This is a genomic window from [Bacillus] caldolyticus (genome assembly GCF_003595605.1).
In the GTDB taxonomy this organism is placed as follows: Bacteria; Bacillota; Bacilli; order Bacillales; family Anoxybacillaceae; genus Geobacillus; species Geobacillus thermoleovorans.
In genome coordinates this window covers 2,508,534-2,622,149 of record NZ_CP025074.1, presented here as the reverse complement: position 1 = coordinate 2,622,149, position 113,616 = coordinate 2,508,534, and the positions used below count along the sequence as shown (strand labels likewise).

Here is a 113,616-nt window from a genome sequence, read left to right as displayed (position 1 = left end):
CCAGCTTCTCTGAATTCACTTGTAGACGCAGACGCAAAGCAACTGAAGGAATTTCTCATTCCTTCAAAACTGAACGAAACAGAAGCGCGTTTTGCTTTGAATAACGACTGATGTCTAGCTCCAGCGCCTGGCTCTCTTCTGCCAAATAACCTTCCCCCTCGGGGTGCAAGCACCCCTGCGGGTGAAGAACATTTGGCTTCGAGATCGCCAGGATGGCGATATTTCGCCGTTGCCCGCAGGACGCGGGCTGCCTTTAGGCGAAATTACGGCGCTTCCGCTTTTCTTCGTCCTTAGAAAGGAGGTGATCCAGCCGCACCTTCCGGTACGGCTACCTTGTTACGACTTCACCCCAATCACTTGCCCCACCTTCGGCGGCTGGCTCCCGTAAGGGTTACCGCACCGACTTCGGGTGTTGCAAGCTCTCGTGGTGTGACGGGCGGTGTGTACAAGGCCCGGGAACGTATTCACCGCGGCATGCTGATCCGCGATTACTAGCGATTCCGGCTTCATGCAGGCGAGTTGCAGCCTGCAATCCGAACTGAGAGCGGCTTTTTGGGATTCGCTCCCCCTCGCGGGTTCGCAGCCCTTTGTACCGCCCATTGTAGCACGTGTGTAGCCCAGGTCATAAGGGGCATGATGATTTGACGTCATCCCCACCTTCCTCCGACTTGTCGCCGGCAGTCCCTCTAGAGTGCCCACCTTCGTGCTGGCAACTAGAGGCGAGGGTTGCGCTCGTTGCGGGACTTAACCCAACATCTCACGACACGAGCTGACGACAACCATGCACCACCTGTCACCCTGTCCCCCCGAAGGGGGAACGCCCAATCTCTTGGGTTGTCAGGGGATGTCAAGACCTGGTAAGGTTCTTCGCGTTGCTTCGAATTAAACCACATGCTCCACCGCTTGTGCGGGCCCCCGTCAATTCCTTTGAGTTTCAGCCTTGCGGCCGTACTCCCCAGGCGGAGTGCTTATCGCGTTAGCTGCAGCACTAAAGGGTGTGACCCCTCTAACACTTAGCACTCATCGTTTACGGCGTGGACTACCAGGGTATCTAATCCTGTTTGCTCCCCACGCTTTCGCGCCTCAGCGTCAGTTGCAGGCCAGAGAGCCGCCTTCGCCACTGGTGTTCCTCCACATCTCTACGCATTTCACCGCTACACGTGGAATTCCGCTCTCCTCTCCTGCACTCAAGTCCCCCAGTTTCCAATGACCCTCCACGGTTGAGCCGTGGGCTTTCACATCAGACTTAAGGAACCGCCTGCGCGCGCTTTACGCCCAATAATTCCGGACAACGCTCGCCCCCTACGTATTACCGCGGCTGCTGGCACGTAGTTAGCCGGGGCTTCCTCGTGAGGTACCGTCACCGCGCCGCCCTCTTCGAACGGCGCTCCTTCGTCCCTCACAACAGAGCTTTACGACCCGAAGGCCTTCTTCGCTCACGCGGCGTCGCTCCGTCAGGCTTTCGCCCATTGCGGAAGATTCCCTACTGCTGCCTCCCGTAGGAGTCTGGGCCGTGTCTCAGTCCCAGTGTGGCCGGTCACCCTCTCAGGCCGGCTACGCATCGTCGCCTTGGTGAGCCGTTACCTCACCAACTAGCTAATGCGCCGCGGGCCCATCCGCAAGTGACAGCCAAAGGCCGCCTTTCAACCAAAGACCATGCGGTCTTCGGTGTTATCCGGTATTAGCTCCGGTTTCCCGGAGTTATCCCGGTCTTGCGGGCAGGTTGCCCACGTGTTACTCACCCGTCCGCCGCTGACCAAACCAGAGCAAGCTCCGATTTGGTCCGCTCGACTTGCATGTATTAGGCACGCCGCCAGCGTTCGTCCTGAGCCAGGATCAAACTCTCCAAAGAAAGTTGATTGGCTTTTCGCATTGTCCAGCTTCAGCCCGCCGCCGCTCGGGGTCAAATAACCTTCGCCTTCGGGATTGTAAATCCCTGCAGGCGAAGAACATTTGCCCATCGCGGCGACCCGCGGGCCTCAGCTTTTCCGTATTGTCCAGCTTCGGCCAAAGCGGCCTCAGCTTTTCTATTGCGCTTCGTTTCGTTCAGTTTTCAAGGAACAAGCTTTCGACTGTTTTGTCTCTCTCAAACAGCTCTTTTATGTTAGCATAACATCTTTTTGGATGTCAACTGCTTTTTTGCTTCGCATCGCTGTCAAACAACCTCTTTGATCAGCGACGTTTTCTAATATACCACCTTAACTCGAAAAAAGCAATACCTTTTTTAAAAAAATTTTAGGACGCGCTGATCCATCCCCGTTCCCTCTTCTCCATCCCACAGGAAAGCGTTCTTTTCCTAAAAAAGGGGAATGAACACCGGCGCGAGTGCATACATTTCTTCTATGGCATCGCTATATAGATGCGATTGGACGCCTTCACATCGACGGCTTTTGCAGAGCGACTGGATGGACTGTCAGGCGACCGAACAACGCCGCTTCCAGCCCCACGCCTGGGTCTGTGAAGCAGGTAGTCGTTCCGTCTTCCGCCACGCCAAGGTGCAGCGAAGAAGACGGCTGTTTGCCTCGGGCGGTCGAAATAGGCAAGCGACTTTTTTCGTCAAGGACGTGGAGAACTTTTCCGTTTTGCATCTATATCGTTGTTGCGATCCTTTCATCAAGGAGGCTTCTTCACTTTGATTCGCGTGTTATCACCAATCAACTTTGACGTTTCGAGTTCGTTTTCGCTTCCGGCCAGCGAACAACGAATCTTAGATGCCCTTGTTTCCTCGCCTAAGTTGTATACGTATGCAAATAAACACCAGCTTCGATTTGAAATCGCCTTGCGCGACCGCATTGTTCGGGCGGCGGGCGAGTTGGCGAAAAGCCGGGCGCGGTTTGCCATTTTCCGTTTTTCGCGCTGCAACAGCGATTTTTGGACGCGGGACGAGCGCGGCGGCTTCCGTCTTCGCCCAGATGTCACGGCTTCCGAAGCGATTCAGGACATTTTTGTCCATAGCGAGCGATACGCGTTTGAATGCGCGACCGCGATCGTCATCGTGTTTTACAAGGCCGTGCTTGACGTAATCGATCCAGCGGCATTCAACCGGCTGTTTGCGGATTTGCTGCTGTATGACTGGCATACCGACCGGGATCTTGGCATTCAAACAAAAAAAGATGAACACTTTCTCCCCGGAGATTGCCTCTATTTTAAAAACCCGGAATTCGATCCGCTGACGCCGCAATGGCAAGGGGAAAATGCCATTTACTTAGGCGACGGCTTCTTTTACGGGCACGGCATCGGCATCCAGACGGCAGACGGCATCATCGCCGCGCTCAATCGAAAACGAAAGCGGGGGGCGACGAAATCCGCTTACCTGCTTCCCGATATCACGCAAGTCGATTTCGCTTATCTGTCCCAATTCGCCCGCGGCTTCGATGAATTCCGCCTGCCGATCCGCCGCCCGCCCTTTATCGTCGGAACGCTAGGGTCCGCTACGTTCTTGCACCGTTAGCGGACCTTTTTCGCTTTTCTCCCACAAATACAGGGCGATTCCTGTTAAAATAAAAATACCGCCGATCCATTGAAACGGACGGATCGGTTCGCCAAACAGCCAGTAGGCCAAGGCGGAAGCGCCGATCGGTTCAAATAAAATCGCCATCGACACCGTCGAGGCGCTGACCCATTTGACCGCCCAGTTCATCACCGAATGGCCGAGCAGCGTTGGAATGACGGCGAGAGCGAGAAAACAAAGCCAATCCGTCAGCTGATACGCCGTCAGCGAAAGGCGAAACAGCATCGCGTACAGCCACAACACCGCCGCGCTGATGCCATAGACGATATAGGTATACGTCATCAATGACAACCGTTGGCGCACCTCTTGGCCGAACAGCCAATACGCCGTGACAAACGCGCACGCAAGCAGCGCCAATCCATCGCCGTACAGCGCTTCCCCGCTGACGCGGAAGTCTCCCCAGCTGATGAGAACGCTGCCGATCATGGCCAACACCGCGCTCCCGACCGCGCCGACGGTCAACCGTTCGCGGAAAAACAACGCGCCGCCTGCGAAGGCAAACAGCGGCTGCAGCGTCACAAGCACGACCGAACTAGCGACGGATGTATAGTCGAGCGATTCAAACCAAAGGATAAAATGAAAGGCAAGCAAAACCCCAGAACAAAGCGAAAACAGCCAATCGCGCCGAGAGATGCCTCGGAGTTCGCTTCGATGCCGGAGGAACAACGGCGTCATGATGGCGACGGCCAAAAAGAGCCGATAAAAGGCGATCACCGCGGACGGCGCCTGCGACCATTTGACGAAAATGGCCGATGTTGACACGGCAAGCGCGCCGATGAATAGAGCGGCATAAGCCTTTGCTGTGCTTGGCGGCTTCATGTTTCTGCCAACTCACTTTCTACGAAAAGGAGTGTGCGCCCTGATCTACCACTTTCATGCGGAAGGGCGGACAAAAATGGTTCACGAACGTTTTCTTACATTATACCATGAACGAGGTGAGAAACGATGATGTTTGATCCGTTCCTCAAACTAGGGATTTCCGCCATTCTCGGGCTGATCATTGGGCTGGAACGGGAATTGAAGCGAAAACCGGTCGGTTTGAAAACGTGTCTTGTGATTTCCATTTCCAGCTGCTTGCTTACAATCGTTTCGATCGAATCGGCGTACGTCTTTCCGCTCAAAGACCATATTACGATGGACCCGCTTCGACTGGCGGCGCAAATTGTGTCCGGGGTCGGTTTTTTAGGAGCAGGCGTCATTTTGCGCCGCGGCAACGACAGCATCACCGGGCTGACGACCGCCGCGATCATTTGGGGGGCGGCAGGGATTGGAGTAGCGGTCGGCGCAGGCTTCTATTGGGAATCGGCGTTCGGCGTCGCGCTTCTCATTGTCAGTGTGGAACTCATTCCGTTTTTGATCAATTTTTTTGGACCAAAGCAGCTGCGCGAAAAAGAGGTGCTGCTGCAAATCACCGTGGCGGACGCCAAAAACATTACAAAGGTCATCGACCATTTAAAACAACAGGACATCAACATTAAAACGATGCGCATTAAGGATGTGGAAGAGAATGAACATTTGCTGAAACTAAGAGCCGTCATTGACCAAAAGCGCTCGACCGCCGAACTTTACTACGTCATCCGCTCCATTGACGATGTCGTGCACGTTGATATTGAAAGCGGGTGATCAAAAAAGGATTGCAATTGTCCGCATCCATATATATAATGGGACATGGACAGATCATCCATATCCTTTTTTGGGGCATTAGCTCAGTTGGGAGAGCGTCGTGCTGGCAGCGCGAAGGTCACCGGTTCGAGCCCGGTATGCTCCATTTGCCCAACCCTTGCCGTGCAAGGGTTTTTTATTTTTGTTTCGGGAGATGGCGATGAGCCATCCCCCTGTGAACAAATTCCCAAAAGAAGCCTCCCACCATCTAAACGTGAAGGGGCGCCAGCACCAGTGAACGACCTGACTGAACCTCAAATCGTGGGGCACACAAGAAATCGCTCGGTTCACGTCCCGTCATGAGATGAGACTCCTCGGACTCTTACGCCCTTCGGCTTCATCCGTCCGGGTTGGTTTTGTATTTTTTCAGACGTTCCTCCAACTCACGGCGCGCCTGCTCGATGTCAAAGTCGTCGTCTTCCGGCTGGCTGTAATCCATCTTCAGCCAATCCGGCACGATCTCGGTGCGGATCGGTTTCCGCATCGTTCTGCCGCCATCGGATGAAGGCGGGGCGGATCGTTGCTTCATCCGCTCTTTTCGAAACGCCAACCGCGCGGCGCGCACTTCGTCCACGGTGCGATACCCTTTTTCCGTCCAGTCGCGCAAAATCGTTTCCACGTACACCCACCGTTTGGCGCCGTTTTCCACCGCGATTTTCAATGCTTCCAACACCAATTCCTCGGACGCATCGTCCACCCATGCATTGATCTTTTCCCGCAAATAATCGCCGATCACGCCAAACCCGTTTTCCTCACAGAAGCGAACGATCTCCTTGTATGTGCGCACGCGCGCGTCTTCTTCGTCTTCTCTTTTGATCTCTGATGTCATCTCTGTTGTCGTCTCTGGTATTGGTCTTGTCAAATTGAGCACCTCGACCGCCCAGTTTGACCAGCTGGATGGTTCATTTTGCGCAAATGGACGGACTGTTTCGCCCATCGTCTGCTCATTTTGGCCGATCGAAACGCCATCGTAAACGGCCGAAATCTGATCTTGTTGAATCGTCGAAACGCTGCTTTGCCTCATCGACCCCCCATCTTCAGTGGGCAAAACCCTATTTTGAACCGTCAAAATGCCATCTTGAGCCGTCAACATCCCCCCTTGAACCACAGAAGCGCCGCCTTGAACGGCCGAGATGCCATCTTGCACAATCGAATCCCCATCGTGCGTCGTCAAACCCTCATCGTGAACGAACGAAACCCCGTTTTGAGTGAACGAAACCGCACCTTGAACGATCGAAACACCATTGTGCGCGGTCATCACGCCATCATCTGCCGCCTGCCCATGTTGTCCGTCCGACATTTCTGATATTTCTTTCGTTATTTCGGCCAGTTTGTCATAGTCGATCCGATACCATTTCGTTTTATCGATCTTGGAGCGGTTGAAATTCGCCGCGACGATGATCCCCATTTTTTCCAGTTTAAGAATGATCCGGCGAATCGTGCTTTCCGACCAGAACGGGAATTGTCGCTGCCAGTCTGCATACGTGTTGTACACCCACTTATAGCCGTCATGGACGTTTTCGCTTTTCTTGAGCCAATAATGCAGCTGCTGAACAACGATGCTTTCGTTCAACCCGATCGCCAAAGCGAGTTGCGGCAAAATGACCAACGGTTGATCATCGAAAAGCAAGTTGGACATGTCATCCTCTCCCCCTCAGACGAGATGTTTCCTCATCGTTCCACTTTTTTGATAAACTTTATCGTGAACGAACGCAAACCGCCTAACAGCGCGATAACGGCCATATTGGCTTGATTTTTCGCTGAAAAACGGAAAAAACCGGCATAACATGTGCGATCGTGTGCTGAAACCCATCCATTGCGGACATCCGGTTTTTGTTCAAGAGGAAGAAATGTTTTTCGAGTGGAGGGATCGTTTTTGAAACGAATGGTCATATTCTTGTTTTGTTTCCTGTTGATGTTCCCGATTTCCGCTTTTGCCCACCCTGGCGAGCTTGATGAGTTGGGCGGGCACTTCCGCGGCAGCGACTGCGTGTATTTGCTCCATGAGCCGACTGCGCTGGCGAAGCAGGCGAAAACGAAACAAGAGCTTGTCCAGCTTATTCAAACATACAACGGCAATGAACGATGCAAGCGGCATCTCACCCCAGAGCGAATCGACCTGGACGGCCATACACTGGGGAAGAAAGAAGATCGTTCTACGTTGCGCCTTGGCCGCACCTACCCGGCTGAATTGGTCGAGTGCATCGACGGCGATACGGCGAAATTCCGCGTCAACGGCCATGTATACACGACGAGGTTTTTGTTCATTGATACGCCGGAGAGCACGATCCAAGTCGAACCGTATGGGAAAGAAGCAAGCCGATTTACATGTTCCCGCTTGCATCAAGGGAACATTTTGCTTGAGACCGACGGAGACGCGCTGTTTGACAAATACCAGCGGCTGCTCGCCTGGGTGTGGGTCGGCAAGCGCCTGCTGCAAGAAGACCTCGCCAAAGCCGGACTTGTCGAAGACTTTTATGACTATGGCGATTACAAATACGAAGCGCGCGTCCGCAAGGCGTACGAGGAGGCGAAACGAACCGGAGCGGGCATGTACGGCAAGCACGCCGCTGGAGAGAGGGAGGGGGCAGGGACGGAAACGCGGCCGCAGACCGGGGAAAAGACGGCCAAGACCGTTCACCCGCCGGCTTTGGAGAACAAAACGCCGCTCGAACGATCCGGCCGTCCGGTTCTTTATACGCTGCTTGGCCTAGCGGCGGCCGCCGCGCTCTATTGGCTCATCCGCCGGTTGACATGATCAACGGCCGGTGATGGAACGAATATCAGGCTTTGCAACAATGTTTTTCAAATTGAAAAAACCTTGCAGCGCCGCAGTTTCATCCCTTGAGCTTTCTCACGAACGGATCGAGCGAATCCGTTGGGTTTCGCCGGCCTTCTGAGGAAAAGAAAAAGCCTGTCCCCAGCGGGCAGGCCTTTTCTTCAACGTTTTCACCTCGTTTTCTTTCTCCCTCATTGCCTCGGCAGCAGCTCTTCAATGCCGTCCGGGCCGCTTTCCATCCGCGCCGGCGACTCGCCGAGCCGCCGAAATCCGTATTTCTCAAGGCGCATGATTTGTTCGTCGGTCAAGTCTGCATATGCGACAACGGACGGCGTGCCAGACGATTTGTAAATCAAATTGCCGGTCACCGGGCATTGAAACGCGTCAGCGACAAATCCTTCCCCATCTTGGATCGTAAACAGCCGAATCGGCATGACGTTCATATCCTTCCCTCTTTCCGTTCATCCTCATTACTTATGACTTCCCCGCCTCCCCCCATTCTATACAAGCCGTTTGCCGACAATGACCAAATCGCGTTCCACGCCGTCCAATTCCGCCACGCGCGGAAAATATCCCCATCGTTCAAATCCGAAGCGGGAGAAAAGCCGCAAACTTGGTTCATTATGCGCAAAAATAAAGCCGAGCAGCGTCTTGATCCCAAGTTCGGGCGCCCGTTCGACCGCCCGCTCGAGCAGCTTCGTCCCAAGCCCCCGGCCGCGGTGCGTTTCGGCGATATAAATGCTTACCTCCGCCGTATGGCGGTACGCCGGGCGGCCGTAAAACGACTGAAAGCTGAGCCAGGCGCAAACCGCGCCGTCGTCCTCGACGACCCAAAGCGGACGATTGTGCGGGTCATGGGCCTCAAACCACGCCCGCCGGCTTTCGACCGACACCGGCTCCAAGTCCGCCGTCACCATCCGGCTTGGGATCGTTTCATTATAAATGCGGACGATGTGCGGCAAATCCGCCGCGGCCGCATCGCGGATCAAACATGATTCCATCTTTCCATCTCCCCTTTTGCAAACAGTCATTTTATTTCCATCAGTGAAAAAAGCGAGAGTATAATGATACATATGTACAAACAAAGAAAGGGGAAAGAGATGAAACGCCAGCTTGTCGTCTATCTTGTGTCGCTCGCCGCGTTTCTCGGCCCGTTTACGCAAACGATTTACACTCCTATTTTACCAGAAGTGCGGGAGGCGTTTGCGACTTCTTCGTTTTTGATCAACTTGACGATTTCCATTTTCACTTTCTTCCTGGCGATGATGCAAATCGTCTATGGCCCGCTCACCGACCGGAAAGGACGGAGGACGGTGCTGCTTGGCGGCATCGTCATCTACATCGCCGCTTCGCTCGGCTGTTTTTTCTCAACATCCATTTATGCGCTCTTGTTTTTCCGCGCCTTGCAAGCCGTTGGCATCGCAGCCGGGTCGGTCGTCGCCGCCACGGTCATCGGCGACTTGTTCACCGGCAAAGAGCGCGGGCGGGCGATGGGGACGTTTCAAATGATGGTCTCACTTGGCCCTGTCGTCGGGCCGATCGTCGGCGGCTTTTTGGCAGAGCATTTTCCATTTCGCACCGTCTTTTTGGCGCTTGTGGCCGTCGGCGGCTTAGTTGGTGCCGGCAATTTCCTGCTGCTGAAGGAAACGAAACCGGAAACGGCCGTTTCGTCCCCGTTTCGCCTCTCCGACTTCGCTTCAGTGCTCCGCCGCCGTGCCGGGTCGTCGATCGTTCTGCTTGGATTTGTTCAATATTACTCGCTGTATAATTTTCTCGTCTTTTTGCCCAGCATCTTGACGGATCGGTACGGTCTGTCGGCGCAGGAAAAAGGGACGGTGTACTTGGCGATGTCGTCCATGATCGTCATCGGCAGCTTCCTCGGCGGGCGCCTTCAAGGACGCTTCCCGGAGCGGCGCATCCTCTTGGCGGCATCGTACTTGACCGTGCTGTCCATTTTCTTTTTCTTGATCGCGGCCCAACGATCGCTTTCGCTGCTTGTTTTGGCCATCGCCTTGTTCGGCTTGTTTTTAGGCCTTTCGCTCCCAGTGCAGACGACCGTACTGACGAACGTTTTTCAAGCGAACCGCTCGACAGCGATCGGCGTGTACAACTTTTTCCGCTATATGGGCATGGCGTTCGGACCAATGATCGGCAGCGCGCTGTTTGCCGCTGGAGGGTATCATCTCGTCTACGGAATCGATGATATTCTCTTTTTCGCCTGCGCCTTGCTGTTGACGGTGCGCGTTGCCCGGACGCGCCGCCAATCCGCTGTCTGACAAAACGAAGCCGCTTGCCCGACATGTCGTTCGGCAAGCGGCGGATTTCCCCGTCTTTCGCTCCATCAACGTTTCATCCGATGTCTACGTCCTTGCACCGACTCCCTCTGATTGTCGTCTGAAAAGCCGTCTTGTTCACGAAACAGACGGCGAACAACAACCGTTTTCTTGCGGGCCGCCCGGACGCTTCATGCCGGAAAACGCCTTTACTCGAACCAAGCAACGCAAGAAGGCTCCCGCACTGTCAGCCGGCCTCCCCTTTTCACTCCCGCTCTTCCGTCAATTCCGAAACCGGCACATCCCGGCGCTCATGAAGCCGGCCATCGCGCAAATGGACGGTCGCCGTCTGTTTTTCTTCATCATACCCGTCAATCCATACCGACACGCCGTTGTAATACACCGGGATATCGGCAGGGGAAGAAACGATTTGTTTGACACGGTTCATATCCATGACCACTGTCCCCTTTCTGTGATGTTCCGTTTCCTAGTATGGGAAAAAACAGGAATGTTTATGCAAAAACGGCTCACACTAAAAAAGACAAAAGCAAAAGAGGGGTGGACGATGAGAACAAGGAACGTGCTGTTATCGTATTGGCGCTGGCCGCCCGTGCTTCGTCTGTTTGTCTCGGCAAGCGCGTTGATCGTGCTGTTTGGCGCGCTGATGCGCTTCATTGAACCAGAGACGTTCCGCACGGTGTTCGACGGCGTGTGGTGGGCGATCGTGACGTCCGCGACAATCGGCTACGGCGACATCGTCCCGAAAACGGCCGCCGGAAAACTCGCGGCCATTGGGCTTATCATCCTTGGCACCGGCATCCTCACCGCTTATTTCGCTTCCGTCTCCGCCGCGGCCGCCGCCCGGGAAACCGCCTTTACAAGCGGACAGCTCCGGTATACAGAGCGCGGCCATGCGGTGATCGTCGGCTGGAACGAGCGGGCGCGCGAGGTGCTGCTCCGCCTCGCGCGGCACGACGCCTCCATGCGCTTCGTTCTCATCGACGCCACTGTTCCGTCCCACCCGCTTCTGAACGCGCCGGTTCATTTCATTAAAGGAACGGCAAGCGACGATGCGGTGCTGGAGAAGGCCAATATTCAAGAAGCGCGTTTTTTGCTCATCACCGCCGATCCGCATAAAGCCGAAGCGGAAGCCGATAAAGATACGATTGTCACGCTGCTTGCCGCCAAAAGCCTCAACCCGTCGGTGTACGCCATCGTGGAAATCCTAACGGGCCGAAACGTCCAGAACGCCTTCCGCGCCGGGGCGGATGAGGTGATTCAGACAAACTTGCTGGCGAGTTTCGCCATGGCCGCCAGCCTTCGCTCGCCGGGCGCCGCCAGCGTGTGGGAGACGGCGCTTTACCGCCTGGACGGACAGACGCTCTGCCTTCTCGAGCCAGACGAACAGCAAATCGGCCAGCCATTCGCCGCCGTTCAACAGCAGCTGCTCAAGCAAAACGTGACGCTGCTTGGCGTCATCCATGGAGATCACGGAGCGATTTCCGTTGCACCGGACCGCCCGATTCAACAAAGCGACCGCCTGTTCGCGCTTGCCCCTTAATCGAGCAGGCGGCGCTCCAGTTCTTGGACAAGCGCCTTTCCGACGGAAATGTATCGCTCGGGTACGGTCGCATCCGGGTCTTGCGGCTCGGCAAACTGATTGAATGAGGCGCTGATGTTGCCGACATCGGCGAAATCATCGATGCCCCGTTGGTATTTATGCGCAAGCAAAAACGGCCGCCCAAGCTCCACCGTCGTTCCGTGCGAATCAAGCTGCCCGTCGACCGCCCGAAACGGCACGCGCAAAAACTGATAGCCCGCGTCATCGGCGATTTTGTAGTCGAAATAGCCGTGATCGTAGTCCCACCCGCCGCCGATTGTATATCCCATTGGTTTTAATTGCTCTTCCAAATGGTACAGTTGAAATTGTTTTCCTTCCAAACGCGATGGCATTTCAATCATGCACAATCCCTCCTTTCTTTTATCGTTTCCCGTTCGGCGGGGATTATTTGTCCGCGGCAGCTTCAGACGCTTGGCGAAAAACGGCAGGGAGCAATAAACCCTCGCCCGGGCGTTGTGCGGCCGAACGACCCGGTTCATGTATAACAAAACACCTCTTCCCCCGCAAAAGGGAAGAGGCGCTTTTTCCGTCGTTCCGTCCGCCATTTTGGGCGCGACTCGGGTCAAGCCGCGAGTCATCTCCCCCGAGAAAACAGCGGCTTGGCGATGGAACACGTTGTTATTTCAACCGTTTCTCCAGTTCTTCCTTCAACTGCTCATAGCCTGGTTTGCCGAGGAGGGCGAACATATTCTTTTTGTATGCTTCCACTCCCGGTTGGTCAAATGGATTCACCCCGAGCAAGTAGCCGCTCATGGCGCATGCTTTTTCAAAGAAGTAGACAAGGTAGCCGAACGTATATTCATCGAGCTTCGGCAACGTGATGACCAAGTTCGGCACGCCGCCGTCCGTATGGGCGAGCAGCGTCCCTTCGAACGCTTTTGTGTTGACGAAATCAACCGTTTTTCCCGCCAAATAGTTCAGCCCGTCGAGGTCGTTTTCTTCGGCTTCAATGATCAGCTCATGACGCGGTTCTTCCAGCTTCAACACTGTTTCAAACAAATCGCGGCGCCCTTCTTGAATGTATTGGCCGAGCGAATGCAAATCGGTCGAGAAATCAGCGGAAGCCGGGTAAATGCCTTTTTGATCCTTCCCTTCGCTTTCGCCGAACAGCTGCTTCCACCATTCGGCGAAATAGTGCAGCGCTGGTTCGTAGTTGACGAGCAGCTCGATCGTTTTCCCTTTGTTGTACAAAATGTTGCGGATGGCGGCGTATTGGTAAGCGGCGTTTTCCTCAAGCTCCGAGGAGCTGAAATCGTCACGCGCTTTGGCCGCTCCTTCCATCATGGCGTTAATGTCCGCGCCGCTTGCGGCAATCGGCAGCAACCCGACCGCCGTCAGCACCGAGTAGCGGCCGCCGATGTCATCCGGAATGACAAACGTCTCGTACCCTTCCTCATTGGCGAGCGTCCGAAGCGCGCCGCGCTTGCTGTCGGTCGTCGCGTAAATGCGGCGGCGCGCTTCCTCTTTGCCGTATTTCTCCTCAAGCAGCTTGCGGAAAATGCGGAAGGCGATCGCCGGCTCGGTCGTCGTCCCCGATTTGGAAATGACGTTGATCGAGAAGTCTTTCCCTTCCAAGAAATCGATGACGTCTTTCATATACGTCGAGCTGATGTTGTTGCCGACAAAAATGATTTGCGGCGTTTTCCGCTTTTCTTTTGGCAGGGCGTTGTAAAACGAATGGTGCAGCATCTCGATCGCCGCCCGCGCGCCAAGGTACGAGCCGCCGATGCCGATGACGACAAGAACATCAGAGTCCGATTGGATTTTTTTCGCCGCCTCCTTGATGCGCGCGAATTCTTCTTTGTCATAGTCGACCGGCCAGTCAAGCCAGCCTAAAAAGTCGCTTCCAACACCGGTTTTTTCATGAAGCGAATGATGCGCGACTTTCACGGCATCGCGCAAGTATGTAAGCTCATGTTCGCCAAAAAAGGCGAGCGCTTTCGAATAGTCAAAGCGAATGTGGGTCATCGATTTCCGCCTCCCCTTCAAGAATCATTGCCTTCTTTCACTTTAGCGGAATAAACAAGGGAAATCAAGCAGCCCACCTTTTTTGAAAACGGATTCATTTTTCGCCATGTTCGCCGTGCCGATTTCCTTGCGTAACGTCTGGAGGGATGGTGATGCAACGAAAAAGACAGCTTATCCCAGCCATTTTTCAATTAGAGAAACCTTGTGAAATCGGCTCTCTTTTCTGATGAAACGCCGCCGATTTGCGAACAAAACTCGTTTTTCACCCGCCTTCTAGGGGGCTCAGGCTACTCGCCTCAAGAAACGTAATCAACGTTGTGCTTTTTCCTCATTCGAGAACCATGGATTTGAGCGAGGCGGCTGTTTTTCGCGCCCTCCTCCCTTTCCACCGTCCTGCGGGATCGGGAGCGCGCCCAGGCAAACCAAGAAAATAGGAAAAGCGCCAGCTCAGGCAGATTCCGTCGCCGAGCCGGCGCCATCATCGATCGATTCGCGAAGCCGCCGCATCGCCTCATTAAAGGGAAGCGCGCAAAATGGCGAGCACATCATCGCGGTTCAATGTTTTGAAACGGCCGAACTCGCCAAACGCCATCGCTTTATCGGCCATCAGCTCCAAGTTTTCCTCGCCGATGCCATAGTCCGCAAGCCGCGACGGCGCCCCGAGGCTCGACCAGAACTCACGCAGCCGCTCGATGCCTTCAAGCGCCACATCGCGCTCGGATTTGCCCGCCGGATCGACATCGAACACACGCACCGCGAGCTGGGCGAAACGGCTGACGTTTTCATCGAGCACATGCTTCATCCAGTTCGGGAACAAAATCGCCAATCCTCCGGCGTGCGGGATGTCATACACGGCGGAAACGGCATGCTCAATATTGTGCGTCGCCCAGTCGCCGCGGACGCCCATTTGCAAGAAGCCGTTTAAGGCGATCGTGCCCGAGTACATGATCGTCTCGCGCAGCTCGTAGTTTTCCAAATCGTTGATCAGTTTGGGCGCCGTTTCGATCACGGTTTTCAACACCGCTTCACACATCCGGTCTTGCAATGGCGTGTTCGGCGTATGGTGGAAATATTGCTCAAACACATGCGACATCATATCGACAATGCCGTAAACCGTATGGTCTTTCGGAACGGTCATCGTATACGTCGGATCCAAAATCGAAAATTGCGGGAACGTAAACGGGCTGCCCCAGCCGTATTTTTCTTTCGTCTCCCAGTTTGTGATCACCGAACCAGAATTCATCTCCGACCCGGTCGCCGCCAGCGTCAAGACGACGCCAAACGGCAGGGCGCCGGTGACGGGCGCTTTTTTCGTGATAAACTCCCACGGATCGCCATCGAATTTCGCCCCGGCGGCGATCGCTTTCGTGCAGTCGATAACGCTGCCGCCGCCAACCGCCAGCAAAAATTCGACGCCTTCCCGCTTGCAAATGTCCACCCCTTTTCTTACGGTCGAGACGCGCGGGTTCGGTTCGACGCCTGGCAGTTCGATGACCTCGGCGCCAATATTCCCCAATATCTTCATGACTTCCTCATACAATCCGTTTCGTTTGATGCTGCCGCCGCCATACACGAGCAGCACTTTCTTGCCGTAGCGCGGCACTTCTTCTTTGAGCCGTTCGAGCTGCCCTTTTCCAAAAATCAGTTTCGTCGGGTTGCGGAAAATAAACTCTTGCATATGGATGCCCTCCTTTTCCTGAATCTATTATGGCAGCGCCTGCCACCGGTTGTAAAGCCAACTGCTTTGGCGGCAAACGATGCATATTTTTCACGACTGCGATTCATCCTATAAGTTGAAAAGAAATTTTCCAAAGGAGGCAAACAAGATGGGAGCATTGCAGCGCATTGCGCTATTGTTGACCATTATCGGCGCCATTAACTGGGGACTGATCGGCTTTTTCCAATTTGACTTAGTCGCCGCCATTTTCGGCGGCCAAGACTCCGTTTGGTCGCGCATCATCTACAGCTTGGTCGGCATCGCCGGCTTGATCAACTTGGCGCTTTTATTTAAACCGGCCGAAGAACTTGGGCGCACCGAGCCAAAGACATCGCGCACATGACGGAAAACCATTGGGACACTCACCGCCTGACGGTGGGTGTCTTATTTTTTTGCGCCTCTCCCGGCCTCAAAGCGTCATGGACTCTCACCGTTTGGGGCGCAGGGTTATGGTTTCGGCCAATTTTCTTTCTTGGACTGCTCAATCCATTCGCGCAGTTTTTCCTTCAACGGGCGAAACCCCGACTTGAGCGGCATTTTCATGCGCATATGGCGTTTTTTCTTTTCCTCGGCGGGTTCAAGCGCCTTTAGGGACAGGCTCGCCCTCCTCGCCTTTCGATCGACGTCCAACACCTTGACCGTCACTTCATCCCCGACATGGACGTAATCGCGCACATCTTTCACAAATTGATGGGAAATTTCAGAAATATGGATCAACCCTTGCATGCCGTCCTCAAGCTGGACGAACGCGCCATACGGCTGAATGCCCGTCACCTTCCCTTTCACGATCGCTCCTCGTTTGATCGTTGACAAGCGAAACACTCCTATTGATGAATTTCGTCTATGTTTCTGTATTATAACATAGACCGACAGCAAACCCCAAAAAAAGATGTCCCGCCGACGGCGGAACATCCCCAGTTACAGGCGCGCCAAAAACCGTTTCATTCGCTTAATGGCTTCTTGCAGCTGTTCGAGCGATGAAGCGTATGAACAGCGGATATAGCCTTCCCCGCTTTGGCCGAAGACGTTGCCGGGGACGACCGCTACTTTTTCTTCGATGAGCAGCCTCTCAGCAAACTGCTCCGACGTCAAACCGGTCGGCTTGATGGACGGGAAGGCGTAAAACGCGCCGCCCGGCAAATGGCACGGCAGCCCGATTTCATTGAGCGAGGCGACGAAATAGTTGCGCCGCCGCCGGTAGCTGTTGCGCATCTCGGCGACATCGCGCTCTCCGCTGCGAAGCGCCTCAAGCGCCCCATATTGCGCCATCGTCGGCGCGCACATCATGGCATACTGATGGATTTTCAACATCGCCTGCAAAATCTCGTCAGGCGCTGCCGCAAACCCGAGCCGCCAACCGGTCATCGCAAACCCTTTGGAAAAACCGGAAATCAAAATCGTCCGCTCGCGCATGCCGCTAACAGCGGCCATGCTCGTGTACTCTCCTTCATACGTCAGCTCGGCGTAAATTTCATCGGCAATGACGAGCAAGTCGTGCGCCTCAGCCAGACGGGCGATCGCTTCAAGCTCCGTGCGGCTCTGCACCGTTCCGGTCGGGTTGTTCGGCGAGCAGATGATGACCGCCTTCGTCCGCTCGGTGATCGCCCGTTCAAGGTGCGCCGGATTGAGCTGAAACTTGTCTTCGCCAGACGTGCAAACGGCCACCGGCTTCCCGCCCGCGAGCACGACAAGCGGCTCGTAGGCGACAAAACTCGGTTCGACGATGATCACTTCATCACCCGGGTTGATGATCGCCCTAAGCGCCAAGTCGATGGCTTGGCTCGCCCCGACCGTCACTAAAATTTCTGTCTCCGGACAGTAGTCGACATGAAACTTGCGGCGCAAATAAGCGGCGATTTCTTGGCGGAGCTCCAAGAGCCCGGCATTTGGGGTGTACGACGTATAGCCTTGCTCGAGCGACAAAATGCTCGCTTCGCGAATGCTCCAGGACGTGACAAAATCCGGCTCGCCGACGCCGAGCGAAATGACGCCATCCATGGTGGAAGCAAGGTCGAAAAAACGGCGGATGCCGGATGGTTTCAAGCCCGCAACCGTTTCCGACACGTACGTTTTTCTCGTTTGCGGCTTCATGGCGACACCACGATGCGGCGATCTTGATCTCCTTGGTCAAAGACGATGCCATCGTGTTTGTATTTTTTCAAAATGAAATGGGTCGTCGTTGAAATGACAGAATCGAGCGTCGACAGTTTTTCCGATACAAATTGGGCGATTTCCGCCATCGAACGCCCTTCGATCACGACCGATAAGTCGTAGGCGCCGGACATTAAGTACACCGATTTCACTTCCGGGAATCGGTAAATGCGTTCCGCCACCTCGTCAAAGCCGACACCGCGCTTTGGGGTCACCTTGACGTCGATCATCGCCGTCACTCCTTCGCGGCCGTCCGCCTTCCGCCAGTCAATGAGCGCCGTATATTGGACGATCACTTTCGCCTCTTCTAACTTTTTGACGAGCGCTTCCGTTTCTTCGACCGGCAAATCGATCATCTTCGCCAGCACATCGATCGGCGTTCGTGCATCTTTTTCTAATATTTCGATAATTTCCAGCTCTTTTTCGCTCAATTTCACGCAGCATCCCTCCATTTCATCGGTCGGTTTCGCCAAACCGGCCGCCTGTCGTCATCACGGGAGCGGACAGGACGCCGCTTGCTTCAGCTCAAGCAGCCGGCGGGCGAGTTTTAGGCAGTGGGGAAAAGGAATCGGCTCGTCAAAGGCGAATTCATATATGGACTGAATGCGGGCGGCCAACGTGCGGGCGTCTTCCGTCTCATACACCGCCTGGAGCACGCTGGCCGCCTCGACGTCGTAGGCGTCTTTTCCAAGGCCAAACGGGTCCCAGGCGCCGATCCATTCAAGAAGAAGCCGATTCAACTGTTGTCCGTCCATGCCGCCGCCATCCACCTTCTTTCTTGATGCTATGATATAACCCATTATAAGCCATCGATTCGAAAAAAAGAAGGGAGAAGATGCAACAATGTTTCCATTCGATGAAGGGAAAGGACCGCATCGTTCGCGTGCTGAGAAAGGAGAAGGCGCGATCATGTTTCCGTTCGACCGCGTCATCGACCGCCGGGGCACGCTGTCGGTGAAATGGGATGACGTTCATCGCGTGTTCGGCCGCGAAGACGTATGGCCAATGTGGGTCGCCGATATGGATTTTCCCGCGCCGAAAGAAGTGCAAGAAGCGCTGCGGCAACGGGTGGAGCACGGCGTGTTCGGCTACACCGTCATTCCCGATTCACTCAAAGAAGCGGTGTGCCAATGGCTTGAACGCCGTCATGACTGGACGATCGATCCGTCTTGGCTCGTGTTTGCCCACGGCGTTGTGCCGGCGGTCGCCGCCGCCATCGAAGCGTTTTCCGAACCAGGGGATCGCATCATCGTTTTTTCCCCGGTCTACCGGCCGCTGTTTGATCTCGTCCGCCGTCATGACCGCACGCTTCTGTTCAGTCCGCTGCGCCTTGAGGAAGACAACTATGCGATCGACTGGGACGACTTGGAGCGAAAGCTGCCCGATGCCAAACTTCTCATCCTTTGCCATCCACACAACCCGGGAGGCAAATCATGGACAAAAGAAGAACTCGAACGGCTGGGAGAACTTTGCCTCAAGCACGGCGTCTTCGTCCTTTCCGACGAAATCCACGCCGATTTGACGCTCCCGCCAGCCAAACACACGCCGTTTGCCTCGCTCCACCCAGAGCTGGCTGCGCAAAGCGCCACGTTCCGCGCGCCGACGAAAACGTTCAACCTCGCCGGCTTGCAGGCGGCGGAAGTCATCCTTCCCGACGAATCGCGGCGCCGGGCGTTCCGCCGCGTCCAGCAGCGGCACGGCTTTTTTACGCTGAATGCGTTCGCCATCGTCGGATCGGAAGCGGCCTACCGCCATGGCGGACCGTGGCTTGACGCCTTGCTTGATTACTTGCGGCAAAACGTCGACATGACGGTTGCCTATTTAGCGGAACACTTGCCGCCGCTCCGCGTGATCCGGCCGCAAGCGACGTATCTCGTCTGGATCGACTGCCGCGGCCTTGGCCTTTCCGAGGCGGAGCTGAAGCGTCGGCTCCTTGAAAAAGGAAAACTCGCCGTCGAATTCGGCAGCAAATTCGGTCCCGAAGGCGTCGGCTTCATCCGTTTGAATATCGCCTGCCCGCGCCCGACGCTGGAGGAAGGGCTGCGGCGGCTGGCGGCGGCGCTGCGCTAGCTTTGCGCCAAAGAAGAGCGGCCAAGCGGATGGCGAAAGGGAAAAGAAGCAGCGCCGAATCCGTTGCGGGGTTCCTCCATCCATGTAAACCAAAAGAGCAAATGAAGCCAAACGATCGTTCCTTTCCGTTCTCTGTTCTGCCAACCATGTGCAGCAGAAGCCGTGCAACCGTCACTTTCTCGCATTTCCCATGCGAAGCGCTGCCCTGGCCACGTGAAACAGGGGCCCGCGCGCGAGCCCCTGTTTCACGACGACTTGATTTCCCCGCAGGCGATCCGTCCGCCGGCGTCTCCCGCCGGCTGGGTCATGCCGTCGTCTTTCTTGGCGTGAATGACGATCGATGTTCCGTCTTTTGTAAGCAGCGAGCCTTTCTCTCCTTCTTTCAGCGTCACATTGGGCGCCGTCAGCTCGACGTTGACCGTGCCGTCATCCTTCACAATAATGTTCGGCAAATCGCCGGCATGCGCCCCCTCCGGGTGTAAAAGGCCGTGCTTTTTCCCATCCGGATTGTAATGACCGCCGGCCGATTGGAAATCGGGGGGTTTGCAGCTTCCGTTTTCATGGATGTGAATGGCGTGCTCCCCCGGCGGGAGACCTTCTAGGTCAAGCTTCAGCCGCACCCCTTCCGCCTGTTCAGTCAACTCGATCGTACCGATCGAATCGCCGTCCGCATTGATCATCTCCACCGTCCGGCTCGTTCCATTCTCTTGGCCGCAGCCGGACAACACGAGCGCCGCAGCGAACACCACACCGTACATTTTTCGCAACACGAACCACCCTCCAGCATCACTTGTTATCCGCCAGTATTGCCGGAGGGGGGCTCGTTTATACTCCGGGCGGCTCCTTCCGTTCCTCTCGTTTTCCAAGCAGCTGTTCTTCGAGTTGCTTCGCTTCCCTCTCTTGCCGCCGGGAGATAACGATGATGAGCCGCATCGTGAACACCGCCATCAAGAAAAAGACAGCAAACGAAATGGCTGCGGGAATGTATTCACGTTTGTCTTCCGGAAAGTACAAAAATAAATTCAGCACCGATGGCCACATAAGGAAACAACCTTTCTGCCTAAAAAATCGTCCACTTTCTATTATAACATAAAAAAGCCGCCGCCAACGCAGCAGGCTATAAAGCGAATTTTTTTCGCAGCTGGGTCAAATCAATCCGTTCTCCAATCGTCGGCGGCTTTGTCTTCGCCAAATATTTTTTGTCGTTTTCCACCAGCCGGAAAATCGTATACGCGGTGAACGCATCATCGAGCGCGCAATGGGCTTTTCCAACCGCCTCATTGCCGTACTCTTGCACCGCCTTGCGCAGGGCGGTTTGATTTTTGTTGCCGAAAAACCGCTTATACTCCATGGCTAAATCGCGGTGCTCGCCCGTAAACGGGAATTCCACTTGCGCGGATTGGCAGTTTTCCCGGAGCACTTTCATATCCATGCTCCCCCACGTCATCACTGTCGTCGGGCGTTCGCGGTCATATTGCCGAAGCAAGGAAACCAACTCATAAAAACTCATTCCGCGGTCGATTTGTTCTTGGGTGATGTTGAGAAACGACTTGCACCGTTCCGTGAGCTGCGGAAAGCGGAGCGGCTTCACATAGGAAGAAAATTGGCCGATGATTTGATCGTCCACAACCGCGACAAGGCCGACTTCAATAATTTCCGGGCAAAACCCGTTCGGGTTTGTTTTCGTCTCCGGCATCGTAAATTCAAAATCGAGAAACAAATATTGCGGGCTGTCCATCGTCGCTTCCCCCCTTTCCGGCACGCTGCTGCCGTCCGTCTTACTATTATTATATCACGCAGAAGCGATTGTTTATTTCTTTTTTCAGAAAATGGCGAAAAAGAGGCGGATGACGGAGGAATCAACGACAGCCTTGGCGAAAAAAAGAAGGGCGGATGGACGCTTCTCATTCAAGCCAATCGCTTTTTCTCCCCCATCTCCACCCTGAACATACCCGAACTCCAAAATGCACAAGGTTGTAGAATTCAACATAGAGGCATTTTCATCCTTCCGATGGTGACGAAATTTTTTGCCATGGGAGTCTATATACGGTCGGAGAACAACCATCATTTCCCCTAAACGGATGGTTTCTTGAGTGAAGATAAGAGCAGCACTGATAAAGTTGATCCATTGAAAAAATGCGATGATTGAGCCGCATTTCCTGTTAAATCACCAGCCTTCTATGATATGATCAAGAAAAAGGAGGGTGGATGGGATGAAAAATGTCGTGATTCATCAGATTGTTACATGGATTTTCACCGAAGACCAACTGCGGGCGTATTGGAAAAAACAGAAGAAGAACCTTCCGTTCAGCGGGCTGACGGACCGCCAGTACATGAAACTGGCTGAAGAAATGCTTGAACATTCCTCGCACAGCCAACTTGAGCAGCATGTGCTCGGCGGCCGCTGGCGCACAAAAGATGAAGCGGAAGGAAACGTGATCGCGGAAGACGAATCGCGCGACGACATCCATGTCGAGATCATTGACACCAATGCTCCAGCCGAACCGAGGCGGCGGATGTTGATGGATCGGGTGCGCGAAATCCCTTGTCCGCATTGTTCATTTACGTTTTATGTTCGTGAAGCCGCCAGCGAGCGCAGTGATTGGACATGCCCGGCGTGCGGGAGCGGTTTTCACAACATGACGACATAACTGGAAAGGGAGGAGTACAAATGGATCATACTGCTGCACATGTATCAAACGTTCAGTATTATTTTGCCATTGCTGTTTTCTTGATTACATACGCGATGATCATCTCGGAAAAAATTCACCGGGCGGTCATCGCCCTGCTCGGAGCGGCGCTGATGGTCATCTTCGGCATCGTCGATGCGGAAAAAGCGTTTACCCACCATATTGAATGGGGAACGATCACGCTGCTGATCGGCATGATGATTTTAGTCGGCATTACAAGCAAGTCCGGCTTTTTTCAATACATGGCCATTAAAGCAGCCAAGCTCGCGAAAGGCAGCCCAGTCCGCATTTTGGTGATGCTGTCTTTGTTGACCGGGCTGCTGTCGGCGTTTTTGGACAACGTCACAACCGTGCTGCTTGTCGTGCCGGTGACGTTCTCCATTACGCGCATGCTTCAAGTGAACCCGGTGCCGTACTTAATCTCCGAAGTGCTGTTGTCGAACATCGGCGGCACGGCGACATTGATCGGCGACCCGCCGAACATCATGATCGGCTCGGCGAACAAGCATCTCGACTTCAATGCCTTTTTGTTCAACTTGACGCCGATCGTCGTCGTGATCGCCATCATCACGGTCGCGCTGCTTGCGTTCATTTACCGAAAGCAGCTGAAAACCGATCCAACGTTGATCCAAAAGCTGATGGCGCTTCGCGACGCCGACTACATTCAAGACGCGAAGCTGATGCGCAAATCGGTCGCCGTGCTCGGACTGACGATTCTTGGCTTCATCCTTCATTCCGCCATTCATGTGGATGCGGCCGTCATCGCCATGACCGGGGCGGTCGCGCTCATGCTCATCGCCGTGCCGGAGCACGAAATCGAGGATGTCTTCCATTCGATCGAATGGGGCACGATTTTCTTTTTCGCCGGATTGTTTGTCTTGGTCGGCGGGCTTGTTGACATCGGCTTGATCAAATCATTGGCGGAAAAAACGCTCGAGTTCACCGGCGGCGACATTTCCACAGCCGCCTATTTCATCCTTTGGCTGTCCGGCATCGCCTCGGCGACGATCGACAACATTCCGTTTGTCGCCACGATGATCCCGCTCATTCAAGATATGGCGGTCGGCATGGGGCTGTCTCCCGACGCCCCGCAAATTGACGTGCTGTGGTGGGCCTTGTCGCTCGGCGCCTGCCTCGGCGGGAACGGGACGCTCATCGGCGCCTCGGCGAACGTCATTGTCGCCGGCATGGCGTCGCGCGAAGGGCATGGTTTTACATACATGGATTTTTTGAAAATCGGCGCGCCGCTCACGCTCATCGCCTTGCTTTTGTCGCATGCCTATTTATGGCTGCGCTATTTGTAGCGTCCCGCCTGCGCAATGTATAAAGAAGGAGCGAAATCGCCGTTTGGCTTCGCTCCTTTTTGGCTGTTTGCACATATCGTAATATCGGATTCCATTTTCGGAAAGGAGGCGCAAGCAGCCATGTTCACCCCGTTCCCGCGGATGCCGGCCGGCCCGTACCCTCCGATCGACCCGGCGCTCTTTTCCCAGTCCGCCACTACGGCGCAGACGCTGATGAACGATGCTGCCACCGTTTTGAAAAAACTGGCCGAGTCCCGTTCGTTTGCGGCCTCGGTCATGTCGGCCGCCCAAGAAGGAAAAACGGATGAAGTGAAGCGCCTGATCCGCTCGCTTGGCATCCGCTCGAAAACCGATATATATTTCAATCCCGACGGCATCCGCCTGACGTTGTCGCCGCCCCCCGGCGCGTTTCCGTGCTGCCAGCTCGTCATCGGCTTGCGTTGGAACGTGTTTCCGCCTTTTCACGGATAGCCTTCGCCATCGCGGCGGCGGGCGAAAGGGGAAAAACGGCGGCAAGCAGCCTTCACTCTTCGCATTCGCCGCTTTGACGGCTGCCAACATCCGTTCACAACGGCCGCGCCCGATGCGATAGCGCCGCTTCCAGACTATGCACGGCGCTGGAAGCGGTGTTGTCGTTTGCGCCTTGCTGGGCCAGAAGCTCCTTTCACACCAAAACGGTTCTCGCCGCCGACCTTCGTGAACCAAAAAAAGACAGCGATCGTCTCATCGCCGTCTGGCGCCTAAACAAACTTGCCGGGCACCAACGCCCGGCGTCCCCTTTCGTTCACATTGCGCATCCGATTACGTGCGTCGATAGATGATATCCCCGACAATGATCGTAATCAAAGAAATCAACATTGTCAGCTTGACCGCCTTGTAGTCTAAAAAGCGCAGCACTTGTTCTTCAAAGTGGACAGTATAAACTTTATTCTCTTGATCATAAAGATTCTCCTTGGTGTTCCGTCGGCCGAATCCGCCACATCCATCTATTCGCCTTCGGTTAAAAGGGGATTTTCTTGAGCCACCGTGTACGTAAAATTTGATTTACTGATTTTTCCTTATAAGTACAAAGAATGCATGTTCTGAAATAGTCAAGTACAACTTTCGGTGAATTCTGAAATAATGTGCTAATTTACAATTTTGTGTACAATTCATCTGAAGTCCTCCTTGGCATGATGGTAGGTATTGTTTGACACCCCTGCATCATACCAAGAGGACTTTTTTTGATCAAGTCCCCGGAAAAGCTCCTAACAGGAATGCTCGTTTCAGGAATGATCCATTTCCATGACCGCTTTTCTCTTTCCTTCCACCATCCTCAACTCACGTACTCTCGCCCCTCTCTTCCCAAAAGATACGAGAAGAAACCGAAGCCTTCTGCGGCCCCCTTAAAGCCCAAAGAAACTTGATGACTGTAGATGAGCAAATTCACTAACATAAATTGACAACCAAACAAAAAAGGAGACATGAACCGGACTCCTTGGGTAAAATAGATGTGCACAAAACCCATTCACACAAGGAGGTTCATGTCTCATGAATAGATTAGCACATCACCAAGGAATCCACAAGTTTTTCTTCACTTTGGAGTCAGTCAAGACTTTGTGGAGAACATTTTTTCGGTTCACTACGGGCGTTGTCAATCACTAGTTAGCGAACCATTTTCAGGAATTAATATCGTAAGCGCTTTCGGACTCTCATCCCTCATCTTGAGGTGATGATATTGTATTCCATTTTTTTACACCCAACCACCATCCCGGAGCGCCGACAACGCTTGATGGATCGGCGTCCCGGATGACCGCTGCAGACACGGTAGATTCTGACGCACCACATCTGCCCATAACCGTCCGGCCTTCCGTTTGGCCTGTTCGATCCGCTTGGACTTTGTTGAGGCCGAGACGGCCGACTGGGGCTCTTGCTCCTCCCACCGTCCCTTTCTCCACCCGATCCCGTCGATTCGGGCTGCCATCGCCCTCAGAAACGCCCGAAGCCCTTGGTCTTTCCAGCTGCGGCGGGATTTCACCCGATGCGCAAACCGGCTCATCACGCTCTCGGCGTGGCCCATCGGACGCATGCCGGTCGTCTCCACCCCTTGCTCCGACAGCCACTCCCGATAGTCCCGGATGCATCCCGGCATCGACTCGATCCGGCGGATCATGGCAGCCATCTGCTTCTCTTTCGCTTCGTCCTCCAACGTGCCGACCGCGCTGTTCAGCTCGACCAAAAGTCCTTCTTCGTCTTGTTTCGCCAGCTTCTTCCGCACCTCCCGCCAACGCGGATGGCCGGACAGACACTGACGCAGCTCCCGCGCCACATGAAATCGATCCAGCTGAAAGCAGGCCCGCTTTCCAAAATACTCCCGGCAGGCTGTGATCCACGACGCCGCGTCGCCGTTGATGATCAAAAGGTCCCGGCACGGGTCATAGGCATATTCGTTCATCAGCCACTCTTCAAACCGTTCCCACACGTCTCCCTCCCCTTCATGGAGGTAGTGGCGCCGGTTCACGAGCTCGAGCTGCGAACCGTTTCGTTTCCATCCCTCGTGAACCGCCAGGATTTTCTCTTCTTTCGCCCGTTTCCCTTTCCCCTGGCGGGAAATAAACAGCCCATCCGCCTCCACAAATAGCACTCGGCCGTGCCGTTGGGAAACAGGGTGGTGCAGCGAGACAGGGGCCTCCAGCACCAGTTGGCGAATCGCCTCGTGGCTTAGGACCGCATACCCCACGATCGACTCCAACGTACGGGCTGCTTTGCGGTAGGAAGAGCACTCTACGGCCAACTCGACCGCCGTTTCCTCGAGGCAAGGGCTGATCGACTGCGCTCCATCAAAGCCCAGTTCGGCATCCAGCAAGAAGGTATACGCCCCCGCCTGCCGATCATAGTAGTAGTTCCGTCGAAACGTCACTTCTCCAAACAGCGTTTGGATCGTGGTCGGCCGTTTGTCTTTCAGCTGATACCGGCGCTTGTCCCGCGCTTCCGCCAGTTGTTGATCAATCTCCTCCAAAAGGGCCGCCAACAAGACAGCGAACACCTTTTGAAGAGTTCTGACTAATTGTTCCTCCAGCTCTTTTAATAAAGGCCATTCTGTGGTAAGATGTTTCATGGACTCTCTCCCTCCTGTTTTCGGTTGATGTTGACAATCACCATCATAGCAGGGAGAGAGTCCTTTTTTCACGACATTTGCTTTTTCTACCGCGCTTCGCTTGGTGGCCCCGACGAGCGTCGCGAACAAAAGTTCGCAACCCTCGTCGGGGATCATTTCGGAATGTCACCCACAAATATTTTACTCACACTTCACTTTGGGGTTGACGCTGCAGCTTTCCAAACCGGTCATCAAGCATCTCATTCATATCGTCGATGCCTTGACCACCAAGGGATTCTCGGGAACATTGACCGATATTCATCACTGGAGCTTTCATCCGAATCATCGAACGACGCTCAGTCACTTTTTCACGAAAAGCCCTTGGGATGAGGAAAGGCTGCCTGGGAAGCTTCAAGAGTGGATCCTCCGCCGAATCGAGCGCCTGGTCGAGCGAAAGAATCAGCCTCTCTTTGTCTCGATTGATGATACGATTTGCCAAAAAACGAAGCCTTCGTCACGGGCAACGCACGCCATTCAAGGGTGTGGTTGGCATTTCTCTCACAAAGATCATCAATCGGTCTGGGGGCATTCGCTCGTTTGGCTGATGGTGCACACCTTCACGCAGGCGTTTCCGTTCGCGTTCCGCCTGTATGACAAGAAGGCGGGAAGGAGCAAAATCGACCTGGCGATCGAGATGCTTTCCTCACTCAAGGTGGAACCGGATCGGCCGGTGTATGTGCTCATGGATTCGTGGTATCCGTCCCAAACGCTCATCGAAGCCTGTCTGAAAAAGGGATTCCATGTCATCGCTGTAAATTAGCACATTATTTCAGAATCCCTTTTTCAAATTATTTCAGGCGGATTCGGAAATAATGTGCAAAATTTTTGCGAATTATTGCGGATTTTGCACATTCTTTCGGAACATTTGCACGCTCTTTCAGATGAAGATTTCCAGCGCGCCTGATGGACCGATGAAAAAGAGGAAGCACAAAAGAGGCCGATTTGGCCCCTTTCGTGCTAATACCCCATTTCCTCTGCAGCCATGCGCACCACTTCTTCGTCAATGACGTCCTTTTTCAGCTGATGCCCGTACAGCAGGCACGTCGTGGCCAACGTGTTGATGACACGGGGCCAACCACGTGATTGCAGGGCAATCGCCTCTAACGCCGATGGGGTGAAGATCGGATGCTTCGCCCCGGCCTGTTTCATCCGATGCTCGATGCAGCCCGCCACCTCTTCCTTCTCCAGCGGCCCCATCCGGCATCGCATGATGATCCGCTGGTCGAGAGGGCGGTGCTGATTGAGCCGCAGCTTCCCCTGTAAATGGGGCAACCCGGCCAAAATCAAGACAAATGGGTTGGTCGAATCCATCTCAAAGTTGAACAAGATGGCGATGTCCTGTAAAAATGCATCCTTTGCTAAATGCATCTCGTCCAAAATGAACACCGGCGTGATCCGTCGTTCATGATGCAATCGCTCGATCGCCTGCTGGATTTGGCGGAAGAGATCTACCTTGCGGTACTTCGGTTCCTCTCCTAATCCCAAGGCCAGTCCACGGTAAAAATCCATCACGCCTCCGGTCGATAACGGAAAGTAGACGACATGATACAATGATGGATTCAATGACTCTTTCAGCGCCCGAAGGGCGAACGTCTTGCCCGCCCCCGGCTCTCCGATCAACAGCCCGATTCCCCGCGTTCGCTTCACGTACTCCAGCGCCCGCAGCGCTTCTTGAAACGCCGCCCCTTGATACGCCTCGGACGGGTCGGTTTCTTTCGCAAACGGCTCCCGCGAGAGGGAATAAAACGTTTTATACATCCTGTTCGCCCTCCTTCGCCGAAACCGCCGCAAACGGCGACCGGTGGCGCTTCACATAGGCGTTATCCTCCAAACGCACCCGAATGGCTTCCGCCACCCGTTTGCCATCTTCGTACACATAGACGCCTCGTTCGTCATAGCGGAGCTCAATCGATTGCCCAATGAACCGAGGCGGCACTTCGTATAGCTGTTTATTCAGGGTGATCGTGCCATCGGCTTTCACCTTGCGGTGCTCCCGTTTCAGAAAAATCGCGTCCAGCCAATCGATGTCTTCGATCCACACCACTCGTTCCACTTGGGACTGAAACACCTCATGCGGCGTTTTTCCGTCCAGTGAGGCGTGCGGTTTTCGATGATACTCTTCTTCAAGCCACTTCCAAAAACGCTCGTTCAACTCGTCAAGCGATTTCGGCGGATTCAGCTCCAACAGTGGATAAAACCGTGTCTGTACGGTGCGGAAGAACCGTTCGATTTTTCCCTTGCTTTGCGGGTCATACGGCTGAGTGTGGATGAGTGTAATCCCCATCTCGGCGCACGCATACTGCAGCACCTCGGATCGATCAATTTTCCCGTTGTCCGAGTAAATGCGTTTCGGCTTCCCGCAACGAAGCACCGCTTCCTTTGTGACGATCCGCAACCCGTCAAACTTCTCCGAAGGGAAAAATTGGGCATACGGCACCAACCGCGAGCAGTCATCGATATAGGCGATCAAAAACGTTTTCTGGGCTTTCCCATGGACGCGAATCGTGGGTCCATGGGATAAGTCCCCTTGCCATAGCTCATTGATCTCTTCATACGCAAAACGCTTTCGCTCCGGCATCGGCAAGATTTCTTTTCCCACCAGGTTGTGTTTTTTCAACAATCGGTATATAGTAAAGTATGAGAGGGTGGTGGGAATGTCCCCCTGCTTGGTGAGTTGTTCGTAGAATAGGGTCACGGGCATGGTGGGATGTTCCTTCCTCAATGCTAGAATATGATCCTCATCATCGGGGGACAGACGTCTGGAGCGGCCGCGGTCCGAACGGCGCTTCGGCTTCAAGGCGTCGAAGCCCCCTTTTTTGTATCGGGCGCACCAATCCAGAATCGTCTTCGCCGCAATGGGCTTGTCCCCTTGATGAGGAATCGAATGCACTCGCCCGCCCACCTCATTCAAATACGCTTTGGGCTCCACCTGGCCATTCACCAACGGAGCGATCAGCCCGTACCGAAACAGCGCGATGTCGTGTCTCATCGATTCATCCATCCGGATCTCCTCCCTGTCTCCCTGTGATGTTGGACCGTTCCGGTCCCTCTGCCTCCTATCTTACGAAACGGCTCGAGATTCGTCGAGAGGAAGGGTTTGTGGGAACATCAACCATCTCCGTTTTTGGTGTTAAGTAGAAAATCAGGAAGCAATTTGATCCGCAAACGGATGCCACCTCTCGTTTGTCCACAGGTCTTGGATGATCGAGCCCACCCCCCGTCCCTCCAAGGTCTGCATCCACCAAACCGCCCGTTCTGTTCTTGCGTTCCCCACAGGGCCGATGATCCCCCACCTTCTCACCGCCGCGTGATGCAAGCGGGAGAGATTCCGTAAAAATCGTCGGACATAAAATAAGATGACCTCCTTGGTGGGAAAACCAACCTGTTTGGTCTTCGCTCCTCGTCTTGGCGTTTCGAGCCATGCTTTGACCGCTTGCCAGATGACGGATTGGGTATATTGAATTGAACATACGGGAGGAGGAAAGAAGGCAGCACACTCACGGTTTTGCGGCATTCTCAGAAGCGTACCGCGCGATCCAAAGGCGATACTTGTTTAGTGCAAAATAAAAATACAGAGTTCTGCAACGAAAAGTGCAGAGCTGAAGGCAAAGAAAAAAGGCTTGCCAGCCTCTAACATTTCCTCTACTGTGGAAGTTGTGAACACATAACCAAACAGTGGAGGAGCGAAAGGATGCTGGCAATGCCCGAAATTAATCGTATCAGAAAACTGCGTGAAAAGAAAGGGTTATCGATTGCGGAAATTTCCCGTGAAACGGGATATAACTGGAGAACGGTCAAGAAATACGCAGATGGAGACATTTCTGTCCAACCAACCATCAAACGCAAAAAGGGGATGATTGAGGAAGAAGGGTACGGGCAAATCATTGATGACTGGTTGGAGGAGGATGCCAAGCTGCCGAGAAAACAACGGCGAACGAACAAGACGATGTTTGAAGCGCTTTGTCGTGACCATGGATTTCAAGGCTCGTATCGCACCGTTTGCGCGTACGTGCAAAAACGAAGACCGCAGCTCAAGCTCGAGAAAGAACGTAACTATTCAGCCACATCATAAAGTGAGCTGAATATTTTTTGCTTTTCCTGTCCATGATGTGAATATTGATAGACAAGGAGGTGAATCGCATGTTGACGGTACAACAAGCTGTATTTACAGTTGAAAGCTTAATCAGCAAAGTCCAACAACAAAAGCAGCTCATTACTCACCAACAACAAGTCATTGAGCAACTGTTGAAAGAAAACAAACAGCTACGCAAAGAAAATGAACAACTCAAGTATCGCGTTCAAGAGCTGGAAGCACGCACGAAAAAAAACAGCTCTAATAGCCATTTGCCCCCATCTTCTGACCGTTTTGCCAACACACGTTCTTCTCGTCAACCATCTGGCAACAAGCCAGGCGGACAAGAAGGACATCAAGGAACGACGCTCCGTCAAGTGGAACGTCCACATCATCGTGTCGTCCACCGTGTGCATACGTGTCAAGGATGTGGAGCTTCTTTGCGTGAAGTCAAACCGTTCAAAGTCGATATCCGTCAAGTGTTTGATGTCCCTCCTGTGGCGATCGAGGTGACACAACATGAACGTGAAGTGAAATCGTGTCCACATTGTCGATGCGTGCAACAAGCCGAATTCCCATCCCATGTCACGAATCATGTGCAATACGGTCCACGGCTCACGGCGCTCGTTGTTTATTTACATCATATCCAATTGATCCCGTACAAGCGTTTAAGTGATACAATCGAAGCGTTATATCAACACTCGATTAGTACGGGAACTCTTGCCAATATGGTGAAACGAGGACGCGAATCGTTGGAATCAAATATGGACATCATCGAAGACGCCTTACTTGAATCCAACATCCTGCATGTCGATGAAACGAGTTTGCGCATCAATGGGAAACTCGCATGGGTGCATGTCGCGTGTACATCGAGATATACATACTTGGCTCCTCACGCTTCTCGTGGAAAAAAAGCGACCGATGATATCGGGATTCTTCCCCGATATGAAGGGACGATGATGCACGATGCGTTCGGTACGTATCCGAAATACACACATGCCACCCATGCCCTTTGTCATGCCCACCATTTGCGTGAGTTAAAAGGATTCATCGAACAGGGGCATACGTGGGCGATGCGCATGACCACGTTTCTGTTAGCCGCCAAGCAAGCCGTCGAAGCCCATCACGGTGCACTTTCCGAAGAAGAAGCGAGACGGTGGGAACGAGTGTATGATCGCATCCTAGAAAGAGCACAACACCGATTAGAAACGATGACGCCTCTTCCGAAAAAAGCACTCGCTTTTGTTCGACGCCTTCAAAAACGAAAGGAAGAAGCGCTGCGTTTCTTACGTGAAGTACATGTTCCCTTTGATAACAACCAAGCCGAACGCGATCTTCGCATGGTCAAAGTCAAAGAGAACATTTCGGGTACGTTTCGCGAAGAAACATTCGCGCAGTCGTTTTGCATCGCAAGAAGCATCGTTTCCACACTGACGAAACACGAAAAAAACGTGTGGGATTCGTTATGTCTTCTGTTGGCAGGCGAAACGATCGATCGAGTTCTTTCCGCTACCTAGGGCATTTTCTATGACCGAAATGCCCTATTTGTGCTGGGCTTTTTTATACACTAGCACTGGGGTGAATAGTTACGAAAGAACAGCGCTATGAACGACTGGAGCACCCGCCAGGCGAGGCGCAGGTGGATTTCGGGAAGATGACGGTTGTGACGAAGGAGGGGAAGGAAGAAGAGCGATCGGTTTTGATCATGAGCTTTCCCTATAGCAACGCTGCGTTTGCTTATCCGCTGCCGGTGGAAAACAGTGAATGCTTCCTCCATGGGTTGACGCAGCTGTTTCGTCAGGCTGGGGGAGTGCCAAAGGCATTGCGCATTGACAATTTGTCCGCGGCCATTGTGTCGATTCGAAAAGGGGGAGAACGCCGATTCACCGAGGCTTTTGAGAAATTTCAACTCTACTATCGGTTTGATGTACAAGTGTGCAATCCATACAGTGGACATGAGAAAGGAAATGCGGAGCGAAAAGTCTATTACACTCGCAACCTTTGTTTCATCCCCGCTCCATTGATGGAGTCGGATCCGGAGCTGGTGGAGTGGCTGCATCGCAAGATGGTCGAGGACCGAAACCGTCCTCATTATGAAAAGGGGCGGTGGATCGAGGAACTATGGCAAGAAGAGCAACCGGAGCTGTTGGCGTTGCCGGAACAAGATCTTCCGATCTTCTCCCTCGATCACGCTTACGTGAATAAGTACGGAGAAGTGATGGTGGATGGGAAGGCGTTCGTCGTCCATGGCCTGTCCGTCCCCAACCGGGTGTTGGTGAAGAAAGAATGGAATCGTTTCGTTGTGTTCTCTTCCGATGGAGACGTCCATCTTGAAGCGCCAAGGCCGTATACGAACGTGAAACGCGAGATCCCTTGGAAAGAGATTTTCGCTGAGTGGGAGACCAAACCCCGGGTTGTCGGGCATTCCCGATACCGGGCGTACTTGCCGGAAGCGATCCGAACGTATCTGGCTGGCACCCCGCCCCAGGTGGCGGCCCGTTTGAAAGGGCTGCGAGCGCTGTTGGATCGTTGCACGCTTTATGAAATCGCCCAGTGGCTCGATGAGAACCAGCGATGGGACTTGGCTCCTCATGAAATCGGGGTGTTGATGGAAGCCGAGCAATCCCATTACCCGGCCAAGTGGAAAGAATCGTACACCCCTTCCGTCCTGATCGACTATGAAACGGACTTAACGGTGTATGATCAACGTCTTCATCCTGTTCGGGAAGGGGGTGTCCAGGGATGAGAGCAGAGGTGAAAGAGATTTGTAAAGCACTGCATTTGGCCTATATCGCGGATCGATTCGAGGAGGTGATGTTCGAAACGAAAGAACAGTTTTTGCGGGATGTATTGGCGCTGGAGCTGTCGTGCCGCCAGCAGGCGAAACAGGCCCGGCTGATCAAGAAAGCCAAGTTTCGGGAGTTGAAATGGCTGAAGGATTACGAATGGTCGGATCACATCCACTGGCCGACCACGACATCGAAGAAGGAATTGTGTGACCTTCGCTTTTTGGAGCGAAAGCAAAACGTTCTGCTTTTAGGCTCGCCCGGGACAGGAAAAACCCATCTCGCCACAGCGCTCGGCATCCAGGCGTGCCAACAAGGCCATGAGGTTCGGTTTTTCCGCGTCGCGGATCTCGTCGCCCAGCTGGAAGAGGCATTGAAAAATGGCACGCTCGGGCGGCTGAAACGAAGCATCGATGCGTGCGAACTGTTGATATTGGATGAACTCGGCTATGTGCCGTTTCAAAAGCAAGGATCGGAGCTGTTGTTTCATATTATCGCCGACTGTTATGAGCGAAAAAGCGTCATCGTGACGTCGAATCTGGAATTTGGACAGTGGAATCGGGTGTTTGGGGACAACCGCTTGACAGCTGCGCTGGTGGATCGCTTGGTTCACCATGCCCACATCCTGGCCTTTACGGGAGAGAGCTATCGACTGCGGAACGCTCTCTCCGCGATCCAGCCGTCCTCTTCCCCCGGTCTGGAACCTTAAGTCTTGAGCTGGCAAGCCTATGTATTTTTTCTTGCACTTCTCTGCATTTTTTGCTTGCAAAAAACAGATACTCCCCCTCTGCCGTCAACGCATAGCGTTGGTAGTATCCGTGACGGTGCAAGGGGCGGCGGGATGGACAGTGCGGGCATTGGTTCACGTCGGGAAAATCGTTCCCTTTCCCACGATCCGTATACGTTTGAATGTCAATGCCAAAGTCGTGAAACTGGATCACACTTCCTCCCCCCTCTCCTTGAAACGAATGGAAATCTTTGTCCGAAACAATTCACAAAAAATTTAGCACATTCCTTCAGAAAAGGGGAGAGGGCTTTCTGAAAGAATGTGCAAAAAAATGGGTGTTTTGTGCTGAAATAAAATGATAATTTACATCATCGCGATGCTCAAGACGAACCGGATTCTTTATCCGAATGGCGTCGCCGTCCAAGCCAAGCAGTTGGCTCGCTATATCGAGCCCCAAGACACCCGCCTCGTCACGGTGGGGAAGGAGCGTTACCGCGTGTATCGCTATGAGGGGGCGATCCATGGCCTCGATGACGCGGTGGTGCTGCTGGCTTGGAAGGCGGATCAGCCGATGACACCGGAACATCTCCATTGCGTCTTGAGCACCGACCGGGAGCTAGGCGATGAAGACATCTTGCGTTACTATGCCCAGCGTTGGACAATCGAATGCTTTTTCCGACAGGCGAAAGATCAACTGAAGCTGGATGAATACCGCGTCCGCCACATTCGGGCGGTGAAACGGTATTGGGCGGTGGTGCTCTTGGCCTGCGTGTACAGCATAGCGAAATCCCAGCAAGACCTCTCCACCGGATTGGAGCTTCTTCGATCGCGGAAAGGCCATAGCGTCATAGAGTTCATTTATGACGCCGCAAAGCAAGATATTCCCATTGATGTGATCAAAAAACAGCTCCGTATCGCGTAAGGGGTACCCTGTTTGTCTCTCTAACCATGGAAATTATTGTAATGAAAAATGCTCATCTACAGTTGATGAGTAGAATCATTGGGTCTCCCCTGCCTGTATTGATTCGAACACTGAATGTTTCATGAAAACAATGAATGGTTTAAAAGTATAAAACCGCTTTTTCATGAACCGACTAAAGTCTTCAATCACTCCAGTAGACTGAAGGTTATTGACAAAATATTTTTTTACCATTAAAATTTATTTTGATGAACAAAAAGGTGGTGGATCCATGTTCTCTATATTATCTGATCATCGTCTATATTTACGCATGTGGCTGTCTCAAGTCATATCCTATTTGGGCGACGGCATAACAAGGGTAGCGCTCATTTACCTCATCGGAAAGTCATCCAGCCATTCTTTGCTCATCGGAATGGTTATATTCGTCCAATTGTTCCCAACTGCTGTCTTGAGCTTAGTATTCGGTCCTCTTGTTGATCGATTTTCTAAGCGGCGGCTGATGGTGTTCTCTGACCTGTATCGAATGATCATCGTTCTTTGCATGGCTGCCTTTGCACACTCCCCCATCATCTTGCTCGTTTTGTTGGGATTGCATGGGATCGGGACAGCGCTATTTGTACCTGCCCAATCTTCCATCGTTCCGTCCATTATCCCAAAGGAACGAATTCCAGAGGCGATTGCGCTATCAAATGGAACAGCATCGGCTATGCAAATAATTGCACCGGCCATTGGGGGACTTTTTCTTTTAAGTGAACGATACGATATCAATTTTATGGTTAACGCCGCTACATTTCTCCTTTCGGCCATTTTGATTTGGAGCATCAAGTTTAAAGAATACCTTCATCATAAGCAGAAAAAGAGCGGTTATTGGCTGGATGCTTTGACTGGATACCGAGACATTTTTCTGTTACCTATCTTGCGTTTTTTCTTATTCATGATGATTCCATTATCCTTCGTGATCGGTATTTTGAATACAAATCTTGTCAGCGCTTTATTGCATCATTTTCATGTCTCTCCTTCTCACTTCGGTTTTCTGGAGGCAAGCATAGGGGTGGGAGCGATTTTAGGTTCTTTACTTGGACCAAAGTTGCTTCAAACCATCCCAGCTAATCGATTATTATGGATAGGAATGATGCTTATTGGCGTATGGATGGCGGGTATTGTGCCTTTGAACGTGTTCGTCCATAATTGGGGGGATTTTCCTCTCTATACTTGGTGTACTATGGTAGGAGTATTGAATGCGTTGGTGAATGTGCCGATTAATAGTTTGTTTATCTCTATTGTGCCGCAAGAATTAAGAGGTAGCGGTTCTGCTTTAATGACGACGTTCTCCAATTTTCCCATAATGCTAGGAATCATGATAGGCGGTTGGTATGCCGATGTGATCGGAAGTGTTTACGCAACCGCAACGAGCGGCATCTTGCTCGTACTGACAACTTGTACTTATCCACTCTTCCAAGGATATCGACAATTGAGCCAAGTTGCATTCAACACAGAAAGGAGTAGCATAGAAGGATGAAAGAATTAAGTGATTTGGAATTGGCCAAAATCTTGATTAACCCAAAACGAAACAAAATTTTGGACTTAACGAAAAACGAAGCCTTAACGGTGAAGGAACTAGCGAAAAAATTAAATGAAAAACCATCGAGGCTATACTATCATGTCAAAAAGTTAGAGGAATACGGCTTATTAGAGGTTGCAGGCGAAAAGCAGGTCGGAAATTTAATTGAAAAATCCTATCGTAGAAATAACGACATCGATACAAATGTGATGCTGAATGAAAAAATGATGTCAGAAAGCAAATCAGAGCTCATGAAAGAATTAAAAAATACTGTTTATACAGGGCTCTCGTTATTGGAAAAAGAATTGGAGGAAAACAAGCAATTAAACCAATATCAACATCATGTGGAACTAAGCATCTCTTACCATCATATGACCGGAGAGGAATGGCTGCACACCCATCATCATCTCTTTCATCAGTTGGGAGGGAACAATCGGGAATTACCCTCTAAAGTGAAAGAAGCCTTAAAAGAAGAAGATCGTTTCAAACGAGGAAAGTATGTGTTTGTGTTGTTAAGTTACAAAATTGAGGACGAGGAATAACCGACTCATGGAATGACTGTGTTTGGCAAGTAAAAAATACACAATATGGCGGTGAATTTGTGCACAACCTTGCCAGTTCCCGTATTTTATCGGTTCTTTTTAGATAGAGCGTGCCGCAATCGATAACTTTCCCCCGTAAAGGTGAGAATATGGGCATGGTGCACCAATCGGTCAATGATGGCGGCCGTTAAACGCTTATCCCCAAATATGGTGTTCCATTGTCCAAATTCCAAGTTCGATGTGACAATAATGCTCGTCTGTTCGTAACACTCGGCAATTAAACTGAACAACAATTCTGCCCCATCTTTATGAAACGGAATAAATCCTAGTTCATCTAACTCACATTTCGCACCTTAACAGAGTCCAAACAAAGGATTTTTTATTTAGTTTTTCAGAATAACTTTTTGACCAACACGACGAGCGATGGCAATCCTTTTTTTACCATCGCTAGTCGTTCCGTATCACGTTACACGTAGATGCTCTCATCCATGCCCAATCCCTGCAGAATCCTTCGCTGGTCCGGGTTGAGGGGGCGATCGAGTGCGCGTTGGATGCGCCCGTCTGGCAGCTCCAGCAGGATGACGTTCACATATTGAAACAGCTGAAAAATCGCCTGTCCCGTTGGCCGTGTCAACTTGCGGCCTCCCGCGCCCTTTAACGGGTGTTCGGGTGTGATGAACTGGCGCACCCGGCGCTGAAAAACGCGGTAAATCGCTAGGGCCAACAGAAACAAATAGCCCAATGCGGCGACCCGTTCCGGTTTTTTGACGTAAATCTCATCTGTGAAAAACGGATCTTTCAAAAACGCGAAGTTCATTTCCACCGAGATTTGCCCTTTATACAGCTTCAAGATTTCTTGGGCATCCATGGGTTGGCCCTTCCATTCCTTCGGAACGGTCGTGACGAGAACAAACCGGGACGCTTTCCGTCTTGCCTGTTCCCATGTCGGTTGGTTGAATTCGACGTTTAGGTGAAGGGTGTACAGCGTCTCCGTCTCGGGCTCCGCCCCTTTTTTGGCCGTCCGCGCCGTTTTTTCGGACGCACGATCTCTTTGACCGCGGCGTTGACCCGATGAAACCGGGGGCGAAGGGACGCCTTGAGGGATGTCAAGGCTTGTTCGGCGTCTTCCCGGCAGGAGAAGGGATGGCGCTCCCAACGCTCTTGTTCCTCGCGAAGAAGCTCCGCTTCTTTCGCCCGCTCTTTTTCGAGCGTTTTTCCTTTGCGCTGGTCGAGCGCGCTCGATTCGACGACGATCAGCCGAACCGAGTGGCCTTCATAGGTCGAGGCCGTTTCCCATACCCGATGCGTGGCGCCGTTTCTCTCCGCTAGGGTAAAGGGTTTACTCCACGTGATGTGAGGCGAATCGGCCTCCGCGAGCGCCTGTTTCACGATCCGGAGCGATGAAGGGCCTCTGGTGATCAAAAAGGCGTTGGCGGCTTTCGTCTGCGCCAAGGTGTCTTTTGTCATCGCGGCGGAATCGGCCACGTAAATCCATTCGTCGTCGAGGTGGGCTTGCTTCAGCTGTTCATGGACACGGGACAGCACCTCGGGATTCCATGTTTTATCAGACAGGTTGCCGTCGTGCACATCGCCGTAAAACGGGATGCCATCCTCGTTGCCGACCAGTCCGAAGCCGATCTGTTTTTGCCAATGCTGATGGCGGTTGTAGCCATGTGTGATCTGCAGAGCCTCTAACGAGGCCGATTCATAGGCTCTGTAAACCGTCTTGTCTGTCGTATCGGCGTGAAAGGCTCGGAGGGAAAGGCCTTCTTTGTGATAAATGTGAATCAAGCAAGTGCTGATGACCTTGTGAATATCGGCCTCATACAAGCGGTCGAGATGACGGGCCAAGGCATCGTCGTTCAACCAGGAAGGATGGAGACCGGGACGAATGAGTTTCTCTAGATCGATCTCCTGAGCCCATCGTTCTAAGTGAACAAGGGCTTGCCGGCCGTCAAATAGATTGTAAAGGATGGCCTGAACGGCATCGCTGACTCGCGTTTGGCACTGTGGATCGACGGGCACAGGATGGTCAATCAAGTGGGGGAGGTCCAGTTTTTTGACTAGAACACTTATTATATTCAAATAATCATTACGATAGACCCCTTTGACTTTCACATTCATGAGAGAAAAACTCCTTTACGTTCCTTGTGTGTCAAGGATTCATTCGACATCGGAATGAAAAAATCCTCCCGATTTTCGTCGGGAGGGTGCGAAATGTGAGGCGGAACAAAAAAATCCTCTCGATTTTTGCCGAGAGGGTGCGAAATGTGAGTTCTCAAAAAGACTTTTCCAGACTTTTTGAGAACAAAATAAGCATTATCATTATTCTGACTACAAAGATCAAATTGTTTGACTACGAGCAACTACATCTCAGGTTTATAATTATATTCTTTTCTGTCAAATCAGCCACTTTTTTCCTCTTGATCAATTTCATTTATCTCACCTCCTTTCAGGCATAAAGATGACTAATCAAGGTGTGCGTATTTTCACGGAAAAGATCCATGGGCAACGTTTTGCCCTCCACCCGGGCATGAAAATGACCAATCCAAGCACGTGCATTTTCACGGAAAAGATCCATGGGCAGCGCGCTTTGCCCTCCACCCGGCATGAAAATGACTGCTCAAGGCGCTGCATTTTCACGGAAAAGCTAAATTAATCATGCATTTGAAGATTACATGGTATGAAGCTTGGTAAATAAGGTATATCAGTACAACTAATCGTTTTTTATGTCTATTCCAGCGTAAACAGTAACTAATTCAAGGGCTGTTCGAATTCCCTTCTTTAAAGGTGGACAAGGACTCCTTTGTTCTTTAATTCTAATTAGTGGACAATGCATTCCCTGACAAGTTGGCTTTAAAATGCAAGAGTTACATTGCCTATCATCTTTCGCATCTGCCGTTATCCATAAGGTAAGTTTATCTTCATCAATATCAAAAGTTCCGTCTCCTCTAATTTTCCCTAATTGATTCAGAGGCTCATCTAATTCTAAAGTACATTTATAAATAGTTCCATCTGCCCCAATCGCAAAACTATTCGGAAGACCAGCGTAACAAACACTTCCCATTGGGTCAAGGGAACTTAGCAATTCAGTGGAGGTCGGAAAATAACAATGTGCTCGTTTTTGAACCTCACTCATAACTTTAAAACTTTCTTTTGGATCATATAGTGGTAGATCTTTAGCAGATGTTCCACCATAATTCTGCACAGGTTTAAAATATAATTGGAAACGTTCATCTCCATTCAAAAACTCTGAAAGCAGTTCTATTAATTCTTGCATTCTATCCTTATTGGTTTTATCGAAATTTGAGCGGATTAAAACTTTAAACTCTAAATCAGTCTTTTGAATACTTTTTAAATTGTTTATAATACGATCAAAAGTAGGACCACCATCTTTAAGTATTCTATGTGTATCATGGGTATCTTTGGTACCGTCAAGAATTTTGTGTAATGTAAATGGGGTAGGGTTTCTCTGAAATGGATTTGAATTGATAGGGGACTGATTTTCTCCACACAAGAGACTGAATATTCAGTCTCTTGTGTGGAAAGGGAGAATCCCCTTATTTTGTTTATTTACAATATTTGGTTAACAATAACGTTCTTCAAACATTCGTTGAAGAGCTTCATGCGCTTCGGCAAATCCTCGTAACTTTCTTCCTGCCCATTTCTCGTTAAAATCTTGAATCGTCAAATACACGATTTTTTCAGCGGCTTCTAAACTGCTCAAACTGTTCATCGGCTTTAGACGTTTCCGAATTTCCTTGATCGTTCGTTCGATGGCATTGGTCGTATAAATCACACTTCGAATACTGCTTGGATAATCCATAAATGTAAGGAGGACATCCAACTCATTGGCCCAAGATTGAACTTCTCTTGGATATTTGCTGGACCATTTCGACTCAAACTGTTGAAACATTTGTAACGCCATCTCCTTATTCGGCGCGCGATAAATCAGCTTGAGATCCTCGGCCACTTCGAATTGGTCTTTTTTCCGAACACGATGGAGCGTGTTGCGGACTTTGTGAACGACACAACGCTGCACATCGGCTTTCGGATAAACCGCCTTAAAGGCTTCCTCCAACCCCGGTAGTCCATCGAAGACGCCCAGAAGCACTTCCTTTACGCCCCTGTTGTATAGTTGTTGAAGAATCTCCTGCCATACATAGGCGCTTTCTTGTCCTCCCACGAAGAAATCCAGAATTTCTCGATACCCTTCTTCATTCACTCCTAACACCACATAAATGACTTCTTTCTCTACCGTATCGCGGCGAAGTTTCACGTACAAGCCGTCCAAATATAAGACAGAATAACGTTTGGATAGTGGACGATGGTGCCATTTCTCGATGTCTTCTTTCACGACATCGGTAATACGGCTGATCGTCGCTGGAGAATAAGCATTTCCTAGAATTCGTTCGATAAACTTGCCAATTTCCCGTGTACTCATGCCACTTTGATACATCCTAATGATGGCTTCCTCCAGCCAGCCGGTGTGGCGTTGATAAGGGGCAAACAACTGTGTTTGAAATTCCCCGTTTCGGTCTCTTGGAACCAAAAGACCCTCAATCCGGCCATATTGCGTATCTAGATTTCGCTGATAGTAGCCGTTTCTCATATTCGGCGTTCCAGCCTGTTCGATTTCGAGGAAATGTTTGATTTCTTCCCGCATAATCAGCTCTAATTTTTCCTTCACAAACTGACGAATGACACTTTCCAGTTGATTTGCCCAGTCGGCATTCGGTATACTTCTTTTAGACATAGGTAGGGTACTCCTTTCTCTAAGATTTTTGGTCCAATCAGAGAATACCCTACCTTTTTTCTTTTGTTCTAGCAAAATGCTTTACACAAACTTTTATACATCATCGTATCTTTCGGCCCGTCTAAAGTGATTTGATATTGGATAATATTCAAATCTACCAATTCACGAAATAGATTTTCATCGAGTTCGTATCCATTTGTTGTAATTCCAGAGTTGAATGTAAATCCGAATTTTTTAGATATTTCTTTAACTTCTTTATTAATATTCCTAATTACATTTACACCTTCTAATGGCTCCCCGCCGAACCAAGCAATATTTAGACTATTAATATGAGGTGCTTTTCGTAAAATATGCTTAATAATAGCCTGTTGAATTTCTTTCGGCATTTCCCCCCTTAAAAATTTCTCGAAGCAATAAACACACCTAAAATTACATTCTTCTGTAGAATATAAAATTAATTCATAGTGATCCTTTCGATTTTTTTCCATATCTCTCATTAAATCTACTAATCGATTTTCATCGGTTGAATGATGTACCAAAAAATGTTGATTAATTAACTCTGTTTCTAATTCATTTGCAGGTTCACATAATAACCCCTCCCGTAAAATAGTTTTAACCTTTTCTTTTGTTTTTACATCTTCAATTGTTGCTATAGCTCCAGAAAAAGTGTTAAATAAGATTAAAGTACCTTCTTGAGTCTCATGTTTAATTGTGTAACGTGATTTGCGATATTTTTTATACATTTCTATCCTTCCTTTTTTAGAATAATAATTAACTCAGGGCTATTAATTGAAAACGGTGATTTATCAAAATCACCATAAACATTGCTTATTTTAAAACCAACAGTACTTAACATATTTTTTAATTCAACAGCAGTATAAATTCGTAAATCAAGGTGGTATTCTTTTATATTGCTATTATTTCTTTTTTGTCTAATTTTTAATAGTCCATTTAATAAATCGATTTCCCTGCTTTCAAAAATTGGCTGGTGGAAAATATCATAAAAATATGAACTGTCCTCAAAATATTTCAATAACAACTCCCTGTTAAAAACATGCACAATAAATATCCCTTGATATTTTAGAGAATTATAAACTTTACCGAAAATTTTAATGGTTTCTTCATCGTTAAAGTAACCAATAGATGTTTCTAAACAGTAGACTAAATCAAAGACTTCAATAAAATTCATAAAACGTGCATCGCAGAACATAATATTAGCAGCGGGATCGGTTTCCTTGACTTTGGCTACTGTTTCGTAATGTGAATCTATGCCAATAACATCAAAGCCTAGTCTTCTAATAGAAAAAAGATGTCTTCCGTTACCACAACATAAATCAAGTATTTTACTCTCTTTTGGAAGAGTATCAAGCATGGACTTTAAAAATGCAACCTGTTTTCCTGTTTTTTGGCTGTATAAAAGTCCATAAGCATTTTGGTAAGAAGTATACTCAAAAAAATGATTCAAATCATTTTTAATATCCAATAATTGCTCTCCTCCTACCCTGAAAACTCGAAAAAGACAAGAACGATCTCTACCTAACCATTAGAAGTAGGTTTTAAAAGAAAGAATTTCAGTATATATGGTTTACCGATAATGCGCACTCGTTTTTTCCAGTTTCACTTGATACCCTATCCCCCTAAATTGCTTCATCGTTTGACACACTAGGTTCGTTTCTCGCTACCAATCCCAGTAGTAGGTTTCCAAACTCTCTATACCTCTATACTGTTCCTTTCTGGTTAAAATGACGTAGAGGATTTGTAACATCGTTCTTCCCACAGCGATACTCGCCCGATTTACTCCTCTTCGTTTAGCGATCCGATGATACTTCACGGATAAATGGGTGTTTTTCGTTCGGGCCATGGCACGAGCACCCCACACCAGGTGTAACCTCAACTTCTTGTTTCCTTGCCTCACCCGTCTATATTTCCATTTCCCGAAACTTTCGTGATTTCCCGGCGCCATGACTGCCCATGAAGACAAAATTGAATTCACAAATGATCGATCGTTCGTTCTGGGTTCTGGTTGATTCTTCGAATAAAGGCTTGAACATTCTTTCCGATTCCATGCACAGATTTAACCCATGCAAGATTTCGCTTGTTCCACAAAGGATATAAGTTGATCCTCACTTTTGCTGAATGAGTTCATCGACAATCATAAGCATCTCTTTACGTTACATGTGTATCAGTGGGAGATAAATGTCGTAGCATTTTTCTCATCTGTTGTAGGGATCATTGTTTGTTCTGATTTCAGATCAGCTTTCTGTAAGTGAACATCCCTTGATCAGTGGTCCAAACATATTAAACAGGTCAAACCATTATTACAGCTATCCCATTTGTCGAACTATGATTTTTCCACTCATGAAAATACATCTGCTCTATGATTTTTGATGTTTTTGAATTTTAGTAATTATATTTTCAAAAATGTCAAGCAGGATCATTACTAAGAGTCAGTCAAGACTTTGTGGAAACTTTTTTGATTCGCTGAAAACAGGTGTAAATCATAGGTTGGCAAACCATTTTTTGAATTTAGTCCGTAAGCGCTTTTGAATTCTCATCCCTTGCCATGGCAGATCGATATGTATACCTTTTTTTTACCATGCCTTGAGTTCAGACAGGGCATGATAGATCGGTGTCCCGGACGATTGCTTTAAATATGGCACGTTATTCCGCGTGATCTCAGGCCAAAGACGGCGGACGCGTTGTTTCGCCTTGTTCACGACCGTCTGTTTAGTGGATGTCGTTTCCTCCGCCGGATGCGACGATCCTTCTCCGAAACGACGTCCGAAAAGACGAATCCCATCCATCCGGGCAATCATTGCCTTGAAAAACGCCCTGAGTCCCTTGTCGGTCCAACTGCGGCGGTATTTCACCCGATACGCCAACTGGCTCATCACGCTTTCAGCCCTCCCCATCGGATACAGGTATTGTCAAAAGTTTATCCTCCACACTCACGGTTTTTCCTTGGGTTTCAACGGTTGAACAAAAAAAGCTTACCACCCCCGTTGTTTTCCGCCATCATTGAGGTAACGACACCCAACAGCCAAAACAAAGGAGTGACAAGCTTTGTTACCTCAATGATTAGCCTATTTGCTTGAAATAATCAAGACCCAATATCAAATTATCGTGTATTAGATGGGTGTGATATTGGGAAAATCGTTGAATCTCGAGGACTTGGACGAACCCATCCAAAAACCGTACCGGAAACTTCAAGTCGATGACCTTCCGATCATCGATGTGCCGGAAACCCTTGATTACCGGAAGCTGTTGGCGGACTACGAAGCCCAGCACAGACGTCCTTTGCGGCCCATCCAGCGCCGCGCGAAGGCGAAACACCGTGTTCCGGATTCGTTGACCTGCCCTCGCTGCCAGGCTCCCTCTTCTTACCTGTACGCCAATAACGGCGGAAAAGGGCAATACCAATGCAAAGTGTGCCAGTGCCGGTTCAACCACCGAAATCGGTTCACCAAGCAAGCGGTCTTTCGCTGCCCGCACTGCAAAAAGACGCTGGAAAAAATCAAGGAACGCAAAGAATACAACATCTATAAGTGCAAGAACAACGCTTGCCCGTTTTACCGGGCCAACCTTCGACGGATGACGAAGAAGGAGCGCCAACGTTTCAAACAGGATCCTCAAGCCTTCAAGGTGCGGTATTGGTTTCGAGAGTTCTTGTTTGACTTTCTACCGTTGGCTTCCTCGTCACCCATCAAGCCGAAGGTCGATTTGTCCCGGCTGGCTGTGTCGCCGCACATTCTGGGGCTGGTGTTGACGTACCATGTCAACTTTGGAATGTCTTCCCGCATGACGGCAGCCGCCATGAAGGATATCCACGGCGTGTCGATCTCCCATCAGACGGTGCTCAACTACGCCAACAGCGCCGCGCTTTGGATCAAGCCCTTTGTCGACCGATTCCCGTACGAGCTGTCCGGATCGTTCTGCGGAGACGAGACGTATATTCGCGTCAAAGGGCGCTGGCATTACATGTTCTTTCTATTCGATGCCGTCAAAAAGATCGTGCTGTCGTATCGCGTCTCGCCCAATCGGGACACGCTCTCGGCCATCAAGGCCATCAATGATGTCTTGCGGAAGCGGCCATCCATCCCGGACGACTTGTCGTTCGTCGTCGACGGCAATCCCATTTACCTGCTGGCGCAGCACTTCTTCGCCCATCACGGGATTTCGTTTGACATCCGCCAGGTGATCGGGCTGGCCCATGAGGACCCGGTGTCCGAAGAGTTCCGTCCACTCAAGCCAATCATCGAGCGATTCAACCGGACCTTTAAAGGCAACTGCCGCCCGACCCATGGGTTCGGCGCGGAAGAGGGCTCGGTGTCCTTTGTGACGCTGTTTGTGGCGTATTTCAACTTTCTGCGCCCGCATAGCGCGCTCGAAGGCCGGGTCCCGGTCGTCATTCCGGAGCTCGCCGAGCTGCCGCATATGCCGGCCCGGTGGACGAAGTTCATCGCCATGGCACAAGCGTTTCTCCAACAAGAGGCGGCCTAACTTTTTTTGTCCCCGTCGCCCTTGACAACCCTTTCGCACCTTTGTGGCGGGTGTTGGCCAAGGACGAATCCGGCTCCCCACATGCCTCACGATGCTCGATGGGATGGTCTGTGTGGGTTTTTCATAGAACTTTTGACGCTACCTCAGTCCCTTACCAAGTACACGTTATGGTAAACAAACTATATATTTACAATTAAAATCTTACTGGAAATAAAAAAAAAAAAAAAAAGGAACTTTATTACCATATCAAAAATAGGTATTTATTCATAAAAATCAATAAATTCATTTTCTTCTATTCTTTTCATGCCGAAAAAACCATTGAAAAACGAGCACGGCATCCGAGCCGGCAGCATTTTATTAGAACGACAAGACCACTCTAAGGGAACACGATTGGGAGGCGGCCATCTTTTTTCGCTCGATCCCCCGGCTTTTTCGAGGCGCGGAGCGGTCCAAGACGTTTTTCTTTCCCATCCATCCGCGCCCCTTCTTTTACGCATTGCCGTTTTCATCCGTCGGCTGCCGAGCCCCGATTTCCGCCGGGGTGCGCAAATCGTAGCCGTCGTCGTGTTTGCTTGTATGGATGATGTCTTCGTTCGCCCCCATTTTGCTCGCCCGCTTCAGTTCCTCATCCGGCACGAACCGATCCATTGACAAGACCTCCTTTCACGCTCCTCGCCGCGTTGTCCGCATGAAGCGCTCGAGGAGTCGTTTTTCTTATCATCCCCCCAAGCCGCTTTATCATCCGCCGAAAAAAAGAGGATTGACAGCCTAGCGGTTGTTCGGTACGATTTTGTTAACGGACAAAAAAAGGGGGTTTACATATGGAAGGACGGACTTCACTTCGACCGATTGACATGACGCTCGCCGCCATGTTCGTCGCCTTGATGGCGATCGGGGCGAACATTACGTCGTGGGCGCCGTTTCTTGTCGTCGGCGGTGTTCCCATTACGCTGCAGACGTTTTTCTGCGTCTTGGCCGGAGCGGTGCTCGGGCGGCGGCTCGGTGCGGTGGCGATGATTGTGTACATGCTCGTCGGCCTCGCCGGCGTGCCGGTGTTTGCCAAATTCAACGGCGGACTGTCGATGATTTTCCAACCGACATTTGGCTTCATTCTTTCGTTTATCGTTGCCGCTTATGCGACCGGATGGGTCATCAACCGCGGCCCGCAGCCGGCGTCCAAGGCCCGTTTCGTCACCGCCGCACTCGTTGGCATGGTCATCAACTATGTCATCGGCACGAACTGGATGTACATGGTGTAAATTAGCACATTATTTCAGAATCCCTTTTTCAAATTATTTCAGGCGGATTCGGAAATAATGTGCAAAATTTTTGCGGATTGTTCCGGATTTTGCACATTCTTTCGGAACGTTTGCACGCTCTTTCAGATGAAGATTTCCAGCGCGCCTGATGGACCGATGGAAAAGAGAAAGCACAAAAGAGGCCGATTCGGCCCCTTTCGTGCTAATACCCCATTTCCTCTGCGGCCATGCGCACCACTTCTTCGTCAATGGCGTCCTTTTTCAGCTGATACCCGTATAACAGGCACGTCGTGGCCAACGTGTTGATGACACGAGGCCAACCACGTGATTGCAGGGCAATCGCCTCTAACGCCGATGGGGTGAAGATCGGATGCTTCGCCCCGGCCTGTTTCATCCGATGCTCGATGTAGCCCGCCACCTCTTCCTTCTCCAGCGGCCCCATCCGGCATCGCATGATGATCCGCTGATCGAGAGGGCGGTGCTGATTGAGCCGCAGCTTCCCCTGTAAATGGGGCAGCCCGGCCAACATCAAGACAAATGGGTTGGTCGAATCCATCTCAAAGTTGAACAAGATGGCGATGTCCTGTAAAAATGCATCCTTTGCTAAATGCATCTCGTCCAAAATGAACACCGGCGTGATCCGTCGTTCATGATGCAATCGCTCGATCGCCTGCTGGATTTGGCGGAAGAGGTCTACCTTGCGGTACTTCGGTTCCTCTCCTAATCCCAAGGCCAGTCCACGGTAAAAATCCATCACGCCTCCGGTCGATAACGGGAAGTAGACCACATGATACAACGAAGGGGACAACGATTCCTTCCACGCCCGAAGGGCGAACGTCTTGCCCGCCCCCGGCTCCCCAATCAACAGCCCGATTCCCCGCGTTCGTTTCACGTACTCCAGCGCCCGCAGCGCTTCTTGAAACGCCGCCCCTTGATACGCCTCGGACGGATCTGTTTCTTTCGCAAACGGCTCCCGCGAGAGGGAATAAAACGTTTTATACATCCTGTTCGCCCTCCTTCGCCGAAACCGCCGCAAACGGCGACCGGTGACGCTTCACATAGGCATTGTCCTCCAAACGCACCCGAATGGCTTCCGCCACCCGTTTGCCATCTTCGTACACATAGACGCCTCGTTCGTCATAGCGGAGCTCAATCGATTGCCCAATGAACCGAGGCGGCACTTCGTATAGCTGTTTATTCAAGGTGATCGTGCCATCGGCTTTCACCTTGCGGTGCTCCCGTTTCAGAAAAATCGCATCCAGCCAATCGATGTCTTCGATCCACACCACTCGTTCCACTTGGGACTGAAACACCTCATGCGGTGTTTTCCCTTCCAGCGAGGCGTGAGGCTTTCGATGATACTCTTCTTCAAGCCACTTCCAAAAACGCTCGTTCAACTCATCAAGCGATTTCGGTGGATTCAGCTCCAACAGTGGATAAAACCGTGTCTGTACGGTGCGGAAGAACCGTTCGATTTTTCCCTTGCTTTGCGGGTCATACGGCTGAGTGTGGATGAGTGTAATCCCCATCTCGGCGCACGCATACTGCAGCACCTCGGACCGATAAATTTTCCCGTTGTCCGAGTAAATGCGTTTTGGCTTCCCGCAACGAAGCACCGCTTCCTTTGTGACGATCCGCAGCCCGTCAAATTTCTCCGAAGGGAAAAATTGGGCATACGGCACCAACCGCGAGCAGTCATCAATATACGCGATCAAAAACGTTTTCTGGGCTTTCCCATGGACTCGAATTGTGGGTCCATGGGATAAGTCCCCTTGCCATAGCTCATTGATCTGGTCATACGCAAAACGCTTTCGCTCCGGCATCGGCAAGATTTCTTTTCCCACCAGGTTGTGTTTTTTCAACAATCGGTATATAGTAAAGTATGAAAGGGTGGTGGGAATGTCCCCCTGCTTGGTGAGTTGTTCGTAGAATAGGGTCACGGGCATGGTGGGATGTTCCTTTCTCAATGCTAGAATATGATCCTCATCATCGGGGGACAGACGTCTGGAGCGGCCGCGGTCCGAACGGCGCTTCGGCTTCAAGGCGTCAAAGCCCCCTTTTTTGTATCGGGCGCACCAATCCAGAATCGTCTTCGCCGCAATGGGTTTGTCCCCTTGATGAGGAATCGAATGCACTCGCCCGCCCACCTCATTCAAATACGCCTTGGGCTCCACCTGGCCATTCACCAACGGAGCGATCAGCCCGTACCGAAACAGCGCGATGTCGTGTCTCATTGATTCATCCATCCGGATCTCCTCCCTGTCTCCCTGTGATGTTGGACCGTCTCGGTCCCTCTGCCTCCTATCTTACGAAACGGCTCGAGATTCGTCGAGAGGAAGGGTTTGTGGGAACACCAATCATATCCATTTTTGTTGTTAGGAGGAATATTAGGAAACCATTTGATCCGCAAACGGATGCCACCTCTCGTTTGTCCACAGGTCTTGGATGATCGAGCCCACCCCCCGTCCCTCCAAGGTCTGCATCCACCAGACCGCCCGTTCCGTTCTTGTGTTCCCTACAGGGCCGATGATCCCCCACCTTCTCGCCGCCGCGTAATGCAAGCGGGAGAGATTCCGTAAAAATCGTCGGACATAAAATAAGATGACCTCCTTGGTGGGAAAAACAACCTGTTTGGTCTTCGCTCCTTGCCTTGGCGTTTCGAACCATGCTTTGACCGCTTGCCAAATAACCGATCGTGTATATTGAACATACGGGAGGAGGAAAGAAGGCAGCACACTCACGGTTTTGCGACACTCTTGACAGCGATATCGTGCGATCCAAAGGTGATACTCCCCCTCTGCCGTCAACGCATAGCGTTGGTAGTATCCGTGACGATGCAAGGGGCGGCGGGATGAACAGTGGGGGCATTGGTTCACGTCGGGAAAATCGTTCCCTTTCCCACGATCCGTATACGTTTGAATGTCAATGCCAAAGTCGTGAAACTGGATCACACTTCCTCCCCCTCATTGAAACGAATGGAAATCTTTGTCCGAAACAATTCACAAAAAATTTAGCACATTCCTTCAGAAAAGGGGAGAGGGCTTTCTGAAAGAATGTGCAAAAAAATGGGCGTTTTGTGCTGAAATAAAATGATAATTTACACATGGCGTACAAACTATGGGCGGAAGCGCCGGAAGGGCTTTCGTACGGCATGGTGTGGGGCTGGATGCTTGCCCCGCTGCCGAAAGACATTTTGTTGTCGATCGTCGCCGGCTTGATCGCCCCAAGGATTTGCCGGGCGATCGGACGCTCCTCCGCCGCGGACCGTTCGGCGGCCTAAACACGAAAAGAGTCTGACCCAAAAGGGAAATTTTCCTTAAACAAAACACAACATAGGAAAAACAATAAGAAAGGGTGTCCCGATCTGTTGGGACACCCTCTTTCATTCGTTAGAAAAATAAACGGAGAACCTGGTACACAAACCCAGCAATCAACGCTGACACTGGCAAGGTGATGATCCATGTCAGCACAATGCGGCGAGCGACGCCCCATTTGACGCCTTTCACCCGTTGGGCGGCGCCGACCCCCATGATGGCCGAGGAAATGACGTGCGTCGTGCTGACTGGCAAGTGGAACATCGTCGCTGAAAGAATGACGAGTGCGGACGACAAATCAGCCGCCGCTCCGTTGATCGGACGAATTTTCATAATTTTTCCACCGACCGTTTTAATGATCTTCCACCCACCAACAGCCGTTCCCAATCCCATGGCCAAGGCGGCAGAAATGCGCACCCATTCAGGAATGTCGGTCGTCGCGTGGTATCCTCCGGCGATTAACGCCATCGTAATGATCCCCATCGCTTTTTGAGCGTCGTTTGTTCCGTGCGTATACGCCTGAAACGCCGCGGTCACAATTTGAAACATCCGAAAGCCCCTCGTCGTGCTGTATAAGTTGGCGTTTTTAAAGATAAAACGAAAAATGCTCATAATGATAAAGCCGACCCCTAACGCCAAAAACGGGGAAAGAATCAGCGATTGTAAAATTTTCAAAAACCCGCCGTAATTCAAAATCCCAACCCCAGCCGCGGAAATCGCCGCTCCGGCGACCGAACCGATGATCGCGTGCGAAGAGCTGCTCGGAATGCCGTAATACCACGTGATCAAATTCCAGGCAATGGCTGATGTCAACGCCGCTAAAATAATGAGTGGCCCATTTTCTAGGGCAAACGGGTCGACAATGTCTTTCGTAATCGTTTTCGCGACGCCGGTAAAGGTGAGCGCGCCGATAAAGTTCATCGTCGCAGCCAAAATAATGGCTTGACGCGGCGTGAGCGCCCTTGTCGACACCGATGTGGCAATGGCGTTGGCCGTATCGTGAAAGCCGTTGATAAAGTCAAACGCCAATGCGAAAATGACGATGCAGATCGTTAAAATCAGGATCGTATCCATAAACACAGCGTCCCCTTTTTATGCGTTGCGCATGATAATCGTCTCTAACGTATTGGCGACATCTTCACAACTGTCGGCAATCTCTTCCAACATTTCGTAAAGCTCTTTGTATTGAATGATTTTAATCGGGTCTTTTTGCGTCACAAACAAGTTTTTGATCGACGCGCGCAAAATTTCGTCGCACTTCGTTTCATAGTCCTTGATTTTAATGGCATGTTGGCGCATATCGAGCAATTTTTTGTTCGCAAGCAGTTCGAGGGCGTGAACAATTTCAATCGTGCTTTGATAAATATAGTCAAAAAACTTCACCATATGTTCATCGATGTCCGTGAACGAAAACATTTCAAACCGCGCTGAACATTGCTCAAATCCGTCAAGCACATCGTCCATTTTCATCGCCAACTGGTGGATGTCTTCCCGCTCGATCGGCGTAATGAACGTTTTGTTCAATTGGACGACCAGTTCATGGATGAATGAATCGCCCTTTCGTTCGTACTCTTTCATGACGCGGGCAAATTCTTTCAAGTCGCTTACGCTTTGAATTTTATACTCGACAAAATATTGCGCCGCTTCCTTCACATTTTCCGAAATCGTAAACAACATGTCGAAGAAAACGTCTTTTTTCGGTGAAAAAATCATATCGGACACCCTCCATTTGCGAAATCAAAATCACCGCTACTTATTGTAACAATTTACACAGCATTTACAATAAGACAACAAAAAACTTTACACGAAATTTACACTACATTTACATTCTGTTCGCTTTTCCTGCTATGTACTATAGTAGCGTGCCAAACAAAAGCCGAAGCTATGCACGTCCGCTTCGGCTCGTTCGCTGCCGGCATACCCCGCCCTCACACTGGGCGCCTCTGCGCCAAGGCAGCGCCTGTCGATCAGCCTGCCGGCGTTCGTTTTATTCAAACCGCTCGACAAACGCGGTGAGCGTGCGCACCATCACGCCTGTCGCCCCAGCCGGACCGAGGTCGCCGTCTTTCTTTGTGGCGGCCGTGCCGGCGATATCCAAATGCACCCACGGCGTATCTTCCGCAAATTCGCCGATGAACGCCCCGCCCATAATGGCGTGTCCTTCCCGCCCCGGAGAATTGTTCAAGTCGGCGATTTTGCTGCTTCGCACCCGCTCGCGGTCGTTTTCTGTAATGGGCAGCCGCCAAATGAACTCCCCGGTTTCCATCGACGCTTCAAGCAATTGCTCAAACAGCTCCTCATTGTTCGTCATCGCGCCCGTTTTGTCCGTGCCCAAGGCGACGATCACTCCGCCCGTCAACGTAGCGACATCGATGATATAGCTGGCGCCGTGCTGTTTCGCATAGGTCACCGCATCGGCCAAAATGAGCCGTCCTTCCGCACCCGTGTTTTTCACTTCAATCGTTTTTCCGGACAGCGACGTAATGACATCGTCCGGCTTGAACGCCTCGCCGCTGATCATATTGTCGGTCGCCGGAATGACGGCGAGCACGTTTTGTTCCGGCCGCAGTTCGCCGATCGCTTCCATCGCCCCGAGCACCGCCGCCGCGCCGGCCATATCGGTTTTCATGTCGACCATGCTGTCGCGCGGCTTCAAACAATAGCCGCCCGTATCGAACGTCACCCCTTTGCCGACGAGAGCGATCACGTCTTCCCACTCGTCTTTTCCTTGGTATTTTAAGACGATCAGTTTGGGCGGCTGTTTCGAGCCTTGATTGACGGCCAAAAGCGCTCCCATGCCGAGCCGCTCCATGTCTTCTTTCTCCAAAACTTCATAGTCAAAATCGTATCGGTTCGCGAGCTTCACGGCATAATCAGCCAAATCCGACGCCGTCAGCAAATTCCCCGGCGTATTGACAAGCGTGCGCGCCGAATTCGTCGCCTTCCCGTATACCGAACCGACAAACAAGCTCGCTTCAATTTCTGCCGCTTCGGCCGCCGTGTAGACGATGAGCGATTCGAGCTGGTAGTCCGGTTGTGACTTTTTCTGCTTATACCCAGGGAATTCATACGTCGCCAAGTGATAGGCTTCCGCCAAGGCGTGCGCCGCTTCGTTTCCATCGACGGCCTCGGTCGTAAACGTGTCCAGCGCGACCGCCGCTTTCGTCCGCTTCGCCTGCTTCAACGCGCGAAACAGCTTGCCGAACACCTCGCGCAGCCGCTCAAACGTCAACTCTTCTTTTTTGCCGAGACCGACGAAATACAGCCGCTTCGCCCCCATCGGCAAAAATGGATGAACGGTGGCGATGCGCCCCCGCTTCGCGGAAATATCGCCTTCTTTCTGCAGTTCCGACAGCCGTCCGCCAAGACGGGCATCGTATTCGCCGGCAAGGCCGCTCCATGAATTCGCCCCTTCAAACAAACCGACGACAAGCGCTTCATCCCGTTCCTCCACCGACGGCAAAGGTTTTACCGTAAACATCGTCTCATCCCTTTCCATGTTGATTCATTCCCACCTTCATTATAGCGAAGCAAAGCGATTCTTTCGACTATCTAACTTTTCTCTCCTTGCGTTCATGCAAAAAAATCAGCTGAAACGGACAGGAAATCACGCAGGGCAAGGCGAATCCGTAATCATCACGACGATTTAGAAAGGACCGACGCTGATGAGAATCGTTTCCCTTTGTCCAAGCAACACCGAACTGCTCGCCTATCTCGGCCGCCTTGACGATGTCGCCGCCGTCGACGATTCGTCCGACTGGCCGCCGGAAGTGAAGCAGCTGCCGAAAGTCGGGCCGGATCTGCGCATTGATATGGATCAAGTCGAGGCGCTCAAACCGGATCTCGTCGTCGCATCCCTAAGCGTGCCCGGCATGGAGCGCAACGTCGAGGAGCTCAAACGGCGCGGGCTCCCGCATCTCGTGCTGGCGCCGAATTCGCTCGATGACATTGCCAACGACCTTCTTCGGCTTGGCGAGGCGCTTGGTGAAACGAAAAAAGCGGCCGAACTTGTCCGCCGCTATCATGACGTGCTTGATTGGCATCGCGAGCGGGCCGCATCGGCTGAACCGGCCCGCCTTTATTGGGAATGGTGGCCGCGGCCGATCTTCACACCGGGCGGCGCCAACTGGCTGAGCGAACTAAGTGAGCTCGCCGGCGGGCGCAACATTTTCTCCGACATCCCGCAAGCGAGCGTTCAAACGGAATGGGACGACGTTCTCGCCCGCAATCCGTCGCACATCTTGCTCGTTTGGGTCGGCGTGCAGACAAAAAAAATGAACCGAAAAGCGGTCACAACTCGTCCGAACGCCGAACAGATCGAAGCAGTCCGCACCGGAAACATCTATGTTTTGGAAGAAGCGCTCTATTGCCGTCCGTCTCCGCGCCTCTTGGTCGGATTAAAAAAATTGGCGCCGCTTTTGCATCCGGCGCTGTTTCCTCCCGCTGACGACAGCGATCCGCTCCTTGGCGGCTGACGGGCGGGAGCCCTCCTTTAACTTTTCGATTCCAAATATTGCTGCCGGAACACTTGCATCGTTTCATCTTCGTTCAGCCGCTTCAACTCCTCTTCCGACAGCGTGCCGTCCCCTTTTTGGATAATGTAAACTTGCACTTTCCTTTTTCCCCAATATTTATAGACATCTTCCACGGTTTCGTAATATAAATCAAGACGATGGCCTTTGATCGCCCCGCCTTTGTCGGCGACGACGCCGAACCCGTATCCGGGGATGAACAAAATCGTGCCGATCGGAAAGATCGATAAATCGGCAGCAATCGTCGAATAAAGGTCGCGCTTAACGCGGACGCCGGAGTACGTGATGCCATACTCAGGGTGATCGGGCGTTTTCCCGGTCGATTCAATGCCGGCTGTATAGCCGGTGGCGACCACTTCAACGGAAGGATATTTTGACCAGTCAAAATGATCCTCAAGCCGCAAAACGGAGCGGCCCCCGTTTTTCGCGAGCTCTTTCATTCCCCAAACGGGCTGATGATCCATCGATAAAGCGCTCGGAAAGGGATGGAGAACCGTCTTCGCGTCAACCCCGGAAACGGACTCGAATGTCGCAAAGAGCGCCGCCAAAAACAGCAGCGTCATCGCGGTTCGGCGCACGAACTGCCTAAACCCATTCAATGCTCTCAACTCCTCTCACACCTCTATTTATCTCCATCCAAAATCGAAATATTCATTGCGAATGAGACAAAAAACGAAAAAACCGTCCATGAACAACCTCATTGTGAAACCCGAGCGCAAAGCTTGTGCGTTTTGCCAAAAACATACACGAACCGACGTTGTGATCCGCTCGGGCGCTCATCAGCGCTGTTCACAAAAAAAACGCCCCTGCCCAAGGCAGAGACGCTCTAAAACATTTGATACCCTTTCGCCCGCAGCGTGCGGATCGCCCATCCGGCGCAAAGAGCGCCGGCAAATCCGCTTGACAAAATCAACAGATCCGCCGCCGCCAGCGAAGTGATTTTCCGGCCGAGCGCGGCGAACGCCTCGGACGGTGCGGTGAAATAGCGCGTCAACGGCACATCATCAATAATGAAAACCGCAATCAACGGAAAGCAGACCGCTGTAATCCATGTCATGCGCAGCAACATATTCACCAAAAACCCAATGCCAAAAAACAACACAAAAAATAAAACCATCGAAATCAAAACAACCGGCAAACTCATTTGCATCCGCCCTTCACCTCCCGTACACCCGTTTTCAGTGTACTGGATCGGGCGGATGACCGTCAATGTTCGTTCTCTTCTTCATGATCGCCTGATTGGTTCCAAACGATGTTTCATGTCTTCAGACGAACGTCAATGATCGTCATCCTCTTCGTGATCGCTTCCCGTTCCTTGGCAACTGTAGCACGTTTCCGATCCGCCCAAAAGCAGCTGAACGTATCCATGCCCCTCGCAGTACGGGCAGTCGTTCATTGTCAATGTTTTTGTCATCGATGTTCCCCTCCGTTTCTTTTCTTGTTAATATATCAAAATTTTCTGTAAAAACAAACAGCGATTCTCCCCCATTTTCGTTCGTGTAAGCGGATACATCTTTCGATCGCTTTTATTTTCTTGACTATTCTTTCAATTTTGATGATTCAAAGTAAAGGCGGTATTTCGTGTAGCCGAACGGATCGCCGGGATTGAGTCCGTCATGCAGAGAAAGGGAATCAAGCGGCTCGAGCGCCAACAAATAGCGAAGCAAGCCTGATGTGTTCGGATCATTCTGAAGCGCCGTTTTGCTTAAAAACGCGGCGGCATACAGCTCATCCGTCTGCACGACGATGTCGCGCGAGAGCGGGCGCAACAGAAAAATCGCCATATTGTCGCTGATCTCCCCAGCGATGACGCCGGTGCGCAAGCCAAGAAGCGCGACCGGTTCGGCGTCGATCCCCGTTTCTTCCTTCACTTCCCGAACCGCCGCCTCATCGAGCATTTCCCCCGGCTGGACGAACCCGGCCGGCAGCGACCATTTGCCTTTTAGCCCGCTGTATTTTTTCTTGACAACGAGCCATTCCCCATTCTCGTTTATGACCAGTCCGGCCGCCGCAATCCAAACGTTTCCTCGTTTGTTGTCCATCGTCCTCATCCTTTTCTCCCTATCGTTATGCACCGTTTGTATTTCGACAATCGAGCGGCGGATCCCTGTTTCGTTGCCATACAAAAAGCTCCCGCCATCACGGGAGCTTTTTGAATCGATTAGAAAAATTTAAATTTGCCTTTTTTCATCACAAGCGACGAACCGCCGATCAAATACAGGGCGCGGTTGTCAATCACTTTTTTCATGAAGCTCGCTTTGGCGCCCCACAGCTTTTTGCCGAACACGACGCCGATGGCATCATCATGGCCGAGCGAGCAAACCGTCCCTTTAATATCCGGCTTAAACGGCTCCAGCTCCCCTTGTCCACGGATGAGCACCGCCAAGTTTTTCGCGCACAGCTGGCCTTCTTGCATGGCGATTTGCGCCGTCGGCGGATACGGGCGGTTCGTTTCTTCATCAATCACGAGCGAACAGTCGCCGACGACGAAAATGTCTTCATGCCCCGGGACACGCAAGTACGGGTCCACTTTAATGCGCGCCCGCGCCGCTTCAAACCCAGATTCCTCGATGACGCGGCTGCCGCGCACGCCGGCCGCCCAAATGACCGTGCCGGCTTTAATTTCCTCGACATCATCACCTTTAGCGACAATGATGCCATCCGGCGTGCATTCCTTAATCGCCGTGCCGATTCGAAACTCGACTCCTTTGCGCTCAAGCTGGCTGACCGCGTACTCGACGAGCTCCGGATCGAAGCCCGGCAACGCCGTTGGCGCCGCCTCCACGCAAATAATGCGCACTTTGTGCGGGTCGATGTCATACTCGCGGCACAGCTCCGGCATCCGGTTGGCGAGCTCGCCTAAAAATTCAATGCCGGTAAATCCCGCCCCGCCGACGACGATCGTCAATCGCTCCTCTTTCTTTTCCTCTTCCGCGTTGTACGTCGCAAACTGGTATTCGATATGTTCGCGGATTTGCCGCGCGGCGTCGACATTGGCGATCGAAAATGCGTATTCCTTCAACCCTTTGATGCCGAACGTTTCTGATTCAAACCCAAGGGCAATGACGAGATAATCGTACGTCAGCTCGCCGTTTTCAAGCAGCACTTTCTTTTCGTTTGGAATGATTTTCGTCACCGTATCTTGGATGAATTTCACTTTGTTCCGGTCGATGACATCGCGGATCGGATAGCGGACACGGTCATGATGCAGCGTCCCGGCCGACGCCTCATGAAGCCATGTCGTCTCATAATGGTAATCGTGCTTGTTTACGAGCGTAATGTTCGCTTCGTTCACGCCGATGAGCTTTTGCAGGCGAACGGTCGTCATCAACCCGCCATAGCCAGCGCCTAAAATGACAACGTTTGGTTTTCTCACCTGGATCACTTCCACCCTTTTTAATTTTTTTCCACACGTTTCTTATAGCTTTTGCTGCGGCCCCCGTTTTTATTGAGCAAAATTTGTGAAATACTTCACGTTCCTTGCCAAAAAAATGTCGGGAGACTGTCACAAAACGTTAACAATTTCTCCACTCATCATATTAGTCGTTTTTCTTTCCCATTTCAAGACTTTTTTCGCCGTTTTGTCCTAAAAAATTTCTTTCGTTTGGACAGCGTCGATTTATGGTAAGATAGAGTTGTGCAGCCATCCATTTCATGCAGGGAGGGATGTTGATGAAAGAAGATCGCACGATGTATGACGTCACGATCATCGGCGGCGGGCCGACCGGGATGTTTGCCGCGTTTTACGGCGGCTTGCGGCAAATGAAAGTCAAAATTATCGAAAGCCTTCCGCAGCTTGGAGGGCAGCTGGCCGCGTTATATCCGGAAAAATACATATATGATGTCGCCGGATTTCCGAAAGTGCGCGCCCAAGAGCTTGTCAACCAGCTGAAAGAGCAGATGGACCTATTTTCGCCGACCGTCTGCCTGAACGAGTCGGTCGACACGCTCGAAAAGCAGGAGGACGGAACGTTTAAACTCGTCACCAATCAACAAATCCATTATTCGAAAACGGTCATCATCACCGCCGGAAACGGCGCCTTTCAGCCGCGTCGGCTCGAAATCGAAAGCGCTTCCCGCTATGAAGGAAAAAACTTACATTACTTCATCAACGACTTGGGGCAGTTTTCCGGAAAGCGCGTGCTCGTCTGCGGCGGCGGCGACTCGGCTGTTGACTGGTCGCTCATGCTCGAACCGATCGCCCAAAGCGTCACGATTGTGCATCGCCGCGACAAATTCCGCGCCCATGAACATAGCGTCGAGCAGCTCAAGAAGTCCAGCGTGCAAGTGAAAACGCCGTTTGTGCCCGTTGAACTCGTCGGCGATGAACACGCCATCCGCCAAGTCATCCTCGAGCATGTGAAAGAAGGAACGAAAGAAACGATCGATGTCGACGCCGTCATTGTCAACTACGGCTTTATTTCTTCGCTTGGCCCCATCAAAAACTGGGGGCTTGACATCGAAAAAAATGCGATCAAAGTCAACTCGCGGATGGAAACGAACATCCCCGGCGTGTATGCGGCGGGCGACATTTGCACGTACGACGGGAAAATCAAGCTGATCGCCTGCGGCTTTGGCGAAGCGCCGATCGCCATCAGCAGCGCCAAAACGTACATCGACCCGACGGCGCGGATGCAGCCGGCGCACTCGACATCGCTGTTTTAATGGCGCTCCGTCGGGAAAACAAGCGGAAGCGAAGGGGCGCTCGGCATTTCGCCTTAACGCCGCATCCCGACTGATTGGAGCCATTCATATAGCCCGCCCCGTCCACACCCGTTTTTCAAGCAAAAGGCGCCCCTCTTTGTTGGGGGCGCCATACTCATGCCTCATCCCTCTCGCTCCAGCGAAACCGACTCGCCATCAGTATTCCCAGCCTTGTTTTTCGTCCATTCCTCCCGCTCTCTCTCGAGCAGCTTCACCTGCCGGCGCAGGCTGAACAAACGCACCCATCCGAGCATGCCGACGACAAGGCCGCCAAGGACGGCCGAACCTAAAATGACGATAATGAGCGGCAAGCGGGTTTCGCCGACTAAATAATGGATCGTCACCTGCTCGACATTCGCCACCGCCAGCAGCGCCACAATGAGCGCCAAGACAAGCGCCAAGATGACATTGATTTGTCCTTTCATCGTTTCTCCTCCTTTGGCGCTCCCGAAAAGGCCGATGTTGGAGCGCGGCCGTTTTCCCCAATTTCGTGAGGGAAAGACCACCCTTCCAACATTTCGCCAGTCGGTACACGCCCGCGTTTTCAACCGGCCGTGCGGCGAAAACCGGCCTTCTCAAGAGCCCGACGTCACGGCAAGGCAGGCCGTTTTCCTCTGCCAGGCAGATGGACGTCATCCCGCCTGCTTAGCATTGCTCCGGCGTGCCGGCATTGGTCGCTGTGCGGAACGAGGAGCCGCAGCCGCATGTCGCAATGGCGTTCGGATTGTTGATCGTAAACCCGCCGCCAAGCAGCGACTGTTTATAGTCGATGACCGTTCCGCGCAAAATCGGCGCGCTGTCGCGGTCCACCAAAATTTTGATGCCGTGCTGCTCAAATTCGATGTCATCCTCACGCCGCTCATGGTCAAAGCCCATGCCGTACGACAACCCGCTGCAGCCGCCGCCATGGACGCCGACGCGCAAGTACGCGCCCTCTTCTTCCTGCTCTTTCATCATATCTTTGATTTGAAACGCTGCCGCTTCTGTCAGCGTAATAACTGCCTCTGCCATCCATGATCCCTCCTTTAACGGTTGACACTGGCCAAACAGCTTGGCCGTTTTTCGACAGGTTCGCCCGCTTTCACCCGACGGCTCAGATGGGGCGAATCCCTTGAATGATTCCGATCTTACTTCATAGTATACCGTCTTTGCCTTTCGATGCTCAACCGTTCCGCCCGCCTCGGTAGTAATAAACGCCGGTGCACACGGTCTCCGCCGGACCGGTCATGCGCACGCGCCCGTCGTGCCCCCATACGATCGTTAAATCGCCGCCGGCCAAATGGACGACCGTTTCCTCCCCGCGCGCCGTTTTGCCGTTTAACACGGAAGCGACGACCGCCGCGCACGCTCCGGTCCCGCACGCCTGCGTCACGCCGGAGCCGCGCTCCCAGACGCGGAAATGAAGCTCGCGCTCGTTCACCACTTCGACAAACTCGACGTTCACCCCTTCCGGAAAGCGCGGGTCCTTTTCCACGAGCGGGCCAAGCGTCGTCACCGGCGCTTTTTGGATGTCATCAACGTAAAAGATCACATGCGGGTTGCCCATGGACACCGCCGTAATTTCATATTCGCCCCCAGCGATGGCAAACGGCTCGGCGACGACCCGCTCCGCTTCCGGACCAAGCATCGGAATGGCGCTCCGCTCAAGGCGCGGCTCGCCCATATCGACCGTCACGCTTGTCACTTCGCCATCTGCTACTGCAACACGGGCTTCGACAAGCCCGGAGAGCGTTTCAATCAAAAAGGTGCGGTCGCTGACGATGCCGTGCTCGTACGCGTATTTCGCCACGCAGCGCAAGCCGTTGCCGCAGTTTTTCCCTTCCGAGCCATCGCTGTTAAAAATGCGCATTTTGACTGGCGCTTTCTCCGATGGACAAATGAGAATCAAGCCATCGGAGCCGATGCCTGTGTGGACATCGGCGACGCTGCGGGCGATCGCCGGCAGCTCCTCCTCGGGCAATGTTTCCCGGAACAGATCAACGTATATGTAGCTATTACCCAATCCATGCATTTTCGTAAACGAAAAAGAACGCACATGACTCCCTCCTGAACATTTTTTGCGCTTCGCATGTATAATGGCGGCATCTCCTGGGCACAATGGGAATATCCCCCGTTTTTTCATTATACATTGAAGAGGATGCCGCATCGCGGACATCCTCCTTTTTTCGTTAAAACATTGGGTTTTCCTCGAGATGCCGATAAATATTTTCCACGAGCTGCTCAGGCGTTTCGCCGCTGACAAACTCGCCGTTGACGAGCGCAAACAGCGTTTCCGCGCAGCGTGTGCAATAGCTTAAGCAACTGTATTCAATGATGTCCAAGTTCGGATCCTTTTCCAACATTTCCATTGCTTTGTACGACCCGCTGGCTAAGTTGCTGATGCAAAATTCGATGATTGGCAACATCATGCGCATGTTCACCTTCCTGCTTCCCATCGTAGCGGTTTTCCGGCGCGGCGTCAATGAACATGCTCGTTCGATCGAGGAAGCGGAAAAATGATTGTTCTTTTGTCACAATTTCGTTATACTTTTCTATGGCATTGTCGGCTTTAGAAACTCGACAAAAGGGGATTTTTCACGATGAGACAACTTGTATTGCTTGGCGGAGGATACGGCAATATGCGCATTTTGCAGCGCCTCCTCCCGGACGAATTGCCAAACGACATTCATATTATCCTCATCGACCGCGTTCCGTACCATTGTTTAAAAACGGAATATTACGCCTTGGCCGCGGGAACGGTCAGCGACCATCACATCCGCGTCCCGTTTCCGGAACATCCGCAGCTTGTGTACCAATTCGGCGAAGTCGTCTCGATTGATCTCGACCAGCAGCTCGTCCATTTAAAGGATGGGAGCAGCGTCCGCTACGATGATGTCGTGATCGGATTGGGCTGCGAAGACAAATACCACGGGGTGCCGGGCGCCGAGGCGCATACGTACAGCATCCAGTCGATCGATAAGGCGCGCGCCGCCTATGAAGCGCTGAACAATTTGCCGCCGAAAGCGACGGTCGGCATCGTCGGCGCGGGATTGAGCGGCGTCGAGCTGGCCAGCGAACTGGCGGAGAGCCGTCCGGACTTGCACATCAAGCTGTTTGACCGCGGTGAGCGCATTTTGCCGATGTTTCCGAAACGGTTGAGCGATTATGTGGAAGGATGGTTCGTTGAACACAAGGTGGAAATCGTCCGCAACTCCAACGTCACGAAAGTCGAACCTGGCGTCTTGTACAACCACGACGAGCCGGTCAAGTGCGACGTCATCGTCTGGACGGCCGGCATTCAGCCCAACCGCGTCGTCCGCGAACTGAATGTCGAAAAGGACAAGCAAGGCCGCGTGGTGCTGACGAAGCGCCATCACATCCCCGGCTATGAAAACGCCTACGTCGTCGGCGACTGTGCGAGCCTGCCGCATTCCCCGAGCGCCCAGCTCGCTGAAGCGCAAGCCGAGCAAATCGTCCAAGTGCTGCAAAAGCGGTGGAACGGCGAAGAACCACCGAGCGAATTCCCGCCGATCAAATTAAAAGGCATTCTCGGCTCGCTCGGCAAAAAGCACGGCTTCGGCTTGCTCGCCGACCGCCCGCTCACCGGCCGGGTGCCGCGTTTGTTGAAATCAGGCATTTTGTGGATGTACAAGCATCACCATGGGTACTGACAGCACAACTGGCCCTTATTCGGCGAAAAAGGCGGAGTTCATTCCGCCTTTTTCCCTTCCGGCGCCGACGGTTGATACCCGAATTTTTCCATTTCTGCACAAATCGCCTTGAGCCGCGGGTTGCCTTCGGCGACGACGTTTCCTTCGATCACCACGACCGGATACACCCAATCTTCTTCGACGATCGTCTGCGCGAGCTCCCGCTTCTCCTCGTCATCGGCCGGCGGCGCAAAAATGTCGACGTACGTCATCACAAACGGCTGATCCGGATACTTGCGGCGCAGCGCGGCCTCGAGCCACTCGTACGTTTCTTTCGACGACGGCAGCTGCACGCATGCCGGGCAAATGACGTCGGCCCCGTACACACAAATTTCAACCGGCTTGAATGTCATCGTTGTCACCCTTTGCAAAAGCAAAATTTATCATTAGATTTTTTTTGTCACTATGATTATAATAAAAACTAAGGAAAGGAGTCGATGGAAATGACGGATCAAGAAATCAAAGAACAAGTGCAAGAAGTTTTAGATAAACTGCGTCCGTTCCTGCTTCGCGACGGCGGCGACTGCGAACTCGTCGATGTCGAAGACGGCGTCGTGAAACTTCGCCTCCTCGGCGCGTGCGGCAGCTGCCCGAGCTCGACGATTACGCTCAAAGCCGGAATTGAGCGCGCCTTGTTTGAAGAAGTGCCGGGCGTCGTCGAAGTGGAACAAGTGTTTTAATATGAAAAATCCGAACAGCGGCCGCTGTTCGGATTTTTTTATCGCCAGCGGGGCGGCGAGCCGACGGGAAGGCTGGTGATGGGCAGCCACAACCCGCCTGATCGGGCGCTTCTCCGTTTTCGTTTCCTTCCAATTGTGCAAGGAAAACCGTCATATCTTTCGCCCGCTCCCAAGCGCGGCGGCGAAACGGCCAGGCCGCTGAACGGACTTCTGTTCGCGCCGGCGCCCAAGAAGGTTCAAGCTTCAAGCGCCAGCTTGTAGACGCGGCTGCCGCGCGGCTCGACGGAAAGACGCGCGATTTCGCACGTCGGAAAATGCGGGCGCAGCCGGCGCGCGAGCCGCTCTCCTTGGCCCGGTTCGGCAAAGACGAGCACCGTCGGCCCCGCTCCGCTCAGCGCCGCACCGATCGCTCCGTATTCAAGAGCGAGCGCCTCCGCCCGCTCGAGTTCCGGAACGAGCTGTCTCCGATACGGCTGATGGAACAGATCGGCGGCCATCATCCGGCCGGCAAGCTCCCAGTTTTTCGTGAGCAACGCGGCGACGAGAACGTTGCTGACGGCGCTCGCCTCGACCGCCCGCTCTCTCGGCCATTGTTCCGGCAGCTGCCCGCGCGCTTTTTTCGTTTCTAGTTCATACTCCGGAATAATAGCGACAAGCTCCACATCCAATTGTGGAATATGGACGACATCCACGCCCGCCTCGCGGCAGCAGCCGATGACAAGCCCCCCGTACAACGAGGCGCCGACATTGTCCGGATGTCCTTCGTATCGGGTCGCCAATTCCATCTTTTGCTCGCGCGGCAACTGAAGCCCAAGCAGCGCGTCGGCGAGCTCAATGCCGGCGACGACCGCCGCCGCGCTGCTCCCGAGCCCGCGCGTAAACGGAATGTCGCTGTACACATCGACTGCACAGCTCGGCAGCCGGCGGCCGTAAACGTCCGCCGTCTCCGCCGCCACTTGATACACCAAATTGTCCGTCCCGCGCGGAATGCCGCTCACTTCCGCCGTTTTCGGCGCAAACGACCACGCATCCGCCAAGCGGACGTCAAGCGTCAAATAGCGATTGACCGCTAGCCCGATCGAGTCAAACCCGGGCCCTAGGTTCGCCGTGCTTCCCGGCACGACGATCTTCAACATCTCGTCTTCTTTCATGCCCGGACAACCCCTTGCAAATGCTCCAAGACAACTTGTTCATCGTTCGGCAGCACGATCGGTTCGATCGCCGCGGTCTCCAAGGCGATGGCCGGGTCTTTCAATCCGTTGCCAGTGAGAACCGCGACGACGAGGCTGCCGCGTTCGATTTCGTTCCGTTCGCGCTGCTTGATCACCCCGGCGATCGCCGCGCATGACGCCGGTTCGGCAAAAATGCCTTCCGTCCGGGCGAGCCGCTTGTAGGCGGCCAAAATTTCTGCGTCGCTCACCTCATCAATTTTCCCGCGCGACTCGCTCGCCGCCTCGACCGCTTTGTCCCAGCTCGCCGGATTGCCGATGCGGATCGCGGTCGCCACCGTCTCCGGCTGTTCAATCACCCGGTTGCGGACGATCGCCGCCGCTCCTTCCGCTTCAAAGCCGCGCATTTGCGGCAAGCCCGTTCCTTTCGCTTCATGGTACTCCTTAAACCCTTTCCAATAGGCGGTGATGTTGCCGGCGTTGCCGACTGGAATGGCGAGCACGTCCGGGGCGCGCCCAAGCTGGTCGCACACTTCAAACGCCGCCGTTTTTTGCCCTTCGATCCGGTACGGATTGACCGAGTTGACGAGCGTAATCGGCGCCGTTTCGCTCAACCGGCGCACCATCTTCAGCGCCTCGTCAAAGTTGCCGTCAATCGCAAAAATTTCCGCGCCGTACATGGCGGCTTGCGCCAACTTGCCGAGGGCGATCTTGCCGTTCGGAACGACGACGAGGCAGCGCATGCCGGCGCGCGCCGCGTAGGCGGCCGCTGAAGCCGATGTATTGCCGGTTGAGGCGCAGATGATCGTATGGCTTCCTTCCTCTTTCGCCTTGGCCACCGCCATCACCATGCCGCGGTCTTTAAACGAACCGGTCGGGTTCGCCCCTTCGACCTTGACATAGAGCGCAATGCCGAGCTCCTCCGACAAGCGCGGCAGCGGGATGAGCGGCGTATTCCCTTCGCAAAGCGACAGCCTCGGCGTCGCCGCAGAGAGCGGCAAAAAATCGCCGTAGGCGTCAAGCAGCCCTTTCCATGCCATTACCGTTTCTCTCCTTCCACTCGATACGAGCTTTGCACCCGTTCGACGATTTCCAAATCGCCGAGCTGCTGCAAAATGTCTTCGTAGTCTTGCTGTGAGGCGTCATGCGTAACGATGACGATTTCCGCTAGGCCATCCTCTTTCAGCGGCAATTGCAAAATTTTCTCAAAGCTCACCCCGCGCTCGGAAAACAGCGTCGTAATTTTGGCAAACGCGCCGACCTGGTCTTTGACATGAATGCGCAAAAAGTATTTCGAGAAAATTTCCGCCGGCGTCTTCAACTGCTTTTCATATTGCGGCGCGACGGCATAGCGGCCGTTGACGCCAAGGCGCATATTTTTCATCACCGCGACCAAGTCGGAGACAACCGCCGTCGCCGTCGGCAAGCTCCCGGCCCCCGGCCCGTAAAACATCGTCTCTCCGACCGCTTCGCCGTATACGTACACCGCATTGTATTCGTTGTGCACGGACGCCAACGGATGCGAATCCGGCAAAAACGTCGGCTGGACGCTCACCTCGACCTTCTGCCCGTCGCGCTGGGCGATGCCGATCAATTTCATCGTGTAGCCGAGCCGCTTCCCGTAGTTCAAGTCTTCCTCCGTCACTTGAGTGATGCCTTTCACTTGCACATCGTCCAAGTCGATGTCCATGGAAAAGCCAAGGCGGGCCAAAATCGCCATTTTCCGCGCCGCATCCAGCCCTTCGACGTCTGACGTCGGATCGGCTTCCGCAAACCCGAGCGCCTGCGCTTCAGCGAGCACGTCCTCATAGGAAGCGCCGTTTTGCGACATTTTCGTCAAAATGTAGTTCGTCGTCCCGTTCACAATGCCCATGAGCTTCGTAATCCGGTCCGACGCCAAGCCGTCAACCAAGCTGCGCAAAATCGGAATGCCGCCGGCGACGCTCGCTTCATAAAACAAATCGCAGCGGTATTCCGCCGCCACCCGAAGCAGCTCCGACCCGTAGACGGCCATTAAGTCTTTATTGGCGGTCACGACATGCTTCCCTTGGCGCAGCGCCCGCAATAGCAGCTCTTTTGTCTCCTCAATGCCGCCCATCACTTCGATGATGACATCAATGTCTGGATCGTCAATCACCTCAGCCGCACTCGTCGTAAGGAGCGACGGGTCAACGGCGACATCACGCGGTTTCTGTACATCCCGGACAAGGATTTTTTTCACCTTCACCGGGCACCCGACTTGATGCATCAACTTTTCCTGATGGTTTTCAATAATTTTGACCACGCCGCTCCCGACCGTTCCTAATCCTAACAATCCGACCAAAATTGGTTTTTCCATGATTCCCGCCCCTTCTGTTTACGTACAGTAGACATTTGTATTTTTATAGTAGACATTATAAAAGACGATCGGCCATTTGGCAATGAAAATTTTTATGAGATCCGGTTCACAGGCGTCAGCGGCGGCCGTCCTTCGAGCACGGCGATGATATTGTCGCGCGCCAATGTCATCATGGCGCGCCGCGTTTCGTACGTGGCGCTGCCGATATGCGGCAAGGCGACGACGTTCGGAAGCGAAACGAGCGGATGATCGGCCGCGACCGGCTCGTGTTCAAATACATCCAATCCCGCCGCGGCGATCTCCCCGCCGACCAGCGCCTCATACAACGCCTGTTCATCGACGACCGCTCCGCGCGCCGCGTTAATGAAAATCGCGGACTTCTTCATTTGCCGGAACGCCTCGCGGTTGAACAAATGGCGCGTCTCGGAGGTGAGCGGCGTCAAGCAGACGACAAAATCGCTCTCTGAAAGCAAGTCGGCGAACGGACGATAGACGGCGCCAAGCTTCTCTTCCGCCTCCGGACGGCGGGAGCGGTTGTAATACAGAATGTTCATGTCAAACCCCTTCGCCCGTTTCGCCACTGCCTGGCCGATGTTCCCCATGCCGACGATGCCGATCGTTTTATGATGGACATCGGCGCCCGCAAGCAAAAACGGACTCCAGCTTTTCCATTTCCCTTCTTTCAAAAACATAGCCGCTTCGACAAGGCGGCGGGCGGTGGCCAATAAAAGCGCAAACGTCAAATCGGCCGTCGTATCGGTCAATACATCGGGTGTATTGCAAACGAGAATGCCTCGATGGGCCGCCGCCGCTACATCAATGTTATCGTAGCCGACGCCCATATTGGCGACGACTCGGAGCGCCGAACCGGCGGACAAGACGTCTTCATCGATCGGATCAGACACCATCGGCAAGATGGCCGTCGCCCGTTTCGCCTTTTCCACGAGCACATCGTGTGGCACGGCCATATCTTCATGGGGCCACATCTCTACTTCAGCGATGGCCAAAAGCGGCGCGACCACGTCCTCGGGCAATTTTCGCGTAATGAATACATACGGCTTCGTCATGGTGCAGCCTCCCGCATCGTTTTTTCTAAATCTTATCACAACTTTGGCCGAAAAAAAACGGGAAGTTGTCCTTAGGGTTTAACGGCAGGGAAGCGGTCGTTTTTTCGTTTGGGCCAAAAAAAAGCGGGAAGCTGTCTTCCCTGCGTTACGCCGGCGGCAGCCACTCGACCGCCGGCAGGCGGATGCGGTTCGAGATGCCGGCGATCTTGGCAAACGCGGCCAAAAATCGTTCATATTCATGCGATCGATCGAGCAAGCGCCGCAACTCCCCCTCCCGCCTTGTCCGTTCGCTCTCATCCACAGCGATATAATATGCCTCGACACATTCAAAATAGGAAAGCGGAAACAACAACCTGGCGTAAACGAGTCTCCAAGCAAACGGCGACAGCGGCGCCGCATGTTCATACTCTTGAAAAAACTGCCGCACCGCCCGCTGACAGCCAAGTCCGCTCTTTTCGTACAAATGGCGCACCCATTCCGCCAAATCGCGGGCGCAATGGTCATACACCCAGTCGGTCGGCAGCTTCGCTTCGATCCCCCCAACCCACTTCGCCTCGGGGAGACGCTCATGGCAAAATGCCGCGTAATCGATGCGCCCTGGTTCTTCGTCAATCTCCGTGTCCGCCACGTATTGCACCGCGTTTTCCGCCAAGCCTAAATAATACGGGAACGATTCGATAAACAGACGATCAAACAGCGACGACGGCCCGGAAGCGAGCTTGCTCGACCAAAACGCCTCCATTTGATCGATCCGCTTCGCCCACAGCTCCCGCCATTGGCCGATGCGCCGGCAGGCGACGATCGGCCATGGACATGTTCTCCCGCATTCATGCATCACCGCCAATTCCCTTCCGAGCGAACGAAAGCGAGCCGCCGGAAGCGGAGCGCGAACGAGCGCCAACGGCTGTCCATTATAGGAAGCGATATACGTTCCGGACGTCGTTTTGACCAGTTCTCCGACGCCGTCCACTCCTTTTGCCCGCAAATAGCGGCTCATTCGCTGGCGCTCTTCCATTTCCGCTTCGCTTTGCCCATCGGCGGGAACGAGCAAAAAACGCTCCTGCCGATGCCAAAAGGCCGCATGCCGTCCGCTTCGCTCCAACCTCTCGACGCGCATGCCATACTGTTCACGCACCCATTCTTCCATCGCCGCGCCTCCTTTTTGCCGAAACCAGTCAATTCCGCTCGTTCCACACCTTCATCTCATCGCCGCCCCATCAATGAGCCGATTCCGCCTCCGCTCCAGCATGAAACGGCCCCATTCACGCGCCTATGTTGATCAGCCAACGCATGGCCGCGGAAAAAGAGGGCTACTTTTTATATATGACAGCGGGCGCCAAAAAAGCCGATGAGCATTTTTCTTTATATGACGGACTTATTTATGACATGATACATATATATAGAAAACGACTTTCTAAAAGAAACAGGTGAAGTTCATGAGCGAATTCATTATGAACAATCTGGAACAAACGGCTCGGCGCTGGCTTGAGGAACGGGGGGTGACCGTGGAAAAAATTGCGGAGCTCGTTTATTACTTGCAATCAAAATATCATCCCGATTTAACGATGGAGGAGTGCATCGAAAACGTCAACCGCGTCATTTCGAAACGCGAAGTGCAAAATGCGATTCTAACCGGCATCCAATTGGATAAACTCGCCGAAGACGGTCGGCTCGATGAACCGCTGCAGTCGATCATCCGCCGCGATGAAGGGCTGTATGGCGTCGACGAAATTTTGGCGCTGTCAATCGTCAATGTGTACGGATCGATCGGGTTTACGAACTACGGATATATCGATAAGCAAAAACCGGGCATTTTGCAATATTTAAATGATAAATCGACCGGCAAATGCAACACGTTTTTGGACGACATTGTCGGCGCCATCGCCGCAGCGGCGTCAAGCCGCCTGGCGCATCGGGCCGCCAATGCGGAGTAACGCCGGCTCCGCCCATGCGCGCCCTCCATCCGCGCCGAGCAACATGAAACGCCGCCTTGCCTTTTTTGGCAAAGCGGCGTTGTTTACAAGCGGTCAAGCCATTCCAAAAGTGAATCAGCCGTATACGTCGGCATCCGTTCGTAGCGGGCGAGCATTTCTTTTGTCGTAACGCCCGTATGGACTAAAAGCGTATCAATGCCAGCGTTCATGCCGGCTAAAATGTCGGTTTCATAATAGTCGCCGATCATCAGCACGTCCTCCTTCGGGACGCCAAGCACTTTGAGCGCCTGCTCCATAATGATTTTTTCCGGCTTGCCGATAAATGTCGGCTTCACCTGCGTCGATACAGCGACGACCGACGTCAGCGCCCCGTTGCCCGGAAGCAGCCCCCGCTCCGTCGGCAAGGCGATGTCGCCGTTGGTTGAGATGAACATCGCTCCATTTCGGACAGCGAGACAAGCGACAGCGAACTTTTCGTATGTAATTTGCCGGTCAATCCCGATGACGACGACATCCGCATCTTCGCCGGCCAAACGGAATCCTTTGTCCGCCAAGGCGGTTTGGAGCCCTTCTTCACCGATCACATACACGGAAGCATCCGGTTTTTTTTCAAAAATGTAATTCGCCGTCGCCTGGCTTGTCGTAAACACATGCTTCTCCTCGGCCGGCACGCCGAACGAACGCAATTTTTCCGCCACTTGCGCCGGTGTGCGCGACGAATTGTTCGTGACAAACAAATACGGAATGCCACGGCGGTGCAGCTCGTTGACAAACGTACGCGCCTCAGCGATGCATTCGGTGCCGCGGTACATCGTCCCGTCCAAATCGATGAGGTAGCCGTTGTATCGTTTCAATGCATTTGCTCTCCTTTCCCGCCATCAATTGCGAAACGCCGACACCGGGCCGAGCTCGTTTTCAAGGTAAGCGCGCACCGCCTTCGGATACGCCTCCAGCGCCGGCAAATGTTCGTTCAGATCGGCGAGCAATTTCGCGTGATCGACGCGCGCATATTCGTGCACAAGCATTTTCCGATGGGCAATGAACGCTTTCAATCGGTCAGCATCCGCCGGCGAGATCACCTGTTCGTCAGCCAAAATATCGATGATGTCGTTATAGCTGCCCGGGTCGCGCATAATAAACCCGTCGATCATGGCGTTGCCGACGTCCAACACCGCCTCGATGACGATATGAGCGATCCGTTCGAGCGCCAATTGCCGAAGCGGCTCGTCCCATCGCTCCTCGGCCTTGTAACGGTCCAGCATTTGTTCCATGTAGCTGAGCGTTTCTTCCAGTTTTTTGCGATCGACAAAATACATCCGTCATCCCTCCTCGTTCCTTTGTGCGATTTGCTGTCTCCCGTTTTCGCCGCCTGTCTGCTATGATGGACATAGACGAAAAAACAGGAGGGGCTCAAATGATGGGTGAACGGTTTTATTTATACGACGACACCGTCGATGCGGCCGTCCGCTTCGTCAGCTTTGTCGGCGAGCGGCAGCGGTTTGATTTGGCGCTCATCGAAACGGATCGTTTTTACGGGAAGTGGCTCGTGCTCGACTTGCAAAGCAACCGCTTTGCCATTCTCGGGCGCGACGATTTGGAGGAGCCAGGCTATATCGAGCACGCTTACCAGCTTCATGAACAAGATGCCAACGATTTGCGCGCCTTTTTGGAGGAGTATCTCTCATAACCTTCCTCGGTTTCGGGCATCTTATGAAACAGCCCACGAACGAAGGAAGGTGAGACGAATGGCGGAACGGGAAACATACGCCGATTTTTCCGTCGTCGAGAAACAGCGCAATTTCTTGACCGCTGAAGAGTTCCCAGAAGGGCCGTACGGCTCGCCGCGCCGCGACGACGCGCCGGTCGAAAACAAAAGCACGCCTTGGAAGGAAGGCCAGCGGCATTACAGCGCCTTCAACTACGAGTTTAAATCGTTCCACCAAAACATTCCAAGGCGCGACCCAGCCGCCCACCCGCCGCACGACGATCCGCATCAGAGCGAACAGTTTCCGTACAATGAAACGGAAGAGCAGCCTTGACATTCAGCAGGACAGCGAAAGAAACGGAGCAGCCGCCCAGCCTATGGCGGCTGCCGCGTTTGCCGTCTCGCCATGCGGCAGCGATGAGGAATGTCGCGCCGTCTTTTGTCTGTCCGCGAGTCGTCTTCCCGCCTTGCGAGCCCTTCGCCGCACAGCGGTTTCTTGCTCCCGCCTCTTCTCCCGCGCCGCGGTCCACTGGCGCGGTTATCGTTTCACCTTGCGCAGCACAAAATACGCGCAGCCGAAGTTGCAATATTCATACAAATATTCGGACAACGTGCTGATTTTCGTATCGTACGTCGCTTTTTGGTTATGGTCGTCAAAAAACCCGCGCAACCGGAGCTGGTTGTATCCCCAATCCCCGACAATGTAGTCGTACTTCGCCAAAATGTCCGCATATCGGGCGCGAAAGGCTTCTTCATTAAAGGCGTTTTTCACATTTTCCACCAGTTCGTAACAATGATTGTTAATGCAAATCACTGTTCTCACCTCGCCTTTCCACTTCCATCATAAACGATGCATCGCCCCCAATCAATTACTGTCATCAAACCATCATCCGTGTGCCACCCTAAAAGCGAAGGGGGTGCTGACGATGAGACGACCATGGTTGGCCGTTGCGTTCGGAGCGGCCGTCGCCCTAGCCGGCTGCGCGCAGACGGCTCAGGACGAAAACACCGATATTTACAAGCGGAGCGGCAACACGATCAATGTCACCGACCGCAACGAGCTGTACAATGAAAACGGGGTGCCCAACGGCGATGACACGCCGATGAACAACTTCGGCTACGTCCGCCATCAAAAAAGCCCGATCCTCGGCGATGCAAACGGCTATAACGACATGCCGTCCTTCAACCGCGAGAAAGCGGCTGATTTAATCAGCAAATTGTGCACCCAGCTGCCGGGCGTCAAAGACGTCGCCACGCTCGTCACGGATGAGGAAGTGCTCGTCGTGTATGACGCGGACACGAACAACCGGCAGCAAACGGCCGATCAAGTGAAAAAAACAGCGCTTTCCGTCGTTCCCCGCTACTACCATGTGTATGTCGCCGACAATCCGCAGCTGATGAAGGACATTGAGCGCTTCGGGCGCCTTGATTCGAACACGCGCAACATCGACCAAATTCTCGATGCGACGATTCAGCGGATGTTGAAATATCCGCAAGGGAAAAAACTGAGCGACGGGGAAAATGAAAACGGCGAAATGATCAACGAAACAAACGATGAATTAGACCGCGATTTCCGCGACGGCACGCCGCGGGCGACGAAAGCGGGGCGCTAGGGAAAAGAAACGGTCTGCCTTCTTTATGAAAGGCATGACCGTTTCTTCGCGTTCATCCGGCCGGGATGATGCTTTCAGCCGCTGAAACAACGCTTGCTTGCTTTCGTGCCGTTCGTTGGATGTTACGCTTTCAACTGCCGCGCTTTCGCCGCCTCGCTCACCTGCTCATCGGCATGGTACGACGAGCGGACGAGCGGCCCCGCTTCACAATGGCTGAACCCTTTGCTCAACGCGATTTCTTTCAGCTCTTGAAACTCGTCCGGATGGTAATATTTCACGACCTTCAAATGCTTTTTCGTCGGTTGCAAATACTGGCCGATCGTCAAAATGTCGACATGGTTGGCGCGCAAGTCATCCATCGCTTCAATGATTTCCTCTTTCGTTTCCCCAAGGCCGACCATGATGCTCGATTTCGTCGGAATGTCCGGCTGCAATTCTTTCGCGCGCCGCAAAAACTCAAGCGAACGTTCGTACGTCGCGCGGGCGCGCACCCTTGGAGTCAAGCGGCGCACCGTTTCGATGTTATGGTTTAAAATGTCAGGGCGGGCATCCATCAAAATTTTCAAGTTTTCATACACCCCGCCCATATCCGACGGCAGCACCTCGATCGTCGTAAACGGGTTTTTCCGGCGGATGGCGCGCACCGTTTCGGCGAATACCGCCGCCCCGCCGTCTTTTAGGTCATCGCGGGCGACGGCGGTGACGACGACGTGTTTCAAGTTCATGATGCGCACCGATTCCGCGACGCGTTCCGGCTCCTGCCAATCGAGCTCGGTCGGCAGCCCGGTTTTGACGGCGCAGAAGCGGCAGGCGCGCGTGCAGACGCTGCCTAAAATCATAAACGTCGCCGTCCGCCGTACGGCCCAGCATTCGTGAATGTTTGGGCACTTCGCTTCCTCGCAAACGGTATGTAAACGGTTTTCCCGCATCAGCTTCTTTAAACCGATATAATTCTCGTTCGTGTTCAACTTGATTTTCAACCAGTCCGGCTTGCGGACGTGTTCTTCTTTCGTCGCCATCGTTCTCACTCCACTTGTCGATGATTGTTCATTTCTCATTATAATGAAAAGCGCAGGAAAACACAAAAAAATCGTCCATCAGACGATTTTCCTCCTTTTAACATTTATGAAATTCCCGTTTCTCCCCAAACTAAACATATGAAACGGGCGGAAAGGGGGAATACGCGTGCATCGATGGCTTGCCGCCATATCGGCGGCAGCGATGCTGTGGATCGCCGCCGGCGCGGCTTCGGCGGCGGAACAGGAAGAAGCGATGTATGAAAAGCGAATGGAGCTGTACAAAAAGGCCGAAGCCGTTTCCTTGATCCCGTGGTATTACTTTGCGGCCATTGACCAGTATGAGCGAAACGTCCGGCAAGTGCGCCGCGACCTGCCCAAGCCAGCCGGCGTTCTCGGCATTTATATGAAGCCGGAAATATGGGCCGGGCCGCTGAACAAAAACCCGCATGATACAGACCCGTTCACCATCTCCCAGTTTGGCGGCCTTGGCGTGGACGGAGACGGCGACGGCTATGCGCGGGCGGATGACGATGACGATGTGATCATGGCCATGGCCCGCTATTTGCAGACGTACGGCATCGATCACCGCCATATCAAAATCGCGCTTTGGAACTATTACCAACGCGCCAAAACCGTCGACTTGATTTTAGGAAAGGCGAGAATTTATAAAAAGTATCAGACGTTGAAATTGGACAACCACGTGTTTCCGCTTCCGCTAGGAGCCAATTACAGCTACCGCGATACATGGGGGGATGCGCGCGGCTGGGGCGGGCGGCGCATTCATGAAGGAACCGACATTTTCGCCGGCTACGGCGTTCCGGTGCGCTCGACGTGCTATGGCATCGTCGAGCTGAAAGGGTGGAACAAATACGGCGGCTGGCGCATCGGCATCCGCGACATCAACAACACGTACCATTACTTTGCCCATTTGAACGGCTTCGCCGCCGATCTTCGCGAGGGGCAAATCGTCGAGCCGGGGACGATCATCGGTTCGGTCGGCAGCTCTGGCTACGGTCCGCCCGGCACGGCGGGGAAATTTCCGCCCCATCTTCACTACGGCATGTACAAAGACAACGGCTATACCGAATGGGCGTTTGACCCGTACCCGCACTTAAAAGCATGGGAGCGGGCCGAGCGGCAACAACGGCGCCGCTAGCCGCGCGGGGGCTGGCGCGACGGGGTTCTCTCCGCCAACGCCAGCCGCCCAAATAAGCGGCATGTTTTTTCAAGAGCAGAGACGTCCCGGACGCCGATGTTTCCCGTCCGTCCATCCCAGCCGGCGTTCGCCGGCCGAAACGGCAATGACGGAAAAAGGCTGATCTCCAAGTTGGAATCAGCCTTTTTTCCACGGCGGCACAACCGTCCGAAACGGCTTTCCGCTGACGTTCTTCCGCCTATCGCTTCTCAATGCCCGCCCAAATACGCCTGCTTCACCTGCTCGCTCGCCTGCAGCTCGCTCGCCGTTCCCGACAAGACGACGCGCCCCGATTCAAGGACATAGGCGCGATGGGCGATGGAGAGCGCCATATGGGCGTTTTGTTCGACAAGCAAAATCGTCGTCCCCGACTCGTTGATTTCCTGAATGATGCGGAAAATCGTCTTGACCAAAAGCGGCGCGAGCCCCATTGACGGTTCGTCAAGCAAGAGCAGCTTCGGGCGCGCCATGAGCGCGCGGCCGATGGCGAGCATTTGCTGCTCGCCGCCCGAAAGCGTGCCGGCCAGCTGCTTGCGCCGCTCCTCAAGGCGCGGGAACAGCTGAAAGACTTTGGCAAAGTCTTGTTGAATGCCTTCTTTGTCTTTGCGCAAAAACGCGCCGAGCTCCAAGTTTTCCTCGACCGTCATATTGGCGAAAACGCGCCTCCCTTCCGGCACGTGGGAAATGCCTTGCTTGACGATCGTCTGCGCCGCCTTGCCGGCGATCGAGGCTCCCTCATACACGATGTCGCCGTTTTTCGGCCTAAGCAGCCCGGAAATGGTTTTCAGAAGCGTCGTTTTCCCCGCGCCGTTCGCCCCGATCAGCGTGACGATCTCGCCTTTGTTCACCTCAAGCGATACGCCTTTTAAGGCATGAATGTTGCCGTAAAACACATCGATTCCATCCACTTTCAACATGGTCACGACACCTCCTCGCCAAGGTAAGCCTCGATCACTTTCGGGTTGCTGCGCACTTGTTCCGGCGTGCCTTCGGCGATCAGCTGGCCGTGATCCAACACGTAAATGCGCTCGCATATGCCCATCACAAGCGACATATCATGCTCAATCAACAAAATCGTCAACGCAAACCGTTCGCGAATGAACGCAATCAACTTCATCAATTCTTTCGTTTCTTGCGGGTTCATGCCGGCGGCTGGCTCGTCAAGCAAAAGCACTTTTGGCTGCGCCGCCAGCGCCCGAGCGATCTCAAGCCGGCGCTGCTGGCCGTACGGCAAGTTTTTCGCCTTCTCGTGCATGACGCCATCAAGCTGAAAAATGTTCAAAAACTCGATCGCCTTTTCTTCCATTTCCTTTTCACCGCGGAAATGGGACGGGAGGCGGAGAATGGAGCTCGCGATCGAATGGCGGGCGTGCGCATGGTAGGCGACTTTCACGTTGTCGAGCACCGACAGCTCGCCGAACAGGCGAATGTTTTGAAACGTCCGGCTGATCCCTTTGCGCGTAATTTTATACGGCGGCAGGCCGTTCAACGTCTCGCCGTCAAGCATAATCCGCCCGTCAGTCGGCACATACACGCCCGTCAATAAGTTAAACAGCGTCGTTTTCCCCGCGCCGTTCGGGCCGATGAGCCCGACAAGCTCCCCTTGATACAGCTCCATCGTCACACCGGAGAGCGCCTTCAGCCCGCCAAACTGGATGCCGACGTTTTCTGCCTTAAGCAACGGTGTTTTTGCCGCCATGATTCATTCCTCCCTGCGCTGCCTTCCGCCATTTGAAGAGCGAAGATAGTTCTTTCGTCCCCATCAGCCCGGTTGGACGGTACAGCATCACCAAAATCAAGACGATGCTGTAAATGATCATCCGCGTTTCCGGATAGTTTTGCAAGAACGTCGAAACGATCGTCAGCAGCACCGCCGCCACCACCGCGCCGGATAGGCTGCCGAGCCCGCCGAGCACGACGAAAATCAAAATGTCAAACGATTTTAAAAAGCCGAAGTTCGACGGCTGAATGATGTAAAAGTGATGGGCGTACAGCGCCCCGGCGATGCCGGCGAAAAACGAACCGATCGCAAACGCCGCCACTTTGTAATACGTCGTATTGATCCCCATGGCATCAGCGGCGATTTCATCCTCGCGAATCGAAATGCACGCCCGTCCGTGCGTCGAGTTCGTGAAGTTGGCGATCACCAAAATCGTGACAAACAGGCAGGCGAACACCCACGGCCATGTCGTCATATGCGTCACCGTCATGCCGCTCGCCCCGCCGACGTAATCGATGTTCAAGAGCGCGATGCGGACAATTTCGCCAAACCCAAGCGTGGCGATCGCCAAGTAATCGCCTTTTAAACGCAGGCTCGGCACGCCGATGACGAGGCCGGCGAGCATCGCCGCGATCCCAGCGGTCAAGACGCCGACCGCAAACGGCAGCTGCAGCTTCATCGTCATGACGGCTGAAGCGTAAGCGCCGACGGCGAAAAAGCCGGCATGTCCAATCGAAAACTGTCCGGTGATGCCGATGATCAAGTGAAGGCTCGCCGCCAGCATGACGTTGATCGCCATGAAAAAGAGCGTGTTGACGTAAAACACATTGAGCGTCCCGCTTGCAATCAGCCACTCGACAACAGCGAAAAAGGCGAAGGCCAGTATGACGGAAACCCAAAATCCACGAGTCCGCTTCCAAGTTGCCATTGTCCCCTACCATCCTTTACACTTTTTCTCGTACGTTCTTGCCAAACAATCCGGCCGGCCGGAAAATGAGAATGAGAATTAAAATGACAAACGCCACTCCGTCGCGCCAAAGCGAGTAGCCGAGCCCGCTGACGAGCGATTCGATGACGCCAAGCAAAAGCCCCCCGACCATCGCTCCCGGAATGATGCCGATTCCGCCCAACACGGCGGCGACAAACGCTTTCAATCCGGGAAGAATGCCCATCAATGGCTCGATTTTTGTATAATAAATGCCGAAAATAACGCCTGCCGCCCCCGCAAGCGCCGAACCGATGGCGAACGTGGCCGAAATCGTGTTGTCGACGTTGATTCCCATCAACCGGGCCGCTTCCGCATCATGGGAAACAGCGCGCATCGCTTTCCCGATTTTTGTCCGGTGAACGATGAACTGAAGAAGGATCATCAAAACGAGGGACGTGCCGAGGATGAACAGCGACTGGCTGCTGATGACAACCCCAAACAGCTTCAAGTTCCGATCCGGCAGCAGCGTGCTCGGATACGCTTCCGGCTGGGCCCCGCGCAAATAAATCGTGACGTACTCAATCAAGAGCGATACGCCGATCGCCGTAATGAGCACTGCGATGCGCGCCGCATTGCGCAGCGGCTTGTAGGCAATCCGCTCGATGATCATCCCAAGCACGGCGCAAGAGGCCATCGCCAGCAAAAGCGCCGGGAAAAAGCCGACACCAAGCATCGTTACGGCATAAAAACCGACGAATGAACCGACCATAAAGACGTCGCCATGGGCGAAGTTAATGAGCCGAACAATGCCGTACACCATCGTATAGCCAAGAGCGATGAGCGCATAAATGCTGCCTAGCGAAATGCCGTTGACCAGCTGTTGAATGAGTTCCATGATCGCACGCTCCTTAACGAAAACTCGTCGTTGACCAAAAGAAATGCCGGACAGGAGGGCGCCCCTTAGGGGCCTCCCCCGTCCATGCATCCATCCAGCCTTTCATTACGGATTCACTTTCGTTTTGAATTGCTGCTGCCCGTCTTTGTATTCCAAAATGGCCGCCGATTTGACCGGGTCATGGTTTTCATTGAGCGTCATCGTGCCGGAGACGAGCTGCAAATCTTTCGTTTGCGCCAGCGCGTCTTTAATTTTCACCGGATCGGCGCTGCCGGCCCGCTTGATGGCGTCGGCCAGGAAGTAGGCTGTATCATAGCCAAGCGCGTTGAACGCATCCGGCGCTTTGTTGTATTTCGCTTTAAAGGCTTTCACAAACTCTTGAATTTTCGGATCCGGGTCGCCCGACGAATAATGGTTCGTGATGTACGTGTTGTTCAACGCGTCTTTGCCCGCGATCTCGACCAGCTTCGGCGAATCCCAGCCGTCGCCGCCCATGATCGGCACGTTCAAGCCAAGCTCGCGCGCCTGCTTGACGATGAGGCCGACTTCTTCATAATAGCCCGGCAGGAAAATGAACTCTGGATTCTTTGATTTTATGCGCGTCAGCGTCGCACGGAAATCGGTGTCTTTCGCGACATACGCCTCTTCAGCGACAATTTTGCCGCCGCCTTGCGTGAACGCGTCTTTAAACGAAGCGGCCAGCCCTTTCGAATAGTCGCTCGAGCTGTCGATCAACACCGCCGCGTTTTTCACTTTCAGTTCGTTCAAGGCGAATTTGGCCGCCACCGTCCCTTGGAACGGGTCGATAAAGCACGTCCGGAAGACGAACTCGTTCACTTTGCCGTCTTTGTTCGTGATCGTCGGGTTCGTGCCTGTCGGCGTAATGAGCGGCACTTTATTGTCGTTGGCGACTTGCACTTGAGCGAGCGTGTTCGTGCTCGTCGCCGAGCCGATGATGGCGACGACTTTATCCTGGCTGATCAACTTGATCGCGCCGTTCGTCGCTTCGGCCGCTTCCGATTTGTTGTCGACTTTCACCAACTCCAGCTTTTTGCCGTTGATTCCTTCTTTGTTGATTTCCTCAAGCGCCAAGTCGAGCCCTTCCGCAATCGACTGGCCGTATGACGCGACCCCGCCGGACAGCTCAAGGTTGGCGCCGATTTTAATCACATCGCCGCCCCCGCCTCCGCCGCTGTTTCCGCCTGAAGAACTGCCTCCTTGCTGGTTGCCGCCGCAGCCGGCCAAAAGACCCGCCGTCAGCATCAATGAGAAAAAGACACCTGCTGCTCTTTTTTTCTTCATTTCTTGTTCCCCCCATTGTTCAAAATGTTCTGTCACCAGAGCGCACACCTTTTTCTGCATACTATATCGATAGAGTCCGTCTGCCTTGTGCGCTCGTGCGCCGCGCCGGATGGCGCCGCAAACTGATGCATGCCTTCCGATGCCGGCCGTTCATTCCCCCTCTCAAACTGCTATGTAAATAATAAAACTATTTTCAATTTAATATAATATTACAAAATTCGAACCAACTCGTCTAGTTGTTTTCTATTTGAAAAACAAAAAAAGCTGTTTCCTCTTGACAAACGCCAGAGAAACAGCCAAAGCCCCTTCGCCGGGAAGAACACTTTTTTTGCATAACATTTCCATGTTTCTGTCAAAACCATTCCCAACGGCTGACGCGGGCACCCGTCAACCTAACGGAACTATATAGATGCAATTTGAAGCTTTGCCATTTGCAGCTTTTACCCGAGTATTTGATCGACTGTCGGGCGACCGAACAACGCCGCTTAAAGACCCATATATGGGTCTGTGAAGCAGGCGGTTGTTCGATCCTCCGTCACGCCTTGGCTTGCCTTCGACAGTCGAACGAGAACGATCGATTTAGGAAGATGACAGTCGCCGGCCTTTTAGAGGCGCGCATTGACAGCCTTTCCCACTACCGCTTCGGAAGCTGGATGGACGGGCCGACTTGACCGCCGTTTTTGTTGTAAAATTGCGGCACTTCTCCCGGAATAAAGCGCATCACAACTGGAATATCTGTTGTCACATTGGAAATTTTCGATGCAAAAGGAATGACGACTTGGATGTCGACCGATACATGAATATCAATTTCAATAAAAAAACTGTTAATATCATACGCTCGAATTTCTTTCGTCACTTCCGAGTCGACATTGCCAACGATCTGAAACTGCACCGGAATGCGCGGGCCGAGGTTGGCCAAGAGGGCATTATCCGTGATTTTTCCAAGCGGAATGTAATAAATGATGCCGCGGCTGTTTCCAGTTCCGGACTCGACTTCGGGAAGGACCATCCGTTCAAGCCGTCCTTCTGTCGCCGCCTTTAAGCTTTCCATCACATGATCATCCGTCTCCGATAAGATGCGATTGATCACCGCGGTGTCAAAATCGACCGACACAATTTTGCCGCTTTCGTCCTTTTGAACCGTGACCAGCTGCCGAAATTCAGGGTTGTCTTTTTGAAACTGCTGCTCAATGGCGTTATTGATCACCAAGTTGGCAATCCGCTTCGTTTCCGTTTCCGCAATCTCCATGAGCACCGGCTTAATGCCTTTATTGACAATCCAAAGGCTTACCGCCGTCGAGAACATAAAAAAAACGAACGTCAATAAAAACACATAGCGGAACGGGAGCGGCCCCTTCCGCACGAATCGGGGGCGCAACAAAATGAAAATCCCTCCTTTACAAGCTATATGTATGCTTGCAAGGAGGGATTTTTTCACCGCATTTTCAACAGCGCCTCTCTTCCTTTCATTCCCTCTTCAATGCCGAGCTCCAAAGCGGCGACTGTCACCGATTCGAGCGGCGCCTCGAGCAGCTGTTCAATCGTACGCACCCCGACCGCCCGCCCGGCGATAATGCCGCGATCACGCAATTTCTCATTCAACAGCGCCACATCGAGCGCTCCGCACATAATGTACCCTTTTTCACCCGCCACCGCCAACAAATTCGTTTTCGGCAGCTGGACGGACACAGCAATAAACGGATGTCCGTCAATGATGATCGGCTTCACTTCGACCATCGCCGCAGTCACTCTCCTTTCCATACTCCAATGTATGAAGCATGGAAAAAGAAGTGCCTGCCTATTGGGCCAATTTCCAAGCGAGAAGATCGCGCAAAAACTCCGGCATGTAATACGTTTTTTCCGCCGCCCGCTGAATTTGCGGATAAAAGTGGCCGATCGCAAACATATCGGTCGTCGCCACCTCATACGTGCGCTCGGGATCGAGCGGCTCGCCGTTGATCATAATGCGGCGGATATGCCATTGACCGTCCTCCTCGAGCCCGGCCTCGATGTCCACGCCGTCGTACACCATTTCCCCCATCACTTCGCCGCGGAAGCCAAACCCTTTAAACTGCCAATGCTTCATCCGTTCCGTGTTGGCCTCAAGGATAATCTCTTTGAGCTCCGCGCCGCGCAGCTTCACCTTGCACGGGTTGAGCGGATGCGGGCAAATGCGATGCAAATCTTTTTTCGTCACCGGCCCTTTCGCAAGCGGCGCAAGCAGCACGCCGGCGTTAACCATGCCAATGTCCGCTTGGCACCACTCACGCAAAGCGGAAGCAAGCAAATTCCCAAGCGGCGACGGGGCGAACCAGTCAAGCGGCAAGTCATCATGGAGCACGGCGACTTGTTCCGCTTCAAGCCGCGCCAAACTTTCCTGCTCAAGACAAACAAGATGGCGCTCGACCGCCTCGGAGCGGGGCAATGGTTCGACATCCACGACCGTCGCGGATGCCCTGGACAGCCGGTTTTGGTCAATCTCCAGCTTGACCACCCCAACATATTTTCCGTATTTCCCCGCCGCGCAAAGCAGTGTTTGATTCAATGTTTTTCCTTCTGGAAACACATGGTGGGTGTGAGCGCCTAAAATAATGTCCACGCCTGGGATCGTCGCAGCGATTTTTTCATCCTCATTCACCCCAAGATGAGACAGCACAACGACGCAATCGGCCTTTTGCCTCACTTCCTCCACCGCCGCTGCCAACATGTCAAACGGCGGAACGATCTTCCAGCCGAGCAGCTCGTAAAAGTGAGAAAACGGAGCGGTGGCGCCAACCACCCCAATGCGAAACGTCTCCGTCGCCGGGATGACGACATACGGCAACGCCCAATGCGGCCGCACGCCATCGCGGCGAAACAAATTGGCGACAACGACCGGAAACCGAGCCTGTTCGTACAACGTATCCAGTTCATCATGATCAAGGGTGATCCCTTCGTTGTTGCCGATCGTCACCGCATCATAGTGAAGATCGTTCAATAAGTCCACATTCGCTTTTCCACGCGTCGCCTCGGTAATCGGGTGCACGCGGTCGAGAAAATCGCCCACATCAAACAAAAGCATCGCCTCGTTGCGCGCGCGATGCTCCCTTCTCCGTTCTGACAAAAAGCGGGCGATTTGCGGCCAATGTTCAAAATGGCTGTGCACGTCGTTCGTATGATAAATATAGACGGTTTGCTTCAATGCGCAAGCCTCCTTGGTTACGAAAAACTTTCGATCACAAGCCGAAGGCCAAGCAAAACGAGCACCATCCGAAGCACGACGACAAGCGTCCGGCTTGGCATCCGCTTATTGATCCACGCCCCGGTTTTCGCGCCGATCCATACGCCGGGAATGAGGGCAAGGGCAAACGACCATTGCACATTTCCCATCGCGACATGGGTGAGAGAACCGACGAGCGAGGACAAAAAAATCATCAACATCGACGTGGCGACCGCCACATGGGGCGGAAAGCGAAACAGCACGATCATCGCCGGCACCATGAGCGAGCCGCCGCCAATGCCAAACAACCCGCCGAAAAAGCCGACCACAAACGCGATGGCGATCGCGGCGAGCGGATAATAGCCGTACACGAACGTCTCCCCGTTCCGCTCCGTGTACGTGCGCATGACTTTCCGCGCCCACCACGATGCCCGTTTCAAGCGGGTTTCCGCTTTCGTCTCGGATCGGGATGACTCCCGTTCATTCTCCGTCGCCGCCGCCGTCTCGTCAGCCGAACGCTTCGTTTTCTTCCGGCTCAGCGACAAAAAGAGCGACATGGCGATTAAAAACAGCCCAAAATACAATGAAAAATGAGCGGCGCTCAGCGTATTGTTCACCCAAGCGCCGATGACCGCCCCGGGAACGCTGCCAAGGCAAAAGAGCAAGCCGCTTTGATAGTCGACCATTTTGTCTTTCATATACGACAATGTGGACGATAAGCCATTGAAAATAATGACGACAAGCGACGTGCCGACCGCCACTTGCGGCGTCACCGCCGACAGCCAGCCGAGCGCGCCGAAAAACAGAAGCGACGGCACGATGATCACCCCGCCGCCAAGGCCGGCCAAACTGCCGACCGTCCCCGCGATAAAGCCGATCAAGACAAGCAACGCATACGCCATCCTCCATCCCCCTCTTCCCCGCTTCAAAACAAACCAAGCTGCCGCGGCGCCAGGCCCGTGTACTCAATGCCAAGCAAATCGATCAATTGTTTGGCGTTGTCGGCGGCATCGCCGCCGGAGTTGTTGTTAAACAGCACGTAAATCTGTTTCGTTTTTTGTTTTAATGCCTCTATATGGCGCACCCACTCGCGCAGCTCGCGCTCATTGTACCGGTATAAATAGCGGACCGCCCTCCAGTTCTCGCCGGCCGTCGCCTTGTTCCAGCCGTGGACATTCCGTCCGTGCAGGCGGATGAGCGTCTTTTCCCGGTCGGTCGGATGCAAAACGGTCGGCACCGACCCTTCCCCCGCCTGCGGCTCGTCGCAAATTGTGTGAATCCACCCTTCCTCTTCCATAAAGTGAAGCGTTTTTTCATAAAAGCGCGGCGAAAACCATGATTGGTGCCGAAATTCGAGCGCCGCCGGCACCTCCCCCATCCGCGCTTTTGTCCAGCGCAAGTACGCCACATGCTCGCGCCGACAGTCAAACCACGGCGGAAACTGAAACAGCACCATCGCCAATTTCCCCGCTTCCTGAAACGGCGCGATCGATTCCAGAAACGCGGCAAACATCGCTTCCTTGCTTTCATACGGAATCGGGCCGCGCTCATGCCCGGTCATTCCTTGGTATGCCTTCACGATAAACTGAAACGACGGCGGCGTCTCGCGAATCCACTTTTCCACGTTCGAACGCGGCTGAATGGCGTAAAAGTACGAATCGACCTCGACCGTCGGAAAATGGGCCGCGTATTCCAGCAACTTGTCTTTCGCCGCAAGACCTGGCGGATAGAGGTTGTCATGATCCCCCCAACCAGTCAGTCCGATGTAAATCATCACGATCACCAATTCGTTCGATTTCCAGCTATCTTCACTATACCATAAGCGCGGGCGGCGCGAAATAAAAATGACCGCCGCACCATCAAGGGCAATGTCAGTTCATAGATTCATAACGTCCATAATTTACAATCGAGGAACGATTGCGATACAATGATACCCATCGAAACATTCTGACAATGGGAGGGCTGTCCAATGATCCATCTGTACCCGTTTCTTCTCTTATCGATATTTTTGATTGTGCTGCCCGGCCCCGACACAGCGGTGGTGACCAAAAACACCATTTCCGCAGGGAAGATCGGCGGCTTGAAAACCGCACTAGGGGTTTGCTGCGCCTTGTTTCTCCACACCGCCGCGGCGTCGCTCGGGCTTTCCGCCGTCATTATGCAATCGGCCTTGCTGTTTTCGATCCTGAAGTATGTGGGTGCTGTGTACTTAACGTATTTAGGCGTTAAGGCATTATATGGGGTCATGAAAAAAGGCGAAGCCCCCAGTGTGGAAACGGACATCAGAGGAGGAGGAGAACATACCGCCTGCTTCAAGCAAGGGTTTCTGACCGATTTCTTAAATCCGAAAGTGGCGGCCTTTTTCTTAACCTTTTTGCCGCAATTCGTAGCACCGGGCTCGCACTCCTTTGTTCCGTTTCTCCTGATGGGGGCGGCTTATACGGCGATGACCGCGATATGGTTTTTGTTTTACATTTCCTTCATCCATTATATCAGCGATTTCATGAAGCGGCCGAAAACGAAGAAATGGATCGAAGGCATCACGGGCACGGTGATGATCGGGTTCGGCATCAAATTGGCGCTTGAAAAAGTCCAGAGCTAAACAGGAAGACCGGGCGCGGCTGAACAGAGCCGCCTGGCATGTGAAATGAAAGACAGGGGAGCGCCCAAAAAGAGCGCTCCCCTAAAAACATGCTCCCATGAGGGAAGAAATGGCCTGCGGAGCGGCCTTGACGCTTCCGGAGATCACCGGAAAGAATGAGGGACGGCGGCCGCTCCCTTGTTTTGTCCTGCGTTGATCATGTGGGCGTTTTGTGGGTCAAGCGCCCACGCTGGAGCGCTCCACCCTTGATTCATCAAGCTTACCCAATGCTTCCTTCCATCTCGAATTTGATCAAGCGGTTCATCTCGACCGCGTATTCCATCGGCAGCTCCCTTGTAAACGGCTCGATGAAGCCCATGACGATCATTTCCGTCGCTTCCTGCTCGGAAATGCCGCGGCTCATCAAGTAGAACAGCTGCTCTTCCGACACTTTCGACACTTTCGCTTCGTGTTCGAGCGACACGTTGTCGTTTAAAATTTCGTTGTACGGAATGGTATCGGATGTCGACTGATTGTCGAGAATGAGCGTATCGCATTCGATGTTCGAGCGCGAGCCGGACGCTTTGCGGCCGAAATGGACCATGCCGCGATACGTCACCTTGCCGCCTTGTTTGGAGATCGACTTCGAGACGATCGTCGATGACGTATTCGGGGCCAAATGGATCATTTTCGCCCCGGCGTCTTGATGCTGCCCTTTGCCGGCGATGGCGATCGACAGCGTCAAGCCGCGCGCCCCTTCGCCTTTTAAGATGACGGCCGGGTATTTCATCGTCAGCTTCGAGCCGATGTTGCCGTCGATCCATTCCATCGTCGCGTTTTCTTCGCAGACGGCGCGCTTCGTCACCAAGTTGAAGACGTTGTTCGCCCAGTTTTGGATCGTCGTGTAGCGGCAGTAGGCGCCTTTTTTGACGATGATTTCCACAACCGCGCTATGAAGCGAGTTCGTCGTGTAAATCGGCGCTGTACAGCCTTCGACGTAATGGACGTGCGCCCCTTCGTCCACGATGATGAGCGTCCGTTCAAACTGCCCCATGTTTTCCGAGTTGATGCGGAAGTACGCCTGAAGCGGCGTATCGACTTTGACGCCTTTCGGGACGTAGATGAACGAACCGCCCGACCAGACGGCCGAGTTGAGCGCCGCAAATTTGTTGTCCGTCGGCGGCACGACTTTGGCGAAATACTCGCGGAACAAGTCTTCGTTTTCCTTCAGCGCCGAGTCGGTGTCTTTAAAGATGACACCGAGTTTTTCGAGGTCTTCTTTCATGTTGTGGTAGACGACTTCCGATTCGTATTGCGCCGAGACGCCGGCCAAATATTTTTGTTCCGCCTCTGGAATCCCTAATTTATCGAACGTCGCTTTGATCTCCGCCGGCACCTCATCCCACGAACGGCCCGATTTTTCCGTCGGTTTGACGTAGTACGTAATTTCATCGAAATCGAGGCTTGACAAGTCGCCGCCCCATTGCGGCATCGGTTTGCTGTAGAAGATGTCGAGCGCTTTTAAGCGGAACTCGAGCATCCATTGCGGCTCGTTTTTCATCCGCGAAATTTCTTCGACGACTTCACGCGTCAGGCCGCGCTGGGCGCGGAAGACGGAGACGTCTTTATCGACGAAGCCGTACTTGTATTCACCAATTTCCGGGGCTTTTTTCGCCATCTCGGTTCACCTTCCTTCATGTTCATGATTGTGCAGCCCTTTTTCGAGCGCTTTCCACGCCAACGTCGCGCATTTAATGCGGGCGGGAAATTTGGAAACGCCTTGGAGCGCCTCGATGTCGCCAAGATCGACCGAATCGTCGTACTCTTTCCCTTGGATCATGTCGGAAAAAATGTGGGCGAGCCGAAGCGCTTCCTCCACCGTTTTTCCTTTGATCGCCTGCGTCATCATCGACGCCGACGACATTGAAATCGAACAGCCTTCGCCTTCAAATTTGACGTCGGCGACTTTTCCGTCTTCGACTTTCATCGTCAAGTGGATGCGGTCGCCGCACGTCGGGTTGTTCATGTTGACATCGACGTTCGTTCCTTCAAGCACCCCGCGGTTTCGCGGGTTTTTATAATGATCCATAATGACTTGGCGGTAAAGCTGATCCAACGGATGGTTAGAAGACATGGCTGAAGTACTCCTTCGCTTTCTGTAATGCGGCGATGAATGCATCGATTTCCTCTTTGGTATTGTAAAGGTAAAAGCTCGCCCGGGCGGTCGCCGTCACGCCGAGCCATTTCATGAGCGGCTGGGCGCAATGGTGGCCGGCGCGGATGGCGATTCCTTCGGCGTCAAGGACAGTCGCCACATCGTGCGGATGCACCCCGTCGATGTTGAACGTGACAAGCCCCGCCCGCTCTTTCGGGCCATAGACGGTGACGCCTTCGATGTCCGCCATTCGTTCAAGCGCATATTGCGCCAGCTCATGCTCATGGGCGGCGATGGCGTCCAAGCCTACTTGTTCAAGGAAATCGATCGCTGCACCAAGGCCAATCGCCCCGGCGATGATCGGCGTGCCGCCTTCAAACTTCCACGGCAGCTCTTTCCACGTCGAGTCGTACAGCTCGACAAAATCGATCATTTCACCGCCGAACTCGATTGGCTCCATCTGCGCAAGCCATTTCTTTTTGCCATATAATACGCCGATTCCCGTCGGCCCGCACATTTTATGGCCGGAAAGGGCGAGAAAATCGCAATCAAGTTCCTGAACATCGACCTTCATATGCGGAGCGCTTTGCGCCGCATCGACGACGACGACCGCCCCGCGCTCATGGGCGATGCGGGCGATCTCCCGCACCGGGTTGATCGTCCCAAGAACGTTGGACACATGGGCGATGGCGACGATCTTCGCCGCTTTGGTGATGGCCGCCTCAACGTCGCGCAAATCGATCGTGCCGTCTTCCTGCAGCGGAATGTATTTCAGCGTTGCGCCCGTTTGTTTCGCCAGCTGCTGCCATGGGATTAAGTTGCTGTGATGCTCCATGTACGTGATGACGATCTCGTCGCCTTCTTTGACATTGGCGCGCCCGTAGCTTGCAGCGACCAAGTTGAGCGCAGCGGTCGTGCCGCGCGTAAAGATGATTTCCTGCGCCGATTGGGCGTTTAAAAACCGCCGCACTTTTTCGCGCGCGCCTTCGTACGCATCGGTCGCCTTCGTCCCGAGCGTATGGACGCCGCGGTGGACGTTCGAGTTGTACTCGCGGTAGTAGCGGTCAAGCGTCTCAATCACCGGCAGCGGCTTTTGCGACGTCGCCGCGCTGTCAAAATAGACGAGCGGATGGCCGTTCACTTGCTGATGCAAAATCGGAAACAACGCGCGAATTTCGTTCACATTCATGATTGAACTTTCCTTTCAATCACTTCAATTAATTGGTTTTTCACGCCTTCAAGCGGAATCGCCTCGACAACCGGCGCCAAAAAGCCGTGGATGATGAGCCGTTCCGCATCGCGTCTCGGAATGCCGCGGCTCATTAAGTAATACAATTGGATCGGATCGACGCGTCCCACCGATGCCGCGTGGCCCGCCATGACGTCGTCTTCATCAATGAGCAAAATCGGGTTCGCATCGCCGCGCGCTTTTTCGCTCAGCATCAGGACGCGCGACTCCTGGTCGGCGTTTGACTTCGACGCGCCGTGCTCAATTTTGCCGATGCCGTTGAAAATCGAGGTCGCGCTGTCGCGGACGACGCCATGTTTTAAAATGTAACCTTCCGTATGCCTGCCGTAATGGACGACGCTGGTCGTAAAGTTTTGCACTTGCTCGCCGCGGCTGACCGCGACTGTTTTCGTATCGCCGAACGAGCCGTCGCCGACAAGGCGGGTGATGTTCTCGGAGACCGTGTTGCCGTCATTCATCAGCCCGAGCGCCCATTCGATCCGTCCGTCGCGCCCGGCGATGCCGCGCCGATTGACATACGTCGTTGTGCCTTTGGCCAAATGGTCGACGGCGGCGAAAAAGACGCTTGCGTTCGCTTGGGCAAACACCTCGGCGGCCACATTGACGACCGCTTTTCCTTCTCGGCTTGCCGATATATAGTTTTCGACAAACACGACGCGGCTGTTGTCTTCCGCGACAATGATCACGTGGTTAAACAAGGCGATGTCATCTTCGTCTTGAATATAGACCGCCTGAAGCGGCGTTTCAATCTCCACGTTTTTCGGGACATAGACAAACACGCCGCCGTTGAGCAGCGCCGCATGGAGCGCGGCAAGGCGGTGCTCATCCGGCTTGACCGCCGTCATCAAATAGTTTTTCAGCAAGTCGCCATGCTCGCGCGCTGCTGTGAAGATGTCGGTAAAAATGACGCCTTTTTCTTTTAATTCATCGGACAGCGACACGTACGCCGGCGTATGGTTGCGCTGCACGTACAAGTTTTTCGTTCCTTCGCCCGCCTCGATGAGCGCCTTGACCGCTTCCGGCAAATCGTCAAGACCATCATACGGCGCGCTGTCGACCGTGTGGCGGGCGAACTCGGTGAAATTCCATTTGTCGATTTTCGTCTTCTCCGGTTTCGGAAGCGGCAGCCGCTCCGCCAGCCGAAGCGCCTCAAGGCGCCGCGCCGTCAGCCAGTCCGGCTCGCCGCGCCCGCTTGAGAACGTGCGGATGTATGTTTCATCGAATGGGATTTTCGTTTCTGTCGCCATAATCCTCCTCCTAACGCTTACGCTTCTTGTCCGACCGTTTCGTCTTCAATGCCAAGCTCTTTTTTGATCCAGTCGTACCCTTCCGCCTCAAGCCGCTGCGCCAGTTCCGGACCGCCGGATTTGACGATGCGCCCTTGCATCATGACGTGCACGTAATCCGGCGTGATGTAGTTCAATAACCGTTGGTAGTGAGTGATGATCAAACAGCCGAATTCGCTGCTGCGCATTTCGTTGACGCCTTTGGCGACAATTTTCAGCGCGTCAATGTCCAATCCGGAGTCGATCTCGTCCAAAATGGCGATTTTCGGTTCAAGCATCATCAGCTGCAAAATTTCATTTCGCTTTTTCTCCCCGCCCGAGAATCCTTCGTTCAAGTAACGGTGCGCCATATCCGGGTTCATTTCGAGAAACGCCATTTTTTCATCGAGCTTGCGGATGAATTTCATGAGCGAAATTTCGTTGCCCTCGCCAAGCCGGGCATTGATCGCAGCGCGCAAAAAGTCGGCGTTCGTCACTCCACTGATTTCGCTTGGGTATTGCATCGCCAAAAACAGGCCGGCGCGCGCCCGTTCGTCGACTTCCATCTCAAGGACATCCTGGCCGTCGAGCGTCACCGATCCTTCTGTCACTTCATATTTTGGATGGCCCATAATGGCCGATGCCAGCGTCGACTTCCCCGTTCCGTTCGGACCCATGATGGCGTGGATTTCCCCGCCTTTGACTTCCAAGTCCACTCCTTTTAAAATTTCTTTTCCCTCCACGGCGACGTGGAGATTGCGAATCGTCAATACCGCCATGCAGCATACCTCCAATTCCCGATTGAGAGTCAGTTCGCTCGCTTGTCTTCTAGCGATCGTTCATTCTCATTTTATTCTCATTATAATTTTATAACAAATGAAAACTACCTGCAACTTTCCCGCTCTGTTTTCACTATGACCGTGTGAAAAAACAGCGCCTTTTACTATTTTACACGAAAACCTCAAGCTTGTACGAGTTTTTGCAAAAAAAAGACCCCGTTTTTTCCGGAGTCTAGTGAGCCGCCCGCAGCTCGCGGAGGCATTCTTGCACGAGCGTCACCGCCTGGCTCATCGCCGCCCCGCCGCCAAACGCGGCCGCCACCGCGCACGCTTCCAAAATTTCTTGTTCGGACGCTCCTTCATCAAGGCAGCCTTTCGCATGGTAAATCGTGCAATACTCATCTTGCGTCGCCAAGCTGATGCCAAGGGCGATCAATTGTTTTTCTTTTTTCGACAGCGCTCCCTCGGCAAAACAAGCTTCCGTAAATGCGTTAAACCGTTCCGCTACGTTCGGAAGTTTTTGGGTAAACGCCCCAAGCCCTTCCTTGTAGTGGCGAAGCGCGGATTCGACCGATGCATATGTTCCGTTGTTCATCTCCGTTTTCCTCCTTTGCTCGTGTCTGCTGTTAGTATGCATGAAGGAAAACGAAATTAAACAACGAATGGTATTGAAAGCGTGTGGAAACACCACCGTTTCGCGATCATAGATGGAACGTCATGATGAAAACCGCCTGTTCTGTTCAACTTCCATCATCAATACAAAAGGGGGAAATGCGATTGATTCGTTGGGTTGTCTTTGCCTTAACAGCCGCTTTCGCTTCGTTTTTGACGTGGATCATCATCGGCAACACCCTCGGTGAACAGGGAGACGGCGCCTTCAGCTTAACGGCTGTGATCGTCCTGCAAAACTGCGTCATCATCGTTATGCTCGCCGCCGTACTGGCGCGTTTGAACGGCCGATGAAGAGCGGAGAAACAGGTCGGCCGCGGCGCCCTCGGATTCAGAATCGTTTTAACCTTTGCTGCTTTCTTTTCGTTTAAGGGGAGCGGCTTTTTGGGGACAAAAAAGAAACGGAAGCGAAACGCTCCCGTTATTGATTGTTTTCCGCCGCTGGAATGACGGCGCCGTGGTATTTTTCTTTAATGAAATCTTGGATTTCTTTCGATTGCAGCACTTCGACAAGCGTTTTGATTTCTTTCCGGTTTTCATCGCCTTTGCGCACCGCAATAATGTTCACATACGGATTGTTTTTCGGCGACTCAACGGCGATCGGGTCTTTCGCCGGGTCCAAACCGGCGTCAAGCGCATAGTTGGCGTTGATCAGCACCGCATCGCCTTCGCCGTTTTTGTAAATTTGCGGCAGAAGCCCGGCGTCGACATCGGCCTTAAATTTTAAATGCTTTGGATTTTCGATGATGTCATTGACTGTCGCTTTCGTTTTATCGACGCCCGGTTTCAATTTGATGAGCCCTTTTTCTTGCAACATCGATAAAATGCGGCCATGGTCGGCGACCGAGTTGCTCATGATGATCGTCGCGCCGTCCGGCAGTTCTTCAATGCTTTTGTATTTTTTCGAGTATAACCCGATCGGCTCGATATGAATGCCGCCGGCGTTGACGAAATCATAGCCGTACTCTTTCTTTTGCGATTCCAAATACGGAATGTGTTGGAAATAGTTTGCGTCGATTTGCTTCTCAGCCAGCGCTTTGTTCGGCAAGATGTAATCTTGGAACGTAATAATCTCCAAGTCGATGCCTTTTTTCTTCAAAAGCGGTTTCGCTTTTTCCAAAATTTCCGCATGCGGCACGTTCGACGCACCGACTTTCAACTTCACCAATTTGCCGTCTTTGCCGCCTTCCGCGCTGTCGTTATTGTTGCCGCCGCATGCCGCCAAAGCGAGCACGAGAATGGCGGCGAGCAACACACCCAACCATTTCTTCATCAGTTGTTTCCCCCTTTATCGTTTATCGATTTTCGAAGTGACAAAGTCACCGATCAGCTGAATGATAAATACAATGACCAACACCAATACGGTTGCGACAAATGTCACATCGTTATGGTTGCGCTGGAACCCTTCCAAATACGCCAAGTTCCCAAGCCCGCCGGCGCCGATGGCTCCAGCCATCGCTGTATAGCTGACGAGCGACACCGCCGTCACCGTAATGCCGGAGACAAGCGCCGGCAAAGACTCCGGCAGCAGCACTTTCCAAATGATCGTCCACGTTGAGGCGCCCATCGCTTGGGCTGCTTCGATGACGCCTTTATCAATTTCGCGAAGAGCGATTTCGACCATGCGGGCGTAAAACGGCGCGGCCCCAATGACCAAAGCCGGCAACGCCGCATTGGCGCCAAGCATCGTCCCGACGAGCCATGTTGTAAACGGAATGAGCAAAATGATCAAAATAATAAACGGAATAGAGCGGAAAATGTTCACAAACGCAGCAATCACTGTATTGACAAACCGGTTTTCCCATAGGTTGCCCTTCGCTGTCAAAAATAGAAGCAAGCCAAGAACGATTCCGAGGACGAAAGTGGCCGCCACCGCCACTCCCGTCATATACAGCGTCTCGACCGTCGCCGCCCACATCGTCTCCCATTGCACGTTCGGCAGGAGGTTAGCGAGCATCGTGAATCACCTCCACCGCCACCTGCTGGCGTTGAATATAGTCAAGCGCCCGGTCGATTTCATCCCTCGCCCCGTCGAGGTGCACGAACAGCACCCCATAGGCGCCTTGATGGGTTTGCGAAATTTTCCCTTGCAAAATGTTGACATCGACGGCAAACTGACGCACCACTTCGGTGATGAGCGGCTTTCCGGCTGCCGCGCCGACGAACGTCAGCTGCGCGATCAGCCCGCTCGGGTATTGGCCAAACAAATGAGAAATCGCCTCTTCCGTCTCCTCGGGCTCGATCAGCTGCTTGACGAACCGTTTCGTAATCGGTTGCTGCGGGTTGCGGAACACATGCAGCACTTCGCCTTGCTCGACGATTCGGCCGCTTTCCATCACCGCAACGCGGTCGCAAATTTTGCGGATGACGTGCATTTCATGGGTGATCAGCACAATCGTCAGCCCGAGACGCTTGTTGATGTCAACGAGCAAGTCCAAAATCGCATCGGTCGTCTGGGGGTCCAACGCCGATGTCGCCTCGTCGCACAGCAAGACTTTCGGGTTGTTGGCGAGCGCCCGGGCGATGCCGACCCGCTGCTTTTGCCCGCCGCTCAGCTGCGACGGGTAGGCATCCTCGCGCCCGGAAAGGCCGACAAGCTCGATCAATTCATCCACCCGCTTGTTCCGCTCCTCTTTCGGGACGCCGGCAATTTCAAGCGGAAAGGCAATGTTTTCCCTGACTGTGCGAGACCAAAGCAAGTTGAAATGCTGGAAAATCATCCCGATTTCTTGGCGCGCCTTGCGCAGCTCCCGCCCTTTCACGCGCGTCATATCGCGCCCGGCGACGACCACCCGGCCGCTCGTCGGCTTCTCGAGCCCATTGAGCAAGCGGATGAGCGTGCTTTTCCCCGCGCCGCTGTAGCCGATAATGCCGAAAATTTCCCCTTCGCGAATCTCAAGCGACACATTGTCGACAGCCGTGACCGAGCCGTTGGCCGCTTGATAGATTTTCGTCACTTGTTCGAGTGTAATCATCGTTTCACCTTCCTCCCCAAGCGGCAGAGCGCAAAAAGAAAACCTTTCTGCCCGCAGAGAACAGAAAGGTATTGTGCACCATTCCGTCTCTTATCTCTCAAAGCAGGCCGCTTTGTGTGAATTGGCACCATTTCAGCACATGCGCTGACGGTTGCCGGGCTTCATTGGGCACATCCCTCCACCTCTCTTGATAAGAGCGCAACAATCGCCTATTCAATTGACTACGAATGTGATTGTATCATTGTCTGTCGAAGCGTGTCAACATCTTTTTTATCCGACGTCCCGATAAGGCTTGGCCAAATGGAGGAGCGATTCAAGAAGCAAAAGCTGGCGGAAGCTTCCTGACACGTGCACTTCACGCAACCGGACGAGCTGCTGCAGCTTCAGTTCGCCGTTCAGCAGGGACGCGAGCGCCTCTTTGGAACCGCGCACCGTCAATGTTTTCCGTTCATCGTTTTCCATCCCTCTAGCGGCTGATTCCTTGCCGATCAACAGCAAGGCGGTTTCGTCATCGCTTTCAAACCGAACATACAGCTGCTCATCCGGCAAAATCGGCACCAAATGGCGCAACACTTGCATCCGTTCCACGAACTGCCCAACTAATTCACGCATTTCCATGGATATCCCCTCCCCCATTTTTATTTTTTTCACTTCCACCTGAAGAGGAGAAATCCTTTACAAAAATCTCGACAACCCGTTGACGAACGAGCGCCGTTTTTGTCATTTCCCAAGAAATGTGTCAAACAGCGTCAAAAAAAGGCGAATCATCGGGACGGCAAGCAGGCTTGAATCACTTCGTACAAATACGGAACGGAATGAAAGGCATACCACTTGCCTGCGACCGTTCCGTCCCTAAAAAGAAGCAGGCAAGGAACGCTTTCAATTTTCCACGCAACGGCCTGCTCAGGGATATAGTTGATGTCCGTTTCGTAAAACGGCAGCGCCGGAAACAACTGCTCCACCACCGTGAGCATCCGCCGCGCCAGCTGGCACGTGCCGCACAGCGGGGTATACAAGTAAAGGGCCAGAAGCGGCTCGACTTCCACCACTCGCATGACATCGTTTCGGTCGATCGCTTTCACTCGCCTCTTCCCCTCATGAGCGATTCGATGCGGACGTCGAAACGAGCGCGCAACAGCACTTGCGCCAAGTGCCAAGGCGGAGCGGCCGCCACTTCGCGATACGCCCGGTCAATGTAAAGATGCTCCGCCTCTGGAAACATGCGGCGAAACTGCCGGCGCAATTTTTCTCCCGCCTCATCGGCATCGGCCAAGACGTATACATCGCATCCTTCCAGCTCATCGGCCAGCTCCTCAAGGCGCGCATCACTGATCGTGCCGTTTGTGCAGACGATGACGACTGGTTCGTTCAGCACCGCCGCCACTTTTTGCTTGTCTGATCGCCCTTCGACGATGATCACTTTTTCCACGCGTCGCATGTCCGACCCACCTAACTTCAAATGAGGATACTATTATTGTATGTCTTGCGCCGGCCAAATGTTGAAAATGAAAAGCAACGGCCATCCACCGTTGCCTTTCAACACCAGCCCGCTTCCCCGTCGCAATCGACATATTTTTGGTCCGGCTCAACGGTAGCGGTCACCTGTTTGTAAATTCTTCCGTTTTGTTCGGTATACCCCTTTTTCAACGGGACGGCCGCCGGAAGCGGAAGGCGCCCGATGAGCTCTCCTTCCTCGTACAACTCCAGCGAGCGGCCGTTCAGTTTGCCGATGATCCGGTCCGTGACATCTATGCGCGTCGTTTGCAGCGCCATCGCGAGCACCCCTTTTTTCAATCAAATTCCGGTATGTATAGAGTGCCCGAATCGAAGCGAAGATTGCAGGAACGTTTATCCTTCGTTGATCATCGCCTCGTATTGTTCCGCCGTCAACAAATTGTCGATTTCGCTCAAATCATTCGGTTTGACGACGATCATCCACGCTTTGTCATACGGCGATTCGTTCACGTACTCCGGATGGTCATTTAACGCCTCATTCACTTCAACGACCGTGCCGCTGATCGGCGCATACAATTCCGAGACCGTTTTCACCGATTCAACGCTGCCGAACGGCTCGTTCGCCGTAACCTCTGCGCCGACTTCCGGCAGCTCGACAAAGACGATGTCGCCAAGCTCTGATTGGGCGTAATCCGTAATGCCGATGCGCACGTTCTCTCCTTCCACGCGCACCCACTCATGCTCCTTTGTATAGCGAAGTTCTTTCGGCGTGTTCATCGTATCCCTCCATTGCGACAAAATGTATATTCCTTTTCATCATAACCGATTTTCCGCAAAAACTCACTGAATTCACCCGATTTTGCAAAAAATTTTTTATGTCCCCGCCGCGAAAAACGCCTCGTATTCTTGTTCGCGAAAGCCCACGACGACCCGCTCGCCGTCCGTCAAAATCGGCCGTTTGACCAACATCCCGTCCGAGGCGAGCCAATCGAGCATCTCGTCTTCCGATGCGCGGTCGAGCTTGTCCTTCAAGCCAAGCTCGCGGTATTTCATCCCGCTCGTGTTGAAAAATTTTTTGAGCGGCAGCCCGCTTTGACGGTGCAAACGGGCGAGCTGCTCTTTCGTCAGCGGCTCGTCGACCAAATGCACCGTTTGCACCTCAATGCCGTGTTCATCCAACCATTTTTTCGCCTTCCGGCACGTTCCGCATTTTGGATACCAATAGAGCGTGAGCGCCATCTTCACTCCTCCCTTTCATTTCCGCTGTGTGGCAAACAAATAAGAAGCACCAGGCAAACGCCTGGCACTTCCCATTATCACACAATATACCGTTCGGCTTCAATGAGCGCGGCGGCCGCTTCGCGTTTTTTCGCGATCACGTTGATCGGCGTATGGCGCGTCAGCCGTCGGAGAGCGGCGAGCATCATCCGCAGCGTGTCTCCTTGTTCGACGGCGACGAGCGTTTCTTTCGCATGGGCTTCAATTTCATTGAACGCCTCTTGGCAGAAAATTTGCGTGTACAGCAATTTTTGTTTGTTTTTCTCCTCACCGCTCGCCTGAATCGCTTTTTCCGTGCGCAAAAGCGCTGATTCCATCGCATAAATGTTCGAGACGATGTCGGCGATGTTGACGAGCACTTCTTGCTCTTCTTCAATGCGCTGGCCGTATTTTTGCGCCGCTAAACCGGCGACCATCAAGGCGATTTTTTTCGCGTTGCGCACCAAGTATTTCTCTTGTTCCAGCGCGCCCGTCCCCGGCTCTTCGGCGGCCATCATCATCAGTTCTTCCTGAAGCTGCTGCGCTTTTTGGAAGAGCGGCAGCTCGCCTTTTAACGCCTTTTTCAAATACATGCCCGGCACGAGAAGGCGGTTGATTTCGTTCGTCCCCTCGAAAATGCGGTTGATGCGCGAATCGCGGTAGGCGCGCTCAATTTCGTATTCCTGCATAAAGCCGTACCCGCCGTGGATTTGCACGCCTTCATCCACGATGTAATCGAGCACTTCCGTGGCAAAAAACTTGTTCAATGAGCATTCGATCGCATATTCGGCGATCGATTTCGCCACTTCTTTGCCATCTTTCGCCTTTTCCGCATCAAGCAGGCCCATCCGTTCATCGAACAAGCCGACCGTGCGGTAAACCGAGCTTTCGGCGGCATACAGGCGCGACGCCATCGTCGCGAATTTTTCCTGCGTCAACGTAAACTGCGAAATCGGCCGTTTGAATTGCTGGCGCTGATTGGCGTATTTGAGCGTGATTTCAAGCGCCCGCTTCGCGCCGCCGACCGCCCCTAACCCAAGCTTGTAGCGGCCGATGTTCAAAATGTTGAAGGCGATGACATGGCCTTTTCCGATTTCACCGAGCACGTTTTCTTTCGGCACCGGCACATCTTGCAAAATGAGCGTTCTTGTCGACGAGCTTTTAATCCCCATTTTCTTTTCTTCCGGACCAGTTGAAACGCCCGGGAAGTCGCGTTCCACGATGAACGCGGTGAAATGTTCGCCGTCGACTTTTGCATAGACGACAAACACATCAGCAAAACCGGAGTTGGTGATCCATTGTTTTTCGCCGTTTAAAATGTAATGCGTGCCTTCCGCGTTTAATCTCGCCGTCGTTTTCGCGCCGAGGGCGTCCGAACCCGAGCCAGGCTCCGTCAAGGCGTAGGCGGCGATTTTTTCGCCGGTCGCTAAATACGGCAAATATTTTTGTTTTTGTTCTTCCGTGCCAAACAACACAATCGGCAGCGAGCCAATTCCGACGTGCGCCCCGTGCGAAATGGCAAAACCGCCGGCCGGCGCCATTTTTTCCGCAATGATGGCCGAACTGACTTTATCTAGGCCCAAACCGCCGTATTCTTCCGGAATGTCAGCGCTTAACAAGCCGAGCTCGCCCGCTTTGCGAAGCAATTTCACGGAACGGTCAAACTCGTGGTTTTCCAAATGCTCGAGCTGCGGGAGCACTTCATTGTTGACATACTCTTCCGTCGTTTTGGCAATCATATGATGTTCGTCGGTGAAATCTTCCGGCGTAAACACGCGCTCCGCCGGAATGTCTTCAATCAAAAAGCTGCCGCCTTTGATCGCTTCTTCCATCGTTTTGGCCATCGTTGATTTCCTCCCCCGAAAGATGATTGATGATCCGGGCGGCAACGCCGCCCGGGAAATAGACGTTCCATGCAGCCGGGCAAATGCGGATGCATGCCTCGCGCGAGCTGATGAAGCCCGCTCGCTGTCAGCTGCCGCTACAGCAGCTCAAACACGCCGGCCGCTCCCATGCCGCCGCCGATGCACATCGTGACGATGCCGAACTGCACGTTGCGGCGCCGCATTTCGTAAAGCAAAGACAAGGTCAGCTTCGCGCCCGTGCAGCCGAGCGGGTGGCCTAGAGCAATCGCCCCGCCGTTGACGTTGACAATGTCTTCATCCAACCCAAGTTCGCGGATGACTTGGATCGATTGCGAGGCGAACGCTTCGTTCAGCTCGATCAAACCGATGTCGGACAGCGCAAGGCCGGCCAGCTTCAACGCTTTCGGCACCGCAGCGACCGGGCCGATCCCCATCACTTCCGGCGGCACGCCGGCAACCGCGAACGAACGAAACTTGCCGAGCGGCTTCAAGCCGAGCGACTCCGCTTTTTCGCGGTCCATCACCATGACCGCCGCCGCCCCGTCGCTCATTTGCGACGCGTTGCCGGCGGTGACGGTGCCGTTTACCGCAAACGCCGGTCGGAGTTTCGCGAGCGTTTCCATATTCGTGTCCGGGCGCACGCCTTCATCTTGTGTAAAGACGACTTTCTCCTCAACGAGTTTGTTGCCTTCTACTTTGCGCACCGTCACCTCGACCGGCACGATTTCTTCATTGAATTTTCCTTCGGCAATCGCCTTGGCGGCGCGCTGGTGGCTGCGCACCGCGAATGCGTCTTGGTCCTCGCGGCTGACGCCGTATTTTTTCGCCACTTGCTCGGCAGTGTGCCCCATCGACATGTAGTATTCCGGCGCTTCTTCCGCCAAGCGGGCGTTCGGGCGGACGACATGCCCCATCATCGGCACCATGCTCATCGATTCGACCCCGCCGGCGATGACCGTGTCGGAATGGCCGAGCATCACCCGTTCCGCCGCATAGGCGATCGCCTGCAAACCGGACGAGCAATACCGGTTGATCGTGATCGCCGGCACGGTATATGGCAGCCCGGCGAGCGCGCCGATGTTGCGGGCGATGTTCAATCCTTGCTCCGCCTCCGGCATGGCGCACCCGATAATCAAGTCGTCAATGTTTCCTTCATAGTTCCCCGCGCGCTTGATCGTTTCTTTGACGACGAGCGCCCCTAAATCATCCGGCCGCACGTGGGCGAGCGTTCCTTTTTTCGCTTTGCCGACCGGTGTGCGCGCACCTGCGACAATGACCGCTTCTCTCACGCCAATCCCCCCTTGATCTCCTCCGCTTTAGTTGCGGAGCGGTTTTCCTTTCACAAGCATATGCTGCATGCGCGCTTGCGTCTTCGGCTCGCCGATGAGGCTCAAAAACGCCTCGCGCTCGAGATCGAGCAAATATTGCTCGTCGACTTCCGTTCCGTACGGCACTTTGCCGCCGGCTAGAACATACGCCAATTTTTTCGCGATTTTCAAATCGTGCTCGCTGATGTAGCCGGAATGGAACATCGACTGCGCCCCAAGCAGCATGGCGGCATAGCCGCTTTCGCCGGCCACCGGCACTTTCTTCCTTACAGGAGGCCGGTACCCTTCCTCATACATCGAGAGCACCGCCTGTTTCGCTTCATACAGCAGATGGTCGCCGTTCATCGTGATGCCGTCGCGGTGATTCAAGAAGCCAAGCTCGCGCGCTTCCGCCGCTGACGTCGACACTTTCGCCATGGCGATCGTTTCAAATACGCTGGCCGCGATTTTGACGTAGTCGACGTCCACGCCGCGCGGTAGGCTGTTCAACCGTTTGATGTACAGCTCCTTGTTGCCGCCGCCGCCCGGAATCAAGCCGACGCCGACTTCGACGAGCCCGATGTACGTCTCGGCCGCCGCTTGGATGCGTGAAGCCGCCAAGCTCACTTCCGCCCCGCCGCCTAACGTCATGGCAAACGGCGCGACGACGACCGGCTTCGGGTTGTATTTCATTTTGAGAAGCGCTTGCTGGAACTGGCGAACGGCAAGTTCCAATTCAAAAAAGTTTTCGTCTTGCGCCTCCATGAGCATCATCGCCAAGTTCGCGCCGACGCAGAAGTTTTTCCCTTGGTTGCCGATGACGAGCCCTTTGTAGTTGCGGTTGACTTCCTCAAGCGCCTCGTTGATCATTTGGACAATATCGGCGCCAATCGCGTTGTTCGGCGAATGGAACTCCAGAAGCGCCACGTCGTCGCCGAGGTCAATGAGGCTGGCGCCGGCATTTTTCTTGATGACGCCGCGCGCCTCTTTCAGCCGGCGGATGTGGATGACTTTTTCGTTTTCTTCTACTGTTTTATACCCGCCCGGCGCATAATAGAACAGCCGGCCGTTTTCCGTTTTATAGAACGATGTGGCTCCGTCGGCGAGCATGTCCGTGATCCACGACGGGATGTCGCGCCCTTCTGACTGCATTTTACGCACCGACTTCTCGAGGCCGATCGCGTCCCACAGTTCAAACGGACCTTGCTCCCAGCCGAACCCCCACTTCATCGCCTGATCGATCGCTGCGATGTCGTCGGCGATCTCCCCGACAAGGCGGGCAGTGTACAGCAATGTCGGTGCGATGATGTTCCAAAGGAGCGTTCCCGCGCGGTCGCCATCGGCATACACGAGCGTTTGCAGCTTGGCAGCCGCTCCTTTCGCCTGCTTCGCCATCTCCACCGCCGGGGTGACAAGCTTTTTGCGCGGCTCGTATTGCATCGTGACGTAGTTCAGCTCGAGAATGTCTTTTCCTTGCTTGACAAAAAAGCCTTGTCCGGATTTGCTGCCGAGCCAGCCGTTTTCAAGCATCGTTTTCATAAACTCCGGCACGCGGAACGCCTCTTTTTCTTCCCCTTCGACGTTTTCATACACGTTGTTGGCGACATGCACGAACGTATCGAGCCCGACGACGTCAAGCGTGCGGAACGTCGCGCTTTTCGGCCGGCCGATGAGCGGCCCCGTCACCGAATCGACCTCGCCGACGCTGTAGCCGCCTTGCATCATCTCGCGGACGGTGACGAGCAAGCCATACGTGCCGATCCGGTTGGCGATGAAGTTCGGCGTATCTTTCGCCATGACGACGCCTTTGCCGAGCACGTCTTCGCCGAACGATTTCATATAGGCGACCACATCCGGATCCGTATGCTCCGTCGGGATGATCTCAAGCAGCTTCAAATAGCGCGGCGGGTTGAAGAAATGCGTGCCTAAAAAGTGTTTTTTGAAATCGTCGGAACGCCCCTCCGCCATTGCGGCGATCGAGATGCCGGATGTGTTCGAGCTGACGATCGTCCCCGGCGTCCGCACCTCGTCGACGCGAGCGAAGACTTCTTTTTTCACTTCCAGCTTTTCAACGACCGCTTCAATGATCCAATCGACTTCCGCGAGCCGGTGGAAGTCATCCTCGAAGTTGCCCGTTTCAATCAAAGCGATGTTGTCTTTGGACATGAGCGGCGCCGGTTTTTGCTTGAGCAGCCGCTCGAGCGCCTGATTGGCGAGGCGGTTGCGCACTTGTTTATGCTCGAGCGTCCAACCTTTTGCTTCTTCCTCTTTCGTCAATTCCCGCGGCACGATATCCAACAGCAGCGTCGGAATGCCGACGTTCGCCAAATGGGCGGCAATGCCCGAACCCATGACGCCGGACCCGAGCACCGCGGCGCGCCGAATGCGTTTTACCATTTCGGTTCCCCCTCACACCATTGAATGAATGGTCATTCATTTTTTGATGAAAAAAATATCGTTGAAACCGCTCTCTATAACTAAATATATAGTATGTTGATAATTTTCGCAATATATTTGCGCATATTTTTCCCGACATCGCACTCCGAAATGTTGCTCATACTAACGATCAGGAGGTGAACCACCGATGGCCCGGTTGAAAAAAAATCCATCTGAACGCGGCGTCAGCGCCGCAAGCGTCAAAGGAAACGCCGGCCCGACGGTCGAAGCCGACGGCGGCGGCAAGCGGACAAGCCAAAACCAGCAGTACAAAAAACACAACATGCAAGGGGACTGACGCCCATGGCGTCAGCTCCCGCCTGTCATAGCTGCAAATAAAGAGAGGCCGCACGATCTGAACGGCGTTTACCTCAAATGACCGCCCGACGCCCCGTGACATGCAACAGCGTTTGTCTGAAATCCAAAAAGGCTTGATGGCCGTTGCCGCTGGATGCCTGTCCCCTTCTGCGCCCGAACGCTCGGCGGCCGCCGGCGTTTTCCTCTGTTTTGCGCCCCTACTTGCGGAGGATGCCTTTTAAAACAAACGCCACGTTGGCCGGCCGTTCGGCGAGCCGGCGCATAAAATAGCCATACCAGTCCGTGCCGTACGGAACGTACACGCGCATCGTATATCCTTCGCGCGCCAGCTGCACTTGGCGCTCCGGGCGGATGCCGTACAGCATTTGGAATTCAAACTGGCTGTTGGGAATGTTGTATTCTTTGACGAGCTGCTTCGTATATTCGATGATGGCGTCGTCATGCGTCGCCACCGCCGTATAGTTGCCGTTTAGCAAATGCATTTTGATGATCTTCTTAAAGTTCTCATCGACATCTTTTTTATCCGGAAACGCCACTTCGGGCGGTTCTTTGTACGCTCCTTTGACGAGACGCAAGTTCGGGCGGTACGGCTTTAAGTCTTCAATGTCTTGTTCCGTCCGGTACAAATACGCCTGCAGCACCGTGCCGACGTTGTCGTATTCTTTTTTCAACGTTTTAAAAATGTCCAGCGTCTTTTGGCAGCGCGAATAGTCTTCCATATCGATCGTCACAAACACACCGCGCTGTTTTGCCGCATCCAAAATGCGGCGCATGTTGCGCATGACAAGCTCATCGGAAATATCAAGCCCCATCGATGTCATTTTCAGCGACAGCTGTGAGTTCAATTTCTCCCGGCTGATCGCCTCAATCGCCTCCAAGCAATGGCGCGCCATCTCATTCGCTTCCTGCTCATTGTCGACAAACTCACCCAAATAGTCGACCGTGACCGCCAATCCTTTTTCGTTCAGCTGGCGGATGACGCGCACCGCTTCCTCGATCGTTTCGCCGGCGACAAACCGCGAAGCGCCGAAGCGGAGGCCGTATCGTTTCGCCCATTTCGTCAATGTTTTATTTTTCGATAAGAACAGGAAAAAATCGCGCATCAACTGCTCCACTGTTGCAAGCCTCCTTGTATGGAAACGCATTCACCATTCTTATTGTACCATGTTTCAATTCAATTGAATATGTTTTTTCCCCACGGTTTATTTTTTATATGCGCATAATTTTCCACTCTCTGCACAATCTACAAGCGAACAACCGACGAAAGGAGCGAACAACGATGCAACAGCAACCACAAATGAACCCGCAGGCGGCGATGCCCGAGCCGCCGCAAATGGTGTCCACAAAAGACGCCATGTATTTTTCCGACATGATGTCGTGGAACTTGCTCGCGGCGAAAAAAGCGCACTTTTTCGCCTCACAATGCCGAGACCCTGAAGTGGTGCAGGCGATCGAGCGCGCTGGACAGATGCATCAGCGCCATTACGACATGATTTTGCGCCATTTGCAAAACCCGCCGCAGCCGCCGGTGATGTGAAAGGAGGAACGCCGCATGAACACAAAACAAGTGCAAAATCCGGAGATGCAAGTGCCGAAAACGCCGCAAATGAACGAGCGCGATTTTCTAAACGACATGTTGACGACGGAAAAATACATGACCTTGTCGTACAGCGTCTTTTTGCATGAAGCGAGCAACCAACCGTTATATCAAGATATGATGAATATTTTCACCGAAACGCAAAACTGTCAGCGCGACTTGTACAATTTGATGTTCAAAAAAGGATGGTACAAGCTTGAAGCCGCCGATCCGCAAAAGCTTCAGCAAACGTACCAGCAGTTCCAAGGGTATACGAATCAGCTCCCTTATCAACGAAATGCCATGCAATAACAAAACGAGGGGATGTCCGAACGGCAGAAGGACATCCTCTTTCTCCATCCGTTAAGAAGACAGGGCGCAGAAAGGGGAGAAAGGGATGGCAGCGCCATCCGAATCGGTATGGAGCATGCTGCAAACAGCGGACGTCCGCATCCGCGACACCGGGATCATTGAATAAGCACCCCTTCTTGTTCCACAGGGATGCTTATTCTTTCATGAATAGACGATCAATACCACCAGCCTGGATACGGCGGATACGGCGGGTACGGGTAAAACGGACGCGGAGCTAACGCGCCGCCGAGCAGTCCACCCAAGAAGCCGCCGACAAATGGGGCTCCAAACAACAATCCTGGAAATAGCATCGTTCCTTCTCCTTTCCCCAAAGCTAGAATGCTACACTTTATTCATATGCAACAACAAGAAAAGAGGGTGGGCCGTCCGCCCAACCCTTGCCGGTTTCTCACCACCAAATGGGGCCATACCACCACGGATAGAAAAACGGCGGAACCAATGCGCTCCCGAGCAAACCGCCTAAAAAGCCGCCGAAAAATGGAGCGCCAAAAAACGGAGCGCCGAAGAAAAACGGGCGCGGCCGCCAAAACCACCAGCCCCATGGCCGCCAAATGCGCTCATCCGCCACTTGGAGATGGCTCATCTTGCTTCCCCCCTTCCGCTTGCTTTAGTCCCACTGTATGCAGGAAAAACGCCCGCTGCTTAGGCCAGTACCTAGAAGGCTGGTGAAAAACGGCGATTTCTCCCAAATCATCGATCCGTGAATGCAAAGGAAGGCCTCTTTCTACAAGATATTCTCATTAAAGGAAATTATTTTCTTTTATTCCCAGTATATTCGAAAAACAAAAGCAGGCGGCTGTCCGCCGCCCCCGCTTATAGAAGCTCTGCGCGCGCCTGTTCGTACAAACAGGCAAGCGAATCGAACAAAATGCGCACCGCCTCAGCCATTTCGTCTTCGCTCATCGAAAGAACTGGTATGAACGTCAACACCGGGCCGAGCGGACGGATGACAAGCCCCCTCCGGCGCGCCTCAAGGATGATCCGGTGCTCCACCATGGCCGCGCGCGGAAACACTTCTTTCGTTCTTCGGTCTTTCACGATTTCAATGCCGCACATCAAGCCTTTTTGCCGGATGTCGCCAACAATTGGAATTTCATACAACCGCTCAAGCCATTCGGCCAGCCGGCGCGCCTTCCGCTTTACGCTGTCAATCAAGCTGCGTTTTTCGATGAGCTCAATGTTTTTCAGCGCAACGGAACAAGTGAGCTGATTCCCCGTATACGTATGGCCGTGGTAAAACGTTTTGTCTTCGTCCACATCGCCGAGAAATGCCGCATAAATCTCTTCCGTGACCAGTGTGGCCGCGAGCGGCAAATATCCTCCAGTAATCCCTTTCCCAAGGCAGACAAGATCAGGCTTCACCTCTTCCTGCTCACAAGCGAACATCGTGCCGGTGCGTCCAAAGCCGACGGCGACCTCGTCACAAATGAAGAGCACCCCATACCGGCGGCAAAGCCTTTCCACTCCTTTTAAAAACCCGCGCGGATGGACGATGATCCCCGCCGCTCCTTGCACAAGCGGCTCGATGACAACCGCGGCGATTTGATCGTGCTGCTCCTCAAGCACCCGTTCCAGCTCACGCAAACAATAGCCGACGATCTCCTGCTCGCTTCCGTATTCGTCCATACGGTACACGTACGGCGACGGCACTTCGATCCGCTCAAACAAAAGCGGCGCAAAAATGCGGTGGAACGTTTCCATGCCTCCAACGCTCACCGCCCCGACCGTATCGCCGTGGTACGCTTCCTTCAACGAGACAAACTTGTTCTTCTTCGCATATTGGACCGGGTCGATGTTTTTCCAATACTGATAGGCGATCTTGAGCGCGATTTCCACCGCCGCCGCCCCGGTATCGGAATAAAACACTTTTGACATGTGCGGCCAATATTCAAGCAGCCGTTTGGCCAACAAAATCGACGGCACATTCGCCGAACCAAGCAATGTCGAATGGGCAATTTTCTCCAATTGCTCGCGAAGCGCCGCATTCAGCTCCGGATCGTTATGGCCGTGGACATTGACCCATAGCGACGCATAGCCGTCCAAGTACCGGTTGCCGTCGACATCGTACAAATAGCTTCCTTGCCCGCGTTCAATGATCAAGGGGCGTTCTTTGGCATACTGCTTCATTTGCGTAAATGGATGCCAGACGTACTGCTTGTCCCACTGTTCCAATTGCTCGTAGCTATACGCCAACGCCAAGCACCTCCAGCAGTTGTTTCGCCTTTCCTTGTTCGATCCAATGCTGAGCTAGGGTTTCCAGTTCCCTCCTTGAGACTGCAGGAAGGAGCGGCACGACCGCCAGCACCGGCAGCCGAAGCAAGGCGGCGATCGTTTCGACATTGTTTTGGTGGATGATCTCTTGTTCCTGAAACTGATTAAACATCAGGCCAAGCAGACGAATGCCTTGCGCGTCGGCATACGCCGCCGTCGTCACCGCGTGATGAATCGCACCAAGGCTTGAGAGCGACACGAGAATCGCCGGCAGCTGATAATCACGAAGGAAATCACTCGTCATATAGAATCGTCCGTCGCGCTCACACCACGGAACGGCCAACCCTCCCGCTCCTTCGACGAGCACCACATCATAGCGCTGCTTCAACCATTCCAACCGTTCGGCCACCCTCTCTGGTTCGATGGACGTGCCGGTCAACTTCGCCGCTAAATGCGGCGACATCGCCGGTTCCATATAGTACATGCCTTCTGATGCGGAAAGCTTCGCCACTCGTTCGTACCAATATTGTTCGGCAAACGACACCCCGTCTTCGGCCAGTCCAGTCTGAACCGGTTTCAACACGCTTACGCTCATCCCAAGCCGCTCCAGCGCCAACGCCACGATGGAAGTGACGACCGTTTTGCCGATTTCTGTTCCTGTTCCCGTCATGAAAATGGCTTGCCCCATTCTCTTATCCCCCCATCCCTCGAGTCATCATGATCGGTCGGACGCGCGGCCATACGCGCGCCGCGATGACCGAACAAACGGCGCAAAGCACGAGATCTCCCGGCACCGGGAGAAGAAAGCCGAACCATAGCGTTTGGCCGATGGAAAGCGGAGCCCCCGCGATCCATTTCATCGCTATGTACAGCCACGCGCAGCCAAACACATACACGACCAACAATGCCGCTGCATTCGCCATCAATATGTCTCTCGCTCTTGTCCATTGAAAGCGGCGGACAAGCAAGCCGCACGTATACGCCCCGGCGATGAAACCGAGCAAATAGCCAAACGTCGGCTTCCAAATATAACCGAGCCCGCCTCCTTCCGCAAACACGGGCGCGCCCGCCAGCCCAATCAAGACATATAGAAGTTGGCTAAGCGCTCCGATTTTTGGGCCAAGCAGACAGCCGGCCAAGTACACCGCCGCGATTTGCAGCGTAAACGGCACATACGGCACCGGAATTTTGATCCACCCACCAACAGCCGTCAACGCGGCAAAAAATGCCGCCCAAACAAAGGAATGGATTCGCACATCTTCCCTCCTCTCCAAATATTTGTTTCTATTGTGCCTGATGTGTTTTTTATTTGTCAACTTTATTTTTATATAGGTTTACATTTAGACAAAAAATATGGAGCCCCCTAACACAGCAGGACTCCTTTTTTGGCGCGGCTCATTTCTCAAACAGACGGCGGAAGCAGTGGCCAACGCTCACCCTTCATCCTCCCACAAGTTAAGCAGGTTCATCCGTTCGCCGTCCGTTTTCGGCATCGCCAGCGATCCACTCTGCCTCTCCTCCTTTTCCAACAACGACGACAATAAGCGCACCGCCTCCGCAATATGCCTTCCTTTGTTCAACATGATGCATTGCGCCTGTTTTCCAACAAAAACATCCGAGATTTCCGCGCGCGACGGAATTCCCTTTTTCGCCATTTGTTCAAGCACTTGCGTCGCCCAAATGACCGGGATGTGAGCCGCCCGGCATAGCGCCAAAACGTCGTTCTGTGCGGCCGCAAGATGTTCAAATCCAATCTCCAGGGCCAAATCGCCGCGCGCAATCATCACACCAAACGCCGGAAACTTCAATCCCTCAAGCAAGATGCGAACGAAGTTATGAAGCGCCGCCCGCGTTTCGATTTTCGCGATCACCGGGAGAGAACCAGCCCCTTGTTCGGCAAGCAAATGATAAAGCTTTCGCAGGTCATGAGGGGCCTGAACAAACGACAGCCCGACGATATCCGCCCATCTCGCGATGAACGGAATCCATTCAAGGTCGCGGTCGGTGAGCGGCGGAACCGTCAAATGGAGAAACGAATCGGGAAGATGGATGCCCGTTCCTTGCTTAATCGCTTTTCGCTTTCCGCCATCGGCAACGACTTTGGCCTCTACATGCCGCTCGTGCACTTTCACGACCCGCGCTGCAATTTGGCCGTCGTTCAAATAAAGGCGGTCTCCCGCCCGCACATTGCGCCACGCTTTCGCCAACGTCGTCGTCATTTTCACACCGCATCCATTCTGCGCCTGTGCAAACGCAGCGTCATCGAAATAAATATACAGCGGTGTACCGACCGTGACAAACGCTTTCATTGGAATGAACAAAACAGAACATAGAGTGAAGGAAGCCGACCCGCGCCGCAGTTTCATCCCTTTTTGCACATAGGCCGTCCGCGAAAGAAGAACTTTAAAACAAGACGGCGCGATTTGTTCCGTGACCCGAAGTTTTCGTTTTTTTCCGCGCACATCGGTAAACAGCAGTTCATCCCCTTCTTCGACGGTCGCTCCGTCCTCAGCCGTCAACTGCCACAAGAATGAAACATCGCGGGGGAGCGGAGACGGCGGCGGGGAAGAAGAGAAGGAAATGAGGCCGAAGAGCGGCTCCATTGGCTCTCCATATAGATTTTTCTTCACAGAGAGCTTCATCGGCCCCGCGTTGACCGCCAAGCGGTCGACCCGGATTTTTGGCCCCGGCAGATCCATGTAAATGCGGCATCGCCTCCCCTGCAGCTGTTGCTCCAACTGCTTCTCGGCTTGACGAATGATGGCCACGAGCGCCTCCCACGTTTCTGGAGAACCGTAGGCGCAGTTGATGCGGGCAATGTCCATGCCATAAAGAAGCAGCCGCTCGATCAGCCCCGGCTCATCCACCCATGCCTCGTCCATCGTCACCATAATGCGTGTCGGCCGAACAGAACTTGGGCTTCCGAACACTGCCTCCGCCCGTTTATGAAGCAACTGTTTCGCTTCCTTTCTTGTCATCTTTCGAAGCTCCCATCCGCCATCAACCCGCGTGCGCAAATATGCCAAAACTTGTTCGATCGCGTCGATGAGATGAGCCTCTTGCCCCTCGAGCCGCCATCCGGCGTCTTCCATCGCTTCATGCAAATCCGACGGCATATGCTCCCTCATATATAAGTAAGCAAGCAACTGATCCCGGCTCTCTTCATGGGATGGAAGAGGAAAATACTTCTGCTTTTGTCCCACCCACTCCGCCATCCCTCGGTAAAAAGCGGCCAAGCGGGCGCCCAAATCTCGTTTGTCGTGCATCAGCGGCACCAACCCTTGTGAAAAATGCGGTTTTACTTTTATATATTCGCCGCCACCCCAAATGAGGACAGAAAAAAACCGGCGCCATTCGCCGGTTGAATACGACAGAAACAGGAAATCGTTTTTAGCGATATGATTTTTGAACCACAATTTTCGTCCCGCATTGGCAAAGCAGTGAGTGTTTCAGCCGCCGCAACGGCTGGCCGCACTGTTCACAAACGGCCGGTTTATTCACGCGTTTCCTCCCCTTTGCTGCGTGTTTGGTATCTATTATACGCCCATAATTATTTAAAGTAAATATAAAATGATAGCAATTATAAATAAAAAGCAGATCATTTGGACCCTTTTTCCATTTGTGATAAAGTAATGAATGATAGTGCCAATATTCAAAACAAGGAGGCGGTCACGATGTACGACATCGCCATCATCGGCGCTGGACCGGCGGGAGCGAGCGCTGCGATCTTCGCCGCCAAAGCGGGAAAGAAAACAGTGTTGTTTGACAGCGACAAAGGCATGACCAAGCGCGCTTGGGTGGAAAACCATTACGGTGTTCCGGAAATCAGCGGCCCGGAATTGGTCGAAACAGGAAAACGGCAAGCCGCGAAATTCGGCGCGGAATTGGTGGAAACGCAAGTGACAGACGTGCAAAAAACGGACGGCGGCTTCCGCCTCGAAACGGAAAACGGCTCCTTTGAGGCGAAACACGTCATTTTCGCCACCGGCGTCGCCACGGATCTGGCGGAAAAAATCGGCCTGCGCACCAAACCGGGCACGGAGCCGCGCATTAAAACGGTGATTGACGTCGACGCCAATGGCAAAACGAACATCGACGGCATTTGGGCGGCGGGGACGGTGGCCGGCGTCAGCGTTCAT

The 113,616-nt window shown here is 53.1% G+C and carries 115 protein-coding genes, 1 tRNA gene, 1 rRNA gene, 10 pseudogenes and 1 riboswitch (1 of these 128 cut by a window edge); of the genes and pseudogenes, 37 read left to right on the top strand and 90 right to left on the bottom strand.

Annotation, left to right across the window (positions count from 1 at the left end):
* Positions 1-294: 294 nt before the first annotated feature.
* Positions 295-1,852, bottom strand: a 16S ribosomal RNA gene (locus CWI35_RS13600).
* Between the two features lie 523 nt (positions 1,853-2,375).
* The gene (locus tag CWI35_RS13595) at positions 2,376-2,543 is read right to left on the bottom strand and encodes a hypothetical protein (RefSeq protein ID WP_236612571.1); all 168 of its coding nucleotides are present in this window, start codon (positions 2,541-2,543) and stop codon (positions 2,376-2,378) included.
* A gap of 89 nt (positions 2,544-2,632) precedes the next feature.
* On the opposite strand from CWI35_RS13595, the gene CWI35_RS13590 reads away from it, so the two are divergent.
* Positions 2,633-3,451 carry a protein-glutamine gamma-glutamyltransferase gene (locus tag CWI35_RS13590; protein WP_015375702.1) on the top strand — a complete coding sequence of 273 codons (819 nt, stop codon included), beginning with the start codon at positions 2,633-2,635 and terminating at the stop codon, positions 3,449-3,451.
* On the opposite strand, the gene CWI35_RS13585 is transcribed toward CWI35_RS13590, so the two are convergent.
* Positions 3,422-4,330 carry a DMT family transporter gene (locus CWI35_RS13585; protein ID WP_119877852.1) on the bottom strand — a complete coding sequence of 303 codons (909 nt, stop codon included), beginning with the start codon at positions 4,328-4,330 and terminating at the stop codon, positions 3,422-3,424. The two genes, CWI35_RS13590 and CWI35_RS13585, sit on opposite strands and share 30 nt — an antisense overlap.
* A 126-nt stretch (positions 4,331-4,456) precedes the next feature.
* Between CWI35_RS13585 and CWI35_RS13580 the strand changes: the two genes are divergently transcribed.
* Complete coding sequence (locus CWI35_RS13580) at positions 4,457-5,134, top strand: MgtC/SapB family protein (protein ID WP_011232387.1); 678 nt, start codon at positions 4,457-4,459, stop codon at positions 5,132-5,134.
* Positions 5,135-5,206: 72 nt separating this feature from the next.
* A tRNA-Ala gene (locus tag CWI35_RS13575) sits at positions 5,207-5,279 on the top strand.
* Between the two features lie 231 nt (positions 5,280-5,510).
* On the opposite strand, the gene CWI35_RS13570 is transcribed toward CWI35_RS13575, so the two are convergent.
* On the bottom strand, positions 5,511-6,812 hold the full coding sequence (locus tag CWI35_RS13570) for a DnaD domain protein (protein ID WP_014196631.1): 1,302 nt from the start codon (positions 6,810-6,812) through the stop codon (positions 5,511-5,513).
* A 237-nt stretch (positions 6,813-7,049) separates the two neighbouring features.
* On the opposite strand from CWI35_RS13570, the gene CWI35_RS13565 reads away from it, so the two are divergent.
* On the top strand, positions 7,050-7,931 hold the full coding sequence (locus CWI35_RS13565; protein ID WP_013524499.1) for a thermonuclease family protein: 882 nt from the start codon (positions 7,050-7,052) through the stop codon (positions 7,929-7,931).
* A 212-nt stretch (positions 7,932-8,143) separates the two neighbouring features.
* Here the strand turns inward: CWI35_RS13565 and CWI35_RS13560 are convergent, their stop codons facing one another.
* Positions 8,144-8,395 carry a hypothetical protein gene (locus CWI35_RS13560; RefSeq protein WP_011232390.1) on the bottom strand — a complete coding sequence of 84 codons (252 nt, stop codon included), beginning with the start codon at positions 8,393-8,395 and terminating at the stop codon, positions 8,144-8,146.
* A gap of 57 nt (positions 8,396-8,452) precedes the next feature.
* Positions 8,453-8,953 carry a GNAT family N-acetyltransferase gene (locus CWI35_RS13555; protein WP_015375705.1) on the bottom strand — a complete coding sequence of 167 codons (501 nt, stop codon included), beginning with the start codon at positions 8,951-8,953 and terminating at the stop codon, positions 8,453-8,455.
* Between the two features lie 99 nt (positions 8,954-9,052).
* On the opposite strand from CWI35_RS13555, the gene CWI35_RS13550 reads away from it, so the two are divergent.
* Complete coding sequence (locus tag CWI35_RS13550) at positions 9,053-10,228, top strand: MFS transporter (RefSeq protein ID WP_021321915.1); 1,176 nt, start codon at positions 9,053-9,055, stop codon at positions 10,226-10,228.
* Positions 10,229-10,490: 262 nt separating this feature from the next.
* Here CWI35_RS13550 and CWI35_RS13545 read toward each other — a convergent pair whose 3' ends face one another.
* Positions 10,491-10,679, bottom strand: a complete 189-nt coding sequence (locus CWI35_RS13545; protein WP_013144368.1) for an H-type small acid-soluble spore protein — start codon at positions 10,677-10,679, stop codon at positions 10,491-10,493.
* A gap of 111 nt (positions 10,680-10,790) precedes the next feature.
* Here CWI35_RS13545 and CWI35_RS13540 point away from each other — a divergent pair, with 111 nt between their 5' ends.
* A complete protein-coding gene (locus tag CWI35_RS13540) occupies positions 10,791-11,786 on the top strand; it encodes a potassium channel family protein (protein WP_025039315.1) in 996 nt (331 codons plus the stop codon).
* Here the strand turns inward: CWI35_RS13540 and CWI35_RS13535 are convergent.
* From CWI35_RS13535 to CWI35_RS13525, 3 genes are all read right to left on the bottom strand, one after another.
* Positions 11,783-12,187 carry a YugN-like family protein gene (locus tag CWI35_RS13535; protein WP_013144366.1) on the bottom strand — a complete coding sequence of 135 codons (405 nt, stop codon included), beginning with the start codon at positions 12,185-12,187 and terminating at the stop codon, positions 11,783-11,785. The two genes, CWI35_RS13540 and CWI35_RS13535, sit on opposite strands and share 4 nt — an antisense overlap.
* Before the next feature lie 277 nt (positions 12,188-12,464).
* Positions 12,465-13,814: a glucose-6-phosphate isomerase gene (locus tag CWI35_RS13530; protein WP_011232395.1), complete on the bottom strand. Its 1,350-nt coding sequence runs from the start codon at positions 13,812-13,814 to the stop codon at positions 12,465-12,467.
* 514 nt (positions 13,815-14,328) lie between these two features.
* The gene (locus tag CWI35_RS13525; protein WP_011232396.1) at positions 14,329-15,492 is read right to left on the bottom strand and encodes an iron-containing alcohol dehydrogenase; all 1,164 of its coding nucleotides are present in this window, start codon (positions 15,490-15,492) and stop codon (positions 14,329-14,331) included.
* 148 nt (positions 15,493-15,640) lie between these two features.
* Between CWI35_RS13525 and CWI35_RS13520 the strand changes: the two genes are divergently transcribed.
* Positions 15,641-15,874, top strand: coding sequence for a DUF378 domain-containing protein (locus tag CWI35_RS13520; protein WP_011232397.1), 234 nt, complete (start codon positions 15,641-15,643; stop codon positions 15,872-15,874).
* A gap of 104 nt (positions 15,875-15,978) precedes the next feature.
* Here the strand turns inward: CWI35_RS13520 and yugI are convergent, their stop codons facing one another.
* The 4 genes from yugI to CWI35_RS13500 all read right to left on the bottom strand — a co-directional run bounded on the left by yugI (position 15,979) and on the right by CWI35_RS13500 (position 18,437).
* Entirely contained in the window at positions 15,979-16,344 is a 366-nt protein-coding gene (gene yugI, locus CWI35_RS13515) for a S1 domain-containing post-transcriptional regulator GSP13 (RefSeq protein WP_119877851.1), read from the bottom strand.
* A 105-nt stretch (positions 16,345-16,449) separates the two neighbouring features.
* A complete protein-coding gene (locus CWI35_RS13510; RefSeq protein WP_020756135.1) occupies positions 16,450-17,622 on the bottom strand; it encodes an aminotransferase in 1,173 nt (390 codons plus the stop codon).
* Positions 17,619-18,119 carry an Lrp/AsnC family transcriptional regulator gene (locus CWI35_RS13505; protein ID WP_013144362.1) on the bottom strand — a complete coding sequence of 167 codons (501 nt, stop codon included), beginning with the start codon at positions 18,117-18,119 and terminating at the stop codon, positions 17,619-17,621. The genes CWI35_RS13510 and CWI35_RS13505 overlap by 4 nt, the downstream gene beginning before the upstream one ends.
* 54 nt (positions 18,120-18,173) lie before the next feature.
* Positions 18,174-18,437: a YugE family protein gene (locus tag CWI35_RS13500; protein ID WP_013524508.1), complete on the bottom strand. Its 264-nt coding sequence runs from the start codon at positions 18,435-18,437 to the stop codon at positions 18,174-18,176.
* Between the two features lie 154 nt (positions 18,438-18,591).
* On the opposite strand from CWI35_RS13500, the gene CWI35_RS13495 reads away from it, so the two are divergent.
* Entirely contained in the window at positions 18,592-19,752 is a 1,161-nt protein-coding gene (locus tag CWI35_RS13495) for a MalY/PatB family protein (protein ID WP_162924038.1), read from the top strand.
* A 245-nt stretch (positions 19,753-19,997) separates the two neighbouring features.
* Here the strand turns inward: CWI35_RS13495 and CWI35_RS13490 are convergent, their stop codons facing one another.
* From CWI35_RS13490 to kapD, 3 genes are all read right to left on the bottom strand, one after another.
* On the bottom strand, positions 19,998-20,522 hold the full coding sequence (locus CWI35_RS13490; protein WP_119877849.1) for a superoxide dismutase family protein: 525 nt from the start codon (positions 20,520-20,522) through the stop codon (positions 19,998-20,000).
* A 55-nt stretch (positions 20,523-20,577) separates the two neighbouring features.
* Positions 20,578-20,793, bottom strand: a complete 216-nt coding sequence (locus CWI35_RS13485; RefSeq protein ID WP_013144358.1) for a hypothetical protein — start codon at positions 20,791-20,793, stop codon at positions 20,578-20,580.
* A 76-nt stretch (positions 20,794-20,869) separates the two neighbouring features.
* The gene (gene kapD / locus CWI35_RS13480; RefSeq protein ID WP_011232405.1) at positions 20,870-21,490 is read right to left on the bottom strand and encodes a 3'-5' exonuclease KapD; all 621 of its coding nucleotides are present in this window, start codon (positions 21,488-21,490) and stop codon (positions 20,870-20,872) included.
* A gap of 475 nt (positions 21,491-21,965) precedes the next feature.
* On the opposite strand from kapD, the gene CWI35_RS13470 reads away from it, so the two are divergent.
* The 3 genes from CWI35_RS13470 (at position 21,966) to CWI35_RS13455 (ending at position 24,217) form a co-directional block, all read left to right on the top strand.
* Positions 21,966-22,403, top strand: coding sequence for a hypothetical protein (locus CWI35_RS13470; RefSeq protein WP_011232406.1), 438 nt, complete (start codon positions 21,966-21,968; stop codon positions 22,401-22,403).
* 20 nt (positions 22,404-22,423) lie between these two features.
* Positions 22,424-23,746, top strand: a complete 1,323-nt coding sequence (locus tag CWI35_RS13465) for an ArsB/NhaD family transporter (RefSeq protein ID WP_119877847.1) — start codon at positions 22,424-22,426, stop codon at positions 23,744-23,746.
* 120 nt (positions 23,747-23,866) lie between these two features.
* Positions 23,867-24,217, top strand: a complete 351-nt coding sequence (locus CWI35_RS13455) for a YuzC family spore coat inner layer protein (protein WP_013144354.1) — start codon at positions 23,867-23,869, stop codon at positions 24,215-24,217.
* A 1,261-nt stretch (positions 24,218-25,478) separates the two neighbouring features.
* Here the strand turns inward: CWI35_RS13455 and CWI35_RS13445 are convergent.
* Positions 25,479-26,843 carry an ISLre2 family transposase gene (locus CWI35_RS13445; protein ID WP_119877350.1) on the bottom strand — a complete coding sequence of 455 codons (1,365 nt, stop codon included), beginning with the start codon at positions 26,841-26,843 and terminating at the stop codon, positions 25,479-25,481.
* A gap of 151 nt (positions 26,844-26,994) precedes the next feature.
* Here CWI35_RS13445 and CWI35_RS13440 point away from each other — a divergent pair.
* Positions 26,995-27,636 (top strand): annotated as a pseudogene (locus tag CWI35_RS13440) (transposase); the annotation flags it as partial.
* A gap of 203 nt (positions 27,637-27,839) precedes the next feature.
* Here the strand turns inward: CWI35_RS13440 and CWI35_RS13430 are convergent.
* Both CWI35_RS13430 and CWI35_RS13425 read right to left on the bottom strand, forming a co-directional pair.
* Positions 27,840-28,640, bottom strand: a complete 801-nt coding sequence (locus CWI35_RS13430) for an ExeA family protein (protein WP_025039422.1) — start codon at positions 28,638-28,640, stop codon at positions 27,840-27,842.
* Positions 28,633-29,883, bottom strand: a complete 1,251-nt coding sequence (locus tag CWI35_RS13425; protein ID WP_033845209.1) for an IS481 family transposase — start codon at positions 29,881-29,883, stop codon at positions 28,633-28,635. Before CWI35_RS13425 ends, CWI35_RS13430 begins: the two co-directional genes overlap by 8 nt.
* Before the next feature lie 690 nt (positions 29,884-30,573).
* On the opposite strand from CWI35_RS13425, the pseudogene CWI35_RS13415 reads away from it, so the two are divergent.
* From CWI35_RS13415 to istB, 4 genes and pseudogenes are all read left to right on the top strand, one after another.
* A pseudogene (locus CWI35_RS13415) lies at positions 30,574-30,939 on the top strand (IS21 family transposase); the annotation flags it as partial.
* Between the two features lie 83 nt (positions 30,940-31,022).
* Positions 31,023-32,471: an IS66-like element ISGst1 family transposase gene (locus CWI35_RS13410; protein WP_119877845.1), complete on the top strand. Its 1,449-nt coding sequence runs from the start codon at positions 31,023-31,025 to the stop codon at positions 32,469-32,471.
* A 137-nt stretch (positions 32,472-32,608) separates the two neighbouring features.
* Positions 32,609-33,700: an integrase gene (locus tag CWI35_RS13405; protein ID WP_240432111.1), complete on the top strand. Its 1,092-nt coding sequence runs from the start codon at positions 32,609-32,611 to the stop codon at positions 33,698-33,700.
* Positions 33,697-34,449 (top strand): IS21-like element helper ATPase IstB, encoded by a 753-nt coding sequence (gene istB, locus CWI35_RS13400; RefSeq protein WP_021322668.1) that lies wholly within the window; start codon positions 33,697-33,699, stop codon positions 34,447-34,449. The genes CWI35_RS13405 and istB overlap by 4 nt, the downstream gene beginning before the upstream one ends.
* Positions 34,450-34,521: 72 nt before the next feature.
* Here the strand turns inward: istB and CWI35_RS18620 are convergent.
* Positions 34,522-34,681: pseudogene (locus tag CWI35_RS18620) on the bottom strand (DUF6431 domain-containing protein); the annotation flags it as partial.
* Between the two features lie 150 nt (positions 34,682-34,831).
* Between CWI35_RS18620 and CWI35_RS13390 the strand changes: the two are divergent.
* The 3 genes and pseudogenes from CWI35_RS13390 to CWI35_RS13380 all read left to right on the top strand — a co-directional run.
* Positions 34,832-35,389 (top strand): annotated as a pseudogene (locus CWI35_RS13390) (transposase); the annotation flags it as partial.
* A gap of 208 nt (positions 35,390-35,597) precedes the next feature.
* Complete coding sequence (locus CWI35_RS13385) at positions 35,598-36,905, top strand: MFS transporter (RefSeq protein WP_128721765.1); 1,308 nt, start codon at positions 35,598-35,600, stop codon at positions 36,903-36,905.
* Entirely contained in the window at positions 36,902-37,489 is a 588-nt protein-coding gene (locus CWI35_RS13380) for a winged helix-turn-helix domain-containing protein (protein WP_021322671.1), read from the top strand. Before CWI35_RS13385 ends, CWI35_RS13380 begins: the two co-directional genes overlap by 4 nt.
* 86 nt (positions 37,490-37,575) lie before the next feature.
* On the opposite strand, the pseudogene CWI35_RS13375 reads toward CWI35_RS13380, so the two are convergent.
* The 7 genes and pseudogenes from CWI35_RS13375 to CWI35_RS13335 form a co-directional block, all read right to left on the bottom strand.
* Positions 37,576-37,827 (bottom strand): annotated as a pseudogene (locus CWI35_RS13375) (ATP-binding protein); the annotation flags it as partial.
* A gap of 128 nt (positions 37,828-37,955) precedes the next feature.
* Positions 37,956-39,613, bottom strand: a pseudogene (locus tag CWI35_RS13370) (IS1634 family transposase).
* A 592-nt stretch (positions 39,614-40,205) separates the two neighbouring features.
* The gene (locus tag CWI35_RS13355; protein ID WP_162924027.1) at positions 40,206-41,006 is read right to left on the bottom strand and encodes a radical SAM protein; all 801 of its coding nucleotides are present in this window, start codon (positions 41,004-41,006) and stop codon (positions 40,206-40,208) included.
* Between the two features lie 69 nt (positions 41,007-41,075).
* Entirely contained in the window at positions 41,076-42,245 is a 1,170-nt protein-coding gene (locus tag CWI35_RS13350; protein ID WP_119877576.1) for an IS256 family transposase, read from the bottom strand.
* A 68-nt stretch (positions 42,246-42,313) separates the two neighbouring features.
* The gene (locus CWI35_RS13345; RefSeq protein ID WP_119877842.1) at positions 42,314-42,988 is read right to left on the bottom strand and encodes a radical SAM protein; all 675 of its coding nucleotides are present in this window, start codon (positions 42,986-42,988) and stop codon (positions 42,314-42,316) included.
* Between the two features lie 2 nt (positions 42,989-42,990).
* The gene (locus CWI35_RS13340; RefSeq protein WP_021322585.1) at positions 42,991-43,728 is read right to left on the bottom strand and encodes a class I SAM-dependent methyltransferase; all 738 of its coding nucleotides are present in this window, start codon (positions 43,726-43,728) and stop codon (positions 42,991-42,993) included.
* Positions 43,729-44,836: 1,108 nt separating this feature from the next.
* Positions 44,837-45,166 (bottom strand): annotated as a pseudogene (locus CWI35_RS13335) (UPF0236 family transposase-like protein); the annotation flags it as partial.
* 166 nt (positions 45,167-45,332) lie between these two features.
* Between CWI35_RS13335 and CWI35_RS13330 the strand changes: the two are divergent.
* A pseudogene (locus CWI35_RS13330) lies at positions 45,333-46,745 on the top strand (DDE-type integrase/transposase/recombinase).
* 489 nt (positions 46,746-47,234) lie between these two features.
* Here the strand turns inward: CWI35_RS13330 and CWI35_RS18315 are convergent.
* Positions 47,235-47,393, bottom strand: a complete 159-nt coding sequence (locus CWI35_RS18315; protein ID WP_011232413.1) for a hypothetical protein — start codon at positions 47,391-47,393, stop codon at positions 47,235-47,237.
* Positions 47,394-47,566: 173 nt separating this feature from the next.
* On the opposite strand from CWI35_RS18315, the pseudogene CWI35_RS13325 reads away from it, so the two are divergent.
* Positions 47,567-47,998, top strand: a pseudogene (locus CWI35_RS13325) (biotin transporter BioY); the annotation flags it as partial.
* A gap of 208 nt (positions 47,999-48,206) precedes the next feature.
* Here CWI35_RS13325 and CWI35_RS13315 read toward each other — a convergent pair.
* The 3 genes from CWI35_RS13315 to CWI35_RS18615 form a co-directional block, all read right to left on the bottom strand.
* The gene (locus tag CWI35_RS13315; RefSeq protein WP_119877840.1) at positions 48,207-49,007 is read right to left on the bottom strand and encodes an ExeA family protein; all 801 of its coding nucleotides are present in this window, start codon (positions 49,005-49,007) and stop codon (positions 48,207-48,209) included.
* Positions 49,000-50,250 carry an IS481 family transposase gene (locus tag CWI35_RS13310; protein WP_042382153.1) on the bottom strand — a complete coding sequence of 417 codons (1,251 nt, stop codon included), beginning with the start codon at positions 50,248-50,250 and terminating at the stop codon, positions 49,000-49,002. The genes CWI35_RS13315 and CWI35_RS13310 overlap by 8 nt, the downstream gene beginning before the upstream one ends.
* A gap of 141 nt (positions 50,251-50,391) precedes the next feature.
* Positions 50,392-50,955: a DUF6431 domain-containing protein gene (locus tag CWI35_RS18615; RefSeq protein WP_119877839.1), complete on the bottom strand. Its 564-nt coding sequence runs from the start codon at positions 50,953-50,955 to the stop codon at positions 50,392-50,394.
* A gap of 146 nt (positions 50,956-51,101) precedes the next feature.
* Between CWI35_RS18615 and CWI35_RS13300 the strand changes: the two are divergent.
* Positions 51,102-51,284, top strand: a pseudogene (locus CWI35_RS13300) (BioY family transporter); the annotation flags it as partial.
* 109 nt (positions 51,285-51,393) lie between these two features.
* Here the strand turns inward: CWI35_RS13300 and CWI35_RS13295 are convergent.
* The 3 genes from CWI35_RS13295 to CWI35_RS13285 all read right to left on the bottom strand — a co-directional run bounded on the left by CWI35_RS13295 (position 51,394) and on the right by CWI35_RS13285 (position 54,799).
* Entirely contained in the window at positions 51,394-52,392 is a 999-nt protein-coding gene (locus CWI35_RS13295; RefSeq protein ID WP_011232415.1) for an inorganic phosphate transporter, read from the bottom strand.
* 18 nt (positions 52,393-52,410) lie between these two features.
* Entirely contained in the window at positions 52,411-53,031 is a 621-nt protein-coding gene (locus CWI35_RS13290; RefSeq protein ID WP_011232416.1) for a DUF47 domain-containing protein, read from the bottom strand.
* Between the two features lie 274 nt (positions 53,032-53,305).
* Complete coding sequence (locus CWI35_RS13285) at positions 53,306-54,799, bottom strand: leucyl aminopeptidase (protein WP_119878015.1); 1,494 nt, start codon at positions 54,797-54,799, stop codon at positions 53,306-53,308.
* A gap of 184 nt (positions 54,800-54,983) precedes the next feature.
* Between CWI35_RS13285 and CWI35_RS13280 the strand changes: the two genes are divergently transcribed.
* Positions 54,984-55,793: a cobalamin-binding protein gene (locus CWI35_RS13280; protein WP_011232418.1), complete on the top strand. Its 810-nt coding sequence runs from the start codon at positions 54,984-54,986 to the stop codon at positions 55,791-55,793.
* 17 nt (positions 55,794-55,810) lie between these two features.
* Here the strand turns inward: CWI35_RS13280 and CWI35_RS13275 are convergent, their stop codons facing one another.
* The 5 genes from CWI35_RS13275 to CWI35_RS13260 form a co-directional block, all read right to left on the bottom strand.
* Entirely contained in the window at positions 55,811-56,449 is a 639-nt protein-coding gene (locus tag CWI35_RS13275) for a 3D domain-containing protein (protein ID WP_011232419.1), read from the bottom strand.
* A gap of 227 nt (positions 56,450-56,676) precedes the next feature.
* Positions 56,677-57,000: a YuiB family protein gene (locus CWI35_RS13270; protein ID WP_014196657.1), complete on the bottom strand. Its 324-nt coding sequence runs from the start codon at positions 56,998-57,000 to the stop codon at positions 56,677-56,679.
* Positions 57,001-57,126: 126 nt separating this feature from the next.
* The gene (locus CWI35_RS18310) at positions 57,127-57,264 is read right to left on the bottom strand and encodes a YuiA family protein (RefSeq protein ID WP_011232421.1); all 138 of its coding nucleotides are present in this window, start codon (positions 57,262-57,264) and stop codon (positions 57,127-57,129) included.
* 124 nt (positions 57,265-57,388) lie between these two features.
* Complete coding sequence (locus CWI35_RS13265) at positions 57,389-57,892, bottom strand: NUDIX domain-containing protein (RefSeq protein ID WP_011232422.1); 504 nt, start codon at positions 57,890-57,892, stop codon at positions 57,389-57,391.
* A 119-nt stretch (positions 57,893-58,011) separates the two neighbouring features.
* The gene (locus CWI35_RS13260) at positions 58,012-59,235 is read right to left on the bottom strand and encodes an NAD(P)/FAD-dependent oxidoreductase (RefSeq protein ID WP_033006735.1); all 1,224 of its coding nucleotides are present in this window, start codon (positions 59,233-59,235) and stop codon (positions 58,012-58,014) included.
* Between the two features lie 281 nt (positions 59,236-59,516).
* Here CWI35_RS13260 and CWI35_RS13255 point away from each other — a divergent pair, with 281 nt between their 5' ends.
* Entirely contained in the window at positions 59,517-60,515 is a 999-nt protein-coding gene (locus CWI35_RS13255; RefSeq protein WP_205536307.1) for an NAD(P)/FAD-dependent oxidoreductase, read from the top strand.
* A 161-nt stretch (positions 60,516-60,676) separates the two neighbouring features.
* Here CWI35_RS13255 and CWI35_RS13250 read toward each other — a convergent pair whose 3' ends face one another.
* The 4 genes from CWI35_RS13250 to CWI35_RS13235 form a co-directional block, all read right to left on the bottom strand.
* Positions 60,677-60,979 carry a LapA family protein gene (locus CWI35_RS13250; protein ID WP_011232425.1) on the bottom strand — a complete coding sequence of 101 codons (303 nt, stop codon included), beginning with the start codon at positions 60,977-60,979 and terminating at the stop codon, positions 60,677-60,679.
* Between the two features lie 220 nt (positions 60,980-61,199).
* The gene (locus tag CWI35_RS13245) at positions 61,200-61,565 is read right to left on the bottom strand and encodes a HesB/IscA family protein (protein ID WP_011232426.1); all 366 of its coding nucleotides are present in this window, start codon (positions 61,563-61,565) and stop codon (positions 61,200-61,202) included.
* 151 nt (positions 61,566-61,716) lie between these two features.
* Positions 61,717-62,589, bottom strand: coding sequence for a diaminopimelate epimerase (dapF, locus tag CWI35_RS13240; RefSeq protein WP_011232427.1), 873 nt, complete (start codon positions 62,587-62,589; stop codon positions 61,717-61,719).
* Positions 62,590-62,722: 133 nt separating this feature from the next.
* On the bottom strand, positions 62,723-62,962 hold the full coding sequence (locus CWI35_RS13235) for a YuzB family protein (RefSeq protein ID WP_011232428.1): 240 nt from the start codon (positions 62,960-62,962) through the stop codon (positions 62,723-62,725).
* Between the two features lie 171 nt (positions 62,963-63,133).
* Between CWI35_RS13235 and CWI35_RS13230 the strand changes: the two genes are divergently transcribed.
* Positions 63,134-64,204: an NAD(P)/FAD-dependent oxidoreductase gene (locus CWI35_RS13230; RefSeq protein ID WP_011232429.1), complete on the top strand. Its 1,071-nt coding sequence runs from the start codon at positions 63,134-63,136 to the stop codon at positions 64,202-64,204.
* Positions 64,205-64,242: 38 nt separating this feature from the next.
* On the opposite strand, the gene CWI35_RS13225 is transcribed toward CWI35_RS13230, so the two are convergent.
* A complete protein-coding gene (locus tag CWI35_RS13225; RefSeq protein ID WP_015375727.1) occupies positions 64,243-64,596 on the bottom strand; it encodes a YuzD family protein in 354 nt (117 codons plus the stop codon).
* A gap of 84 nt (positions 64,597-64,680) precedes the next feature.
* Between CWI35_RS13225 and CWI35_RS13220 the strand changes: the two genes are divergently transcribed.
* The gene (locus CWI35_RS13220) at positions 64,681-64,923 is read left to right on the top strand and encodes a NifU family protein (protein WP_011232431.1); all 243 of its coding nucleotides are present in this window, start codon (positions 64,681-64,683) and stop codon (positions 64,921-64,923) included.
* Positions 64,924-65,159: 236 nt separating this feature from the next.
* On the opposite strand, the gene thrB is transcribed toward CWI35_RS13220, so the two are convergent.
* From thrB to yutH, 5 genes are all read right to left on the bottom strand, one after another.
* A complete protein-coding gene (gene thrB, locus CWI35_RS13215) occupies positions 65,160-66,074 on the bottom strand; it encodes a homoserine kinase (protein ID WP_014196662.1) in 915 nt (304 codons plus the stop codon).
* Complete coding sequence (gene thrC, locus CWI35_RS13210) at positions 66,071-67,132, bottom strand: threonine synthase (protein WP_011232433.1); 1,062 nt, start codon at positions 67,130-67,132, stop codon at positions 66,071-66,073. The genes thrB and thrC overlap by 4 nt, the downstream gene beginning before the upstream one ends.
* The gene (locus tag CWI35_RS13205; protein WP_011232434.1) at positions 67,132-68,430 is read right to left on the bottom strand and encodes a homoserine dehydrogenase; all 1,299 of its coding nucleotides are present in this window, start codon (positions 68,428-68,430) and stop codon (positions 67,132-67,134) included. The genes thrC and CWI35_RS13205 overlap by 1 nt, the downstream gene beginning before the upstream one ends.
* Positions 68,431-68,522: 92 nt before the next feature.
* The gene (locus CWI35_RS13200; RefSeq protein ID WP_011232435.1) at positions 68,523-69,497 is read right to left on the bottom strand and encodes a 2-hydroxyacid dehydrogenase; all 975 of its coding nucleotides are present in this window, start codon (positions 69,495-69,497) and stop codon (positions 68,523-68,525) included.
* A gap of 145 nt (positions 69,498-69,642) precedes the next feature.
* A complete protein-coding gene (gene yutH, locus CWI35_RS13195; RefSeq protein ID WP_014196663.1) occupies positions 69,643-70,644 on the bottom strand; it encodes a spore coat putative kinase YutH in 1,002 nt (333 codons plus the stop codon).
* A 289-nt stretch (positions 70,645-70,933) separates the two neighbouring features.
* On the opposite strand from yutH, the gene CWI35_RS13190 reads away from it, so the two are divergent.
* Positions 70,934-71,431: a phosphatidylglycerophosphatase A family protein gene (locus tag CWI35_RS13190; RefSeq protein ID WP_011232437.1), complete on the top strand. Its 498-nt coding sequence runs from the start codon at positions 70,934-70,936 to the stop codon at positions 71,429-71,431.
* A gap of 83 nt (positions 71,432-71,514) precedes the next feature.
* Here the strand turns inward: CWI35_RS13190 and CWI35_RS13185 are convergent, their stop codons facing one another.
* Together CWI35_RS13185 and hepT are read right to left on the bottom strand one after the other, a co-directional pair.
* Positions 71,515-72,285: a TIGR01457 family HAD-type hydrolase gene (locus CWI35_RS13185; protein WP_011232438.1), complete on the bottom strand. Its 771-nt coding sequence runs from the start codon at positions 72,283-72,285 to the stop codon at positions 71,515-71,517.
* A 24-nt stretch (positions 72,286-72,309) separates the two neighbouring features.
* Positions 72,310-72,747 (bottom strand): type VII toxin-antitoxin system HepT family RNase toxin, encoded by a 438-nt coding sequence (gene hepT, locus CWI35_RS13180; RefSeq protein WP_011232439.1) that lies wholly within the window; start codon positions 72,745-72,747, stop codon positions 72,310-72,312.
* A 98-nt stretch (positions 72,748-72,845) separates the two neighbouring features.
* Here hepT and CWI35_RS13175 point away from each other — a divergent pair, with 98 nt between their 5' ends.
* Both CWI35_RS13175 and CWI35_RS13170 read left to right on the top strand, forming a co-directional pair.
* Entirely contained in the window at positions 72,846-73,118 is a 273-nt protein-coding gene (locus CWI35_RS13175; RefSeq protein WP_205536306.1) for a DUF3055 domain-containing protein, read from the top strand.
* A gap of 58 nt (positions 73,119-73,176) precedes the next feature.
* Positions 73,177-73,470 (top strand): hypothetical protein, encoded by a 294-nt coding sequence (locus tag CWI35_RS13170; protein ID WP_011232441.1) that lies wholly within the window; start codon positions 73,177-73,179, stop codon positions 73,468-73,470.
* Between the two features lie 204 nt (positions 73,471-73,674).
* On the opposite strand, the gene CWI35_RS13165 is transcribed toward CWI35_RS13170, so the two are convergent.
* Positions 73,675-73,950, bottom strand: a complete 276-nt coding sequence (locus CWI35_RS13165; protein ID WP_013144326.1) for a YutD family protein — start codon at positions 73,948-73,950, stop codon at positions 73,675-73,677.
* Positions 73,951-74,062: 112 nt separating this feature from the next.
* Here CWI35_RS13165 and CWI35_RS13160 point away from each other — a divergent pair, with 112 nt between their 5' ends.
* On the top strand, positions 74,063-74,749 hold the full coding sequence (locus CWI35_RS13160) for a YhcN/YlaJ family sporulation lipoprotein (protein ID WP_011232443.1): 687 nt from the start codon (positions 74,063-74,065) through the stop codon (positions 74,747-74,749).
* 122 nt (positions 74,750-74,871) lie between these two features.
* On the opposite strand, the gene lipA is transcribed toward CWI35_RS13160, so the two are convergent.
* Entirely contained in the window at positions 74,872-75,768 is an 897-nt protein-coding gene (gene lipA / locus CWI35_RS13155; protein ID WP_013144325.1) for a lipoyl synthase, read from the bottom strand.
* Positions 75,769-75,934: 166 nt separating this feature from the next.
* Between lipA and CWI35_RS13150 the strand changes: the two genes are divergently transcribed.
* Complete coding sequence (locus CWI35_RS13150; protein ID WP_011232445.1) at positions 75,935-76,924, top strand: M23 family metallopeptidase; 990 nt, start codon at positions 75,935-75,937, stop codon at positions 76,922-76,924.
* Here CWI35_RS13150 and CWI35_RS13145 read toward each other — a convergent pair.
* The 11 genes from CWI35_RS13145 to CWI35_RS13095 all read right to left on the bottom strand — a co-directional run bounded on the left by CWI35_RS13145 (position 76,921) and on the right by CWI35_RS13095 (position 86,781).
* Complete coding sequence (locus tag CWI35_RS13145) at positions 76,921-77,094, bottom strand: hypothetical protein (RefSeq protein ID WP_227456685.1); 174 nt, start codon at positions 77,092-77,094, stop codon at positions 76,921-76,923. The two genes, CWI35_RS13150 and CWI35_RS13145, sit on opposite strands and share 4 nt — an antisense overlap.
* A 78-nt stretch (positions 77,095-77,172) precedes the next feature.
* Entirely contained in the window at positions 77,173-77,880 is a 708-nt protein-coding gene (locus tag CWI35_RS13140; RefSeq protein WP_011232446.1) for an ABC transporter ATP-binding protein, read from the bottom strand.
* 2 nt (positions 77,881-77,882) lie between these two features.
* Positions 77,883-78,662, bottom strand: a complete 780-nt coding sequence (locus CWI35_RS13135) for an ABC transporter ATP-binding protein (RefSeq protein ID WP_011232447.1) — start codon at positions 78,660-78,662, stop codon at positions 77,883-77,885.
* Positions 78,637-79,611 carry a branched-chain amino acid ABC transporter permease gene (locus CWI35_RS13130; RefSeq protein ID WP_011232448.1) on the bottom strand — a complete coding sequence of 325 codons (975 nt, stop codon included), beginning with the start codon at positions 79,609-79,611 and terminating at the stop codon, positions 78,637-78,639. The genes CWI35_RS13135 and CWI35_RS13130 overlap by 26 nt, the downstream gene beginning before the upstream one ends.
* A 16-nt stretch (positions 79,612-79,627) precedes the next feature.
* The gene (locus tag CWI35_RS13125; protein WP_011232449.1) at positions 79,628-80,506 is read right to left on the bottom strand and encodes a branched-chain amino acid ABC transporter permease; all 879 of its coding nucleotides are present in this window, start codon (positions 80,504-80,506) and stop codon (positions 79,628-79,630) included.
* A 105-nt stretch (positions 80,507-80,611) separates the two neighbouring features.
* Positions 80,612-81,808, bottom strand: a complete 1,197-nt coding sequence (locus CWI35_RS13120; RefSeq protein ID WP_011232450.1) for an ABC transporter substrate-binding protein — start codon at positions 81,806-81,808, stop codon at positions 80,612-80,614.
* Between the two features lie 634 nt (positions 81,809-82,442).
* On the bottom strand, positions 82,443-83,189 hold the full coding sequence (yunB, locus tag CWI35_RS13115) for a sporulation protein YunB (protein WP_011232451.1): 747 nt from the start codon (positions 83,187-83,189) through the stop codon (positions 82,443-82,445).
* Between the two features lie 53 nt (positions 83,190-83,242).
* Positions 83,243-83,545 carry a YunC family protein gene (locus tag CWI35_RS13110; RefSeq protein ID WP_011232452.1) on the bottom strand — a complete coding sequence of 101 codons (303 nt, stop codon included), beginning with the start codon at positions 83,543-83,545 and terminating at the stop codon, positions 83,243-83,245.
* 61 nt (positions 83,546-83,606) lie between these two features.
* The gene (locus CWI35_RS13105; RefSeq protein ID WP_011232453.1) at positions 83,607-84,989 is read right to left on the bottom strand and encodes a bifunctional metallophosphatase/5'-nucleotidase; all 1,383 of its coding nucleotides are present in this window, start codon (positions 84,987-84,989) and stop codon (positions 83,607-83,609) included.
* 17 nt (positions 84,990-85,006) lie between these two features.
* Complete coding sequence (locus tag CWI35_RS13100; protein WP_011232454.1) at positions 85,007-85,909, bottom strand: sulfite exporter TauE/SafE family protein; 903 nt, start codon at positions 85,907-85,909, stop codon at positions 85,007-85,009.
* 23 nt (positions 85,910-85,932) lie between these two features.
* Entirely contained in the window at positions 85,933-86,781 is an 849-nt protein-coding gene (locus CWI35_RS13095; RefSeq protein WP_011232455.1) for a DUF72 domain-containing protein, read from the bottom strand.
* Between the two features lie 195 nt (positions 86,782-86,976).
* Here CWI35_RS13095 and CWI35_RS13090 point away from each other — a divergent pair, with 195 nt between their 5' ends.
* Entirely contained in the window at positions 86,977-87,609 is a 633-nt protein-coding gene (locus CWI35_RS13090) for a LysE family translocator (RefSeq protein WP_011232456.1), read from the top strand.
* Between the two features lie 259 nt (positions 87,610-87,868).
* On the opposite strand, the gene sufB is transcribed toward CWI35_RS13090, so the two are convergent.
* The 6 genes from sufB to CWI35_RS13060 all read right to left on the bottom strand — a co-directional run bounded on the left by sufB (position 87,869) and on the right by CWI35_RS13060 (position 93,631).
* The gene (gene sufB, locus CWI35_RS13085) at positions 87,869-89,266 is read right to left on the bottom strand and encodes a Fe-S cluster assembly protein SufB (RefSeq protein ID WP_011232461.1); all 1,398 of its coding nucleotides are present in this window, start codon (positions 89,264-89,266) and stop codon (positions 87,869-87,871) included.
* A 6-nt stretch (positions 89,267-89,272) separates the two neighbouring features.
* A complete protein-coding gene (gene sufU / locus CWI35_RS13080; RefSeq protein WP_013144310.1) occupies positions 89,273-89,722 on the bottom strand; it encodes a Fe-S cluster assembly sulfur transfer protein SufU in 450 nt (149 codons plus the stop codon).
* Entirely contained in the window at positions 89,712-90,932 is a 1,221-nt protein-coding gene (locus CWI35_RS13075; protein WP_062898907.1) for a cysteine desulfurase, read from the bottom strand. Before CWI35_RS13075 ends, sufU begins: the two co-directional genes overlap by 11 nt.
* Positions 90,929-92,239 carry a Fe-S cluster assembly protein SufD gene (gene sufD / locus CWI35_RS13070; protein WP_011232464.1) on the bottom strand — a complete coding sequence of 437 codons (1,311 nt, stop codon included), beginning with the start codon at positions 92,237-92,239 and terminating at the stop codon, positions 90,929-90,931. The genes CWI35_RS13075 and sufD overlap by 4 nt, the downstream gene beginning before the upstream one ends.
* A gap of 17 nt (positions 92,240-92,256) precedes the next feature.
* The gene (gene sufC / locus CWI35_RS13065) at positions 92,257-93,036 is read right to left on the bottom strand and encodes a Fe-S cluster assembly ATPase SufC (RefSeq protein ID WP_011232465.1); all 780 of its coding nucleotides are present in this window, start codon (positions 93,034-93,036) and stop codon (positions 92,257-92,259) included.
* A 232-nt stretch (positions 93,037-93,268) separates the two neighbouring features.
* Positions 93,269-93,631 (bottom strand): carboxymuconolactone decarboxylase family protein, encoded by a 363-nt coding sequence (locus CWI35_RS13060; protein WP_011232466.1) that lies wholly within the window; start codon positions 93,629-93,631, stop codon positions 93,269-93,271.
* A 176-nt stretch (positions 93,632-93,807) separates the two neighbouring features.
* Here CWI35_RS13060 and CWI35_RS13055 point away from each other — a divergent pair, with 176 nt between their 5' ends.
* Positions 93,808-93,999 carry a hypothetical protein gene (locus CWI35_RS13055; protein WP_014196683.1) on the top strand — a complete coding sequence of 64 codons (192 nt, stop codon included), beginning with the start codon at positions 93,808-93,810 and terminating at the stop codon, positions 93,997-93,999.
* 127 nt (positions 94,000-94,126) lie between these two features.
* Here the strand turns inward: CWI35_RS13055 and CWI35_RS13050 are convergent, their stop codons facing one another.
* The 12 genes from CWI35_RS13050 to CWI35_RS12995 all read right to left on the bottom strand — a co-directional run bounded on the left by CWI35_RS13050 (position 94,127) and on the right by CWI35_RS12995 (position 104,961).
* Positions 94,127-94,978 carry a MetQ/NlpA family ABC transporter substrate-binding protein gene (locus tag CWI35_RS13050; protein WP_119877836.1) on the bottom strand — a complete coding sequence of 284 codons (852 nt, stop codon included), beginning with the start codon at positions 94,976-94,978 and terminating at the stop codon, positions 94,127-94,129.
* Between the two features lie 15 nt (positions 94,979-94,993).
* Entirely contained in the window at positions 94,994-95,662 is a 669-nt protein-coding gene (locus CWI35_RS13045; RefSeq protein ID WP_011232468.1) for a methionine ABC transporter permease, read from the bottom strand.
* Complete coding sequence (locus tag CWI35_RS13040) at positions 95,652-96,680, bottom strand: methionine ABC transporter ATP-binding protein (RefSeq protein ID WP_011232469.1); 1,029 nt, start codon at positions 96,678-96,680, stop codon at positions 95,652-95,654. The genes CWI35_RS13045 and CWI35_RS13040 overlap by 11 nt, the downstream gene beginning before the upstream one ends.
* Before the next feature lie 87 nt (positions 96,681-96,767).
* A riboswitch (SAM riboswitch) is annotated at positions 96,768-96,877 on the bottom strand.
* 73 nt (positions 96,878-96,950) lie between these two features.
* Positions 96,951-97,298 carry a hypothetical protein gene (locus CWI35_RS13035; RefSeq protein ID WP_025039296.1) on the bottom strand — a complete coding sequence of 116 codons (348 nt, stop codon included), beginning with the start codon at positions 97,296-97,298 and terminating at the stop codon, positions 96,951-96,953.
* Between the two features lie 146 nt (positions 97,299-97,444).
* Positions 97,445-97,762, bottom strand: coding sequence for a thioredoxin family protein (locus tag CWI35_RS13030; RefSeq protein WP_011232471.1), 318 nt, complete (start codon positions 97,760-97,762; stop codon positions 97,445-97,447).
* Entirely contained in the window at positions 97,759-98,118 is a 360-nt protein-coding gene (locus tag CWI35_RS13025; RefSeq protein ID WP_011232472.1) for a toprim domain-containing protein, read from the bottom strand. Before CWI35_RS13025 ends, CWI35_RS13030 begins: the two co-directional genes overlap by 4 nt.
* 98 nt (positions 98,119-98,216) lie before the next feature.
* Complete coding sequence (locus tag CWI35_RS13020; protein ID WP_011232473.1) at positions 98,217-98,453, bottom strand: YusG family protein; 237 nt, start codon at positions 98,451-98,453, stop codon at positions 98,217-98,219.
* 75 nt (positions 98,454-98,528) lie between these two features.
* Positions 98,529-98,912, bottom strand: a complete 384-nt coding sequence (gcvH, locus tag CWI35_RS13015; protein ID WP_011232474.1) for a glycine cleavage system protein GcvH — start codon at positions 98,910-98,912, stop codon at positions 98,529-98,531.
* Between the two features lie 96 nt (positions 98,913-99,008).
* Complete coding sequence (locus tag CWI35_RS13010; protein ID WP_011232475.1) at positions 99,009-99,374, bottom strand: arsenate reductase family protein; 366 nt, start codon at positions 99,372-99,374, stop codon at positions 99,009-99,011.
* A 77-nt stretch (positions 99,375-99,451) separates the two neighbouring features.
* Positions 99,452-101,236, bottom strand: coding sequence for an acyl-CoA dehydrogenase family protein (locus CWI35_RS13005; RefSeq protein ID WP_011232476.1), 1,785 nt, complete (start codon positions 101,234-101,236; stop codon positions 99,452-99,454).
* 137 nt (positions 101,237-101,373) lie between these two features.
* Positions 101,374-102,546: an acetyl-CoA C-acetyltransferase gene (locus CWI35_RS13000; protein WP_119877835.1), complete on the bottom strand. Its 1,173-nt coding sequence runs from the start codon at positions 102,544-102,546 to the stop codon at positions 101,374-101,376.
* 27 nt (positions 102,547-102,573) lie between these two features.
* Positions 102,574-104,961 (bottom strand): 3-hydroxyacyl-CoA dehydrogenase/enoyl-CoA hydratase family protein, encoded by a 2,388-nt coding sequence (locus CWI35_RS12995; protein ID WP_011232478.1) that lies wholly within the window; start codon positions 104,959-104,961, stop codon positions 102,574-102,576.
* 187 nt (positions 104,962-105,148) lie between these two features.
* On the opposite strand from CWI35_RS12995, the gene CWI35_RS12990 reads away from it, so the two are divergent.
* A complete protein-coding gene (locus tag CWI35_RS12990) occupies positions 105,149-105,298 on the top strand; it encodes a YuzL family protein (RefSeq protein ID WP_011232479.1) in 150 nt (49 codons plus the stop codon).
* Between the two features lie 217 nt (positions 105,299-105,515).
* On the opposite strand, the gene CWI35_RS12985 is transcribed toward CWI35_RS12990, so the two are convergent.
* Complete coding sequence (locus CWI35_RS12985; protein WP_011232480.1) at positions 105,516-106,433, bottom strand: proline dehydrogenase family protein; 918 nt, start codon at positions 106,431-106,433, stop codon at positions 105,516-105,518.
* A 164-nt stretch (positions 106,434-106,597) separates the two neighbouring features.
* Between CWI35_RS12985 and CWI35_RS12980 the strand changes: the two genes are divergently transcribed.
* Positions 106,598-106,855 (top strand): hypothetical protein, encoded by a 258-nt coding sequence (locus CWI35_RS12980; RefSeq protein ID WP_011232481.1) that lies wholly within the window; start codon positions 106,598-106,600, stop codon positions 106,853-106,855.
* A gap of 15 nt (positions 106,856-106,870) precedes the next feature.
* On the top strand, positions 106,871-107,206 hold the full coding sequence (locus tag CWI35_RS12975; protein ID WP_011232482.1) for a spore coat protein: 336 nt from the start codon (positions 106,871-106,873) through the stop codon (positions 107,204-107,206).
* A gap of 215 nt (positions 107,207-107,421) precedes the next feature.
* Here CWI35_RS12975 and CWI35_RS18705 read toward each other — a convergent pair whose 3' ends face one another.
* From CWI35_RS18705 to CWI35_RS12950, 6 genes are all read right to left on the bottom strand, one after another.
* A complete protein-coding gene (locus CWI35_RS18705) occupies positions 107,422-107,556 on the bottom strand; it encodes a hypothetical protein (RefSeq protein ID WP_011232483.1) in 135 nt (44 codons plus the stop codon).
* Between the two features lie 98 nt (positions 107,557-107,654).
* Positions 107,655-107,849 (bottom strand): hypothetical protein, encoded by a 195-nt coding sequence (locus tag CWI35_RS12970; RefSeq protein ID WP_011232484.1) that lies wholly within the window; start codon positions 107,847-107,849, stop codon positions 107,655-107,657.
* A gap of 230 nt (positions 107,850-108,079) precedes the next feature.
* Entirely contained in the window at positions 108,080-109,459 is a 1,380-nt protein-coding gene (gene bioA / locus CWI35_RS12965; protein ID WP_011232486.1) for an adenosylmethionine--8-amino-7-oxononanoate transaminase, read from the bottom strand.
* On the bottom strand, positions 109,449-110,165 hold the full coding sequence (gene bioD, locus CWI35_RS12960; RefSeq protein ID WP_011232487.1) for a dethiobiotin synthase: 717 nt from the start codon (positions 110,163-110,165) through the stop codon (positions 109,449-109,451). The genes bioA and bioD overlap by 11 nt, the downstream gene beginning before the upstream one ends.
* Positions 110,166-110,169: 4 nt before the next feature.
* Positions 110,170-110,733 carry a biotin transporter BioY gene (locus CWI35_RS12955; protein WP_011232488.1) on the bottom strand — a complete coding sequence of 188 codons (564 nt, stop codon included), beginning with the start codon at positions 110,731-110,733 and terminating at the stop codon, positions 110,170-110,172.
* A gap of 177 nt (positions 110,734-110,910) precedes the next feature.
* Positions 110,911-112,743, bottom strand: coding sequence for a pyruvate kinase (locus CWI35_RS12950; RefSeq protein ID WP_231293749.1), 1,833 nt, complete (start codon positions 112,741-112,743; stop codon positions 110,911-110,913).
* A gap of 408 nt (positions 112,744-113,151) precedes the next feature.
* Between CWI35_RS12950 and CWI35_RS12945 the strand changes: the two genes are divergently transcribed.
* On the top strand, positions 113,152-113,616 hold the 5' portion of the coding sequence (locus tag CWI35_RS12945) for an FAD-dependent oxidoreductase (protein WP_011232490.1). 99 nt of this gene lie beyond the right edge of the window; only the first 465 of its 564 coding nucleotides appear in the window; its start codon is at positions 113,152-113,154; the stop codon falls past the right edge of the window.

Coding starts and splice junctions, on each gene's coding strand:
- sufC (WP_011232465.1), bottom strand. CDS start 93,036: ATGGCGGTATTGACGATTCGCAATCTCCACGTCGCCGTGGAGGGAAAA.
- CWI35_RS13380 (WP_021322671.1), top strand. CDS start 36,902: ATGAAAGAATTAAGTGATTTGGAATTGGCCAAAATCTTGATTAACCCA.
- yutH (WP_014196663.1), bottom strand. CDS start 70,644: ATGGAAGAATGGGTGCGTGAACAGTATGGCATGCGCGTCGAGAGGTTG.
- CWI35_RS13485 (WP_013144358.1), bottom strand. CDS start 20,793: ATGTGGCCATCGGTGCTGAATTTATTTTTGTACTTTCCGGAAGACAAA.
- CWI35_RS13050 (WP_119877836.1), bottom strand. CDS start 94,978: ATGAAGAAATGGTTGGGTGTGTTGCTCGCCGCCATTCTCGTGCTCGCT.
- gcvH (WP_011232474.1), bottom strand. CDS start 98,912: ATGAACACGCCGAAAGAACTTCGCTATACAAAGGAGCATGAGTGGGTG.
- CWI35_RS13465 (WP_119877847.1), top strand. CDS start 22,424: ATGGATCATACTGCTGCACATGTATCAAACGTTCAGTATTATTTTGCC.
- CWI35_RS13025 (WP_011232472.1), bottom strand. CDS start 98,118: ATGCGACGCGTGGAAAAAGTGATCATCGTCGAAGGGCGATCAGACAAG.
- CWI35_RS13055 (WP_014196683.1), top strand. CDS start 93,808: ATGCGATTGATTCGTTGGGTTGTCTTTGCCTTAACAGCCGCTTTCGCT.
- CWI35_RS12975 (WP_011232482.1), top strand. CDS start 106,871: ATGAACACAAAACAAGTGCAAAATCCGGAGATGCAAGTGCCGAAAACG.
- CWI35_RS13290 (WP_011232416.1), bottom strand. CDS start 53,031: ATGATTTTTTCACCGAAAAAAGACGTTTTCTTCGACATGTTGTTTACG.
- CWI35_RS12950 (WP_231293749.1), bottom strand. CDS start 112,743: ATGCACGACAAACGAGATTTGGGCGCCCGCTTGGCCGCTTTTTACCGA.
- CWI35_RS13535 (WP_013144366.1), bottom strand. CDS start 12,187: ATGATTGAAATGCCATCGCGTTTGGAAGGAAAACAATTTCAACTGTAC.
- CWI35_RS13285 (WP_119878015.1), bottom strand. CDS start 54,799: ATGTTTACGGTAAAACCTTTGCCGTCGGTGGAGGAACGGGATGAAGCG.
- CWI35_RS13045 (WP_011232468.1), bottom strand. CDS start 95,662: ATGCTCGCTAACCTCCTGCCGAACGTGCAATGGGAGACGATGTGGGCG.
- CWI35_RS13060 (WP_011232466.1), bottom strand. CDS start 93,631: ATGAACAACGGAACATATGCATCGGTCGAATCCGCGCTTCGCCACTAC.
- CWI35_RS13135 (WP_011232447.1), bottom strand. CDS start 78,662: ATGGCGGCAAAAACACCGTTGCTTAAGGCAGAAAACGTCGGCATCCAG.
- CWI35_RS13560 (WP_011232390.1), bottom strand. CDS start 8,395: ATGAACGTCATGCCGATTCGGCTGTTTACGATCCAAGATGGGGAAGGA.
- CWI35_RS13410 (WP_119877845.1), top strand. CDS start 31,023: ATGTTGACGGTACAACAAGCTGTATTTACAGTTGAAAGCTTAATCAGC.
- CWI35_RS13225 (WP_015375727.1), bottom strand. CDS start 64,596: ATGACATTCAAGCCGGTTGAAATTTGTGTGTACGGGGCCGACGTCATT.
- CWI35_RS13090 (WP_011232456.1), top strand. CDS start 86,977: ATGATCCATCTGTACCCGTTTCTTCTCTTATCGATATTTTTGATTGTG.
- CWI35_RS13020 (WP_011232473.1), bottom strand. CDS start 98,453: ATGGCGCTGCAAACGACGCGCATAGATGTCACGGACCGGATCATCGGC.
- CWI35_RS13040 (WP_011232469.1), bottom strand. CDS start 96,680: ATGATTACACTCGAACAAGTGACGAAAATCTATCAAGCGGCCAACGGC.
- CWI35_RS13345 (WP_119877842.1), bottom strand. CDS start 42,988: ATGTATAAAAAATATCGCAAATCACGTTACACAATTAAACATGAGACT.
- thrB (WP_014196662.1), bottom strand. CDS start 66,074: ATGAAAGAAGACGAGATGTTGAAGATCGTCGTGCCGGGAAGCACGGCG.
- CWI35_RS13205 (WP_011232434.1), bottom strand. CDS start 68,430: ATGGAAAAACCAATTTTGGTCGGATTGTTAGGATTAGGAACGGTCGGG.
- CWI35_RS18310 (WP_011232421.1), bottom strand. CDS start 57,264: ATGACAAAAACATTGACAATGAACGACTGCCCGTACTGCGAGGGGCAT.
- CWI35_RS13075 (WP_062898907.1), bottom strand. CDS start 90,932: ATGAATGTGAACGAAATTCGCGCGTTGTTTCCGATTTTGCATCAGCAA.
- CWI35_RS12990 (WP_011232479.1), top strand. CDS start 105,149: ATGGCCCGGTTGAAAAAAAATCCATCTGAACGCGGCGTCAGCGCCGCA.
- CWI35_RS13190 (WP_011232437.1), top strand. CDS start 70,934: ATGAGCGAATTCATTATGAACAATCTGGAACAAACGGCTCGGCGCTGG.
- CWI35_RS13540 (WP_025039315.1), top strand. CDS start 10,791: ATGAGAACAAGGAACGTGCTGTTATCGTATTGGCGCTGGCCGCCCGTG.
- lipA (WP_013144325.1), bottom strand. CDS start 75,768: ATGGCGACGAAAGAAGAACACGTCCGCAAGCCGGACTGGTTGAAAATC.
- CWI35_RS13010 (WP_011232475.1), bottom strand. CDS start 99,374: ATGGCGCTCACGCTCTATTGGTATCCAAAATGCGGAACGTGCCGGAAG.
- CWI35_RS13230 (WP_011232429.1), top strand. CDS start 63,134: ATGAGACAACTTGTATTGCTTGGCGGAGGATACGGCAATATGCGCATT.
- CWI35_RS13220 (WP_011232431.1), top strand. CDS start 64,681: ATGGAAATGACGGATCAAGAAATCAAAGAACAAGTGCAAGAAGTTTTA.
- CWI35_RS13350 (WP_119877576.1), bottom strand. CDS start 42,245: ATGTCTAAAAGAAGTATACCGAATGCCGACTGGGCAAATCAACTGGAA.
- CWI35_RS13470 (WP_011232406.1), top strand. CDS start 21,966: ATGAAAAATGTCGTGATTCATCAGATTGTTACATGGATTTTCACCGAA.
- CWI35_RS13280 (WP_011232418.1), top strand. CDS start 54,984: ATGAGAATCGTTTCCCTTTGTCCAAGCAACACCGAACTGCTCGCCTAT.
- CWI35_RS13130 (WP_011232448.1), bottom strand. CDS start 79,611: ATGGCAACTTGGAAGCGGACTCGTGGATTTTGGGTTTCCGTCATACTG.
- CWI35_RS13235 (WP_011232428.1), bottom strand. CDS start 62,962: ATGATGTTGCCAATCATCGAATTTTGCATCAGCAACTTAGCCAGCGGG.
- CWI35_RS13445 (WP_119877350.1), bottom strand. CDS start 26,843: ATGAAACATCTTACCACAGAATGGCCTTTATTAAAAGAGCTGGAGGAA.
- CWI35_RS13295 (WP_011232415.1), bottom strand. CDS start 52,392: ATGGATACGATCCTGATTTTAACGATCTGCATCGTCATTTTCGCATTG.
- CWI35_RS13580 (WP_011232387.1), top strand. CDS start 4,457: ATGATGTTTGATCCGTTCCTCAAACTAGGGATTTCCGCCATTCTCGGG.
- hepT (WP_011232439.1), bottom strand. CDS start 72,747: ATGTATTTTGTCGATCGCAAAAAACTGGAAGAAACGCTCAGCTACATG.
- kapD (WP_011232405.1), bottom strand. CDS start 21,490: ATGGACAGCCCGCAATATTTGTTTCTCGATTTTGAATTTACGATGCCG.
- CWI35_RS13455 (WP_013144354.1), top strand. CDS start 23,867: ATGTTCACCCCGTTCCCGCGGATGCCGGCCGGCCCGTACCCTCCGATC.
- CWI35_RS13525 (WP_011232396.1), bottom strand. CDS start 15,492: ATGCAAGAGTTTATTTTCCGCAACCCGACGAAACTGATTTTTGGAAAA.
- CWI35_RS13120 (WP_011232450.1), bottom strand. CDS start 81,808: ATGAAGAAAAAAAGAGCAGCAGGTGTCTTTTTCTCATTGATGCTGACG.
- CWI35_RS13425 (WP_033845209.1), bottom strand. CDS start 29,883: ATGGATGAATCGATGAGACACGACATCGCGCTGTTTCGGTACGGGCTG.
- CWI35_RS13175 (WP_205536306.1), top strand. CDS start 72,846: ATGATGGGTGAACGGTTTTATTTATACGACGACACCGTCGATGCGGCC.
- CWI35_RS13035 (WP_025039296.1), bottom strand. CDS start 97,298: ATGGAAATGCGTGAATTAGTTGGGCAGTTCGTGGAACGGATGCAAGTG.
- CWI35_RS13170 (WP_011232441.1), top strand. CDS start 73,177: ATGGCGGAACGGGAAACATACGCCGATTTTTCCGTCGTCGAGAAACAG.
- bioD (WP_011232487.1), bottom strand. CDS start 110,165: ATGGGGCAAGCCATTTTCATGACGGGAACAGGAACAGAAATCGGCAAA.
- CWI35_RS13500 (WP_013524508.1), bottom strand. CDS start 18,437: ATGGACGGACAACAGTTGAATCGGCTTCTTCTTGAATGGATCGGCGCC.
- sufD (WP_011232464.1), bottom strand. CDS start 92,239: ATGGCGACAGAAACGAAAATCCCATTCGATGAAACATACATCCGCACG.
- sufU (WP_013144310.1), bottom strand. CDS start 89,722: ATGTCTTCTAACCATCCGTTGGATCAGCTTTACCGCCAAGTCATTATG.
- CWI35_RS13310 (WP_042382153.1), bottom strand. CDS start 50,250: ATGGATGAATCAATGAGACACGACATCGCGCTGTTTCGGTACGGGCTG.
- CWI35_RS13140 (WP_011232446.1), bottom strand. CDS start 77,880: ATGTTGAAAGTGGATGGAATCGATGTGTTTTACGGCAACATTCATGCC.
- CWI35_RS13545 (WP_013144368.1), bottom strand. CDS start 10,679: ATGGATATGAACCGTGTCAAACAAATCGTTTCTTCCCCTGCCGATATC.
- CWI35_RS13550 (WP_021321915.1), top strand. CDS start 9,053: ATGAAACGCCAGCTTGTCGTCTATCTTGTGTCGCTCGCCGCGTTTCTC.
- CWI35_RS13270 (WP_014196657.1), bottom strand. CDS start 57,000: ATGCAAATGAGTTTGCCGGTTGTTTTGATTTCGATGGTTTTATTTTTT.
- CWI35_RS13405 (WP_240432111.1), top strand. CDS start 32,609: ATGACGGTTGTGACGAAGGAGGGGAAGGAAGAAGAGCGATCGGTTTTG.
- CWI35_RS13555 (WP_015375705.1), bottom strand. CDS start 8,953: ATGGAATCATGTTTGATCCGCGATGCGGCCGCGGCGGATTTGCCGCAC.
- CWI35_RS13200 (WP_011232435.1), bottom strand. CDS start 69,497: ATGACGAAGCCGTATGTATTCATTACGCGAAAATTGCCCGAGGACGTG.
- CWI35_RS13255 (WP_205536307.1), top strand. CDS start 59,517: ATGTTGATGAAAGAAGATCGCACGATGTATGACGTCACGATCATCGGC.
- CWI35_RS13495 (WP_162924038.1), top strand. CDS start 18,592: ATGTTTCCGTTCGACCGCGTCATCGACCGCCGGGGCACGCTGTCGGTG.
- CWI35_RS12970 (WP_011232484.1), bottom strand. CDS start 107,849: ATGAGCCATCTCCAAGTGGCGGATGAGCGCATTTGGCGGCCATGGGGC.
- CWI35_RS13430 (WP_025039422.1), bottom strand. CDS start 28,640: ATGTATAAAACGTTTTATTCCCTCTCGCGGGAGCCGTTTGCGAAAGAA.
- sufB (WP_011232461.1), bottom strand. CDS start 89,266: ATGGCGAAAAAAGCCCCGGAAATTGGTGAATACAAGTACGGCTTCGTC.
- istB (WP_021322668.1), top strand. CDS start 33,697: ATGAGAGCAGAGGTGAAAGAGATTTGTAAAGCACTGCATTTGGCCTAT.
- CWI35_RS13160 (WP_011232443.1), top strand. CDS start 74,063: ATGAGACGACCATGGTTGGCCGTTGCGTTCGGAGCGGCCGTCGCCCTA.
- thrC (WP_011232433.1), bottom strand. CDS start 67,132: ATGGCATGGAAAGGGCTGCTTGACGCCTACGGCGATTTTTTGCCGCTC.
- CWI35_RS13265 (WP_011232422.1), bottom strand. CDS start 57,892: ATGGACAACAAACGAGGAAACGTTTGGATTGCGGCGGCCGGACTGGTC.
- CWI35_RS13530 (WP_011232395.1), bottom strand. CDS start 13,814: ATGACCCACATTCGCTTTGACTATTCGAAAGCGCTCGCCTTTTTTGGC.
- CWI35_RS13245 (WP_011232426.1), bottom strand. CDS start 61,565: ATGGCAGAGGCAGTTATTACGCTGACAGAAGCGGCAGCGTTTCAAATC.
- CWI35_RS13510 (WP_020756135.1), bottom strand. CDS start 17,622: ATGAAGCCGCAAACGAGAAAAACGTACGTGTCGGAAACGGTTGCGGGC.
- CWI35_RS13125 (WP_011232449.1), bottom strand. CDS start 80,506: ATGGAACTCATTCAACAGCTGGTCAACGGCATTTCGCTAGGCAGCATT.
- CWI35_RS12980 (WP_011232481.1), top strand. CDS start 106,598: ATGCAACAGCAACCACAAATGAACCCGCAGGCGGCGATGCCCGAGCCG.
- CWI35_RS13005 (WP_011232476.1), bottom strand. CDS start 101,236: ATGGCCAAAACGATGGAAGAAGCGATCAAAGGCGGCAGCTTTTTGATT.
- CWI35_RS13585 (WP_119877852.1), bottom strand. CDS start 4,330: ATGAAGCCGCCAAGCACAGCAAAGGCTTATGCCGCTCTATTCATCGGC.
- CWI35_RS12995 (WP_011232478.1), bottom strand. CDS start 104,961: ATGGTAAAACGCATTCGGCGCGCCGCGGTGCTCGGGTCCGGCGTCATG.
- CWI35_RS13520 (WP_011232397.1), top strand. CDS start 15,641: ATGGGAGCATTGCAGCGCATTGCGCTATTGTTGACCATTATCGGCGCC.
- CWI35_RS13570 (WP_014196631.1), bottom strand. CDS start 6,812: ATGTCCAACTTGCTTTTCGATGATCAACCGTTGGTCATTTTGCCGCAA.
- CWI35_RS13250 (WP_011232425.1), bottom strand. CDS start 60,979: ATGAAAGGACAAATCAATGTCATCTTGGCGCTTGTCTTGGCGCTCATT.
- CWI35_RS18705 (WP_011232483.1), bottom strand. CDS start 107,556: ATGCTATTTCCAGGATTGTTGTTTGGAGCCCCATTTGTCGGCGGCTTC.
- CWI35_RS18315 (WP_011232413.1), bottom strand. CDS start 47,393: ATGGATCGGTTCGTGCCGGATGAGGAACTGAAGCGGGCGAGCAAAATG.
- CWI35_RS13100 (WP_011232454.1), bottom strand. CDS start 85,909: ATGGCGTATGCGTTGCTTGTCTTGATCGGCTTTATCGCGGGGACGGTC.
- CWI35_RS13110 (WP_011232452.1), bottom strand. CDS start 83,545: ATGGTCGAAGTGAAGCCGATCATCATTGACGGACATCCGTTTATTGCT.
- CWI35_RS13315 (WP_119877840.1), bottom strand. CDS start 49,007: ATGTATAAAACGTTTTATTCCCTCTCGCGGGAGCCGTTTGCGAAAGAA.
- CWI35_RS13095 (WP_011232455.1), bottom strand. CDS start 86,781: ATGATTTACATCGGACTGACTGGTTGGGGGGATCATGACAACCTCTAT.